At 52.6% G+C, this 115,343-nt stretch carries 106 protein-coding genes, 5 tRNA genes, 2 pseudogenes and 1 other annotated feature (2 of these 114 only partly in view); of the genes and pseudogenes, 69 read left to right on the forward strand and 44 right to left on the reverse strand.

The features are described 5' to 3' along the window. Together MUU51_RS16810 and MUU51_RS16815 are read right to left on the reverse strand one after the other, a co-directional pair. On the reverse strand, positions 1-21 hold the 5' end (the start) of the coding sequence (locus MUU51_RS16810) for an MFS transporter (protein WP_258968171.1). The gene continues 1,230 nt to the left of window position 1, outside the view; the window shows 21 of its 1,251 coding nt (coding positions 1-21); its start codon is at positions 19-21; its stop codon lies off the left edge, out of view. Positions 22-254: 233 nt separating this feature from the next. Next, positions 255-3,578: a diguanylate cyclase gene (locus MUU51_RS16815; protein ID WP_258968172.1), complete on the reverse strand. Its 3,324-nt coding sequence runs from the start codon at positions 3,576-3,578 to the stop codon at positions 255-257. Positions 3,579-3,922: 344 nt separating this feature from the next. Here MUU51_RS16815 and udk point away from each other — a divergent pair, with 344 nt between their 5' ends. From udk to asmA, 3 genes are all read left to right on the forward strand, one after another. Next, positions 3,923-4,564, forward strand: a complete 642-nt coding sequence (gene udk, locus MUU51_RS16820) for a uridine kinase (RefSeq protein ID WP_110509518.1) — start codon at positions 3,923-3,925, stop codon at positions 4,562-4,564. A 71-nt stretch (positions 4,565-4,635) separates the two neighbouring features. Further along, positions 4,636-5,217 carry a dCTP deaminase gene (gene dcd, locus MUU51_RS16825; RefSeq protein WP_159775588.1) on the forward strand — a complete coding sequence of 194 codons (582 nt, stop codon included), beginning with the start codon at positions 4,636-4,638 and terminating at the stop codon, positions 5,215-5,217. A 25-nt stretch (positions 5,218-5,242) separates the two neighbouring features. After that, positions 5,243-7,093 carry an outer membrane assembly protein AsmA gene (gene asmA, locus MUU51_RS16830; RefSeq protein WP_258968173.1) on the forward strand — a complete coding sequence of 617 codons (1,851 nt, stop codon included), beginning with the start codon at positions 5,243-5,245 and terminating at the stop codon, positions 7,091-7,093. Positions 7,094-7,149: 56 nt separating this feature from the next. Here asmA and MUU51_RS16835 read toward each other — a convergent pair whose 3' ends face one another. Further along, complete coding sequence (locus tag MUU51_RS16835) at positions 7,150-8,736, reverse strand: TerC family protein (protein ID WP_258968174.1); 1,587 nt, start codon at positions 8,734-8,736, stop codon at positions 7,150-7,152. Between the two features lie 663 nt (positions 8,737-9,399). Here MUU51_RS16835 and MUU51_RS16840 point away from each other — a divergent pair. The 34 genes from MUU51_RS16840 to ugd all read left to right on the forward strand — a co-directional run bounded on the left by MUU51_RS16840 (position 9,400) and on the right by ugd (position 47,711). Beyond that, entirely contained in the window at positions 9,400-10,533 is a 1,134-nt protein-coding gene (locus MUU51_RS16840; RefSeq protein ID WP_159775582.1) for a polysaccharide export protein, read from the forward strand. A 5-nt stretch (positions 10,534-10,538) separates the two neighbouring features. After that, the gene (gene wzb / locus MUU51_RS16845) at positions 10,539-10,982 is read left to right on the forward strand and encodes a low molecular weight protein-tyrosine-phosphatase Wzb (protein WP_159775580.1); all 444 of its coding nucleotides are present in this window, start codon (positions 10,539-10,541) and stop codon (positions 10,980-10,982) included. A gap of 2 nt (positions 10,983-10,984) precedes the next feature. After that, a complete protein-coding gene (wzc, locus tag MUU51_RS16850; protein WP_258968175.1) occupies positions 10,985-13,147 on the forward strand; it encodes a tyrosine-protein kinase Wzc in 2,163 nt (720 codons plus the stop codon). Positions 13,148-13,219: 72 nt separating this feature from the next. After that, positions 13,220-14,062, forward strand: coding sequence for a colanic acid biosynthesis glycosyltransferase WcaA (gene wcaA, locus MUU51_RS16855; protein WP_159775576.1), 843 nt, complete (start codon positions 13,220-13,222; stop codon positions 14,060-14,062). Between the two features lie 2 nt (positions 14,063-14,064). Continuing rightward, positions 14,065-14,553 carry a colanic acid biosynthesis acetyltransferase WcaB gene (wcaB, locus tag MUU51_RS16860; protein ID WP_258968253.1) on the forward strand — a complete coding sequence of 163 codons (489 nt, stop codon included), beginning with the start codon at positions 14,065-14,067 and terminating at the stop codon, positions 14,551-14,553. Continuing rightward, entirely contained in the window at positions 14,550-15,767 is a 1,218-nt protein-coding gene (gene wcaC, locus MUU51_RS16865) for a colanic acid biosynthesis glycosyltransferase WcaC (protein WP_159775574.1), read from the forward strand. The genes wcaB and wcaC overlap by 4 nt, the downstream gene beginning before the upstream one ends. Then, on the forward strand, positions 15,742-16,962 hold the full coding sequence (gene wcaD / locus MUU51_RS16870) for a colanic acid polymerase WcaD (protein ID WP_159775572.1): 1,221 nt from the start codon (positions 15,742-15,744) through the stop codon (positions 16,960-16,962). Before wcaC ends, wcaD begins: the two co-directional genes overlap by 26 nt. A 15-nt stretch (positions 16,963-16,977) precedes the next feature. Beyond that, entirely contained in the window at positions 16,978-17,721 is a 744-nt protein-coding gene (wcaE, locus tag MUU51_RS16875; RefSeq protein WP_159775570.1) for a colanic acid biosynthesis glycosyltransferase WcaE, read from the forward strand. A gap of 18 nt (positions 17,722-17,739) precedes the next feature. Further along, the gene (gene wcaF, locus MUU51_RS16880; protein WP_125354249.1) at positions 17,740-18,297 is read left to right on the forward strand and encodes a colanic acid biosynthesis acetyltransferase WcaF; all 558 of its coding nucleotides are present in this window, start codon (positions 17,740-17,742) and stop codon (positions 18,295-18,297) included. 16 nt (positions 18,298-18,313) lie between these two features. After that, the gene (gene gmd, locus MUU51_RS16885; protein WP_159775568.1) at positions 18,314-19,435 is read left to right on the forward strand and encodes a GDP-mannose 4,6-dehydratase; all 1,122 of its coding nucleotides are present in this window, start codon (positions 18,314-18,316) and stop codon (positions 19,433-19,435) included. Between the two features lie 3 nt (positions 19,436-19,438). Then, the gene (gene fcl, locus MUU51_RS16890) at positions 19,439-20,404 is read left to right on the forward strand and encodes a GDP-L-fucose synthase (RefSeq protein ID WP_110509531.1); all 966 of its coding nucleotides are present in this window, start codon (positions 19,439-19,441) and stop codon (positions 20,402-20,404) included. Between the two features lie 3 nt (positions 20,405-20,407). Next, entirely contained in the window at positions 20,408-20,887 is a 480-nt protein-coding gene (locus tag MUU51_RS16895) for a GDP-mannose mannosyl hydrolase (protein ID WP_258968176.1), read from the forward strand. Further along, positions 20,884-22,125, forward strand: coding sequence for a colanic acid biosynthesis fucosyltransferase WcaI (wcaI, locus tag MUU51_RS16900; RefSeq protein WP_258968177.1), 1,242 nt, complete (start codon positions 20,884-20,886; stop codon positions 22,123-22,125). Before MUU51_RS16895 ends, wcaI begins: the two co-directional genes overlap by 4 nt. Continuing rightward, the gene (gene cpsB / locus MUU51_RS16905; RefSeq protein ID WP_258968178.1) at positions 22,125-23,561 is read left to right on the forward strand and encodes a mannose-1-phosphate guanyltransferase; all 1,437 of its coding nucleotides are present in this window, start codon (positions 22,125-22,127) and stop codon (positions 23,559-23,561) included. The genes wcaI and cpsB overlap by 1 nt, the downstream gene beginning before the upstream one ends. Before the next feature lie 186 nt (positions 23,562-23,747). Next, positions 23,748-25,118, forward strand: a complete 1,371-nt coding sequence (gene cpsG, locus MUU51_RS16910; RefSeq protein ID WP_258968179.1) for a colanic acid biosynthesis phosphomannomutase CpsG — start codon at positions 23,748-23,750, stop codon at positions 25,116-25,118. Positions 25,119-25,168: 50 nt separating this feature from the next. Continuing rightward, positions 25,169-26,563 (forward strand): undecaprenyl-phosphate glucose phosphotransferase, encoded by a 1,395-nt coding sequence (gene wcaJ, locus MUU51_RS16915; protein WP_258968180.1) that lies wholly within the window; start codon positions 25,169-25,171, stop codon positions 26,561-26,563. 9 nt (positions 26,564-26,572) lie between these two features. Then, entirely contained in the window at positions 26,573-28,051 is a 1,479-nt protein-coding gene (wzxC, locus tag MUU51_RS16920; protein ID WP_258968181.1) for a colanic acid undecaprenyl disphosphate flippase WzxC, read from the forward strand. 134 nt (positions 28,052-28,185) lie between these two features. Beyond that, positions 28,186-29,466 (forward strand): colanic acid biosynthesis pyruvyl transferase WcaK, encoded by a 1,281-nt coding sequence (gene wcaK, locus MUU51_RS16925; RefSeq protein ID WP_159775556.1) that lies wholly within the window; start codon positions 28,186-28,188, stop codon positions 29,464-29,466. Beyond that, positions 29,463-30,683, forward strand: a complete 1,221-nt coding sequence (wcaL, locus tag MUU51_RS16930; RefSeq protein ID WP_258968182.1) for a colanic acid biosynthesis glycosyltransferase WcaL — start codon at positions 29,463-29,465, stop codon at positions 30,681-30,683. Before wcaK ends, wcaL begins: the two co-directional genes overlap by 4 nt. A gap of 11 nt (positions 30,684-30,694) precedes the next feature. Next, entirely contained in the window at positions 30,695-32,098 is a 1,404-nt protein-coding gene (gene wcaM / locus MUU51_RS16935) for a colanic acid biosynthesis protein WcaM (protein WP_258968183.1), read from the forward strand. A gap of 146 nt (positions 32,099-32,244) precedes the next feature. Next, positions 32,245-33,138, forward strand: a complete 894-nt coding sequence (gene galF, locus MUU51_RS16940) for a UTP--glucose-1-phosphate uridylyltransferase GalF (protein WP_258968184.1) — start codon at positions 32,245-32,247, stop codon at positions 33,136-33,138. A 314-nt stretch (positions 33,139-33,452) separates the two neighbouring features. Further along, positions 33,453-34,703 carry a flippase gene (locus tag MUU51_RS16945; protein WP_258968185.1) on the forward strand — a complete coding sequence of 417 codons (1,251 nt, stop codon included), beginning with the start codon at positions 33,453-33,455 and terminating at the stop codon, positions 34,701-34,703. Next, complete coding sequence (locus MUU51_RS16950; protein WP_258968186.1) at positions 34,700-35,452, forward strand: glycosyltransferase family 2 protein; 753 nt, start codon at positions 34,700-34,702, stop codon at positions 35,450-35,452. Before MUU51_RS16945 ends, MUU51_RS16950 begins: the two co-directional genes overlap by 4 nt. Then, positions 35,453-36,457, forward strand: a complete 1,005-nt coding sequence (locus MUU51_RS16955; RefSeq protein WP_258968187.1) for a stealth family protein — start codon at positions 35,453-35,455, stop codon at positions 36,455-36,457. Between the two features lie 4 nt (positions 36,458-36,461). Then, positions 36,462-37,547: an EpsG family protein gene (locus MUU51_RS16960; RefSeq protein ID WP_258968188.1), complete on the forward strand. Its 1,086-nt coding sequence runs from the start codon at positions 36,462-36,464 to the stop codon at positions 37,545-37,547. 13 nt (positions 37,548-37,560) lie between these two features. After that, positions 37,561-38,556: a glycosyltransferase family 4 protein gene (locus tag MUU51_RS16965; RefSeq protein ID WP_258968254.1), complete on the forward strand. Its 996-nt coding sequence runs from the start codon at positions 37,561-37,563 to the stop codon at positions 38,554-38,556. 15 nt (positions 38,557-38,571) lie between these two features. Then, positions 38,572-39,696: a GDP-mannose 4,6-dehydratase gene (gene gmd, locus MUU51_RS16970; RefSeq protein ID WP_258968189.1), complete on the forward strand. Its 1,125-nt coding sequence runs from the start codon at positions 38,572-38,574 to the stop codon at positions 39,694-39,696. Positions 39,697-39,699: 3 nt separating this feature from the next. Next, on the forward strand, positions 39,700-40,665 hold the full coding sequence (fcl, locus tag MUU51_RS16975) for a GDP-L-fucose synthase (protein WP_258968190.1): 966 nt from the start codon (positions 39,700-39,702) through the stop codon (positions 40,663-40,665). A gap of 8 nt (positions 40,666-40,673) precedes the next feature. After that, positions 40,674-41,129 (forward strand): GDP-mannose mannosyl hydrolase, encoded by a 456-nt coding sequence (locus MUU51_RS16980; RefSeq protein ID WP_258968191.1) that lies wholly within the window; start codon positions 40,674-40,676, stop codon positions 41,127-41,129. Between the two features lie 5 nt (positions 41,130-41,134). Then, on the forward strand, positions 41,135-42,541 hold the full coding sequence (locus MUU51_RS16985) for a mannose-1-phosphate guanylyltransferase/mannose-6-phosphate isomerase (protein ID WP_258968192.1): 1,407 nt from the start codon (positions 41,135-41,137) through the stop codon (positions 42,539-42,541). After that, positions 42,541-43,287, forward strand: a complete 747-nt coding sequence (locus MUU51_RS16990; protein ID WP_258968193.1) for a glycosyltransferase family 2 protein — start codon at positions 42,541-42,543, stop codon at positions 43,285-43,287. Before MUU51_RS16985 ends, MUU51_RS16990 begins: the two co-directional genes overlap by 1 nt. 5 nt (positions 43,288-43,292) lie before the next feature. Beyond that, entirely contained in the window at positions 43,293-44,711 is a 1,419-nt protein-coding gene (locus MUU51_RS16995; RefSeq protein ID WP_258968194.1) for a phosphomannomutase, read from the forward strand. Positions 44,712-44,907: 196 nt separating this feature from the next. Continuing rightward, positions 44,908-46,314, forward strand: a complete 1,407-nt coding sequence (gnd, locus tag MUU51_RS17000; RefSeq protein WP_159775532.1) for an NADP-dependent phosphogluconate dehydrogenase — start codon at positions 44,908-44,910, stop codon at positions 46,312-46,314. A 230-nt stretch (positions 46,315-46,544) separates the two neighbouring features. Beyond that, positions 46,545-47,711, forward strand: a complete 1,167-nt coding sequence (gene ugd / locus MUU51_RS17005; protein ID WP_258968195.1) for a UDP-glucose 6-dehydrogenase — start codon at positions 46,545-46,547, stop codon at positions 47,709-47,711. Positions 47,712-47,786: 75 nt separating this feature from the next. Here ugd and MUU51_RS17010 read toward each other — a convergent pair whose 3' ends face one another. Continuing rightward, on the reverse strand, positions 47,787-48,791 hold the full coding sequence (locus MUU51_RS17010) for an NAD-dependent epimerase (RefSeq protein WP_258968196.1): 1,005 nt from the start codon (positions 48,789-48,791) through the stop codon (positions 47,787-47,789). A 231-nt stretch (positions 48,792-49,022) separates the two neighbouring features. Between MUU51_RS17010 and wzzB the strand changes: the two genes are divergently transcribed. Further along, positions 49,023-50,027: an LPS O-antigen chain length determinant protein WzzB gene (wzzB, locus tag MUU51_RS17015; protein ID WP_258968197.1), complete on the forward strand. Its 1,005-nt coding sequence runs from the start codon at positions 49,023-49,025 to the stop codon at positions 50,025-50,027. 67 nt (positions 50,028-50,094) lie between these two features. On the opposite strand, the gene hisIE is transcribed toward wzzB, so the two are convergent. The 9 genes from hisIE to hisL all read right to left on the reverse strand — a co-directional run bounded on the left by hisIE (position 50,095) and on the right by hisL (position 57,301). After that, a complete protein-coding gene (hisIE, locus tag MUU51_RS17020) occupies positions 50,095-50,694 on the reverse strand; it encodes a bifunctional phosphoribosyl-AMP cyclohydrolase/phosphoribosyl-ATP diphosphatase HisIE (RefSeq protein ID WP_258968198.1) in 600 nt (199 codons plus the stop codon). Further along, the gene (hisF, locus tag MUU51_RS17025; RefSeq protein WP_110509558.1) at positions 50,688-51,464 is read right to left on the reverse strand and encodes an imidazole glycerol phosphate synthase subunit HisF; all 777 of its coding nucleotides are present in this window, start codon (positions 51,462-51,464) and stop codon (positions 50,688-50,690) included. The genes hisIE and hisF overlap by 7 nt, the downstream gene beginning before the upstream one ends. Next, positions 51,446-52,183, reverse strand: coding sequence for a 1-(5-phosphoribosyl)-5-[(5-phosphoribosylamino)methylideneamino]imidazole-4-carboxamide isomerase (hisA, locus tag MUU51_RS17030; protein ID WP_159775520.1), 738 nt, complete (start codon positions 52,181-52,183; stop codon positions 51,446-51,448). Before hisA ends, hisF begins: the two co-directional genes overlap by 19 nt. Next, positions 52,183-52,773 (reverse strand): imidazole glycerol phosphate synthase subunit HisH, encoded by a 591-nt coding sequence (gene hisH, locus MUU51_RS17035; RefSeq protein ID WP_159775518.1) that lies wholly within the window; start codon positions 52,771-52,773, stop codon positions 52,183-52,185. Before hisH ends, hisA begins: the two co-directional genes overlap by 1 nt. Next, positions 52,773-53,840: a bifunctional histidinol-phosphatase/imidazoleglycerol-phosphate dehydratase HisB gene (gene hisB, locus MUU51_RS17040; protein WP_258968199.1), complete on the reverse strand. Its 1,068-nt coding sequence runs from the start codon at positions 53,838-53,840 to the stop codon at positions 52,773-52,775. The genes hisH and hisB overlap by 1 nt, the downstream gene beginning before the upstream one ends. Continuing rightward, positions 53,837-54,898 (reverse strand): histidinol-phosphate transaminase, encoded by a 1,062-nt coding sequence (gene hisC / locus MUU51_RS17045; protein WP_159775514.1) that lies wholly within the window; start codon positions 54,896-54,898, stop codon positions 53,837-53,839. The genes hisB and hisC overlap by 4 nt, the downstream gene beginning before the upstream one ends. Continuing rightward, complete coding sequence (gene hisD, locus MUU51_RS17050; RefSeq protein WP_258968200.1) at positions 54,895-56,199, reverse strand: histidinol dehydrogenase; 1,305 nt, start codon at positions 56,197-56,199, stop codon at positions 54,895-54,897. Before hisD ends, hisC begins: the two co-directional genes overlap by 4 nt. Positions 56,200-56,205: 6 nt before the next feature. After that, the gene (hisG, locus tag MUU51_RS17055; RefSeq protein ID WP_125351992.1) at positions 56,206-57,105 is read right to left on the reverse strand and encodes an ATP phosphoribosyltransferase; all 900 of its coding nucleotides are present in this window, start codon (positions 57,103-57,105) and stop codon (positions 56,206-56,208) included. Positions 57,106-57,151: 46 nt separating this feature from the next. Further along, positions 57,152-57,275, reverse strand: a sequence feature (His leader region). Continuing rightward, a complete protein-coding gene (hisL, locus tag MUU51_RS17060; protein WP_159775649.1) occupies positions 57,251-57,301 on the reverse strand; it encodes a his operon leader peptide in 51 nt (16 codons plus the stop codon). (Overlaps the previous feature by 25 nt.) 177 nt (positions 57,302-57,478) lie before the next feature. On the opposite strand from hisL, the gene MUU51_RS17065 reads away from it, so the two are divergent. From MUU51_RS17065 to MUU51_RS17080, 4 genes and pseudogenes are all read left to right on the forward strand, one after another. Then, positions 57,479-58,297, forward strand: coding sequence for an SDR family oxidoreductase (locus tag MUU51_RS17065; protein ID WP_258968201.1), 819 nt, complete (start codon positions 57,479-57,481; stop codon positions 58,295-58,297). A 39-nt stretch (positions 58,298-58,336) separates the two neighbouring features. Next, positions 58,337-59,248, forward strand: a pseudogene (locus tag MUU51_RS17070) (LysR family transcriptional regulator); the annotation flags it as partial. Between the two features lie 235 nt (positions 59,249-59,483). Then, positions 59,484-59,546: a membrane protein YoeI gene (gene yoeI, locus MUU51_RS17075; RefSeq protein ID WP_133461903.1), complete on the forward strand. Its 63-nt coding sequence runs from the start codon at positions 59,484-59,486 to the stop codon at positions 59,544-59,546. After that, complete coding sequence (locus MUU51_RS17080) at positions 59,536-60,894, forward strand: APC family permease (RefSeq protein ID WP_200849720.1); 1,359 nt, start codon at positions 59,536-59,538, stop codon at positions 60,892-60,894. Before yoeI ends, MUU51_RS17080 begins: the two co-directional genes overlap by 11 nt. Positions 60,895-60,963: 69 nt before the next feature. Here MUU51_RS17080 and sbcB read toward each other — a convergent pair whose 3' ends face one another. Next, entirely contained in the window at positions 60,964-62,388 is a 1,425-nt protein-coding gene (gene sbcB / locus MUU51_RS17085) for an exodeoxyribonuclease I (RefSeq protein ID WP_159775506.1), read from the reverse strand. Positions 62,389-62,576: 188 nt separating this feature from the next. On the opposite strand from sbcB, the gene dacD reads away from it, so the two are divergent. The 5 genes from dacD (at position 62,577) to ldtA (ending at position 67,177) form a co-directional block, all read left to right on the forward strand. Continuing rightward, entirely contained in the window at positions 62,577-63,743 is a 1,167-nt protein-coding gene (gene dacD, locus MUU51_RS17090; protein ID WP_200849719.1) for a serine-type D-Ala-D-Ala carboxypeptidase DacD, read from the forward strand. 139 nt (positions 63,744-63,882) lie between these two features. Continuing rightward, positions 63,883-64,356, forward strand: a complete 474-nt coding sequence (gene sbmC / locus MUU51_RS17095) for a DNA gyrase inhibitor SbmC (protein WP_159775502.1) — start codon at positions 63,883-63,885, stop codon at positions 64,354-64,356. A 101-nt stretch (positions 64,357-64,457) separates the two neighbouring features. Then, positions 64,458-65,516 carry an FUSC family protein gene (locus tag MUU51_RS17100; RefSeq protein WP_159775500.1) on the forward strand — a complete coding sequence of 353 codons (1,059 nt, stop codon included), beginning with the start codon at positions 64,458-64,460 and terminating at the stop codon, positions 65,514-65,516. A 164-nt stretch (positions 65,517-65,680) separates the two neighbouring features. Beyond that, positions 65,681-66,016: a DUF496 family protein gene (locus MUU51_RS17105; protein ID WP_159775498.1), complete on the forward strand. Its 336-nt coding sequence runs from the start codon at positions 65,681-65,683 to the stop codon at positions 66,014-66,016. A 225-nt stretch (positions 66,017-66,241) separates the two neighbouring features. Then, positions 66,242-67,177, forward strand: coding sequence for a L,D-transpeptidase (ldtA, locus tag MUU51_RS17110; protein ID WP_258968202.1), 936 nt, complete (start codon positions 66,242-66,244; stop codon positions 67,175-67,177). A 61-nt stretch (positions 67,178-67,238) separates the two neighbouring features. Here ldtA and MUU51_RS17115 read toward each other — a convergent pair. Beyond that, positions 67,239-67,314, reverse strand: a tRNA-Asn gene (locus tag MUU51_RS17115). A gap of 5 nt (positions 67,315-67,319) precedes the next feature. Here MUU51_RS17115 and MUU51_RS22225 point away from each other — a divergent pair. Both MUU51_RS22225 and MUU51_RS17120 read left to right on the forward strand, forming a co-directional pair. Further along, on the forward strand, positions 67,320-67,427 hold the full coding sequence (locus MUU51_RS22225; RefSeq protein ID WP_374684590.1) for a DUF5951 family protein: 108 nt from the start codon (positions 67,320-67,322) through the stop codon (positions 67,425-67,427). 79 nt (positions 67,428-67,506) lie between these two features. Next, the gene (locus MUU51_RS17120) at positions 67,507-68,931 is read left to right on the forward strand and encodes an EmmdR/YeeO family multidrug/toxin efflux MATE transporter (RefSeq protein ID WP_159775494.1); all 1,425 of its coding nucleotides are present in this window, start codon (positions 67,507-67,509) and stop codon (positions 68,929-68,931) included. Between the two features lie 171 nt (positions 68,932-69,102). Here MUU51_RS17120 and MUU51_RS17125 read toward each other — a convergent pair whose 3' ends face one another. The 4 genes from MUU51_RS17125 to puuD all read right to left on the reverse strand — a co-directional run bounded on the left by MUU51_RS17125 (position 69,103) and on the right by puuD (position 73,370). After that, a complete protein-coding gene (locus MUU51_RS17125; RefSeq protein WP_159775492.1) occupies positions 69,103-70,383 on the reverse strand; it encodes an NAD(P)/FAD-dependent oxidoreductase in 1,281 nt (426 codons plus the stop codon). A gap of 2 nt (positions 70,384-70,385) precedes the next feature. Further along, the gene (puuC, locus tag MUU51_RS17130) at positions 70,386-71,873 is read right to left on the reverse strand and encodes an aldehyde dehydrogenase PuuC (RefSeq protein ID WP_258968203.1); all 1,488 of its coding nucleotides are present in this window, start codon (positions 71,871-71,873) and stop codon (positions 70,386-70,388) included. A 149-nt stretch (positions 71,874-72,022) separates the two neighbouring features. Next, positions 72,023-72,580 (reverse strand): HTH-type transcriptional regulator PuuR, encoded by a 558-nt coding sequence (puuR, locus tag MUU51_RS17135; RefSeq protein WP_110509576.1) that lies wholly within the window; start codon positions 72,578-72,580, stop codon positions 72,023-72,025. 25 nt (positions 72,581-72,605) lie between these two features. Further along, positions 72,606-73,370, reverse strand: coding sequence for a gamma-glutamyl-gamma-aminobutyrate hydrolase (gene puuD / locus MUU51_RS17140; protein WP_159775645.1), 765 nt, complete (start codon positions 73,368-73,370; stop codon positions 72,606-72,608). 212 nt (positions 73,371-73,582) lie between these two features. Between puuD and MUU51_RS17145 the strand changes: the two genes are divergently transcribed. The 3 genes from MUU51_RS17145 to MUU51_RS17155 all read left to right on the forward strand — a co-directional run bounded on the left by MUU51_RS17145 (position 73,583) and on the right by MUU51_RS17155 (position 76,965). Then, positions 73,583-75,001, forward strand: a complete 1,419-nt coding sequence (locus MUU51_RS17145; protein WP_159775488.1) for a glutamine synthetase family protein — start codon at positions 73,583-73,585, stop codon at positions 74,999-75,001. Positions 75,002-75,396: 395 nt separating this feature from the next. Next, positions 75,397-76,785 carry an APC family permease gene (locus MUU51_RS17150; RefSeq protein ID WP_159775486.1) on the forward strand — a complete coding sequence of 463 codons (1,389 nt, stop codon included), beginning with the start codon at positions 75,397-75,399 and terminating at the stop codon, positions 76,783-76,785. Positions 76,786-76,889: 104 nt separating this feature from the next. Continuing rightward, positions 76,890-76,965, forward strand: a tRNA-Asn gene (locus MUU51_RS17155). A gap of 50 nt (positions 76,966-77,015) precedes the next feature. Here MUU51_RS17155 and MUU51_RS17160 read toward each other — a convergent pair. Next, a complete protein-coding gene (locus MUU51_RS17160) occupies positions 77,016-78,782 on the reverse strand; it encodes an aminopeptidase P family protein (protein WP_258968204.1) in 1,767 nt (588 codons plus the stop codon). A gap of 17 nt (positions 78,783-78,799) precedes the next feature. After that, positions 78,800-80,254, reverse strand: a complete 1,455-nt coding sequence (locus MUU51_RS17165; protein ID WP_159775643.1) for an AMP nucleosidase — start codon at positions 80,252-80,254, stop codon at positions 78,800-78,802. 229 nt (positions 80,255-80,483) lie between these two features. On the opposite strand from MUU51_RS17165, the gene MUU51_RS17170 reads away from it, so the two are divergent. The 7 genes from MUU51_RS17170 to MUU51_RS17200 all read left to right on the forward strand — a co-directional run bounded on the left by MUU51_RS17170 (position 80,484) and on the right by MUU51_RS17200 (position 88,094). After that, positions 80,484-81,329: a 5'-methylthioadenosine/S-adenosylhomocysteine nucleosidase gene (locus tag MUU51_RS17170; RefSeq protein ID WP_258968255.1), complete on the forward strand. Its 846-nt coding sequence runs from the start codon at positions 80,484-80,486 to the stop codon at positions 81,327-81,329. 529 nt (positions 81,330-81,858) lie between these two features. After that, on the forward strand, positions 81,859-83,181 hold the full coding sequence (locus MUU51_RS17175; RefSeq protein ID WP_235033691.1) for a multidrug effflux MFS transporter: 1,323 nt from the start codon (positions 81,859-81,861) through the stop codon (positions 83,179-83,181). Further along, positions 83,174-83,779 (forward strand): hydroxymethylglutaryl-CoA lyase-like TIM-barrel protein, encoded by a 606-nt coding sequence (locus MUU51_RS17180; RefSeq protein ID WP_258968205.1) that lies wholly within the window; start codon positions 83,174-83,176, stop codon positions 83,777-83,779. The genes MUU51_RS17175 and MUU51_RS17180 overlap by 8 nt, the downstream gene beginning before the upstream one ends. Further along, positions 83,776-84,369 carry a hypothetical protein gene (locus tag MUU51_RS17185; RefSeq protein ID WP_200849717.1) on the forward strand — a complete coding sequence of 198 codons (594 nt, stop codon included), beginning with the start codon at positions 83,776-83,778 and terminating at the stop codon, positions 84,367-84,369. The genes MUU51_RS17180 and MUU51_RS17185 overlap by 4 nt, the downstream gene beginning before the upstream one ends. Next, positions 84,366-86,528 (forward strand): isocitrate/isopropylmalate dehydrogenase family protein, encoded by a 2,163-nt coding sequence (locus tag MUU51_RS17190; protein ID WP_258968206.1) that lies wholly within the window; start codon positions 84,366-84,368, stop codon positions 86,526-86,528. Before MUU51_RS17185 ends, MUU51_RS17190 begins: the two co-directional genes overlap by 4 nt. Then, entirely contained in the window at positions 86,521-87,204 is a 684-nt protein-coding gene (locus MUU51_RS17195) for an RraA family protein (protein ID WP_258968207.1), read from the forward strand. The genes MUU51_RS17190 and MUU51_RS17195 overlap by 8 nt, the downstream gene beginning before the upstream one ends. Next, positions 87,201-88,094 carry a DUF6282 family protein gene (locus MUU51_RS17200; protein ID WP_159775480.1) on the forward strand — a complete coding sequence of 298 codons (894 nt, stop codon included), beginning with the start codon at positions 87,201-87,203 and terminating at the stop codon, positions 88,092-88,094. Before MUU51_RS17195 ends, MUU51_RS17200 begins: the two co-directional genes overlap by 4 nt. On the opposite strand, the gene MUU51_RS17205 is transcribed toward MUU51_RS17200, so the two are convergent. The 3 genes and pseudogenes from MUU51_RS17205 to MUU51_RS17215 all read right to left on the reverse strand — a co-directional run bounded on the left by MUU51_RS17205 (position 88,060) and on the right by MUU51_RS17215 (position 90,619). Next, complete coding sequence (locus tag MUU51_RS17205) at positions 88,060-88,953, reverse strand: LysR family transcriptional regulator (RefSeq protein ID WP_258968208.1); 894 nt, start codon at positions 88,951-88,953, stop codon at positions 88,060-88,062. The genes MUU51_RS17200 and MUU51_RS17205 overlap by 35 nt on opposite strands. A gap of 162 nt (positions 88,954-89,115) precedes the next feature. Then, positions 89,116-90,379, reverse strand: a pseudogene (locus tag MUU51_RS17210) (tyrosine-type recombinase/integrase). Positions 90,380-90,543: 164 nt separating this feature from the next. Continuing rightward, a tRNA-Asn gene (locus MUU51_RS17215) sits at positions 90,544-90,619 on the reverse strand. Positions 90,620-90,950: 331 nt separating this feature from the next. Here MUU51_RS17215 and nac point away from each other — a divergent pair. Then, complete coding sequence (nac, locus tag MUU51_RS17220) at positions 90,951-91,868, forward strand: nitrogen assimilation transcriptional regulator NAC (protein ID WP_159775476.1); 918 nt, start codon at positions 90,951-90,953, stop codon at positions 91,866-91,868. Positions 91,869-91,970: 102 nt separating this feature from the next. Next, the gene (gene cbl / locus MUU51_RS17225) at positions 91,971-92,921 is read left to right on the forward strand and encodes an HTH-type transcriptional regulator Cbl (RefSeq protein WP_159775474.1); all 951 of its coding nucleotides are present in this window, start codon (positions 91,971-91,973) and stop codon (positions 92,919-92,921) included. A 45-nt stretch (positions 92,922-92,966) separates the two neighbouring features. Here cbl and MUU51_RS17230 read toward each other — a convergent pair. Together MUU51_RS17230 and mtfA are read right to left on the reverse strand one after the other, a co-directional pair. Further along, positions 92,967-93,042, reverse strand: a tRNA-Asn gene (locus MUU51_RS17230). Positions 93,043-93,142: 100 nt separating this feature from the next. Beyond that, a complete protein-coding gene (gene mtfA / locus MUU51_RS17235) occupies positions 93,143-93,940 on the reverse strand; it encodes a DgsA anti-repressor MtfA (protein ID WP_159775472.1) in 798 nt (265 codons plus the stop codon). A gap of 92 nt (positions 93,941-94,032) precedes the next feature. Between mtfA and MUU51_RS17240 the strand changes: the two genes are divergently transcribed. Further along, positions 94,033-94,122: transfer RNA gene (locus MUU51_RS17240), tRNA-Ser, on the forward strand. Between the two features lie 537 nt (positions 94,123-94,659). Here MUU51_RS17240 and ompC read toward each other — a convergent pair. Continuing rightward, complete coding sequence (gene ompC, locus MUU51_RS17245; protein WP_258968209.1) at positions 94,660-95,823, reverse strand: porin OmpC; 1,164 nt, start codon at positions 95,821-95,823, stop codon at positions 94,660-94,662. A gap of 482 nt (positions 95,824-96,305) precedes the next feature. Here ompC and MUU51_RS17250 point away from each other — a divergent pair, with 482 nt between their 5' ends. From MUU51_RS17250 to MUU51_RS17260, 3 genes are read left to right on the forward strand one after another with little or no spacing between them, the layout of a single operon-like run. After that, positions 96,306-97,001: a phosphohydrolase gene (locus MUU51_RS17250; RefSeq protein WP_159775468.1), complete on the forward strand. Its 696-nt coding sequence runs from the start codon at positions 96,306-96,308 to the stop codon at positions 96,999-97,001. Between the two features lie 57 nt (positions 97,002-97,058). Next, on the forward strand, positions 97,059-98,480 hold the full coding sequence (locus MUU51_RS17255) for a DNA cytosine methyltransferase (RefSeq protein WP_159775466.1): 1,422 nt from the start codon (positions 97,059-97,061) through the stop codon (positions 98,478-98,480). After that, positions 98,464-98,958 (forward strand): very short patch repair endonuclease, encoded by a 495-nt coding sequence (locus MUU51_RS17260; protein ID WP_258968210.1) that lies wholly within the window; start codon positions 98,464-98,466, stop codon positions 98,956-98,958. Before MUU51_RS17255 ends, MUU51_RS17260 begins: the two co-directional genes overlap by 17 nt. Here the strand turns inward: MUU51_RS17260 and yedA are convergent. Continuing rightward, the gene (gene yedA / locus MUU51_RS17265; RefSeq protein WP_258968211.1) at positions 98,933-99,844 is read right to left on the reverse strand and encodes a drug/metabolite exporter YedA; all 912 of its coding nucleotides are present in this window, start codon (positions 99,842-99,844) and stop codon (positions 98,933-98,935) included. The genes MUU51_RS17260 and yedA overlap by 26 nt on opposite strands. Before the next feature lie 181 nt (positions 99,845-100,025). Between yedA and MUU51_RS17270 the strand changes: the two genes are divergently transcribed. The 3 genes from MUU51_RS17270 (at position 100,026) to dgcQ (ending at position 102,964) form a co-directional block, all read left to right on the forward strand. Beyond that, complete coding sequence (locus MUU51_RS17270; protein WP_159775461.1) at positions 100,026-100,934, forward strand: DUF808 family protein; 909 nt, start codon at positions 100,026-100,028, stop codon at positions 100,932-100,934. Positions 100,935-101,011: 77 nt separating this feature from the next. After that, entirely contained in the window at positions 101,012-101,191 is a 180-nt protein-coding gene (locus MUU51_RS17275) for a YodC family protein (RefSeq protein ID WP_125351967.1), read from the forward strand. 90 nt (positions 101,192-101,281) lie between these two features. Then, entirely contained in the window at positions 101,282-102,964 is a 1,683-nt protein-coding gene (dgcQ, locus tag MUU51_RS17280) for a cellulose biosynthesis regulator diguanylate cyclase DgcQ (protein WP_258968256.1), read from the forward strand. Here the strand turns inward: dgcQ and MUU51_RS17285 are convergent. Beyond that, complete coding sequence (locus MUU51_RS17285) at positions 102,943-103,758, reverse strand: mannosyl-3-phosphoglycerate phosphatase-related protein (protein ID WP_159775459.1); 816 nt, start codon at positions 103,756-103,758, stop codon at positions 102,943-102,945. The two genes, dgcQ and MUU51_RS17285, sit on opposite strands and share 22 nt — an antisense overlap. Positions 103,759-103,958: 200 nt before the next feature. Further along, positions 103,959-104,186 carry a YodD family peroxide/acid resistance protein gene (gene yodD, locus MUU51_RS17290; RefSeq protein WP_110509607.1) on the reverse strand — a complete coding sequence of 76 codons (228 nt, stop codon included), beginning with the start codon at positions 104,184-104,186 and terminating at the stop codon, positions 103,959-103,961. A gap of 130 nt (positions 104,187-104,316) precedes the next feature. Here yodD and dsrB point away from each other — a divergent pair, with 130 nt between their 5' ends. Further along, positions 104,317-104,505: a protein DsrB gene (dsrB, locus tag MUU51_RS17295; protein ID WP_159753313.1), complete on the forward strand. Its 189-nt coding sequence runs from the start codon at positions 104,317-104,319 to the stop codon at positions 104,503-104,505. A 46-nt stretch (positions 104,506-104,551) separates the two neighbouring features. On the opposite strand, the gene rcsA is transcribed toward dsrB, so the two are convergent. The 14 genes from rcsA to fliF all read right to left on the reverse strand — a co-directional run. Next, positions 104,552-105,175: a transcriptional regulator RcsA gene (gene rcsA / locus MUU51_RS17300; protein WP_159753315.1), complete on the reverse strand. Its 624-nt coding sequence runs from the start codon at positions 105,173-105,175 to the stop codon at positions 104,552-104,554. 282 nt (positions 105,176-105,457) lie between these two features. Continuing rightward, positions 105,458-106,252 carry a flagellar biosynthetic protein FliR gene (gene fliR / locus MUU51_RS17305; RefSeq protein ID WP_159775457.1) on the reverse strand — a complete coding sequence of 265 codons (795 nt, stop codon included), beginning with the start codon at positions 106,250-106,252 and terminating at the stop codon, positions 105,458-105,460. Positions 106,253-106,257: 5 nt separating this feature from the next. Next, on the reverse strand, positions 106,258-106,527 hold the full coding sequence (fliQ, locus tag MUU51_RS17310) for a flagellar biosynthesis protein FliQ (protein WP_110509611.1): 270 nt from the start codon (positions 106,525-106,527) through the stop codon (positions 106,258-106,260). An 11-nt stretch (positions 106,528-106,538) separates the two neighbouring features. Beyond that, positions 106,539-107,276, reverse strand: coding sequence for a flagellar type III secretion system pore protein FliP (fliP, locus tag MUU51_RS17315; RefSeq protein ID WP_258968212.1), 738 nt, complete (start codon positions 107,274-107,276; stop codon positions 106,539-106,541). Then, positions 107,276-107,659, reverse strand: coding sequence for a flagellar biosynthetic protein FliO (fliO, locus tag MUU51_RS17320; protein ID WP_159775453.1), 384 nt, complete (start codon positions 107,657-107,659; stop codon positions 107,276-107,278). The genes fliP and fliO overlap by 1 nt, the downstream gene beginning before the upstream one ends. A 1-nt stretch (position 107,660) precedes the next feature. After that, complete coding sequence (fliN, locus tag MUU51_RS17325) at positions 107,661-108,074, reverse strand: flagellar motor switch protein FliN (protein ID WP_110509614.1); 414 nt, start codon at positions 108,072-108,074, stop codon at positions 107,661-107,663. Continuing rightward, positions 108,071-109,075, reverse strand: coding sequence for a flagellar motor switch protein FliM (gene fliM / locus MUU51_RS17330; RefSeq protein ID WP_159775451.1), 1,005 nt, complete (start codon positions 109,073-109,075; stop codon positions 108,071-108,073). The genes fliN and fliM overlap by 4 nt, the downstream gene beginning before the upstream one ends. A 4-nt stretch (positions 109,076-109,079) precedes the next feature. Continuing rightward, complete coding sequence (fliL, locus tag MUU51_RS17335) at positions 109,080-109,547, reverse strand: flagellar basal body-associated protein FliL (RefSeq protein ID WP_159775449.1); 468 nt, start codon at positions 109,545-109,547, stop codon at positions 109,080-109,082. A gap of 105 nt (positions 109,548-109,652) precedes the next feature. Then, a complete protein-coding gene (gene fliK / locus MUU51_RS17340) occupies positions 109,653-110,876 on the reverse strand; it encodes a flagellar hook length control protein FliK (RefSeq protein ID WP_258968213.1) in 1,224 nt (407 codons plus the stop codon). Beyond that, entirely contained in the window at positions 110,873-111,316 is a 444-nt protein-coding gene (gene fliJ, locus MUU51_RS17345) for a flagellar export protein FliJ (RefSeq protein ID WP_258968214.1), read from the reverse strand. Before fliJ ends, fliK begins: the two co-directional genes overlap by 4 nt. A gap of 18 nt (positions 111,317-111,334) precedes the next feature. After that, complete coding sequence (fliI, locus tag MUU51_RS17350) at positions 111,335-112,705, reverse strand: flagellar protein export ATPase FliI (protein ID WP_258968215.1); 1,371 nt, start codon at positions 112,703-112,705, stop codon at positions 111,335-111,337. After that, entirely contained in the window at positions 112,705-113,403 is a 699-nt protein-coding gene (fliH, locus tag MUU51_RS17355) for a flagellar assembly protein FliH (RefSeq protein WP_258968216.1), read from the reverse strand. Before fliH ends, fliI begins: the two co-directional genes overlap by 1 nt. Further along, entirely contained in the window at positions 113,396-114,397 is a 1,002-nt protein-coding gene (gene fliG / locus MUU51_RS17360) for a flagellar motor switch protein FliG (RefSeq protein ID WP_110509621.1), read from the reverse strand. Before fliG ends, fliH begins: the two co-directional genes overlap by 8 nt. Further along, positions 114,390-115,343 carry the 3' portion of a flagellar basal-body MS-ring/collar protein FliF gene (gene fliF / locus MUU51_RS17365; RefSeq protein WP_258968217.1) on the reverse strand. The gene runs 726 nt beyond the window's last position, so only the last 954 of its 1,680 coding nucleotides appear in the window; the start codon falls outside the window, past its right edge; its stop codon occupies positions 114,390-114,392. The genes fliG and fliF overlap by 8 nt, the downstream gene beginning before the upstream one ends.

Raw genomic sequence — 115,343 nt, forward strand, 5'->3', positions numbered from 1 at the left:
CCAGTTGAAAAGTGTAGGCATGTTCGGTGTCCTGAAATTGGCTGTGCGGCGACAGCGTAGGGCAGGCAGGGCGTTGTGCGGGCAAGATGTCGACAGGACCTGTCACCGGGAAAGTTTGCTTGTTAAGCATTTGTATATTACATGTAAGGAATAATTGATTAGCAGGTTAATCGTTAGATTTTGTAAATATTCGCAGCGTAACGAAAATGAAAAGCCCGCGGCGGGGCGGCGGGCGAGGGGGCGCATAACGGGCATCAGTTGATGGCGAAATAGCTGGTGTTCAGCACCACTTCCAGCGGCTGGTTGGCGGCAATCGAATCGCCGTAAATCAGATCCACGCCAATTCCGGAGAGCGTGTCCATCATCAGCGCCTGATTGGTTGGCCCGGCAATGGTTTTCATCCCCAGACGCTGGGCGTGACCCTGCACGATGGTGACCATCATTTCATCCATCAGACTGGCATGAACGTTGCCAATCAGTTCTGGATCCAGCATTACGTAGTCGGCGATGCCCGCTTTCAGATGTTCAAACAGATCGAGATCCTGACCAACCTGGCTGATGATAATTTTACAGCCCGCGTGGCGCAGCTGATCTAACCCTTCCTGAACGCCAGACTGCGCCAGACTGCTGGCGTTGAACACCAGATGCAGCAACCGGGCAGGCATGGCGCTGAGTTTCAGTCCGTCGAGAATTTCGTTAATGAGCACCGGCCCGGTCAGGCCCGCCACCGACAGCGGCAGGGTGACGCTTATCCCGCGGGCGGCAACTTTATGCGCCCAGCTGCGGAAGAACTCCTGGAAAATGCGTCTGTCGAGAGCATGGAGCAGTTCCTGATCCGCCAGCCCTTTACGGAACGCCTGTTCCTCTACCATTTCACCTTCGCTGGTCCACAATCGCATCGACAGCAGCCAGAAGTTGCTGCTTTCTGGAATGCGCGGCGACGCCACGCCCCGTGCCATCAGCACCAGATGGTTGTCGCGTACCATGCACCACTGCTCGTCGAGCGACATCATACTGCGCTGCTGATGCAACCGGTCCTGCTGCGGTTCATAGACGCTGACCATCCCGCGCCCGTTATTTTTCGAGGTGTAGCAGGCAATATCGGCCTGTGACATCACTTCGGACGCCAGACAGTTATGCTCGTCGATTAGCGTAATTCCGGCGCTGGCACCGATGCGGTGCAGGCGGCCTTCCCACAGGAAGTGATAATCGTTGATGGCATGAATGATACGCCCGGAAATATACCGTGCGCTTTCGATGTTACAGTCCGGCAGCAGCAGGCCAAATTCGTCGCCGCCGAGACGGGCGAGCACATCGCTGGTGCGCAACATACTGAGCACCAGCGAAGAGAGTTCGCGCAGCAGCGCATCGCCCGCAGCGTGACCGGCGGTATCGTTCACCGCTTTAAAGCGATCAAGGTCGATAAACACCAGCGCGTGACGCTGATGCGTTTCCTGAACGCTATGCAGCAGACGTTTGAGGTGATTCTCAAAACTGACGCGGTTAGCCAGGTGGGTGAGGGCATCGTGCGACGCGCTGTAGCTCAGTTGACGGAGCATTTTGCGCGATTCGGTGACGTCCTGAATAACCAGCACTGAACCGATGTTTTGCCCGTCGAGTGTGCTCAACGGCGTGATGCTGTAGTGGATGTCGTAACTGCCGCCGTTCCGGCAGTGCAGCACTACATCCTGTTCGATATCGTTGCGAGACATATCACCGCTATGAATGTTTTCCATCAACGGGCCGTTGTCGCCAAAGGTAATGCGCAGCACGTTAAGCAGCGGCTGCTTCATGGCTTCATTCTGACTCCAGCCACTCATTTTTTCGGCAACCGGGTTCATAAAGATGACGTTCATATCGACGTCGGTACACAGCACTGCTTCACCGATAGAATCCAGGGTAATGTGCAGACGCTCTTTTTCCTGGAACAGCGCTTCGTTCAGCTGTTTCACCTCGGTCATATCCATATTAATGCCAAGCAGGCGCTCCACTTCACCCTGTTTATTCAGCACACGGTTAGCCAGCGAGCGAATATGGCGGATGCCTTCTTTGACGTGGATACGGAATTCCAGCTTGAAAGGCGAGCGAGCAGTCAGCGCATTGCGAATCACGCGCTCGGCCTGCTCGCGGTCTTCTTCCACCAGGCAGTTATGCCACAGTTGCCAGGTCGGTTTGAGGTGTGACGGGATTTCATACAGCTCGAACATCCGCTTATCCCAGGAGATGAGATCGGGCTCCAGCTCCCATTCCCAGATGCCAATTCCGCCCGCTTCGTTGGCGAGCGTGATGCGCTCCATCAGCCGCTTGTTGACCCATTCGGTGTGCTTCAGGTCGTTGATGTCTTCAATCTGGGCGATGAAATAGAGCGGCGTACCGTCCGCATGACGCACCAGCGACACCGCCAGTAGCGCCCAGACGACGTCGCCTTTACGCGTGTAGTAGCGCTTTTCCATGGTGTACGTGTTGATTTCGCCGCTGATCAACAGTTCGAGTTGCGACAGGTCATTGTCGAGATCTTCCGGCAAGGTCAACTGCTGGAAAGTCATCGCCCGCAGTTCGTTCTGGCTGTATCCAAGGAATTTGCACAGCGCTTTGTTAGCCTGCAGCCACTCGCCTTCGGTGCCGACCAGCGCCATACCGATGGCGGAATATTCCATCGCGTTGCGAAAGCGCTCTTCGCTCTCGGTAATGTGTTTGCGCTCGGCCCGAAAGGCGTACATCACCATTGTCATCACGTTGGCGGGTAGCAGGATCATCAGGAACGGCAGCCACGGCGTATTGCTCATCGAATAAACGTGAGGGGTTTGCAGGCTCAGCGGATGAGTCACCATCATCATCGACACCATCATGATGGTAATGAGGAAAACGGAGAACGCTTCCATGCGCGGCAGGCGCACGGCGCTCCACATCAACAGCACAATAATGCAGGTAAACGGCCACGGCAGCCACAGCATCGCTATCGCGCTCAGCGCCAGAGTGACCGCCAGCGTCAGTAGCGTTTCCAGCAGCAGACGCGGTTTGCGATGGCGCAACAGATAATGGTTTTTATACAGCAAACCGAGCGGGACCAGCGCCAGCGCGCCAATCGATTCGGACAACACCCACACCAGGAACGTGTGCAGCGGATGTGCGGCCGGGGCGAACAACAGCACCAGCAGCCCGCCCGCCAGCGGCGGCACTACCGCACAGGAGATGGCCAGACGAACCCAGTCGTGCAGGTTTTGCAGTGGATTATAGCCGGGCAAAAATTTGCGCAGCAGCAGCGCGCCCAATGCTGCTTCAATGGCATTGATAGCGGGATAAATGATATTCGTGGTACTGAGCGGAAACAGCACCCACGTCGCCAGCAGGCTGCCGAGCGTGCAAGAAGCGGCAATGGTGGGCCACATTTTCCCGGCATGGCGATAAAACGCGACCATCATAATAGCGGTCGGGAACCATAAAGGTGCGAGAACGGTTCCGAAACGCGTCAGCTCGAGGGAGAAAAGGGTAAAAATGAACGTCAGCAACCCGAGGCATATCATGCGCAGCACAGGATGAGAGGGCGTAACGGGCACTCGTTGTTCAGATATCTTCATTTACCGCTTTCCACGAGGGCTTTCCGGCCGCGACTTTTCACGAGGAATGGGCCTGAATTCATAAGGATGATGAATGGGATCATGCTAGTACAAACAATTTACATTTCCTATGACATCTGCTCAATATTTAACAGCATTGAGCGATAAAGAAGTGGCAATGAACAAAAAGTGTCTAACACGTTGGAAAATTGAACATATTAATTTGAGAATAGTCACTTTTCAGCCCGGCTGGGGGGAAAATCGTTTTCGACTGGTATCGACGGGCTGAAATCCCTATAATTGCCGCGTTTGGCGCTCCGACGCCACCCTTCCTATCATCCAGGTTAATCAGGTCGCAAAAACTTATGACTGATAAGTCTCATCAGTGCGTCATTATAGGCATCGCCGGCGCATCGGCTTCAGGTAAAAGCCTCATCTCCAGCACCCTCTATCGTGAATTGCGTGAACAGGTTGGCGATGAACATATCGGCGTGATCCCTGAAGACAGCTATTACAAAGACCAGAGTCATCTGTCGATGGAAGATCGCGTCAAAACTAACTATGACCATCCAAGCGCGATGGATCACAGTCTGTTGTATCAGCATCTGCAAACGCTTAAACGCGGTGAAGCGATTGAACTCCCGGTGTACAGCTATGTGGAACATACTCGCATGCCACAGACCGTGCATATCAAGCCGAAGAAAGTCATTATCCTCGAAGGGATTTTGCTGCTGACCGACGCCCGTCTGCGCGAAGAAATGAACTTCTCCATTTTTGTCGACACCCCGCTGGATATCTGCCTGATGCGTCGCATCAAGCGTGATGTTAACGAGCGCGGCCGTTCGATGGATTCGGTGATGGCACAGTATCAAAAAACGGTCCGCCCGATGTTCCTGCAGTTTATCGAGCCGTCCAAACAGTACGCCGACATTATCGTGCCGCGCGGCGGGAAAAACCGCATCGCCATCGATATTCTGAAGGCCAAAATCAGTCAGTTTTTTGAATAATTCCCTCGAATTATGTACTGTGCTAAATGACCCGGCAGATGCCGGGCATAATGCATTAAAGGAGATAGCGCATGCGTCTGTGTGACCGAGATATTGAAGCCTGGCTGGATGAAGGCCGTTTGGGTATTTCTCCACGACCGCCGGTTGAACGCATCAATGGTGCGACGGTGGACGTTCGCCTCGGCAATAAATTCCGTACGTTTAGCGGACACACGGCGGCATTCATCGACCTGAGCGGGCCGAAAGCGGAAGTCAGCGCGGCGCTTGATCGCGTGATGAGTGACGAAATCGTGCTGGCGGAAGGCGAAGCGTTTTATCTGCATCCGGGTGAATTGGCGCTGGCCGTGACCCTGGAATCCGTCACCCTTCCGGCTGATTTGGTCGGTTGGCTCGATGGGCGTTCTTCTTTGGCGCGACTGGGCCTGATGGTTCACGTTACCGCGCACCGCATCGATCCCGGCTGGTCCGGCTGCATCGTGCTTGAATTCTACAACTCGGGCAAACTGCCGCTGGCGCTGCGTCCGGGTATGCTTATTGGTGCCCTGAGCTTTGAGCCGCTGTCTGGCCCGGCCGCCCGTCCTTACAACCGCCGTGAAGACGCGAAGTATCGCGATCAGCAGGGTGCGGTTGCCAGTCGCATCGATAAAGACTGAGCGTGACAGACTCGTCGGAGAGAGCATGAGAAGAATTCTGACAACGCTGATGATATTGCTGGTGGTGGTTGTCGCCGGCCTTTCGGCGCTGGTACTGCTGGTCAATCCGAATGATTTTCGCGATTACCTGGTGCGCCAGGTGGAATCTCGCAGCGGTTATCAACTGAAACTGGACGGCCCGCTGCGCTGGCACGTCTGGCCTCAGCTCAGCATTCTCTCCGGCCGCATGACGCTGACCGAGCCGGGTGCCAGCGCCCCGTTAGTCAAAGCCGATAATATGCGCCTTGATGTGGCGCTGTTACCGCTGATTTCTCACCAACTGCAGGTCAATCAGGTGATGCTGAAAGGCGCGGTGATTGAGCTGACGCCGAATACGGAAGCGGTGAAAAATAGCAAAGCGCCGGTCGCCCCGCGCGAGAATACGCTGCCTCAGGCACCGGAAGACCGGGGCTGGTCGTTTGATATCGCCAAACTGCAGGTGGCTGACAGTGTGCTGGTGTTCCAGCATGAAGGCGACGAACAAATCACCGTCCGTGACATCAAAATGCAGATGGAACAGGACGATCATTATTTGGCCAACGTTGATTTTTCCGGGCGGGTAAACCGCGATCAGCGAGACCTCAATCTTTCCTTTAGCGCGAAGGTGAATGCCGGTGATTATCCGCATGCGCTGACCGCCACGCTGAGCCAGATCAACTGGCAGCTCCAGGGCGCAGACCTACCAACCCAGGGTATTGGGGGGCAGGGTTCTTCTGTGCAGGTCGAATGGCAGGAAGAGCAGAAACGCATCAGTTTCAGCCAGTTGCAGCTGACCGCCAACGACAGCTCTCTCGGCGGCGAAGGCAGCGTGGTTCTCGGCGATAAGCCGCAGTGGACGCTGAATCTGCACTCCGACAAACTGAATCTTGATAACCTGCTTTCCCAGAGCAATCCGTCTGCAAATTCCAGCGTGAATCAGCAGGGGCAAAGCCAGCCGCGTCAGCAGCGCCCGGTGATTGCCGACAGCGCTAACCAGCCTGACTACAGCGGTCTGCGTGGATTCAGTGCAGCGGTGCAGCTAAAGGCTGGTCAGATAATGTGGCGCGGCATGAATTTTGCTGACGTCGACGTGCAGGCTGACAACCAGTTTGGCTTACTCAACGTCAGCGGCTTGCAGGGTAAACTGGGCGGCGGCACCCTGTCGCTACCGGGCAGCCTCGACGCCCGCCGGGATACGCCTAAATCGTCATTCCAGCCGAAGCTTGAAAATATTCAGATTGGTACACTGCTAAAAGCGTTTGATTATCCTATCAATCTCACCGGTAAACTTTCCCTCGATGGCGAATTTAGCGGCGACAAAATTGATGCTGATAACTTCCGTCGCAGCTGGCAAGGGAAGGCGAAGCTGTCGTTGCTTGACTCCCGGGCGGAAGGACTGAACTTCCAGCAGTTGGTTCAGCAGGCCGTGGAACGCAGCACGCATGTGAAAGCGAAAGAGAACCTCGATAGCGCAACCCGTCTGGATGAGTTTTCCAGCGACCTGACGTTAAACAACGGACAAATGTCCTTCAATGACATTGTCGGTAAATCGTCGTTAATGACGATGGAAGGAAAAGGCTCTCTGGACCTGGTCAAAGAAGAAGGCGACATGCTCTTTAACGTGCGCGTGCTGGATGGCTGGCAGGGCGAGGATAAGCTGGTGGATATACTGAAGCAAACGGCGATTCCGCTGCGAGTCTATGGCAAATGGACCGAACTCAACTACAGTTTGCAGGTCGATCAGGTTCTGCGTAAGCAGCTGCAAAGTGAAGCCCGTGATCGTCTGAAAGCCTGGGCCGATAAGAATCAGGACAGCCAGTCCGGAAAAGATTTGAAGAAGTTTCTCGATAAACTTTAACGCCCTCAGAGATATAAAAGACCCGACAAATGCAATGTTGTCGGGTCTTTTTTTATTCAGACTTCGTAGTCCAGAGCGTCATCCTCCGTGCTCGGTGGGAAAATCTGTACCCGCTGGACGCGATGATTTTCTACTTGCAGCGTTTTCAGGGTAAAGCCGTCGACGTCGACGCTTTCACCGGTGGTCGGCACGCGCTGTAAATGCTCCATCAGCAGGCCGGCGATGGTGTGGTACTCGCGTTTATCATCGAGTGGCAGCGGCACAAACTGCACCAGATCTTCCAGCGGCATATGGCCGTTGGCGGTCCAACTGCCGTCGGCATTTTTCTGAATATCGTGGCGGGCGTCGATCTCCTGCACTTCATTCGGCAGGTTTCCGGCAATGGTTTCCATCACGTCGCTTAGCGTCACCAGCCCTTCAACGGAGCCGAATTCATCCACCACAAAGGCGAAATGCGTGCGGGCGTTGCGGAACTGTTCGAGCGCGGGCAGCAGCGGTAGCGCTTCCGGGAACACCAGCGGCTGGCGGATAAGCGCGCGTAAATCCAGTGGATCACCGCGCAACGATTGTGCCAGCAGGTCGATGACGTGCACCACGCCGAGCAGCTCTTCGTCGTGATCACCGCCGGTCACCACCAGACGGGTGTGCTGGTTTTTCTCCAGCAGCGCGCGGACGTCGGCTTCCGGGGCGCTGAGGTCGATGTGCTCAATATCATGGCGCGAGGTCATAATACTGCTGACGCTGCGCTGATTAAGATTCAGCACCCGCTCAATCATCCGTCGTTCCTGCGGGTCGAAGACCGGCTCGTCTTTGCTGTCTGCCACCAGGGAGGCGGTTTGTGCGTCCAGCTCGGCATCTTCTTTCTGCCCGCTCAGCAGACGCAGTACGGCCTCTGTGGTTCGGTTGCGCAGGCTCTGATTAGCCGACAAAAAGCGGCGACGGTTGAAGTTTGCCAATTGGTTGAGCGACTCAATCATCACCGAGAAGCCAATCGCCGCGTACAGATAGCCTTTCGGAATGTAGAAACCAAAGCCTTCCGCAACCAGACTAAAGCCAATCATCAGCAGGAAGCTGAGACAAAGAATGACGATGGTTGGATGGCTGTTCACAAAGCGCGTCAGCGCCTTGCTGGCAAGCATCATCATGCTGATGGCAATCACGACTGCGGCCATCATCACCAGTAAATGGTCGACCATCCCGACGGCGGTGATCACCGAGTCGAGGGAAAACACCGCGTCGAGCACCACAATTTGCGCCACCACGGCCCAGAATTTTGCCCCTCGCCGCTGAGTCGGTCCTTCGTTGTCCTTACCTTCCAGCCGCTCATTGAGTTCGACCGTGGCCTTAAACAGCAGGAATAAACCACCCCCGAGCATAATTAAATCACGCGCGCTAAAGCTGAGATCGCGAATCGTGAACAGCGGACGGGTGAGGGTGACCAGCCACGAGATGGACGCCAGTAGCAGCAGACGCATCAGCATCGCCAGAATCAGCCCGGTAATGCGTGCCCGGTTGCGCTGCGCGGGTGGCAGCTTTTCCGCGAGGATCGCGATAAACACCAGATTATCAATCCCGAGCACTAGCTCAATGACCACCAGGGTGATAAGCCCTGCCCAAATAGAGGGGTCGGCAATCCATTCCATACGTTGTTTAACACCTTCTGTGACAAGACAATAGGATCATGGTTAACGGTGACCCAAATTGCAATATACCCTGAGTTTATTCTTAAATATGAATTGTTATTGGTTAATAATATAACCCTATTGTTTCTGTTATTAACTAATTTAATTTCTTATTAATCCGACTATTTTTCCGGGCTTTTCAGTCGATGAGTTAATGTCAATATAAAGATAATCCTAAAAGTTGGCGGGGATTCTTAATATTTATCCTAAAAGCAATGGCGTTAGGAGTTGTTACCTTGTCGGAAATTGGCATTGCTGTAACAATCGAAATGTATAAATGAATATTAGATTTCATCCGCGCTTTATTCCCGGCGGTGAAGGAGAATGTTTGTCGTTTTATACATTGTCTCTTTGTTTCGGTCTGCTTTATCGCCGTAACTGCTTATAACCTTATGATTGAACAGTAGATTGGTAACTGAAAGCCAAGGGCGGTAGCGTGCCTGATGGCTACTAAATCAGCTTCGATTATTCTGTCAACTGCTTGCGGATAGATAACGTTTTTTTAGGAATGATGCCAGTTATATTTCGTTTCGGTTAACGGCATGCTCAATGCAAATGATCTGAATGAAAACTGGTTTTTTTATTCGCACAGGATAATTTCTCTGCCAAAGTGATAAATAATCAATGATGAAATCCCAACTGAAATTGATGCCATTATTGGTGTCTGCAATCCTGATGAGTGGTTGCACGGTCCTTCCCGGCAGCAATATGTCGACCTTCGGAAAAGATGTCGTTAAACAGCAAGACGCTGATTTTGATATCGACCGGATGGTGAATGTTTATCCGCTGACCCCGCGACTGATTGAACAACTGCGACCGCGTCCCAACGTCGCGCAGCCAAACATGTCCCTGGATCAGGAGTTAAGCAATTATCAGTATCGCGTGGGCGCCGGTGATGTGCTTAGCGTTACCGTCTGGGACCACCCGGAATTAACCACCCCAGCGGGCCAGTATCGTAGCTCCAGCGATACCGGTAACTGGGTTCAGCCTGATGGCTCCATTTTCTATCCTTATATTGGCCGCGTGCAGGTCGTCGGTAAAACGCTGCCGGAAATCCGTGAAATAATTACCGGTCGTCTGGCGACGTACATCACCGACCCGCAGGTCGATGTGAATGTGGCGGCGTTCCGTTCGCAAAAAGCCTATGTGTCCGGCCAGGTGAGTAAATCTGGCCAGCAGGCCATTACCAACGTGCCGTTGACTGTGCTGGATGCGATCAACTCCGCGGGGGGTATGACCGACCTCGCCGACTGGCGCAACGTGGTACTGACGCACAACGGTAAAGAAGAACGTATTTCCCTGCAGGCGCTGATGCAAAACGGCGACCTCAGCCAGAACCGTCTGCTGTACCCGGGCGATATTCTGTTCGTACCACGTAACGATGACCTCAAAGTCTTCGTGATGGGCGAAGTGAAGAAACAGAGCACCCTCAAAATGGACTTCAGCGGCATGACACTGACCGAAGCGCTGGGCCAGGCGGAAGGTATCGATATGACCGCCTCCAACGCCAGCGGCATCTTTGTGATCCGTCCGCTGAAAAACGACAAGAGCGGCAAGATTGCCAACGTTTATCAGCTCAATATGTCTGATGCGACGTCGTTGGTGATGGCAACCAACTTCACGCTGCAGCCGTACGACGTGGTGTACGTCACCACTGCACCGATCACGCGTTGGAACCGTCTCATCAGCCAATTGCTGCCGACCATCAGTGGCGTTCAAGACATGACGAACGCGGCGAAAGATATCCATACCTGGTAACCATTATGTTCAACAAAATTCTGGTGGTATGCGTCGGCAATATCTGCCGTTCCCCGACAGGGGAGCGGTTGCTGAAAAATTATCTTCCGTCGCTGGACGTGGAGTCCGCCGGGCTCGGCGCACTGGTAGGTAAGGGTGCCGATGACAGCGCGGCACGCGTTGCGGCTGTCCACAACATTTCCCTGGACGGGCACTGCGCCCGTCAAATTTCCGGAAAGATGTGCCGCGAATACGATCTCATTTTGACCATGGAAAAACGCCACATTGCCCGGCTGTGCGAAATCGCGCCGGAAATGCGCGGCAAAGTGATGCTGTTTGGCCATTGGGACGATGAACGTGAGATCCCCGATCCTTATCGCAAAAGTCGCGACGCTTTTGAAGCGGTATACCACTTACTCGATCAGTCTGCCCGACAGTGGGCGCAGGCACTGAAAGTACAGCAGGGATAACAATGACAGATAACGTAAAACAGGCACTGCCGCACGCGTCGGGCAGTGATGAAATCGATATTGGCCGCCTGGTCGGTACAGTGGTGGAGGCCAAATGGTGGGTGCTCGGCATCACTGCGGTGTTTGCCGTCGCTGCGGCGGTGTACACCCTTTTTGCGACGCCAATCTACAGCGCCGACGCGCTGGTGCAGATTGAGCAGGATACCAGCAGCTCGCTGGTACAGGATTTAAACTCGGCGCTCAGCAACAAGCCGCCTGCGTCTGACGCTGAAATTCAGCTGATTCAGTCGCGTATGGTGCTCGGTAAAACGGTAGATGACCTTAATCTGGACATCGCCGTAACCAAAAACACGATGCCGATTTTTGGTGCCGGTTGGGAACGCCTGATGGGTCGTGCCAATGAGAGCGTCAACGTTGAAACCTTTACCGTGCCTGCGGGAATGCGTGAGCAAACCTTCACCCTGGAAGTGCTCGGGCCAAACAGCTACCAGCTGACCAGCGACGGTGGTTTTGATGCGCGCGGGACGGTCGGCCAGCCGCTAACCAGGTCCGGCCTGACCCTGCTGGTGAGTGCCATCCATGCGCAGAAAGGCGGTGAATTTACCGTCACTAAATACTCCACGCTTGGAATGATTAACACCCTGCAAAACAACCTGACGGTAACGGAAAACGGTAAAGACACCGGCGTGTTGAGCCTGACCTACACCGGGGAAGACAAAGACCAGATCCGGGTTATCCTCAACAGCATCGCGGACAACTATCTGGCGCAAAACGTCGAGCGTAAATCGGAAGAAGCGTCCCGCAGTCTGCGATTCCTCGCCAAACAGCTGCCAGAAGTGCGAACGCGTCTGGACGATGCCGAAAATAAACTCAACGCCTATCGCCAGCAGAAAGACTCGGTAGATATGTCGCTTGAGGCCAAGTCGGTGCTGGATTCGGTGGTTAACATAGATGCGCAGCTCAACCAGCTGACCTTCAGCGAAGCCGAGATTTCCAAGCTCTACACCAAGCGCCACCCGGCTTACCGCACGCTGCTGGAAAAACGCAAAACGCTGGAAGACGAGAAGGCTAATCTCAACAAACGCATCACTGCGATGCCGGAAACTCAGCAGGAAATCGTACGTCTGACGCGTGATGTGGAATCCGGGCAGCAGGTCTATATGCAACTGCTGAATAAACAGCAGGAACTGAAAATTCAGGAGGCGAGCACCGTCGGTGACGTACGTATCGTTGACTCCGCGATTACCCAACCGGGTGTGCTGAAGCCGAAAAAAGCGCTGATTATTCTCGGCGGTATCATCCTGGGCCTGATGCTTTCCATTCTCGGCGTGCTGCTGCGGTCACTGTTTAACCGTGGGATTGAAAGTCCTCAGGTTCTGGAAGACCACGGCATCAACGTTTATGCCAGCATTCCGCTGTCTGAATGGCAGAAGAAGCGCGACCAGGTCAAAACCGTCAAAGGCATTAAGCGCTACAAGCAAAGCCAGCTGCTGGCGGTGGGGAATCCGACTGACCTCGCTATCGAAGCGGTGCGCAGTCTGCGAACCAGTCTGCACTTCGCCATGATGCAGGCCAACAACAACGTGTTGATGATGACCGGGGTTAGCCCGTCCATCGGTAAAACGTTCGTCTGTGCCAACCTGGCGGCGGTGATTAGCCAGACCGGCAAGCGCGTGCTGCTGATCGACTGCGATATGCGCAAAGGCTACACCCACGAACTGCTCGGCACCACCAACGACAACGGCCTGTCCGAAGTGCTGGTTGGTAAAACCGAGATTGCAAACTGTGCCAAACGCACCTCGATAACCAACTTCGACCTGGTGACCCGTGGACAGGTACCGCCGAACCCTTCCGAACTGTTAATGAGCGATCGTTTTGCGGAACTGGTGAAATGGGCCAGCAGCCAGTACGACCTGGTGCTTATCGATACCCCGCCAATTCTGGCCGTGACCGATGCCGGTATCGTGGGTCGCCATGCGGGCACCACGCTGATGGTGGCGCGCTATGCGGTTAACACCCTGAAAGAGGTGGAAACCAGCCTCAGCCGCTTCGAGCAGAATGGTATTCACGTCAAAGGGGTGATCCTCAACTCCATCTTCCGTCGGGCCACCGGTTATCAGGACTACGGCTACTACGAGTACGAGTACAAGTCAGACAGTAAATAACGTGTTTTGCTCCTCACCTCGGCCCTCTCCCCGTGGGTGAGGGGCAAAGTTCAACGCCATTCGGGGAACAAAATGACGACACATAACCCATTAATTTCCATTTATATGCCAACCTGGAATCGGCAACAGCTGGCGATTCGCGCCATTAAATCGGTGCTTCGCCAGGATTATCCGCACTGGGAAATGATGATTGTCGACGACTGCTCCTCTTCCTTCGAACAGCTGCAGCAGTTTGTCGACGGGCTGAACGATCCGCGCGTGAAATACACCCGTAACGATTTTAACTCTGGCGCCTGTGCGGTGCGTAATCAGGCGATTTTGCAGGCCAAAGGCCAGTTCATTACCGGAATTGATGACGATGACGAATGGACGCCCAACCGCCTGTCGGTGTTCCTCGAACATAAACATCAGCTGACGACGCACGCGTTTCTGTACGCCAACGATTATGTCTGCGAAGGCGAGGTTTACTCCCAGCCCGCGAGCCTGCCGCTGTATCCGAAATCACCGTATTCCCGCACGCTGTTCTTCAAGCGCAACATCATTGGCAATCAGGTGTTCAGCTGGGCCTGGCGCTTCAAAGAGAGCCTGTTCGATACCGAACTCAAAGCGGCACAGGATTACGACATTTTTCTGCGCATGGTGACCGAATACGGCGAGCCGTGGAAAGTGGAAGAGGCCACGCAAATTCTGCACATCAATCACGGTGAAATGCAGATTACGTCATCGCCGAAAAAATTCTCCGGCTACTTCCATTTCTACCGTAAGCACAAAGACAAATTCGACCGTGCCAGCAAAAAGTACCAGCTGTTCACGCTGTATCAGATCCGCAACAAGCGCATGAACTGGCGCACCTTGCTGACGCTGCTGTCAGTGCGTAACGGTAAACGTCTGGCCGATGGCCTGCGGGGGAAATAATGCTGCTGGAAGATTTACGCGCAAACAACTGGAGCCTGCGCCCGTGCTGCATGGTTACCGCGTACCGCATCGCGCATTTCTGCTCGGTGTGGCGCAAGAAAAGCGTCATTAACAACCTCTGGGCGGCCCCGGTGTTATTGCTGTACCGCTTTATCACCGAAAACCTGTTTGGTTATGAGATCCAGGCCGCCGCCGCCATTGGCCGTCGTTTCACCATTCACCACGGTTATGCCGTGGTCATCAATAAATTCGTGGTGGCGGGGGATGATTTCACCATCCGCCATGGCGTCACCATTGGCAACCGTGGCCCGGATAACCTGGCTTGCCCTGTCATTGGCAACGGCGTTGAGCTTGGCGCGAACGTGGTGATGATTGGCGACATTACTGTCGGCAATAACGTCACCATCGGGGCGGGCAGTGTGGTGCTGGACGACGTGCCGGACAATGCGCTGGTAGTGGGTGAAAAAGCGCAGGTAAAGGTCATTAAATGAATATTCTGCAATTTAACGTACGTCTCGCGGAAGGCGGGGCGGCAGGCGTGGCGCTCGATCTGCATCAGCGCGCGCTGCAACAGGGCATGGCCTCTCGCTTTGTCTACGGTTACGGCAAAGGCGGCAAGAAAAGCGTCAGTCACGACGACTATCCGAATGTCATCAAACAAACCGCACGCGTCACTTCAATGGCAAACCTGGCGCTGTTTCGCCTGTTTAACCGCGACGTGTTCGGCAATCTAAACAATCTGTATCGCACCGTGACCCGCACCTCCGGGCCGGTGGTGCTGCACTTCCACGTGCTGCACAGCTACTGGCTGAACCTCGAAGAAGTGGTGGATTTTTGCCACAAACTGAAAGAGCACAAGCGCGACGTGCGGTTCGTCTGGACGCTGCACGATCACTGGAGCGTGACCGGTCGCTGCGCGTTTCTCGACGGCTGCGAAGAGTGGAAAAACGGCTGCGGCAAATGCCCGACGCTGACCAACTATCCGCCAGTGAAAATCGACCGCGCCAGCCAGCTGGTAAGCGGCAAACGTCAGCTGTTCCGTGAAATGATTGCGCTGGGCTGCCAGTTTATCTCCCCGAGCCAGCACGTGGCCGACGCGTTTAATCGTTTGTACGGGGAAGGGCACTGCCAGATTATCAACAACGGGATCGACGTTGCGACCGAAGCCATTCTGGCGGAACTGGCACCGCAGAGTGTGACCGGCAGCAAACCGAAAATTGCGGTGGTGGCCCATGACCTGCGCTACGACGGTAAAACCAATCAGCAGCTGGTGCGCGACATTATTGCGCTGGGTGACGCAGTTGAAGTACACACCTTCGGTAAGTTCTCACCGTTTGAAGGCAGCAATGTTATTAATCACGGGTTTCTGACCAATAAGCGCCAGTTAATGAGTGAACTCAATCAGTTGGATGCGCTGCTGTTCAGCTCACGGGTTGATAACTACCCGCTGATCCTGTGCGAAGCGCTGTCCATCGGCGTGCCGGTCATTGCGACGCCAAGCGAAGCGGCCCAGGAAGTGCTGGAGAAATCCGGCGGCCGCACGGTAAACGTCGATGAAGTGCTGGCGCTGGTTCAGCTGCCAAAAGCGCAGATTGCCGAAGCGATTTTTGCGACCACGCTCGATGCGTTTCGCGACCGCAGCCGCCAGGCGTACAGTGGAAAACAGATGCTGGAGGAATATGTCTCGTTCTATCAGAATCTGTAGCTACCTGTTGCTGCCGTTAATCTACCTGCTGGTTAACGTCAAAATCGCCCAGCTCGGCGAAAGTTTCCCGATAACCATTGTGACCTTTTTGCCGGTGCTGTTGCTGCTCTACGTGGATCGCATCAGCCTGAAAAAACTGATGATTGCGCTGGGGGCCGGTGCCGGGCTGACGCTGTTTAACTATGTCTTTGGTCAGTCGCTTGATGCCAGCAAATACGTCACCTCGACGATGCTGTTCGTTTATATCGTTATCATCATCGGCATGGTGTGGGCCATTCGCTTTAAAACAATTTCGCCGCACAACCACCGTAAAATCTTGCGCTTCTTTTATGTTGTCGTCGGGCTGGTGGTGATGCTCGCCGCGCTGGAAATGGTGCAGATTATCCTCACCGGCGGCAGCAGTTTGATGGAGATAATTTCGAAATATCTTATTTACAGTAACAGCTATGTTCTGAACTTTATCAAATTTGGTGGGAAGCGAACCACTGCCTTATATTTCGAACCGGCCTTCTTCGCCCTGGCATTAATCTCAATTTGGCTCAGTATCAAACAGTTCGGTATCAAAACGCCTAAGACCGATGCTATGATTCTGGCAGGGATAGTGCTTTCAGGATCGTTTTCCGGCGTAATGACATTTATCCTGTTTTATTTGCTGGAATGGGCATTCCAGTATCTGAATAAGGAAGCAATCAGTAAGAAGTTACCCCTGGCAATCATTTCTTTAGCAGTCTTTTTAGTCGGTCTGGTATTTGCTTATCCGTATATTTCGGAACGCCTTGGCGATCTCGGAACGGAAGGCTCATCCTCTTATTACCGAATTATTGGGCCGCTGGTGATGGTTGGGTATTCTCTTACCCACATTGATGGTGTGGTTCGTTTTGGTTCTCTTTACGAATATGTTGCATCATTCGGAATCTTTAACGGTGCGGACGTCGGGAAAACAATAGACAATGGGTTGTATCTGCTGATTATTTATTTCTCCTGGTTCGCGGTGTTACTGACAGCCTGGTATATGTCGAAGGTCGGGAAAATGATGATTAACGCGTTTGGTAATAACCAAAACTATCGCGTGCAGCTGTTTCTGTTTTTCCCGGTTTCGCTGTTTTTCACCGGTTCTATTTTTAGCCCGGAATATGCGTTTTTAATTGTATGTCCATTTATTCTGCGTAAAGCGCTGAAACTGACGGATAGCTAATAAGGAGTCGAATAAATGCTGCTAAGTGTGATTACCGTTGCATTTCGAAATTATGAAGGCGTGGTGAAAACCTGGGCGTCATTGGCTCATCTGGCGCACGATCCGGGTATCGAATTTGAGTGGATTGTCGTCGACGGCGGTTCCGCAGACGGTACCGCAGAATTCCTGGAAAACCTGAGCGGTGAATATAACTTACGTTACATCAGCGAGAAGGATAAGGGCATCTACGACGCCATGAACAAGGGCATTGAGATGTCGCGCGGTCGCTTCGCTATCTTCCTGAACTCCGGCGATGTGTTCCATGCCGATGTGGCGAACAGCGTCCGCCAGCTGGCCACGCAAAAAGACAATGCGATGGTTATCGGCGATGCCATGCTCGATTTCGGTAACGGCCATCAGGTGCGCCGCAGTGCCAAACCTGGCTGGTATATTTATCACAGCCTTCCGGCGAGCCATCAGGCTATTTTCTTCCCGGTGAGTGGGTTGCAGCGTTATCCGTATGATTTGCAATATCGCGTGTCATCCGATTATGCGCTGGCGGCGAAAATGTATAAGGAAGGCTTTTCCTTTAAACGGATTAAGGGCCTGGTATCAGAGTTTTCGATGGGCGGCGTGTCAACCTCGAACAATCTGGAATTATGCCGCGACGCAAAAAAAGTTCAGCGCCAGATATTACGCGTGCCGGGCTTTTGGGCAGAATTTTCCCATTTATTACGCCTGCGTACTACGGGCAAGACCAAAGCCTTATATAACAAGTAGTCAATATAAGGAAAAGCAATGCAAGAATTAAACGGATTCTCGGTGCCAAAAGGCTTCCGGGGAGCGGGCGGTATTAAGGTTCAATTATGGTGGGCCGTCCAGGCAACCTTATTTGCCTGGTCGCCGCAAATACTCTACCGCTGGCGTGCATTTTTATTACGCCTGTTTGGCGCAAAAATCGGAAAGAACGTAGTGATTCGCCCCTCGGTAAAAATTACGTATCCGTGGAAATTAACCCTCGGTGATAACGCCTGGGTGGGCGATGACGCGGTGCTATATACCCTTGGCGACATTACCATTGGCGCTAATTCAGTGGTATCGCAGAAGTGTTATTTATGTACCGGCAGTCACGATTATATGAGCGCGCATTTTGATATTAACGCGACGCCGATTGTGATTGGCGAGAAATGCTGGCTGGCAACGGATGTTTTCGTGGCACCCGGCGTGACGATTGGTGATGGCACCGTCGTTGGCGCACGCAGCAGTGTATTTAAAACGCTACCGGCAAACATGATTTGCCGAGGCAATCCAGCAGTGGTGACGCGCGAACGCGTTGAAACTATTAACTCCCTGTAAGTAGAGGAATATAAACATGTCAAAAGTCGCACTCATCACCGGCGTTACCGGGCAGGATGGTTCTTACCTGGCAGAGCTGCTGCTCGAAAAAGGCTATGAAGTTCACGGTATTAAGCGTCGTGCGTCTTCATTCAATACCGAGCGCGTGGATCACATCTATCAGGATCCTCATGCTGCAAACCCGAAATTCCATCTGCACTACGGTGATCTGACTGACTCCTCCAACCTGACCCGTATCCTGCAGGAAGTGCAGCCGGACGAAGTGTACAACCTGGGCGCAATGAGCCACGTGGCCGTTTCCTTCGAGTCCCCGGAATACACCGCTGACGTGGATGCGATGGGCACTCTGCGTCTGCTGGAAGCGATTCGTTTCCTCGGTCTTGAGAAGAAAACCCGTTTCTATCAGGCGTCCACGTCTGAGCTGTACGGCCTGGTGCAGGAAATTCCGCAGAAAGAGACCACGCCGTTCTACCCGCGCTCTCCGTATGCTGTCGCTAAACTGTACGCCTACTGGATCACCGTCAACTACCGCGAATCCTACGGCATGTTCGCCTGTAACGGCATTCTGTTTAACCACGAATCCCCGCGCCGCGGCGAAACTTTCGTGACCCGCAAAATCACCCGTGCAATTGCCAACATCGCTCAGGGCCTGGAGAAGTGCCTGTACCTCGGCAACATGGACTCCCTGCGTGACTGGGGCCATGCGAAAGACTACGTAAAAATGCAGTGGATGATGCTGCAGCAGGACAACCCGGAAGACTTCGTGATCGCCACCGGCGTGCAGTACTCCGTGCGTCAGTTCGTCGAAATGGCCGCGGCACAACTGGGTATCAAACTGCGCTTTGAAGGCACTGGCGTAGAAGAGAAAGGCATCGTGGTTTCTGTTACCGGTCACGACGCACCGGGTGTGAAACCAGGCGACGTGATGATTGCCGTTGACCCGCGCTACTTCCGTCCTGCTGAAGTGGAAACCCTGCTCGGCGACCCAACCAAAGCGCACGAAAAACTGGGCTGGAAACCGGAAATCACCCTGCAGGAAATGGTCTCCGAAATGGTTGCCAACGATCTGGAAGCAGCGAAGAAACACTCCCTGCTTAAAGCTCACGGTTACGAGGTAGCCATCGCGCTGGAGTCCTGAGTCATGACCAGACAACGTATTTTCGTGGCGGGCCACCGCGGGATGGTGGGCTCAGCCATCGTCCGCCAGCTGGAACAGCGGGGTGATGTGGAGCTGGTGCTGCGCACCCGCGACCAACTGAACCTGCTCGACAGCAAAGCGGTGAATGATTTCTTTGCAGAAGAACGCATTGACCAGGTGTATCTGGCGGCAGCGAAGGTGGGCGGTATTGTCGCTAACAACAGCTTCCCGGCAGATTTCATCTACGAAAACATGATGATCGAAAGCAACATTATTCACGCCGCGCATCTGCACAACGTGAACAAGCTGTTGTTCCTCGGTTCATCCTGTATTTACCCGAAGATGGCAAAACAGCCGATGCCGGAAAGCGAGCTGCTGCAAGGCACGCTTGAAGCGACTAACGAACCGTACGCTATCGCCAAAATTGCCGGTATCAAGCTGTGTGAATCGTACAACCGTCAGTACAACCGCGACTATCGTTCGGTGATGCCGACCAACCTGTACGGCCCGCACGACAACTTCCACCCGAGCAATTCGCACGTGATCCCGGCGCTGCTGCGTCGTTTCCACGAAGCGACTCAGGACAACACGCCTGATGTGGTGGTATGGGGCAGCGGCACGCCGATGCGCGAATTCCTGCACGTAGATGACATGGCTGCAGCCAGCATTCACGTGATGGAACTCGACCGCGAGGTGTGGCAGGAAAACACCGAACCGATGCTGTCGCATATCAACGTCGGCACCGGGGTGGACTGCACCATTCGCGAACTGGCGCAAACGCTCGCCAAAGTGACCGGTTACAAAGGCCGCGTGGTGTTCGACGCCAGCAAACCCGACGGTACGCCGCGCAAGCTGCTGGACGTTTCGCGTCTGCATCAGCTCGGCTGGTATCACGAGGTGACGCTGGAAGCGGGTCTGGCCAGCACTTACCAGTGGTTCCTTGAGAACCAGCACCGCTTCCGGGGGTAAACCATGTTTCTGAAGCCAGAAGATTTTGCCACCGTGGTGCGTTCAACGCCGCTCATCTCGATTGATTTGGTCGTGGAGAATGCCCAGGGCGAATTTCTGCTCGGGAAACGTAATAACCGTCCGGCACAGGGCTACTGGTTCGTGCCGGGCGGGCGAGTGCAGAAAGATGAAACGCTCGCCGATGCCTTTATGCGCCTGACCGAAGCAGAGTTAGGCCTGCGCCTGCCGATGTCGGCAGGCCAGTTTTACGGCGTCTGGCAGCATTTCTATGACGACAATTTTTCCGGCACCGATTTCAGCACCCATTACGTGGTGCTGGGATTCCGCCTGAAGGTTGACGTCGATGGCCTGCAACTGCCGACCGCGCAGCACAACGATTATCGCTGGCTGACGCAGGACGCACTGCTGGCGGCGGACAACGTCCACGACAACAGTCGCGCTTATTTCCTCGATGAGAAATGCGCGGAGGCACCGGGTTTATGAAAATCCTCGTCTATGGAATTAACTACTCGCCCGAACTTACCGGTATCGGTAAATACACCGGTGAAATGGTGGAGTGGATGGCGCAGGAAGGGCACGACGTGCGCGTGATTACGGCCCCGCCGTACTACCCGGAATGGAAAATTGGCGAGCGCTACTCCGCGTGGCGCTACCGTCGCGAAGAGGGGGCTGCCACCGTCTGGCGCTGCCCGCTGTATGTGCCGAAACAGCCTTCAACGCTCAAGCGCCTGATTCACCTCGGCAGCTTTGCGCTGAGCAGTTTTTTCCCGCTGATGGCGCAACGTCGCTGGAAGCCGGACAGGATTATCGGCGTGGTGCCGACGCTGTTTTGCACCCCAGGCATGCGTCTGCTGGCGAAACTCTCCGGCGCGCGCACCCTGCTGCACATTCAGGATTATGAAGTGGATGCGATGCTCGGTCTGGGCATGGCCGGAAAAGGCGAAGGCGGCACGGTGGCAAAACTCGCCAGCCGGTTTGAGCGTAGCGGTCTGCACAACGTCGACAACGTATCCACGATTTCGCGCTCAATGATGAACAAAGCGCAGGAAAAAGGTGTGGCGGCGGATAAAGTCATTTTCTTCCCGAACTGGTCCGAAGTGGCGCGTTTTCGTGATGTGAATCCGACGCAGGTCGTTGTCCTGCGTGAGCAACTGGGCCTGCCCGCAGACCGCAAAATTATTCTCTACTCCGGCAACATCGGTGAGAAGCAGGGGCTGGAAAATGTCGTTGCTGCCGCCGGGCAGTTGCAGGACAAACCGTGGCTGTTCGTGATCGTCGGGCAGGGCGGGGGCAAAGCACGCCTGGAAAAACTTGTCGCCGAACACGGCCTGAGCAATGTGCGCTTCTTCCCGCTGCAGTCTTACGAAGCGCTGCCCGCGCTGTTGAAAATGGCCGACTGCCATCTGGTTATCCAGAAGCGCGGCGCGGCGGACGCGGTTCTGCCGTCGAAACTGACCAATATTCTGGCGGTGGGCGGCAATGCGGTGATCACCGCTGAAGCCACTACCGAACTCGGCCAGCTGTGCGATGCGCATCCGGGTATCGCGGTGTGCGTGGAGCCCGAGTCGGTTCCGGCACTGGTCGACGGTATCGAACAGGCGCTTTTGATGCCGCACCACAACGTGATTGCAGGCGATTACGCCGAACGCACGCTCGAAAAGACGAACGTGCTGAAACAATTTATTGCTGATATTTCCTCTCAAGACGTCGGGGTTAAATGATGAGTCAGACACAACTCTTTCCGGTAGTGATGGCCGGTGGCTCCGGCAGCCGTTTATGGCCGCTGTCCCGGGTCCTTTATCCTAAGCAGTTCCTGTGCCTGAAAGGCGACCTGACCATGCTGCAGTCCACCGTTAACCGCCTGAATGGCGTGGAGTGCGAAAGCCCGGTGGTTATCTGTAACGAGCAGCACCGTTTTATTGTCGCTGAACAGCTGCGCAAACTGGATAAGCTGACCGAGAACATTATTCTCGAACCGGCAGGGCGCAACACCGCGCCAGCCATTGCCCTGGCGGCGCTGGCGGCAAAACGCAGCTGTCCAAACGGCGACCCGCTGATGCTGGTGCTGGCGGCTGACCACGTGATTCAGAACGAAGATGCGTTCCGCGATGCGGTTCGTGACGCGGTGCCTTACGCCGAAAGCGGCAAACTGGTGACCTTCGGCATCGTGCCGGACCAGCCGGAAACCGGCTATGGCTATATTCGCCGCGGTGACGTTTGTCCAGGCGAGAAAGACGCCGTGGCGTTTAACGTGGCGCAGTTTGTTGAAAAACCGAATCTCGAGACTGCACAGGCGTACGTGTCCAGCGGTGAATATTACTGGAACAGCGGTATGTTCCTGTTCCGCGCCGGTCGCTACCTGGAAGAACTTGCCAAATTCCGCCCGGACATCATGCAAGCCTGTGAAAAGGCGATGAGCGTGGTCGACCCGGATCTCGATTTCATTCGCGTTGACGAAGCGGCATTCCTCGCCTGTCCGGAAGAGTCCATCGACTATGCGGTGATGGAACGCACCGCCGATGCCGTCGTGGTGCCAATGGACGCGGGCTGGAGCGACGTCGGTTCATGGTCTTCCCTGTGGGAAATCAGTAACCGCACCGCCGAAGGAAACGTGCATCACGGCGACGTTATCAGCCATAAAACTGAAAACAGCTACGTGTACGCGGAGTCCGGCCTGGTCACCACCGTGGGCGTCAAAGATTTGGTGGTGGTGCAGACCAAAGACGCGGTGCTTATCGCCGACCGTAATTCGGTGCAGGACGTGAAAAAAGTCGTCGAGCGCATCAAGGCCGATGGCCGCCATGAGCACCACATTCACCGTGAAGTGTACCGCCCGTGGGGGAAATATGACTCCATCGATTCCGGCGAACGCTATCAGGTGAAACGCATCACCGTGAAGGCAGGCGAAGGGCTGTCGGTACAGATGCACCATCACCGCGCCGAACACTGGATTGTCGTGGCAGGCACCGCGAAGGTGACCATCAATGATGACGTGAAGCTGTTGGGCGAAAACGAGTCCATCTACATTCCGCTAGGGGCCACGCACTGCCTGGAAAACCCCGGCAAGATCCCACTCGACCTGATTGAAGTCCGCTCCGGCTCGTACCTCGAAGAGGACGACATAGTGCGGTTCCAGGATCGCTACGGAAGGGTCTAACCATCATCTTTCACGCTGCAGATGCGTTGGCTTTCTTTGCGCACACCGGTCACTTAGTTTACTAAGCTCCCGGCGATGCACGCAGTTGCCGCCTTCCTGCAACGCGAAATCTAATGGTTATACATTTTACTAAATAATTTTCTCCGTACTGGAGAGGGTTAACTGTTGCCTGAAAAGGGTAAAAACATGACCACATTAACCTGTTTTAAAGCCTACGATATTCGCGGCAAGCTGGGCGAAGAGCTGAACGAAGACATCGCCTGGCGCATCGGCCGCGCGTACGGCGAATTCCTGAAACCGAAAACCATTGTGCTCGGCGGCGATGTGCGTCTGACCAGCGAAACGCTGAAGATGGCGCTGGCGAAAGGCCTGCGCGATGCGGGCGTCGACGTGCTGGATATCGGTCTGTCCGGGACTGAAGAAATCTATTTCGCCACCTTCCACCTCGGCGTGGACGGCGGCATCGAAGTGACCGCCAGCCATAACCCGATGGACTACAACGGCATGAAGCTGGTGCGTGAAGGCGCACGTCCCATCAGCGGCGATACCGGCCTGCGCGACGTGCAGCGCCTGGCAGAGGCCAACGACTTCCCGCCGGTGGTTGAATCTAAACGCGGCAGCTATCAGAAAATCGACCTGCAAAAAGCGTATATCGACCATCTGATGGGCTACATCGATACGGCGAACCTCAAGCCGCTGAAGCTGGTGATCAACTCCGGTAACGGCGCGGCTGGTCCGGTGATTGACGCCCTGGAAGCCCGCTTCCAGGCCCTGAACCTGCCGGTAACGTTCATCAAAGTGCACAACACCCCGGACGGCAATTTCCCGAACGGTATCCCGAACCCGCTGCTGCCGGAGTGTCGCGATGACACCCGCAACGCGGTTATCGAACACGACGCAGACATGGGCATTGCCTTTGACGGCGATTTTGACCGCTGCTTCCTGTTCGACGAAAACGGGCAGTTTATCGAGGGTTACTACATCGTCGGCCTGCTGGCGGAAGCCTTCCTCGAAAAACAGCCCGGCGAGCGCATTATTCACGACCCACGCCTCTCCTGGAACACCGTAGACGTGGTGAACCTGGCGGGCGGTACGCCGGTGATGTCGAAAACCGGACACGCGTTCATCAAAGAGCGTATGCGCCAGGAAGACGCCATCTACGGCGGCGAAATGAGCGCCCATCACTACTTCCGCGATTTTGCCTACTGCGACAGCGGGATGATCCCGTGGCTGCTGGTGACTGAGCTGCTGTGCCTGAAGGGCAAAACCCTCGGCGAACTGGTGCGTGACCGCATGGCGGCGTTCCCGGCGAGCGGCGAAATCAACAGCACGCTGGCCGAACCGGTTAGCGCCATCGCCCGCGTGGAGCAGCATTTTGCACCGCACGCGCTGGACGTTGACCGCACCGATGGCATCAGCCTGGCGTTTGAAGACTGGCGCTTTAACCTGCGCTCGTCCAACACCGAACCGGTGGTGCGCCTGAACGTCGAGTCGCGTGGAGATACGACGCTGATGGAAGCCAAAACAAAGGACATTCTGGCGTTGTTGAACCAATAAGCCCATACCCTCTCCCGGACGGGGGAGGGACACTTTTAACAGGAACAACGATGACGACTCTAAGAAAGCGCGAGCGAGCCAAAACGAATGCATCGTTAATTTCAATGGTGCAGCGATTCTCCGACATTACCATTATGTTTGGTGGGCTGTGGGTGGTCTGTAAAGGCGCAGCATTGCCGTTTTCCTACATGCATCTGATGATGGCGCTGGTCACCCTGGTGGCGTTTCAGATGATTGGCGGTATGACTGATTTTTACCGCTCGTGGCGCGGCGTGCGCATGACCACCGAGCTGCTGTTACTCCTGCAAAACTGGACCCTGGCGCTGATCCTGTGTGCCGGTGTGCTGGCCTTCAATGATGATTTCAATAACAGCCTGGCTGTGTGGCTGGCCTGGTATCTGCTGAGCACCTGCGGCATGGTGGCCTGCCGGGCGTTTATCCGCTTCGGCGTGGGCTGGCTGCGTAACCGCGGCTATAACATTCGCCAGGTTGCGGTCGCAGGCGATATGCCCGCGGGGCAGGTTCTGCTGGACAGCTTCCGCAATCAGCCGTGGCTGGGTTTTGACGTGGTGGGCAGCTATCACGATCCGAAACCGGGTGGCGTGAATGCCGACTGGGCGGGCAACTATCAGCAGCTGCTGGAAGATGCACGCGCGGGCAAAATTCATAACGTCTACATCGCGTTGACCATGCAAGACGAAGCCTGCATTAAAGACCTGGTGCGTGAACTGGCTGACACCACCTGTTCGGTGATCCTCATTCCTGACGTGTTCACCTTCAACATTCTGCATTCCCGCATCGACGAAGTGAACGGCGTGCCGGTGGTGCCGCTGTATGACACGCCGCTGTCCGGCCTGAACCGTGTGATTAAACGGGTGGAAGACATTGTGCTGGCCACGATGATCCTACTGTTGATCTCCCCGGTGCTGGCCTGTATCGCGCTGGCGGTCAAAATCACTTCGCCGGGCCCGGTTATCTTCCGCCAGACCCGCTACGGCATGGACGGCAAGGCCATCAAAGTGTGGAAATTCCGCTCTATGAGGGTCATGGAAAACGACGCGGTGGTGACCCAGGCCACGCAAAACGATCCGCGCGTCACCCGCGTGGGTAACTTCCTGCGCCGCACCTCTCTCGACGAACTGCCGCAGTTCATCAATGTGCTGACCGGCGGGATGTCTATCGTTGGCCCGCGTCCGCACGCGGTGGCGCATAACGAACAGTATCGTCCGCTGATTGAAGGCTACATGCTACGTCACAAGGTCAAACCGGGCATTACCGGCTGGGCGCAGATTAACGGCTGGCGCGGGGAAACCGACACCCTGGAAAAAATGGAAAAACGTATTGAGTTCGACCTGGAATACATCCGTGAATGGAGCCTGTGGTTCGATATCCGCATCGTTTTCCTGACGATTTTCAAAGGCTTTGTCAACAAAGCAGCATATTGAGGTAGTGACATGAGCCTGAGAGAGAAAACCATCAGCGGTGCGAAATGGTCCGCTATGGCCACGGTGGTCATCATCGGTCTGGGCCTGGTGCAGATGACCGTGCTGGCGCGGGTAATCGACAATCATCAGTTCGGCCTGCTGACGGTCTCGCTGGTGATCATCGCCCTGGCGGATACGCTGTCGGATTTCGGGATCGCCAACTCCATTATTCAGCGCAAAGAAATCAGCCATCTCGAACTGACCACGCTTTACTGGCTGAACGTGGGGCTGGGGATTGTGGTGTTTGCGCTGGTTTTTTCCCTGAGCGGCATGATTGCTGAGGTGCTGCATAACCCGGATCTGGCGCCGCTGATGCGCACGCTGTCGTTTGCCTTTGTGCTCATTCCGCACGGGCAGCAGTTCCGCGCGCTGATGCAAAAAGAGCTCGAATTCAGCAAGATTGGCATGATTGAAACCTCCGCCGTGCTGGCCGGTTTCACCTTTACCGTGGTCAGCGCCCATTTCTGGCCGCTGGCGATGACCGCAATTCTCGGTTACCTGGTGAACAGCGCCGTGCGTACGCTGCTGTTCGGCTGGTTTGGCCGCCGGATTTATCGTCCTGGACTGCATTTTTCGCTGGCCACCGTTTCATCAAACCTGCGTTTTGGCGCATGGCTGACCGCCGACAGCATCATCAACTACGTCAATACCAACCTGTCTACATTGGTGCTGGCGCGTATTCTGGGTGCGAGTGTGGCGGGCGGCTATAACCTGGCCTACAACGTCGCGGTGGTGCCGCCGATGAAGCTCAACCCGATTATTACCCGGGTGCTGTTCCCGGCCTTTGCCAAAATTCAGGACGACACCGCTAAGCTGCGCGTCAACTTTTACAAGCTGCTGTCGGTTGTCGGCATCATCAACTTCCCGGTGCTGCTGGGCCTGATGGTGGTCAGCAACAACGTGGTGCCACTGGTTTTCGGCGAGAAGTGGGTCAGCATTGTGCCTGTCCTGCAACTGCTGTGCGTGGTGGGTTTACTGCGCTCCATCGGTAACCCGATTGGCTCCTTACTGATGGCCAAAGCGCGGGTCGATATCAGCTTCAAATTCAACGTGTTCAAAACGTTCCTGTTCATCCCGGCGATTATCATCGGCGGCCATGTGGCAGGCGCGCTCGGCGTGACGCTCGGCTTCCTGTTAGTGCAGGTGGTGAATACCGTTCTGAGCTACTTCGTGATGATCAAACCGGTGCTGGGCTCGAGCTATCGCCAGTACATCCTGAGTTTATGGCTGCCGTTTTACCTGTCGCTGCCGACGCTGGCGGTGAGCTATGGCCTCGGCGTGGCGCTGAAGGGTGCGTTATCGCTGCCGCTGCTGTTGGTGATTCAGATTGCCACCGGTGCGCTGGCGTTCGCCCTGATGATTCTGTTTTCGCGCCATCCGCTGGTGGTGGAAATGAAGCGCCAGTTTTGTCGCAGCGAAAAAATGAAAGTGCTGCTGCGGGCGGGTTAGCAATGACTCTTTTGCCCGGCGGCGCTGTGCTTGCCGGGCCTACACAATGTTGTTTCTCCCTTTCCTTGGGAGGACCGGGGTGAGGGCATCAGGCCGCACCCGATGGATTAAGAACCCCGATTAAGAGGTCACACATGAAATTATTGATCCTTGGCAACCACACCTGTGGCAACCGTGGCGACAGCGCCATTTTGCGCGGCCTGCTGGACGCCATTAACACCCTGAATCCAGACGCAGAAGTGGACGTCATGAGCCGCTACCCGGTGAGTTCTTCCTGGCTGCTCAACCGCCCGGTGATGGGCGACCCGCTGTATACGCAGATGAAACAGCACAACAGCGCGGCGGGCGTAATGGGACGTGTGAAAAAAGTCCTGCGTCGTCGCTATCAGCACCAGGTCCTGCTTTCCCGCGTGACCGACAGCGGCAAACTGCGCAATATCGCCATCGCTCAGGGCTTTACCGATTTTGTTCGTCTGCTCAGCAATTACGATGCGATTATTCAGGTTGGCGGCTCGTTCTTCGTGGACCTGTACGGCGCGCCGCAGTTCGAACACGCGCTCTGTACCTTTATGGCGAAAAAGCCGTTGTACATGATTGGTCACAGCGTCGGCCCGTTCCAGGACCCGCAGTTTAACCAGTTGGCGAACTACGTTTTCGGTCAGTGTGACGCGCTGATCCTGCGTGAATCCGTCAGCCTGAATCTGATGCAGCGCAGTGAAATTACCACCGCCAAAGTGGAGCAAGGCGTTGATACCGCCTGGCTGGTCGATCATCACGACGAGGATTACACCGCCAGCTATGCCGTGGAACACTGGCTGAACAAAATCGGTCAGCAAAAAACGGTGGCCGTCACCCTGCGTGAGCTGACGCCGTTTGATAAGCGCCTGGGCACAACTCAGCAGGCGTACGAAGAAGCCTTTGCCGGGGTGGTAAACCGCATTATTGACGCAGGTTATCAGGTGGTTGCACTCTCAACCTGTACCGGGATCGACAGCTACAACAAAGACGACCGCATGGTGGCGCTGAACCTGCACAAACACATCAGCGACCCGTCGCGCTATCACGTGGTGATGGATGAACTTAACGATCTGGAAATGGGCAAAATCCTCGGCGCCTGTGATTTGACCGTCGGCACGCGACTGCACTCGGCGATTATCTCGATGAACTTCGACACTCCGGCGATTGCCATCAACTACGAACACAAATCCGCCGGGATCATGCAGCAGCTCGGGATGCCGGAAATGGCCATCGATATTCGCCATCTGCTGGACGGTAGCCTCAGTGCGATGGTGGCGGACACCCTCGGTCAGCTTCCGGCGATCAATGAGCGCCTGCGTGTGGCGGTTAAAGCCGAACGCCAGAACGGCATCGCGATGGTGAAATCCGTCCTCGACCGTATCGGGGAGGGGAAATGAAGGTTGGTTTCTTCCTGTTAAAATTCCCCCTGTCATCAGAAACCTTCGTCCTAAATCAGATCGTCGCGTTTATCGAAATGGGCTATGAAGTGGAAATTGTCTCGCTGTTGAAGGGCGATATGACCAACACCCATGAGGCTTACACGCGTTACGGTCTGGCGCAGAAAACCCGCTGGTTGCAGGATGAGCCGGTGGGCAAACTGGCCAAACTGCGTTATCGCGCGCTCAACACCCTGAAAGGCTTGCATCGCAGGGCCACGTGGCAGGCGCTGAACGCCAGCCGCTACGGTGACGAGGCGCGTAACCTGATCCTTTCTTCCATCACGGCGCAAAATACCGCGCCGTTCAGTGCCGATGTGTTTATCGCCCACTTTGGCCCGGCGGGCGTAACCGCCGCCAAACTGCGTGAACTCGGTGTGCTGAACGGCAAAATTGCGACCGTGTTCCACGGCATCGACGTCTCGAGCCGGGATGTGCTCACCCATTACACCCCTGAATACCAGCAGCTGTTCCGTCGGGGGGATTTGATGTTGCCGATAAGCGACCTGTGGGCCGAACGCCTGCAAGGCATGGGCTGCCCGGCGGATAAAATTGTGGTGTCGAGAATGGGCGTCAACATGGAACGCTTTGCCCTGCGTCCGGTAAAAGCGCCGGATGAGACGCTGCAAATTATCTCGGTTGCGCGTCTGACCGAGAAGAAAGGGCTGCACGTGGCGATCGAAGCCTGCCGTCAGCTCAAGCAGCGCGGCGTGCGTTTCCACTATCGCATTCTTGGCATCGGCCCGTGGGAGCGTCGCCTGCGCACGCTCATCGAGCAGTATCAGCTCGATGACGTGATTGAGATGCCGGGCTTCAAGCCGAGCCATGAGGTGAAGGCGATGCTTGATGAGGCCGACGTGTTCCTGCTGCCGTCCGTCACCGGGGCCGATGGTGATATGGAAGGCATTCCGGTCGCGCTGATGGAAGCGATGGCGGTGGGCATTCCGGTGGTATCCACGGTTCACAGTGGGATTCCGGAACTCATTGATGCCGGAGAGTCCGGCTGGCTGGTGCCTGAGAACGACGCAGCATCCCTGGCCGACCGACTCAGCGCGTTCGGCGCTTTCGACCAACAGGCGTTGCAGCCGGTCGTCACCAAAGCGCGGACAAAAGTCGAAACTGAATTCAACCAGCAGGTGATTAATCAACAGTTAGCCAGCCTGCTGCAGACGCTGTAAAAAGAGGATGCATGACGGACAAAAAGTTTAGCCTGACACGACGCTCCTTCCTTGGGGCCAGCTCCGCACTGGCCGCACTGCCCCTCATCAATAGCCCCGCAGCCCTTGCGCTGGGGCGTAACGATGCCGCTGATATCCGCAATTACAATCCCGGCAATGACTGGGTCCGTGCCTTCAACGATGCCTTCAAAGACAGCGATGTAGTTGAAGTGCCGGAGGGCGTGATATGCGACAACATCAATACCGGGATCATCATCCCTGCGGGGAAAACGCTGCAGGTTGGCGGGTCGCTGAAGGGCAATGGCCGTGGGCGATTCGCATTACAGGACGGCTGTAAAATCATCGGTAAAAAGGGCAGCCTGAATAACATTTGCCTCGATGTACGCGGCTCTGACTGCGTGATTCAGGGCGTGACGTTGAGCGGCTACGGGCCGGTGGCGCAGATTTACATCGGCGGCAAAAACAAGCGCACCATGCGTAACCTGCTCATCGACAACATTGTGATAACCAAAGCTAACTACGGCATTCTGCGCCAGGGTTTCCATAACCAGTTTGACGGCGTGAAGATAACCAATAGCCACTTCACCTACCTGCAGGGTGACGCCATCGAGTGGAACGTGGCGATCAACGATAAAAACATCCTGATTTCTGACCATGTTATCGACAACATTAACTGCACCAACGGCAAACCCTTCTGGGGCATTGGCATTGGTCTGGCGGGAAGCACGTACGACAACGACTATCCGGAAGATCAGGCGGTTAAGAATTTTGTCGTCGCCAACATCACCGGCAGCAACTGTCGACAGCTAGTTCACGTCGAGAACGGCAAACACTTCATTATTCGGAATGTGAAAGCCAAAAATATTACCCCGGAGTTCAGTAAGAAGGCGGGAATTGATAATGCCACGGTGGCAATTTACGGCTGTGATAATTTCATAATTGATAATGTCACGATGGAAAATAGCGCAGGCATGCTGATCGGCTACGGCGTCATCAAAGGCAGCTACAAGTCGATCCCGCAGAACTTCAAGCTCAATGATATTCATATGGACAATACCGCGCTGGCCTACAAGCTGCGCGGGATCCAGATTTCATCCGGCAATGCGCAGTCGTTCGTGGCGATAACCAACCTCGAGCTTAAACGCGCCTCGCTGGAGCTGCATAACAAACCCCAGCACCTGTTTATGCGCAATATCAGCGTGATGCAGGATGCCGAGCGTGGCCCGGCGCTGTCGATGAATTTTGACCTGCGCAAAGACGTTCGCGGCAAATTTATGGCCCGGCAGGACACGTTGCTGTCCCTGGCAAACATAAAGGCGGTGAATGAAAAAGGGCAGGGCTCGGTGGACATCGACCGGGTAGATCAGCACACCGTGAACGCAACCGGGATAAATTTTAGGCTACCGGGGAAATAAAATACGACGATTCCTGGGATATTGCCGCAACTATCGGATTAACCCCGAGGTTTTATCAAATATAGCCGGGTATCATCAAAAAAACATGCTGGATAAAACGTTCTGACTGGCTATAATTCTCCAACCATTCATAGGTGGACATGATAATGATTAATTTGAAAGCAGTTATTCCGGTAGCGGGCCTCGGGATGCACATGCTTCCTGCCACGAAAGCCATTCCGAAAGAAATGCTACCAATCGTCGATAAGCCAATGATTCAGTACATTGTCGACGAGATTGTTGCTGCAGGGATCAAAGAAATCGTTCTGGTCACTCACGCGTCTAAAAATGCGGTAGAAAACCACTTCGACACCTCGTACGAACTTGAGTCACTACTGGAACAGCGCGTTAAGCGTCAGCTGCTGGCCGAAGTACAGGCCATTTGCCCGCCGGGCGTGACCATCATGAATGTGCGTCAGGCACAGCCGCTGGGTCTGGGCCACTCTATTCTTTGTGCTCGCCCGATTGTCGGTGACAACCCGTTTGTGGTGGTACTGCCGGATATCGTGCTGGACAATGCGACTGCCGACCCGATGCGATACAACCTCGCCTCCATGGTGGCGCGTTTCAATGAAACCGGCCGTAGCCAGGTGCTGGCGAAACACATGGAAGGCGATCTGAGCGAATACTCACTGATTAAGACCAAAGAGCCGCTTGAAGTGGCAGGTAAAATTAGCCGTATCGTTGATTTCATTGAAAAACCAGAACAGAAGCAGGTCATGGATTCCGACTTAATGGCCGTTGGCCGTTATGTGCTCTCCGCAGATGTTTGGGCCGAACTGGAAAAAACCGAACCAGGTGCATGGGGCCGCGTGCAGTTGACCGACGCTATTGCCGAACTGGCGAAAAAACAGTCTGTTGATGCGGTGCTGATGACCGGCGACAGCTTCGACTGCGGCAAGAAAATGGGCTACATGCAGGCTTTCGTTAAGTATGGGCTGCGCAACCTGAATGAAGGTGCGAAGTTCAGAGAGAGCATTAAGAAGTTGCTGGTGGACTGATTTGTAAAGCAGTCTGAGCCAGGCTAAACGGCAGGGGAGGTTATGATGCGCAATTGCGCAATCGTGACGTCACTGCCGTTTTTTGCGTTTAAAATCAATGACTAAAAATGGTAGTTAAACGTTTATTTTTGTGACGTTTTGTGGGATTTGCGCTTGTTTTGAGGCGTATTTAAGACCACAATATTAGATTCGATTGATGGGGCTTATGGTTGAAATTTAGCCATAGAGCCAAATTACATACTGACTTTTCGTGCAGTGCACTGGTAGCTGTTGAGCCAGGGGCGGTAGCGTGTTTGAATATAGCAGGAATGCTGATGAATAAAAAAATACTAGTGAATATCGCTTCTCTAATGGGTGTTCAAGGTATTGGATACATAATACCATTACTTACGCTTCCATATCTGGTTCGGGTTTTGGATCCACATGGATATGGTATTTATGGATATACCCTTGCTATAGTCCAATATTTTACACTGCTTGTAGATTTTGGTTTTAATTTATCAATCACGAAAAAAATATCTAGAAACAAGGATGATAAAAACAAAATTAGCACCATATTCTGGAATGTAATAGCATGTAAATTGTTACTGGCATTAATAGGATTTATTCTTATTTTTATTTGGGCGATAATAGACCCTCTTTTTAGTGGTAACGAAAATATATTAATTTCAGCCTATGCAATTGTTCTCGGGAATATGATTTTCCCTGTGTGGTTATTCCAGGGGAAAGAGGAGATGGCTAATATTGCATTTTCAAATATCTTATCTAAATTACTCGTGGTACCTGCGATTTTTATATTTGTAACAAGTGATGCAGATATCTGGTTAGCCTGCTTGTTGAATGGATTGACTTTTATTATCGCAGGAAGTATTGGGGTTTTCCTTGTATATAAAAAATCTTGGATATGCTGGATTATGCCAACACGGAGAGGAATGATAGATGAATATAAAAATGCATGGCATGTGTTTTTATCTACAGCGGCGATAAATGCATATACTTCGAGCATAACTGTTATATTAGGGATAGTGACTACGCCAACCGTTGTTGGATACTTTGTGGCAGCTGACAAAATTAGACTTGCAGTACAAGGCCTAATTGGTCCTATTTCTCAAGCATTATACCCACGTATAAATGCATTAATGATTAAGGATAAAAAACAAGCATTTAATACAATTAGTGTATTATTAAAAGTTCAAGGAGGAGGTGCTTTTATACTTAGCTTACTTCTCTGTTTTTTGAGCTCACAGATAATATATTTTATGTATGGTGCTGCGTATACTGACTCAATTCCAGTCATGAGAGTATTATCATGGTTGCCCTTCATTGTTGCTATAAGCAATGTGTTTGGGTACCAAACGTTATTGGCATTAGGACTAGAAAAATTCTTTAGTTACATTGTGTTGATTGGGGCAGTCATAGCCTTAGTCATAATCTATCCACTAGTAGTATATTTTCAACAATTAGGTGCGGCAGTGACGATATTAATTACCGAGCTGATTGTAAATCAACTTATGCTATTTATTATCCTTAAAAAGAAAATTCCAATATTTAAAAGAACACTATGATGATTAAAATAAGTATTGTTACTGTTGTTTACAACGCCGTGGAACAAATATCTAGTACAATAGATAGTGTGCTTGAACAAAGTTATAGTAATATAGAATACATAGTGATTGACGGCCTATCGAAAGATGGCACAAAAGATGAAATTAGCCGGTACCTTGATAATATAAATGTGTATATTAGTGAAAAGGATGATGGTATTTATGATGCAATGAATAAATCACTCGATTATGTCTCTGGGGACTGGGTGCTATATTTGAATGCTGGAGATACATTACTGGATTGCTTTGTCATCGAAAAATTTGTTGCGGAAATTCAGAAAATGGAATTGCCTATCGCCGAAATGATTGGTGGTAATGTCATGTTTGATGTTCATGCAAACAAACAACTCAGCAAAGTTAAAGATCTTTCAAAAAGATGGGTATGCATGCCAGCTTGCCATCAGTCACTATTTTATCGAGTTGATGTGATTAGAGCTAATCGATTTAATTTAGAATTTAAAATATGTTCGGACCATGAACAGTTTATTAGACTAGTTGAAAGTGGTGCACGGTTTAAACCGATTGATTTAACAGTATCAACATTCCAATTTAATGGTGTCTCGGCAAAAAACCGAATTGGATTATATACTGAAAAACTAAAAATAGCGAAAAAATACAATGCATCATTTCTCAACATATTAAAATTACAGACGATTATCCTACGACTTAAAATATCTGGATTTATTAAAGGGTTCAGGGAGATTAACTAAATGTCTGAAGATAATAGGATTGATATTGTTATTCCTTGGGTTGATGGTAATGATGCCTTATGGATGGCAGATTTTAATGTTCATAAACCGAAGGTTAACAATGAGAACTCTCACGAAGTTAGATTTAGAGATTGGGATTTAATGCGTTTTTGGTTTCGTGGTATAGAAGAAAATATGCCATGGGTTAGGAAAATACATTTTATCACTTATGGGCATATTCCAGCGTGGTTGAATACAAAACACGAAAAAATTAACATCGTAAAACATGAAGATTATATTCCGCAAGAATATTTACCAACGTTTAGCTCACATGTCATAGAGATTTTTATACATAAGATTGAAGATCTTGCGGAAAAGTTTATATATTTTAACGATGATTTATTTGCTGTGGGTAAAATTGATGAACGCTTATTCTTCGAAAATAACTTTCCCAAAGATACTTTTGCATTCAATGTATTAGGATATGATAATATAGCACACATTATTATGAACGATGTAAAAGCAATCAATTATAAATTTTCCAAAAAAGAAGTTGTTTTGAATAATTTATGGAAAATATTCAATTGGCGTTATCTCGATAAGGCAGCAAGAAGTCTGCTGCTTTCTCCGTGGCCTCACATTACAGGTTTTTATAATCACCATCTTCCTCAGGCATATCTAAAAGATACTTTTAAGAAAGTATGGAATGAGAATGAAGAAATTTTAATTGCCACGGCCAATAATAAATTCAGAAGCAATGACGATGTAAATCAATATCTTTTTAGATATTGGCAGTTATGCTCAGGGACATTCAGACCATTTTCACTATATAAAAAATCTTCAGTCGTAAGTATAAATGATCAAAACTTTGACTCTGTTAATAAGACTATAAAAGATGGTACTAAAAAAATTATTTGTATAAATGATGGGGAAGTAACAGAATTTGAAAAAAAGAAAAAGATGCTTCATCAAGCCTTTAACACTATTTTGCCAAAACAAAGTTCCTTTGAAATAGTTCAGGGCTGAATAAATGTTATATATTTTTTTATTACTAGCAAGTCTTGCATTCTGTAGTGTGCAGTATGTAAAGTCAGCCAAACCATTAGGCATATATTTTCTTTATTCGACATTGTTTATGCTGTTCCTTTTTTCAGCGCTGAGATATGGTGTTGGAACTGATTATAAAAACTATGTCAAAATTTATCACGAAATAAATTCATCAATTGGCACAGATGCAAATATAGAGTTCGCATTCTATAATATAGTCAAGTTTTGTGATTATATTGGGGCAGATGTTGAACTAATGTTTGCTATTATGTCAGCAATTATCATTATTGTGTTCTTCTCAGCTAGAGAAATGCGAACAATATGGGGGGTTTTTGCTTTCATATGCATTCTTTATCTGCCTTCATTCTCACTAATTAGACAATCTGCGGCGATTGGTTTTGTTTGCGTAGCTAGTTTCGCAATCATCAATAACAGAGTAAAATATGCCTTCGCTTTAACGGTGATCGGTTGTTTATTTCACATGTCAGCAATTCTCTTTATACTTGTGATATTATGCAGAAGAATAAAAATTGGGATTGGATTGGGTTTTGTAACGATTCTGACGATCTATGTGCTTTTATCGAAATTTAACCTTGCTCAGCTTGTACTTGATAATGAATTTTTTCGCGAAAGCCGTTATGGTGTATATAGTGATTCTGGTATGTTTGCAAAGCAAACTGAGATGGGAACTGGATTAGGTGTTTTGCTAAAGCTATTACCATCATTTATTTTTTTACTACTTTCCCGCGGTTATAAGCGTTCGGACGATAAAAATATTGATGCGCTAAACATACTTAATTGCTTAAACTATATTTATATAATAGCAATATTGTTTTCTATCCAAATACATATTTTCAATAGAGTTGTCGATCTATTTATGTTTGTTCCCGCAGTGACTTTTGTATCATTGAATAGATTAGGATTGACTCGGGATAATGAAAAAATATGGAGATTGATATTTTCAATATTAATATTCCTGAATTTTGTTCTGATGATTTATAGTAATCCTTCAACAGCTTTTGGCGGGCTGGGAATAAACCCATATCAAAGTATATTATCCGCGCATTAAGGTGAATATGAACATGGTTATTTATGATGGAATTATATCATCATTGCAATCTTATGGTGGTATAACCGTTTATTTTAATGAGATTTTATCTCGGATGCCAGAGAAACAATATACAACGATTGAGTATGCATCAGCAGCAAATAGGTTATCAGTTGATAGTATAATAAGAAATGAAAGAGTATTGGAGCGTTACAGAAATTGCCAATTAAATAATGTCTGTGGAGATGTATTTCATTCAACTTATTATAGACTGCCGGATATCAAAAAAAAGACGGTCACCACTGTACATGATTTCACTTATGAAAAATATGTTTCGGGATTAAAAAAATACATCCATACTGAGCAAAAGTATAACGCAATAAAGAAAAGTGATAAGATAATATGTGTTTCTTACAACACAGCACTCGACCTTATGAGGTATTGTCCTGTAGCTGAAAATAAAATACACGTTATTCAAAATGGCGTTTCAGATAATTATCATGTTATAGGTAATAATTTACAGACTAGCAACGAGGTCGTCTTTATAGGATCGCGAACAGGTTATAAAAATTTTGATAAAGCAGTTTGCGCCGTTGCGTTATCGCCTAATCTTGAGTTAGTTGTTGTCGGTGGTGGCCCATTAAATAAATATGAACTGGCCATGCTGGATAGTCGATTGAAAGGAAGATATTCCGTTTCCGGTAAGTTATCAGACGAAGACCTCAACATTTTGTATAATACAGCTTACTGTCTTCTCTACCCTTCTGATTACGAAGGTTTTGGAATTCCGGTCTTAGAAGCTATGAAGGCAGGATGTCCAGTTGTTGCTGTTAATCGCTCCTCGATCCCTGAAGTTGCTGGGAATGCTGCAATACTGGTTGATAATTCCAATCCGGATACTCTTCATGATGCACTCGTAAATATTGAATTTAGCCGAAACAAATTGATTGTGGATGGATTAGTTCAGGCATCTAAATTTTCATGGGAGAATTGTTTTAATAAAACATTATCCCTTTATAATACTATTTAATTACTAGGTAAGTTCATGTCTAAAAAAATTGCATTAATCACTGGTGTTACTGGGCAAGATGGTTCATATTTAGCAGAGTTTCTGTTAGAGAAAGACTATGAAGTTCATGGCATCAAGCGACGAGCTTCATCCTTTAATACTGAACGCGTAGATCATATTTATCAAGACAGGCACCATGAGAATCCTAATTTTTATTTGCATTACGGTGATTTGACAGATACATCTAACCTTGTACGAATTATTCAAGAAATTCAGCCAGATGAAGTCTACAATCTTGGCGCTCAATCCCATGTCGCTGTCTCATTTGAATCTCCAGAGTATACTGCTGACGTAGATGCAATGGGTACATTACGTCTACTTGAAGCCATCCGAATCTGCGGTCTGGAAAAGAAAACTCGTTTTTATCAGGCTTCGACTTCTGAACTTTATGGTCTGGTTCAAGAAATACCTCAGCGCGAGACTACCCCCTTCTATCCACGCTCTCCTTACGCTGTAGCAAAAATGTATGCATACTGGATTACGGTGAATTATCGTGAATCCTATGGTATGTATGCCTGTAATGGAATCCTTTTCAATCATGAATCACCACGCCGTGGCGAGACTTTCGTAACTCGTAAAATTACCCGCGCCATTGCCAATATATCTCAGGGTATTGAAGAATGCCTTTATCTTGGCAACATGGACTCATTGCGTGACTGGGGTCATGCGAAAGACTATGTGCGCATGCAATGGATGATGTTACAGCAGGAACATCCAGAAGACTTTGTCATTGCAACTGGGAAGCAAATATCTGTACGCGAATTCGTCCGCATGTCAGCTAAAGAAGTTGGCTTAGAGGTCGATTTTACCGGAGAGGGGGTTAATGAAATTGCTACTGTTACACGCAAAAATTCAGAATGTGCAATCGGCGTAAATGTTGGTGATGTTATCGTACGTGTAGACCCTCGTTATTTCCGACCGGCGGAAGTAGAAACTTTACTTGGCGACCCAACAAAAGCCAAAAAAGTTCTTGGGTGGACACCAGAAATTACAGTTGAAGAAATGTGTGCTGAAATGGTTGCAAATGATCTGGCGAAAGCTAAACAGCATGCTTTACTAAAAAGTTACGGTTATGATGTCTCGGTTTCTCTGGAGCGCTAGTTGATGAGTAAATCGCGTATTTATGTTGCAGGTCATCGTGGGATGGTAGGTTCTGCTATTTGTCGTGTATTGAAAGCACACAAAGATACCGAGCTCATTATAAAAGCTCATTCTGAACTTGACCTCACCTCCCAAAAAGAAGTTAATGATTTTTTTGAAAGTGAACAAATTGATCAAGTGTATTTAGCCGCCGCGAAAGTTGGTGGCATTCATGCTAATAATACGTATCCTGCAGAATTCATTTATCAAAATTTGATGATTGAAAGCAATATTATTCATGCGGCCCACATTACTAATGTTCAGAAATTGCTTTTTTTAGGTTCAAGTTGTATTTATCCAAAGCTTGCTGAGCAACCTATACATGAGGCATCCCTACTTACAGGAATACTCGAAGCAACAAATGAGCCTTATGCAATTGCGAAAATAGCAGGTATAAAACTTTGTGAGTCATACAATCGTCAGTACGGACGTGATTATCGAAGTGTCATGCCAACTAATCTTTATGGCATTAATGATAATTTCCATCCAGAGAACTCTCATGTAATACCAGCATTAATGCGACGTTTCCATGAGGCAAAAATGACTCAAGCCGCAGACGTTATTGTATGGGGTTCAGGGAAGCCTATGCGAGAGTTCTTGTATGTGGATGATATGGCTGCTGCATCTGTGCATGTGATGAATCTAGATGAAACAATCTATGAGGCCAATACGCAACCGATGCTTTCCCATATTAATGTTGGGACAGGGGTAGATTGCACTATCCGTGAGATGGCTGAGACGATGGCAGAAGTAGTTGGCTATAAAGGAAATATCATTTTCGACTCTTCCAAACCTGATGGTACGCCTCGTAAGTTAATGGATGTTTCACGTCTTAATAAATTGGGATGGCGCTATCATTATGATTTAAAGGAAGGACTCACACTAACGTATAAATGGTTCCTTGAAAATCTTAGTTCATTCCGAGGATAAATTCTAAAATGAGATTAGAGGAACATGTATTTAAGTGTATTGTTGCAAACACCCCTCTAATTTCGATCGATCTCATCATACGAAATACTGAAGGCAAGGTGCTGCTAGGTCAGCGCCAAAACAGGCCAGCTAAAGATTTTTGGTTTGTGCCTGGTGGCCGAATTTTCAAGGATGAATCTTTCGAGATTGCCTTCCAGCGAATAACAAAAGAAGAATTAGGACTGAAGCTCAATCTAACATATACTACTTTTCTAGGAATATATGAGCATTTTTATGATGATAATTTTTCAGAGGCGAATTTTAGTACTCATTATGTTGTTCTTGGGTATGAACTATTTGTTGATGATTTAAGAGCGGAGTTGCCGCACACTCAACATAGTTCTTACAAATGGTTTGATGAAGATACTATATCTGACGATCCTACTGTGCATCAATATACAAAAAATTATTTCTTATCAAGGTAATTAATATGCTACTTCCTATTATTATGGCTGGAGGTTCCGGCACTCGACTATGGCCCCTTTCTCGTACGTTATATCCTAAACAGTTTCTGTCACTTAATAGTCGATTGACTATGCTCCAGGAAACAGTACATCGCCTTGATAAGATTGAACATACCCCAGCTTTTATCATTTGTAATGAAGCTCATCGATTTATTGTGGCTGAGCAGTTACGAAAAGAAGAATTACAGCACAGTGGGATTTTGCTGGAACCTGTTGGTCGTAACACAGCCCCTGCTGTAGCATTAGCTGCTTTGAATGCGCGAGCTAATGGTGATGATCCAATTATGCTGATTTTGGCTGCTGATCACGAAATTCAAGATCTAGAAAGTTTTACACTTGCGGTACTTAATGCAAAGGTTCACGCTGAAAGCGGTAAACTGGTAACATTCGGTATTATACCCACACTGCCAGAAACCGGATATGGCTATATCAAAACGGGTGCAGCTTTAAATAGTAGCGGTTATGAGGTTTCTGCATTTGTTGAAAAACCAGAGCTTGAGCTTGCAAAGAAATATCTTACCGAAGGAGGATATTTATGGAATAGCGGCATGTTCATGTTCAAAGCATCAACTTTTCTCCAGGAGCTTGGTAAATTTCGGCCGGAAATTCTTTCAGCTTGCAAAAATGCTATGGCAGCGACGAGCCAGGATCTGGATTTCATCAGAATTGACAGTGATGCCTTTTGTCTTTGTCCTGAGGATTCGATTGATTATGCGGTCATGGAAAAAACAGACAAAGCTGTCGTTATGCCTTTGGATGCCAAATGGAGTGACGTTGGGTCATGGTCGGCGCTTTGGGATATAAGCACAAAAGATGAAAGTGGCAACGCTGTTAGAGGTGACGTTTTAATTGAAGATACATCCGATAGCTATTTGTATTCCCAACATAGATTAATTGGAGCTGTGGGTATTAAGGATCTAGTTGTTGTAGAAACTAAAGATGCGGTGCTCGTTGCTCATAAAGATAAAGTCCAACAAGTTAAAAGCATTGTTTCAAGACTTAAGGAAACAAATCGTGTTGAGTATTTACAACACCGTGAGATTTTTCGACCATGGGGCAGTCATGATACAGTTGCAGAAGGGCCTCGATATCAGGTCAAACATGTTATCGTATTACCGGGTCAAATTATAACAAAACAGATTCATTATCATCGTACCGAGCATTGGATTGTAGTATCAGGCACAGCAAAAGTTCATTTAGACGAAAGTACTTATTTAGTATCAGAGAATGAATCTACCTTTATACCTGTTGGTGTACCACATGCAATCGAAAATCCGGGGAAGATCCCACTTGTAATTATTGAGGTAAGGTCAGGTGTATATCTCGAAGAAGATGATGTCATACGGGTTTCCTCTTCAGGAGTTGGTTATTGATGAAAATATCCATCATCACAGCAACTTATAACAGTGAAGCAACTTTACGTGACACACTTCGTTCTCTTGAAACGCAAACATACTCTGATATTGAATATATTATTATCGATGGAGCCTCAAAAGACAAGACTCTTACTTTGGTAGATGCTAATTGCACGAGGGTATCTAAAGTAATAAGCGAATCGGATAAAGGGATTTATGATGCACTTAATAAAGGTATCAGTTTAGCGACGGGTGATGTGATTGGCTTCTTGCATTCAGATGATTTATTAGCCTCCGATATGGTAATCTCGGATATTGCAAATACATTTTCAACGACTGATTGTGATGCAGTTTATGGCGACTTAGAATATGTTATGAAGGATGATACGAACAAACGTGTTCGTTTATGGGAAAGTGGTGTATTCGATCGTAAAAAAATGCATTTCGGATGGATGCCTCCTCATCCATCCTTTTATATGAAGCGTTCATGCTATGAAAAATTTGGTAATTTCTCTCTTGAGTACCGAATTTCTGCAGACTACGATTCAATCGTTAGATTCATCCTCAAACACCAAATCTCTGTTGCTTATATACCCAAGGTACTCGTTAAGATGAGAGTAGGGGGTATCAGTAATCGTTCATTATCATGCATGTTATGTAAATCAATTGAAGATGTTCGTGTTATGAAAAAATATGGAATTATATGGCCCTTAGCTTTGGTCTATAAAAACTTTTCAAAACTTCCACAGTTCATTAAAAAGTAACTATTATGTTAAAAGCAAATGAAATTATTTACAAAAGCGGCATTGCCTTTGGGACTAGTGGTGCTAGAGGCTTGGTAAGAGATTTTACTCATGAAGTATGTGCTGCTTTTACACATGCATTTCTTGACGTTGTCAGCAAAACCTTTAAATTTACTTCTATAGCAATAGCAATAGATAATAGGCCTAGTAGCTATGAGATTGCACAAGTGTGTGCAGCAGCTATTACACAGCATGGATTTAAAGTCGAATATCACTCTGTGATACCAACACCAGCTTTAGCTTATTATTCTATCAGCAATAATATACCTTGCATTATGGTAACTGGAAGTCATATTCCGTTTGATCGAAACGGGTTGAAATTCTATCGTCCCGATGGCGAGATTTCTAAAATAGATGAGCAGGCTATTGTAAATAGTACTTATGAATTTTTACCAGTAAAAGAATTATCTTCACTACAGGTAAAAAAAGAAGGAGCTGATGCCTATATTGAGCGATATTCATCTCTTTACGGTCCTGAAAAACTGACTGGTAAGCGAATTGGAATTTATGAACACTCCAGTGCAGGGCGTGATTTGTATGCAACACTCTTTGAGAAATTGGGCGCTGAGGTTATTTCACTAGGACGTAGTGATGAATTTGTTCCAATTGACACCGAAGCTGTTGGCGAAGATGATCGATTACTCGCGAAGAAATGGGCTACAGAATTTAAACTAGATGCCATCTTCTCAACCGATGGTGATGGCGACAGGCCATTAGTTTCTGACGAAAAAGGAAACTGGTTGCGAGGAGATATTTTGGGGTTACTTGCAGCACAGCAACTTTCAATACATGCTCTTGCTGTGCCTGTGAGTTGTAATACTGCAATTGAGGTCTCAAATCAATTTCACTCAATAGTTAGAACTAAAATTGGCTCTCCTTATGTCATTGCTGCATTTGACCAATTGATTGAAGAACACTCATCAGTTGCTGGGTTTGAAGCCAATGGAGGTTTTCTCTTGGCTACAGATGTAAAAATTAATAGCAATCTTTTATCGGCATTACCTACAAGAGACGCTGTTTTGCCTGCATTGATGCTTTTAGTCGCATCCACTGAAAATAGAGTTTCGACCCTAGTGAATGCTCTGCCACAACGATTTACATGGTCGGATCGCTTATCAAATTATCCATCACAGAAAAGTCAGAAAATTATAGCAGATGCAGTTGAGTCCCCTGAATCGTTTCTGGCGCAATTACAATTGCAAGGTCTAAGCTGTATCAATGTTGATCTCACCGATGGAGCTCGATTTATACTCAGTAGTGGTGATATTTTCCATCTACGCCCTTCAGGAAATGCACCTGAACTTCGCTGTTATACGGAATCAAATGATGAAAGAAAGGCTAAAGAGCTTGTAGAGTTAGTCCTCGGGAAAATCAATGGATTGTGATATCAATTATAGCCATCACGTTGTTCATTTAATGTGCTTGAACAGATATGCAAATTTTTCTGATCCTCAGGCAACATTATTAATTAAAATAAAGGCATCTTCCACTACACACTCTCATATATCCTGAGTTAACATCTTCTCCACATTTCAAGCCACGCACACCCCGCGTGGTGACCACACCTGACAGGAGTATGTAATGTCCAAGCAACAGATCGGCGTCGTCGGTATGGCAGTGATGGGGCGCAACCTGGCGCTCAACATCGAAAGCCGTGGTTATACCGTCTCCATCTTCAACCGCTCCCGTGAAAAAACTGAAGAAGTGATTGCCGAGAATCCAGGCAAGAAACTGGCTCCTTTCTACACGGTGCAGGAATTCGTCGAGTCTCTGGAAACACCACGCCGTATCCTGTTAATGGTGAAGGCGGGCGAGGGCACGGACAAAGCCATCGAATCTTTGAAGCCTTACCTGGATAAAGGCGACATCATCATTGAAGGCGGTAACTCCTACTTCCCGGACACCGTGCGTCGTAATCGCGAGCTGTCTGCAGAAGGCTTCAACTTCATCGGCACCGGCGTTTCCGGCGGTGAAGAAGGCGCGCTGAAAGGCCCATCAATCATGCCTGGCGGTCAGAAAGAAGCGTATGAGCTGGTTGCCCCAATCCTGACCAAAATCGCGGCCGTGGCCGAAGATGGCGAACCGTGCGTGACCTACATCGGTCCAGACGGTGCGGGTCATTATGTGAAGATGGTCCACAACGGCATCGAGTACGGCGACATGCAGCTTATCGCGGAAGCTTACTCTCTGCTGAAAGGCGGTCTGAAGCTCTCTAACGAAGAGCTGGCGCAGGTCTTCACCGAATGGAATGACGGCGAGCTGAACAGCTACCTGATCGACATCACCAAAGACATCTTCACTAAAAAAGATGAAGAAGGCACTTACCTGGTCGATGTCATTCTGGATGAAGCGGCGAACAAAGGTACCGGTAAGTGGACCAGCCAGAGCTCACTGGATCTCGGCGAGCCGCTGTCACTGATCACTGAATCTGTCTTCGCGCGTTATATCTCTTCTCTGAAAGATCAGCGTGTTGCAGCCTCTAAAGTGCTGAGTGGCCCACAGGCTAAACCTGCAGCCGATAAAGCTGAGTTCGTTGAGAAAGTGCGTCGCGCACTGTACCTGGGTAAAATTGTTTCTTACGCGCAGGGCTTCTCTCAGCTGCGTGCTGCATCCAACGAGTACAACTGGGATCTGAACTACGGCGAAATCGCGAAGATTTTCCGCGCGGGCTGTATTATTCGTGCCCAGTTCCTGCAGAAAATCACCGATGCGTATGCTGAGAATGCAGACATCGCGAACCTGCTGTTGGCGCCGTACTTCAAGAAGATTGCTGACGACTACCAGCAGGCGCTGCGTGATGTTGTTGCCTATGCAGTACAGAACGGTATTCCTGTCCCAACCTTCTCTGCTGCCATTGCCTACTACGACAGCTACCGTGCTGAAGTTCTGCCGGCAAACCTGATTCAGGCTCAACGTGACTACTTCGGCGCGCACACCTACAAGCGCACTGATAAAGAAGGCGTATTCCACACCGAGTGGATGGAATAATCTGAATTAAGCAGCAAATGACATCAAACCCGGAGCCTTGTCTCCGGGTTTTTTTTAACCAAAAATCGCGTGTTTATTCGAAGTAGTCTGAATGTCGCTTCAACATCATGGCAATTCGCAGGCTTCGCCTTGACAGTGCCTCTGCGCTAGAGGTAAAACCCCCAACAGCTATTGTTTATCGTGATGGCCAGGTGCCATCTTCACCGTTAACTGAATAAAGTTGCGTTCTAATGAAAATTACAATTTCCGGTACAGGTTATGTTGGCCTCTCAAACGGCATTCTGATTGCACAGAACCACGAAGTGGTGGCGCTGGATATCGTGCAGGCCAAAGTGGACATGCTCAATCAGAAGAAATCGCCGATTGCAGATAAAGAGATTGAAGAATACCTGGCAACCAAAACGCTGAACTTCCGCGCTACGACTGACAAGCAGGATGCCTATCGCGATGCGGATTATGTGATAATCGCGACCCCAACCGATTACGACCCGAAGAACAACTACTTCAATACCTCCAGCGTTGAAGCAGTCATTCGTGATGTGGTCGAATTCAACCCAAACGCGGTGATGATCATCAAATCGACCATCCCGGTAGGCTTCACTCAGTCCATTAAAGATGAACTGGGTATCGATAATGTGATCTTCTCGCCAGAGTTCCTGCGTGAAGGTCGTGCGTTATACGACAACCTGCATCCATCACGTATCGTGATCGGTGAGCGCTCCGAGCGGGCAGAACGTTTTGCTGCACTGTTGCAGGAAGGCGCTATTAAAGAAAATATCCCGACGCTGTTCACCGATTCAACTGAAGCCGAAGCCATTAAGCTGTTCGCCAATACTTATCTGGCAATGCGTGTGGCCTACTTCAATGAGCTGGACAGCTATGCCGAAAGCTTAGGGCTCGACAGCCGTCAGATTATCGAAGGCGTATGCCTGGACCCGCGTATCGGCAACCATTACAACAACCCGTCATTTGGCTACGGCGGCTATTGTCTGCCTAAAGACACCAAACAGTTGCTGGCTAACTACCAGTCTGTGCCGAATAACCTGATTTCGGCTATCGTGGATGCCAACCGCACGCGTAAAGATTTTGTCGCGGACTCCATTTTGTCGCGTAAACCGAAAGTCGTTGGTGTGTATCGTCTGATTATGAAGAGTGGGTCGGATAACTTCCGCGCCTCTTCAATTCAGGGGATCATGAAGCGCATCAAAGCTAAAGGCGTGCAGGTTATCATCTATGAACCGGTGATGCAGGAAGACGAGTTCTTCCACTCGCGCGTGGTCCGTGACCTGGAAGCGTTCAAGCAGGAGGCTGATGTGATTATCTCCAACCGCATGGCGGAAGAACTCGCTGATGTGGCGGATAAAGTGTATACCCGCGATTTGTTCGGCAACGACTAAACCCGAGTTGCTCTGATATCAAAAAGGCCCTCAAATCTGAGGGCCTTTTAGTTGCTGGCGTACTGCAAAACGCGATTAAACGTTATAGAACCCGCGGTACCAGTCGACGAAGTTTTTCACCCCGTCTTTAACCGTGGTTTCTGGTTTGAAGCCAGTCACGTCTTGCAACGGTTGAGTATCCGCGCTGGTTTCCAGAACATCACCCGGCTGAACTGGCATCATATTCTTCTCAGCTTCAATACCGAGTGCTTCTTCAAGGGCCGTGATGTAATCCATCAATTCAACCGGTGAGCTGTTACCAATGTTATAGACGCGGTACGGCGCAGAGCTGCTGGCAGGCGATCCGGTTTCGACCGTCCAGTTGGCATCCGGCTGAGGGATGACATCCTGCAGACGAATAATCGCCTCAGCAATATCATCGATGTAGGTGAAGTCGCGTTTCATCTTGCCGTAGTTATAAACATCGATGCTTTTGCCTTCGAGCATGGCTTTGGTGAATTTAAACAGCGCCATGTCCGGGCGACCCCATGGGCCATAGACGGTGAAGAAACGCAGGCCAGTAGTTGGCAAACCGTACAGATGGGCATAGGTATGCGACATCAGCTCGTTGGCTTTTTTGGTCGCCGCATACAAGGAGACAGGATGGTCGACAGAATCATCGGTCGAGAACGGCATTTTGCGATTCAGACCGTAGACAGAGCTGGATGAGGCATACAGCAGGTGCTGCACCTTGTTATGGCGGCAGCCTTCAAGCACGTTCAAATGACCAATCAGGTTGGCATCCGCGTAGGCGTGTGGGTTTTCCAGCGAATAACGTACCCCGGCCTGCGCGGCGAGGTGAATCACGCGATCGAACTTCTCATCTGCAAACAGATTCGCCATCGCGATGCGGTCAGCCAGATCGATTTTATGGAAGCTAAAACCTGGCTTTTGCAACAGGTCGAGACGTGCCTGTTTCAGGTTAACGTCGTAGTAGTCGTTGAGATTATCAATCCCCACCACCTGATGGCCTGCCTGCAGCAGACGCTCGCTGACATGGAAGCCGATAAAACCGGCGGCGCCGGTAACCAGGTATTTCATCTTTTTTCCTCAAATTTTGACCAGAAATGCATCAGTCGGGTTCTGGCATAACTGAAAGCAAAATCATACCGTTAGCTGGCGCAAAAAGATAATCGTTATCTACAATTAGGGTAGCCTGTTTTTTTGGTCAGTTATCGCGACTTCGGGCACTATTCTTATAGTAATTCTTATACGCGTGGGTAGACTATTCGCCCTTGTGGGCTTTTCTTAAATTGTGCAGTTAAGGTTTGTATGACTCAGGACAATAATAACGGTTTTACCGGCCACCGCAGTGAGCCGGAGCAGATTGATCTGATCGATCTGTTGGTACAAATCTGGCGTGGAAAGGTCACCATCATCGTATGTGTGATTGTCGCCATTCTTCTGGCCGTGGGCTACATCATGATTGCTAAAGAGAAATGGACCTCTACAGCATTGATAACACAGCCTGATTCTGGCCAGATTTCCAGCTATTCCAACGCCATGAACATTTTGTATGGCAACAGCGCACCTTCAGTGAATGCAATTCAACAGGATTTCATCACCCGTTTTAACTCTTCATTTTCAGCCCTTTCTGAATCGCTGGACAACAAGGAAGAGCCGGAAAAGCTGAATATCGAAGCCGCGGTCAAAGGACAAAACCTGCCGCTGCGTGTTTCCTACACTGCGCATACGGCTGAAGAGGCGCGACAGACGCTGGCGAAATACATTCAGCAGGTTGATGACGATGTTGCCAGGGCTGTGGAAGGTGACCTCAAATCTAACATCGGTTCCCGTAAAAACGATCTTGAGCAGTCGCTGACCACTCAGGAAAAAGTGGCGGCCGAGCAGAAAGCGCTGCGTATCGCGCAAATCACCCAGGCACTGACCGTAGCAGTACAGTCAAAGATCAAGCTGCCACAGGTTCAGCAGGCCGAGCAGGTTTCTCAGGACACCATGTTTATGCTGGGTAGCGATGCACTCGGTGCAATGGTGAAAAACGAATCAACGCGTCCGCTGACTTTCCCGGACAGCTACTATCAGACGCGTCAGACGCTGCTGGATGTCGATAACCTGATGACCGGTGGTAAGGACGATGAGCCGAAGGTAACAAATATTCACGCTTATCGTTACGTGATGAAGCCAACGCTGCCGTTCCGTCGTGATAGCCCGAAACGGGCGATTATCCTGGTCCTTTCAGTGCTGTTGGGCGGAATGGTCGGTGCGGGTATCGTACTGGGTCGTAACGCGTTGCGTAATTTCCAGCCGAAAGCCTAAGTTAGCTTTGCAACAATAAAAAACCGGGCTCATTTCCAGAGCCCGGTTTTTTTATATCCGATAAAGATCACTGATGACGTTGACGCAGATTCTCAATCACCGTTGTCAGATCCAGATCCTGATCCTGCAGTAGAACCAGCAGGTGATACATCAGGTCAGAGGCTTCGTTGGTCAGTTCATGGCGGTCATTGACGGTGGCCGCCAGCGCGGTTTCCACGCCTTCCTCACCGACTTTTTGTGCGATGCGTTTTGTACCGCTGGCGTACAGTTTCGCCGTATAGGAACTTTCAGGGTCGGCAGTTTTGCGTTCTGCCAGCAGTTGTTCGAGCTGATACAGGAACAGCCACTGGTGACCCGTTTCGCCAAAGCAACTGGAAGTGCCTTTATGGCAGGTCGGGCCAATCGGGTTTACCAGCACCAGCAGGGTGTCGTTATCGCAGTCCGGGGTGATGCTGACCACATTGAGGAAGTGGCCGGACGTTTCACCTTTGGTCCATAAGCGCTGTTTGGTACGCGAGTAAAACGTCACTTTGCCGCTCTGCTCAGTGGCGGTCAGAGCATCCTGATTCATATAACCCAGCATCAACACTTCACCGGATACCGCGTGCTGCACGATGGCAGGCATCAGTCCGTCGGTTTTTTCCCAGTCCAGCTGTTCCGTTAACATACTCTGATCTCCACGCCCTGAGTCGCCAGGTACGCTTTTAATTCGCCAATATTAATAATTTGCTTATGGAACACCGACGCGGCCAGTGCGCCATCGACGTCTGCATCACGGAAGGCTTCGAGGAAATGCTCCATCGTCCCCGCGCCGCCGGAGGCAATCATCGGTACGCGGCAAACATCCCGCACTTTTTTGAGTTGCGCAAGGTCATAACCGTTGCGCACGCCGTCCTGGTTCATCATATTCAACACGATTTCACCCGCGCCGCGCTTTTGCACTTCCTGCACCCAGTCGAGGGTTTCCCACTGCGTCACCCGGGTGCGGTTTTCGTCACCAGTATATTGATTGACATGATACTTCCCTGTGTCAGCGTCGAACCAGGTATCGATCCCGACGACGATGCACTGCACGCCAAAGCGATCCGCCAGACGGGTAATCAGCTCAGGCTCAGCGAGAGCAGGGGAATTCACTGATATTTTATCCGCGCCAAACGACAGGATTTTGGCCGCGTCGTCTACCGATTTGATCCCACCGGCCACGCAGAAAGGAATATCGATAACTTCCGCAACGCGTGACACCCAGCTTTTATCCACCACGCGCCCATCGCTGGAGGCGGTAATATCATAGAATACCAGTTCATCTGCGCCTTCTTCAGCGTAGCGTTTTGCCAGCGGGACGATATCGCCGATGATTTCGTGATTGCGGAACTGCACGCCTTTCACCACCTGACCATCACGCACGTCAAGACAAGGAATTATCCGTTTTGCCAGCATTGGATGGCCTCCGTTACGTTGAATTTACCTTCCAGCAGCGCACGTCCGACAATCACACCGCGAACGCCAGTCCCGCGTAGCGCGGCGATGTCTTCGAGGCCACCAATGCCGCCGGAAGACTGGAATGCCACCTGCGGATAACGGGCACACACTTCGTCATACAGAGAAACGTTGGAGCCCGCCAGCGTACCGTCACGGGAAATATCGGTGCACAGCACGTGCGTGAGCCCGACGGGTAAATAGGTTTCGACCAATTCTTCCAGCGTCACGCCGGAGTTTTCCTGCCAGCCGCTGACTGCAACCTGTTTGGTTCCCTGGTCATCAATACGGACATCCAGCGCAAGCACCAGTTTTTCCGCGCCAAAACGCGTAAACCAGGTTTTCACGACTTCAGGCGATTTTACTGCGGTCGAGCCGATCACCACGCGAGCGACGCCTGCGTCTAACAGGGCCGCGACGTCTTCTTCCGTTCGAATTCCACCGCCAACCTGCACCGGAACATTCACACCCGCCACCAGGGTTTTAATCAGTGGGATCTGACGTTTCGCCGGGTCTTTTGCACCGGTGAGATCGACGAGATGCAGTACTTCAGCACCCTGCGAGGCATATTCCTGCAAACGCGGAAGCGGGTCGCTGCCATAATCACGCTGCTGGCCGTAATCGCCCTGATGGAGACGGACCACGGTGCCGTCAATTAAATCTAAAGCGGGAATGATCATCACATCTCCAGGAAGTTTTTCAGCAGCAGCGCGCCCGCGGCGCCAGAGCGTTCGGGGTGAAACTGCACGCCGAAGAAGTTGTCTTTTTGCACCGCGGCGGTAAACGCTTCGCCGTAGTTGCACTGGGCGATGGTCCACGGATTGACCGGCATCGCGTAGCTGTGCACGAAATAGAAGTACGCCCCGTCTTCAATACCGCGGAACAGGCGATCACCGGCTTTTGGGTAAACGCGGTTCCAGCCCATGTGTGGCAGAGGCAGGCCGAAATCTGTCATTTTCGGGATGTCCTGCTCAATGATGCCAATCATGTCGACGCCGTTAGACTCTTCGCTGCGACGGCCCAGCAGCTGCATGCCGAGGCAAATCCCCAGCACCGGCTGGGTACAGGCTTTGACCAGCTCGATGAGCTCACGCTCTCGCAGCTGATCCATCGCCGCCTGTGCGGTGCCAACGCCCGGCAGAAACAGTTTGTCGGCGCGCAGCACGATATCCGGGTCACGGCTGACCACCGGCTCGTAGCCGTGACGGATAATCGCCGACCGCACCGAATTCAGATTAGCGCAGCCGGTATCAAGGATAACGACGTTCATCACAGCACTCCTTTCGAGGAGGGAAGGGTGTCGCCCTCAACGCGAATCGCCTGACGCAGAGTACGGCCAAAGGCTTTAAACAGACTCTCCACCCGGTGGTGATCGTTTTTGCCTTTGGTTTTCAGGTGCAGCGTGACGCCCATGGTGTAGGAGAGCGAGCGGAAAAAGTGCTCGATCATCTCGGTGCTGAGGTCGCCCACGCGCTGATAGGTAAATTCGGCGCGGTATTCGAGGTGTGGGCGGCCGGAAATATCCAGCGCACAGCGGGCCAGACATTCGTCCATTGGCAGCACGAAGCCGAAACGGTTAATGCCACGCTTGTCGCCGAGCGCCAGCTTCAGCGCTTCGCCGAGCGCCAGGCCGGTGTCTTCCACGGTGTGGTGATCGTCGATATACAAATCGCCTTTAACGGTGATTTCCATGCGGAAGCCGCCGTGGGTCGCAATCTGATCGAGCATGTGGTCGAAGAAGCCAACGCCGGTGTTAATTTTGCTGCCGCCTTCGCGGTCCAGCCACACTTTGACGTCGATCTGCGTTTCGCGGGTTGTGCGCTCCACGTGCGCGTAGCGGTCACGCTTCGTCAGCTGCTCGGTGATTTTCAGCCAGTTGAGATCATCGCGGCTGTAGCGCAGGCCGGTAATCCCCATATTTTGCGCCAGGGTGACGTCAGTTGCGCGGTCGCCAATCACGTAGCTGTTGGCCACGTCCATCACGCCGTCATTCAGCCATGCGGCCACCATTTTGGTTTTCGGCTTGCGGCAATCGCAGTTGTCGGTTTCGAAGTGCGGGCAAATCAGCACATCATCAAACTGCACGCCCTGAGAAGTGAACACCTGCATCATCAGGTTGTGCGGGCCGTCGAAATCCGCCTGCGGGAAACTGTCGGTGCCCAGTCCGTCCTGGTTGGTGATCATCACTAGCTTGTAACCGGCTTTTTGCAGCTTCAACAGCGAAGGAATGACCTCCGCTTCAAACGCCAGTTTGTCGAACCGGTCGACCTGATAATCACTCGGCGGCTCGCTAATGAGGGTGCCGTCACGATCGATAAAGAGGAACTTCTGGGTCATACTTTCTCCGCACGAAGGGCGTCAATGACGCGCTGGCTCTCGTCGCGGGTGCCAATGGTGATACGCAGGCAGCCGCTTAAAGAAGGTTGTTTATTCTGATCACGTAAGATAATGCCCTGATCCCACAAAGATTTGAAGACTGCGCTTGATGCGGTCAGGCGCACCAGAATGTAGTTAGTCTCCGAGTCGAAAACCTGTTCAACGCAGGCGATGTCACGCAGCTGCGCTATCAGGTACTGACGTTCTTCAAGGATCTGCGCCACGCGGTCACGCATGGCATTGATACCCGACGGGCTTAGCGCCTGGGCCGCAATATCGGCAACCGGTGTGGAAAGCGGGTATGGCGCAATCACTTTCATCAGCAGGGCAATCACTTCTTCGCTGGCGAGCGTGAAGCCGCAGCGCAGTCCCGCGAGGGCGAAAGCTTTCGACAGCGTGCGCAGCACCACTAAATGCGGGTACTCGGCAATCCAGCTGGTCAGTGTCGCCTGCGGGCAAAACTCGATATACGCTTCGTCGGCCACGACCAGCGCCTTGCCACGCGTCATCTCCAGCAGCACGCGAAAATCCTGAGGATTGATAATCTGCCCGGTCGGGTTATTTGGGCTGCACACGTAAACGACCTTTACGCCATCAAGTTTATCGGCGATGGCCTGCAGGTCGAGCTGCCAGTTTTCCAGCGCGGGTACCGTCCGGTATTCCACACCGAAGGTCTCGGCGCTGACGCTGTACATGCCGTAGGTCGGGGGGCAGAACAGAATCGCGTCTTTGCCCGGTTCGCAAAATGCGCGGATCAGCAACTCAATTCCTTCATCGGCCCCGCGGCTCACCAGAACCTGCTCTGGTTTCAACCCGGCGTACTGCGCGTAGTTTTCGATAACGGCTTTGGGCTGGCACTCCGGGTAACGGTTCAGCGTTTGCTGCGAAAGGTCGAAGGAGACCGCCGTCGGAAATTCATTGGCATTCAGCCAGACGTCACCCTTGCCGCCGAGGCGACGGGCAGACTGATAGGGCGTCAGGTCGCGGACGTTTTTACGGGCTAACTCTTCAATGCTCATTTCATCTCCTTGAGTGCGGCCACACGTAAGGTAACGGCGTTCTTATGGGCCGTCAGACGTTCGGCGGCGGCCAGTGTTTCAATCGTGGACGCCAGCGCGGAGAAGCCCTCTTTCGAGAGTTCCTGTACGGTCATGCGTTTCTGGAAATCGGCCAGTCCCAGGCTTGAACAAGTGGCGGTGTAACCGTAGGTCGGCAGCACGTGGTTGGTGCCGGAGGCGTAATCGCCTGCCGATTCCGGGGACCAGTCGCCTAAAAAGACCGAACCGGCACTGGTGATGCTGTCGACCAAAGAGCGCGCATCACGGGTCTGGATAATCAAGTGCTCCGGACCGTACTGATTAGAAATTTCGATGCATTGCGCAAGGTCGCGGGCAACAATCAGTCGGCTGGCCGATAACGCCTGGCGCGCGGTATCGGCCCGGGGCAATTCAGCCAGCTGACGTTCTACGGCTTTTGCGACGCGAGCAGCCATGTCGGCATCCGGCGTCAGCAGAATCACCTGGGAATCCGGGCCGTGTTCTGCCTGAGACAGCAAATCGGAGGCCACGAAGTCCGGCGTTGCACCGCTGTCGGCAATCACCAGTACTTCAGATGGGCCAGCAGGCATATCAATGGCGGCCCCGTCCAGACGCTGGCTGACCTGGCGTTTTGCCTCGGTAACAAACGCATTGCCTGGGCCAAAAATTTTATCCACTTTCGGCACCGATTCGGTGCCCAGTGCCAGCGCGGCAATGGCCTGCGCGCCACCGACGTTAAAGATATCCTTCACGCCGCACAGTTTGGCCGCATACAGAATTTCATCGGCAATTGGCGGCGGGGAGCACAGCACCACTTTTTTACAGCCAGCGATACGAGCAGGCGTGGCGAGCATTAATACGGTGGAAAACAGCGGCGCAGAGCCGCCGGGAATATACAAACCGACGGACGCAATAGGGCGCGTCACCTGCTGGCAGCGAACGCCTGGCAGGGTTTCCACATCAACCGGCTGCAGTTTCTGCGCAACGTGAAACGTCTCGACGTTTTTCACCGCTACCGCCATCGCCTGCTTCAGCTCATCGCTCAGACGACGGCTTGCGGCGTCAATTTCCTCCTCGCTGACCTTCAGCGCGGTGACGTCGGTTTTATCAAACTTCGCGCTGTATTCACGCAGCGCCTGGTCGCTATGGGTTTTTACGTTGTCGAGAATTTCCGCCACGGTGCGGCTGATACTCTCCGACGCAGAGATCGCCGGGCGCATCAGTAAATCACGCTGTTGCTCGGGGCTGATGCTGTTCCAGTCGATGACAGTATTAAAGCTCATGGTCGGTTACTCCATCATCTTCTCAATTGGCAGCACCAGAATGGAACTGGCACCCAGCGCTTTCAGTTTTTCCATGGTTTCCCAGAACAGGGTTTCGCTGCTCACCATGTGCATCGCCACGCGCTGCTGATCGCCTGCCAGCGGCAAAATGGTTGGGCGTTCGGCGCCCGGCAGCAGGGCAATCACTTCTTCCAGGCGCTCGGTCGGCGCGTGCATCATGATGTATTTCGATTCACGGGCCTGAATCACGCCCTGAATACGGGTCAACAGTTTGTCGATCAGCTGCTGTTTGGCTTCCGGCATTTCGCCGTCGCGCTGGATAAGGCAGGCTTTGGAGCGGTAAATCACTTCCACTTCACGCAGGCCGTTGGCTTCAAGCGTCGCGCCAGTAGATACCAGGTCGCAGATGGCGTCGGCCAGACCCGCGCGCGGGGCGACTTCAACAGACCCGTTCAATAAGCAGGATTTAAACTGAACACCTTTACCATCGAGGTAACGTTTGAGCAGGTGCGGATACGAGGTCGCGATACGCTTATTATTGAGGCTGATTGGGCCATCCCACGGGTCGTCAACGGAAACAGCCAGTGAGAAACGGCAGCCGCCAAAATCGAGGCGACGCAGGGTAAAGTAACGCGGATCTTCGCCCTGAGCGCGGCGGCTCAATAGCTCTTCTTCCAGTACGTTTTCGCCAATAATGCCGAGATCAACCACGCCGTCCATGATCAGGCCCGGGATATCGTCGTCACGGACACGCAGAATATCGATAGGCATATTTTCTGCCAGCGCAATCAGGCGCTGGCTGTGCATATTAATTTTTATGCCACAGCGGGCGAGCAATTCGCGTGAATCATCGCTTAAACGCCCGGATTTCTGCATAGCTATGCGTAAACGTGTGTTGTCTAACATTTTTATATCCTCGTAGTCCTGTCTGAATGACTCGAAACTCGCGCCCAAAAAAAAGCCCCCGGAAGTGCGATCTTCCGGGGGCTTTCTCTTGCGTTCTGCACCACTGGAAGATCTAACTGTCTTCCAGCACACATCGCCTGAAAGACTAGTCAGGGTGATGGTGATGATGGTGGTTTTTAAATTGAACGCAGTTCATAAAATTTCTCGCTGAATGCTTATGCATTTGATGCCTTTTAACCTAAACCACTTTATCGCTATAAAGCAAGGGCTTTTTTGCATCTTTAATTCATTTCATATTCATCAGATAAATTGTCAGTTGGCGAGGGCTGGCGTAGCCTTATAAAAGGAACGCGAACGAGTCAGGAGAACACAGATGAAAAAGGTCGCAATCGTAGGTTTGGGCTGGCTGGGTATGCCGTTGGCACTGTCGTTGAGCGCGCGAGGCTGGCAGGTGTCCGGCAGTAAAACCACCGAAGATGGGATTGAGGCCGCGAGAATGTGTGGCATCGACAGCTATTTGTTGCGCCTGGATCCGCAGCTGGTCTGTGAGTCAGATGATTTGGATGCGTTGATGAACGTCGACGCGCTGGTTATCACGCTTCCTGCGCGGCGCAGCGGTCCCGGCGAAGAGTTTTATTTACAGGCGGTACAGGAGATTGTCGACAGTGCGCTGGCGTACCGCATCCCGCGAATTGTGTTCACCAGCTCGACGTCGGTGTACGGCAAAGGGCACGGCACGATTAAAGAGAACGCCCCGCGTGACCCGATAACCTCCAGCGGCCGCGTGCTGAAAGAGCTGGAAGACTGGCTGCATAATCTGCCGGGGACGTCTGTCGATATTCTGCGCCTGGCGGGCCTGGTCGGGCCGGAGCGTCATCCGGGGCGATTCTTTGCCGGGAAATCCGCGCCGGATGGGCAGCAGGGCGTCAATCTGGTGCATCTGGAAGATGTGATTTCCGCGATAACGCTTTTGCTGCAGGCACCGAAGGGCGGGCACATCTATAATTTATGTGCGCCCGGACATCCGTCTCGTTCAACGTTTTACCCGCAGATGGCCCGCGAGCTTGGACTTGAGCCGCCTGTATTCAGCGATAGCGCTGAGAAAGGACGCATTATTGATGGTAACCGCATCTGTTCTGAGCTGGGGTTTGAGTACCAGCATCCCGATCCGCTGGTGATGCCGCTGGAGTAAACGACCCGCGGTGACATCGCGTACCGACTGGGGGCGACGATGAAACCATTACTGGAAGTTCTCATCATTCTTGATGCGCTCGATAAAGAAGGGAGCTTTGCTGCGGCATCGGCAAAGCTCTTCAAAACCCCTTCCGCACTGAGCTACACCGTTCACAAGCTGGAAAGCGACCTCAATATTCAAATTCTCGACCGTAGCGGACACCGCGCGAAGTTCACCCGCACCGGGCAAATGCTGCTGGAAAAGGGGCGGGAAGTCCTGCACACGGTGCGTGAACTCGAAAAGCAGGCGGTCAAACTGCACGAAGGTTGGGAGAATGATCTGGTTATCGGCGTGGACGATACCTTTCCTTTCTCATTGCTGGCTCCGCTCATTGAACAGTTCTACCAACGGCACAGTGTTACGCGGCTGAAATTTATCAACGGCGTTCTCGGCGGTTCCTGGGATGCGCTGGTACAGGGCCGGGCAGATATCGTTATCGGTGCGCTGCACGATCCGCCGCCGCTCAGTGATTTCGGTTTCGCGCCTTTAGGTGAGCTGGAGCAGATTTTCGTTGTGGCGGCCCATCATCCTCTGGCGGAAGAGACCGAACCGCTGAACCGCAAAACCATCAAACGCCATCGGGCGATTATCGTCGGCGATGGCACCACGCCTGACTGTCCTGCATTTCAGCAGGTGCTTGAGGATCAGGAAGCAATTACCGTTTTTGATTTTAAAACCAAGCTGGAGCTGCAAATCAGCGGTCTGGGCTGCGGTTATCTTCCGCGTTATCTGGCTCAGCGGTTTATCGACAGCGGTGCTTTAGTCGAAAAACAGGTTGCGGCTCACGTGCCGTTTGATGCGGTGTGGATTGGCTGGAACGAGCAGACCGCGGGCCTGGCGAGTGCCTGGTGGCGGGAAGCTGTTTTGGCAAATAGTGCTATCGCGGCAGTCTATAACCGCACCCCTGATGAATAATCAGGCATTTAAGGAAAAGTTTTCTTTGATGGGCCTCTCGTTCTCTTGTTTTTATAGGGGGAAGGGGGCAAAATACGCGCCAGCAAAAAAGAGACTAACCGACGCAATTTTATGGCGTCGGTTATTTTTTTGCTTTCGAGACACACTCATTCATACAAGAGGCCGGGCTTCGTACCGGATAGATACTTACTTAAAAATCGACAGTTGTTGTCGCCGAGGAATACAAAAAATGGGGCAATTTTTTGCTTACGCGACGGTTTTCACCGTAAAGGGGAATAACCATGTCGCATAACGCTACTCCAAACACCTCTCGCGTGGAATTACGTAAGACTCTTACGTTGATTCCGGTTGTTATGATGGGTCTTGCCTATATGCAGCCTATGACGCTGTTCGATACTTTCGGTATCGTATCTGGACTGACCGATGGTCACGTCCCGACAGCCTATGCATTCGCTCTGGTAGCCATCCTGTTTACTGCGTTAAGTTACGGTAAGCTGGTTCGCCGCTATCCGTCCGCAGGATCAGCCTATACCTACGCCCAGAAATCCATTAGCCCGACGGTTGGCTTTATGGTGGGTTGGTCTTCGCTGCTTGATTATCTGTTTATGCCGATGATCAATATCCTGTTGGCAAAAATCTACTTTGAAGCGCTGGTACCTTCGGTTCCATCGTGGATATTTGTTGTCGGGTTAGTGGCCTTTATGACCATTTCCAACCTGCGCAGCATTAAAACCGTGGCTAACTTCAACACCCTGATTGTGGTGCTGCAGATGGGTATCGTTGCCGTTATTGTCGGCATGATCATCTGGGGCGTTCACAACGGTACGGGTGCAGGTACGCTGACCAGTAGCCGCCCGTTCTGGTCTGATGGCGCGCATATCACACCGATGATCACCGGTGCGACAATTCTGTGCTTCTCGTTCCTGGGTTTCGACGGTATTTCTTCTCTGTCTGAAGAAACCAAAGACGCCGAGCGCGTTATCCCGAAAGCCATTGTCCTGACGGCGCTGATTGGCGGTGGGGTGTTTATCGTTGCATCTTACTTCCTGCAACTGTATTTCCCGGACATCTCTCGCTTCAAGGATCCCGATGCGTCACAGCCTGAAATCATGCTGTACGTGGCGGGTAAAACCTTCCAGTGGTGCGTGCTTATCTTCTCAAGCGTGACCGTACTGGCATCCGGCATGGCAGCACACGCAGGCGTTTCTCGTCTGATGTACGTGATGGGCCGCGATGGCGTGTTCCCGAAAAGCTTCTTCGGTTACGTGCATCCGAAATGGCGTACCCCGGCATGGAACGTGCTGCTGGTGGGCGCAATAGCTCTGCTGGCGATTAAATTTGACCTGGTAACAGCAACGGCGTTGATTAACTTCGGTGCGCTGGTGGCCTTCACCTTCGTTAACCTGTCCGTTATCTCGCAGTTCTGGATCCGTGAAAAGCGCAATAAAACGCTGAAAGATCACTTCAACTACCTGCTTATGCCGGTATGTGGTGCGCTGACAGTGGGTGCGCTGTGGATTAACCTGGAAGAAAGCTCGATGGTTCTCGGTCTGATTTGGGGCGCAGGTGGCCTGATTTATCTGGCCTGTGTGACCCGCAGCTTCCGCAACCCGGTGCCACAGTACGAAGACATCGCGTAATCTCGACGCGCGATAGTCAAAAAAAACCGGAGACACTGTCTCCGGTTTTTTTATGCCTGTTATGCGAACTTAAACAATCTCTTGCGCGTATTGATACAGCGCTTTCAGCAGGGCGAGTTTCTCGTCATGCCCTTCATACTGAACGTACAACTGCTGTAGTTCATCGGCATAAGCCTGCAGGAATTCCGGGGTAAAGACGTTACGACGGTGCTGTAACCAGCGCTGTTGCTCTGATTCATCCAGCGTGCCGGGGAAGTTACGCGCCCGATAGTTGAACAGCAGTTTTTCGATGCGCTTATCAGCAAAGGTGAGATCCAGCGCGGGCAGATTATGCGGCTCGGTCTCCAGAAGAATTTTCATCGCTGCGCGGTCCGCATCACTAAAGAAACCGTTGTAGAGCTGGGTGTCGACGTTTTCTGACGGCACAAAAGGCTCCGCTTCAGAAAATATCGCCACCACTTTATCGCGCACCTGCGGGTTATCGCGCAGCACCTTGAGGTTATCCAGGCACAGCTGGCGGTTGATACCCAAACGATCGGCATCTTCCGGGCGTAATGTATTGCCCTGGGCGAGAATAGGGCATTTATTCAGATGCACCAGTTTCACCGGAACCGCCGACAGTTCGCCGAGATCGGCTTTCGGCGTGTATAAACGCTCACGCAGTTCATCAGCGTTCAGTTCGAGTAGCGGTGACATATCACCCGCCAGGTCGACCATAATCACCGCGTTACGGTTGTCCGGATGCCAGGCCAAGGGTGCCACCCAACTGGTGTTTCCGCGCCATGCCCCGAACATACCGGAAATATGCACCAGCGGTTTCATTTGCGGCACGTCGATCAGTGTCGCCAGTTTATTCTTTCCGCGGAAGGTATACAGATAATCGAATAAGCGTGGCTGACGCGCTTTCACCAGTTTAGCCATCGCGATGGTGGCGTACACGTCGGCCATCGCATCGTGGGCATTGCTGTGCTCGATCCCGTTGGCTTTGGTCAGATGTTCCAGGCGAAAGCTCGGCAAACCGTCTTCGTTTTCTGGCCAGTTGATGCCTTCCGGACGCAGGGCGTAGCAGGCGCGCATTACATCGAGCAGATCCCAGCGAGAGTTATGGTTCTGCCAGCTCCAGGCGTATGGGTCGAAGAAATTACGGTAGAAAATGTTACGCGTCACTTCATCATCGAAACGCACGTTGTTGTAGCCAACCACGCAGGTTTTCGGCACGGTAAACAAATCATGGATCCGTCTTGCAAACGCCGCTTCATTTTCGCCTTTGGCCAGCGCTTCCTGCGGCGTGATGCCGGTAATCATTACTGCCTGAGGCTGCGGCAGATAATCATCGGCAGGCTTGCAGTAGAAGACTTCAGGTTCGCCAATGATATTGAAATCAGCGTCGGTGCGAATGGCCGCGAACTGAGCGGGGCGGTCCAGCTGCGGGTGGGTGCCGAAGGTTTCGTAGTCGTGAAACAGGAATCCGGCTTGCGGTTGCGTTTCTTGCATAGTCTGTCTGTTACCCGTGAGCGCGTTAGCCGGTAATGGTAAACGATTTGCCCGTTCATCAGAAGCGTGACGCGGCGATCCCTCGGTGCCGCGCGCAGGAAATGTCATACTTTCTTGCAATTTAACGCTGTCAGCAAAGCGTAACTGCCGTAAAAAGAACGGGAATACGAAAAGTTGAGGATATGCTGTTGAAAGGCCGTTTTTTTATTGCTGTTTCTTTGCTCGCTTCGAGCATTTCTTGCGCAGTTGCTGCAGATTATATTCCCGCACCGGTACAACCTCCTGCGATCCAGGCCGCATCCTGGGTGCTGATGGATTACACCACCGGCCAGGTCCTCACCGCTGGTAACGAACACCAGCAGCGCAACCCAGCCAGTCTCACGAAGCTGATGACCGGTTACGTGGTTGACCGCGCGATCGACAGCCATCGCATTACCGGAGATGACATGGTCACCGTAGGTCGCGATGCCTGGGCAAAGGGCAATCCTGTTTTTGACGGATCGTCTCTGATGTTCCTCAAGGCGGGCGATCGTCTGAGCGTGCATGACTTGAGCCGCGGACTGATTGTCGATTCCGGGAATGACGCCTGCGTGGCGTTGGCTGACTACGTCGCAGGTGGCCAGCCACAGTTCGTCAAAATGATGAATGATTACGTGAGCAAACTGGGCCTGAAAGATACCCATTTCGAAACCGTGCACGGTCTTGATGCGCCAGGACAGCACAGTTCGGCGTTCGACCTCGCGGTATTATCCCGAGCAATTATTCATGGTGAGCCTGACTTCTATCATATGTATAGCGAGAAGAGCCTGACCTGGAACGGCATCACTCAAAACAACCGTAACGGCTTGCTGTGGGATAAAAACCTGAACGTTGATGGGCTGAAAACGGGCCACACGGCTACCGCTGGGTTTAACATCATTGCGTCTGCGGTTGACGGTAAGCGCCGTTTGATTGCGGTCGTCATGGGCGCTGAGAGCTCGAAAGGACGTGAAGACCAGGCGCGTAAGCTACTGCACTGGGGTCAGCAGAATTTCGATACCGTTCAGATCCTGCATACCGGCAAAAAAGTTGGCACTGAGCGCATCTGGTACGGCGATAAAGAACATATCGATCTGGGTACCGATCAGGACTTCTGGCTGGCCTTACCGAAAGCTGAAGTGCCGAAAATCAAAGCCAAATATGTGATGGACAAAAAAGAGCTGGATGCGCCAATCGCGGCCCATCAGCGCGTCGGGGAAATTGAACTCTACGACGGCGATAAAATTGTTGCTCACTGGCCACTGGTGACGCTGGAAAGTGTGGGCAAAGGCGGCATGTTCTCGCGCCTGAGCGACTGGATGCACCATAAATCCTGAGCCAACCCCGTTTGACCAAACGCTCTCTTCGGAGGGCGTTTTACTTTCCTGATTTGTGAAACATCGCACATACTCCTTCAAATCGGTTTGCTAGATTTTAACTGTATATTTGTCCAGTGACTTTGTTAGTGGAGGCAATATGGATTACAGCATTACTCAGCAAAATCGTCGCATCATCGCCGGTTTTCATATGGTTGGCCCATGGGAGCAGACCATCAAACAGGGCTTTGAACAGTTGGTGATGTGGGTGAACGGACACAAGATCCACGCCAAAGAGTGGGTGGCGGTTTACTACGATAACCCTGATGAGGTGCCGGCGGAAAAGCTGCGGGCTGACACCGTGGTCACCGTCGAAGACGGCTTCACAATACCTGCCAATAGCGAAGGGGTGATTATCACCGAAATCGCGGCGGGAATGTACGCCAAAGCCACAGCACGCGTGGTCGATCATGATTTTTCTACCCCGTGGTATCAGTTCTTTAGCCGTGTGTTGGAGGACAAAGACTACGAGTTAGAAGCTAAACCCTGCTTCGAGCTTTATCTCAATGACGGTAATCAGGATGGTTACTGGGATATCGAAATGTATGTACCTGTTAAAAAACGCGCTGTTTAAGGTAAACAAGCCTGCTTTTTAAAAGGTTATTTACGCATCCGTGATGCCAGTGGCAGAAAAACAGATACAATTGTGTTTTCTGCTCTGGCCGGAGTGCGGGTGTGCGCGCTGATAAATCACTGAGTCCTTTTGAAATTCGTTTATACCGCAACTACCGTATTGTTCACGGGGTGCGGATAGCTCTCGCATTTGTGCTGACGTTTCTGTTGGTGCGCCTTTTTCACGTACCTGAAGGCACCTGGCCGCTCATTACGCTGGTCGTTATTATGGGGCCCATCTCTTTCTGGGGGAACGTGGTCCCGCGTGCGTTTGAGCGTATCGGCGGCACGATTTTCGGCTCAGTTCTGGGGCTGGTGGCCCTGAAGCTGGAGCTGATGTCGCTGCCGCTGATGCTACTGTGGTGCGCGGCGGCGATGTTCCTCTGCGGCTGGCTGGCTCTGGGCAATAAACCGTATCAGGCGCTGCTGATTGGCATCACGCTGGCGGTGGTTGTCGGTGCGCCACCCGGCGATATGCACATGGCGCTATGGCGAAGCGGGGATGTGATTATCGGTTCGCTGCTGGCGATGCTGTTTACCGGCATCTGGCCGCAACGGGCGTTTCTCCACTGGCGCATCCAGATGGCGAGTTACGTCACGGAGTTTAACCGCCTGTATCAAACCGGGTTCTCGCCGAATTTACTCGAACGTCCACGCCTTGAACGCCGACTGCAAAAAGTTCTGAACGACGTGGTGAAAATGCGCGGCCTGATCACGCCCGCCAGTAAAGAGACCCATATTCAGAAATCGATTTTTGAAGGCATTCAGACGGTGAATCGTAATCTGGTCTGTATGCTTGAACTGCAAATTAATGCCTGGTGGGCCTCGCGCGACAGCCACTATCTGATGCTCAACGCCCACACCCTGCGCGACATGCAGCAGATGACCCAGCAGACCTTGCTCACCATTGCGCACGCGCTGTATGAAGGCAATCCGCAGCCGATTCTGGCTAACAACGAAAAGCTGAACGATATCGTCGTCGAGTTGCGTCAGCTGGTGAATGACTATAAAGGCAAAGACCTGGCGGAAACGCCGATGCATGGATATGTGTGGTTGAGCATGGAGCTGGCGCGACAGCTTGAACTGTTGTCACATTTGATCTGCCGGGCGTTGCGCAAATAACGTCCACATGGTCACGGTTTGCCTTGTGCTTGTTTCGATTCAGCTATGTTTAGGGTTATGATTGAGACAGAGCAAAAACCATTGTCATTCGCGGCCGCTAGCAGTTATGTTTACCCGTAGCGGCTGTTTTACGAATCCGAATCTCAATTATCAGGGGTATAAAAATGGAAACAACCAAACCTTCGTTCCAGGACGTTCTGGAGTTTGTTCGTCTGTTCCGTCGTAAAAACAAACTGCAGCGCGAAATTCAGGACGTTGAGAAAAAGGTCCGTGACAACCAGAAGCGTGTGCTGCTGCTTGATAACCTCAGTGACTACATCAAACCAGGCATGAGCGTTGAAGCTATTCAGGGCATCATCTCCAGCATGAAAACCGACTACGAAGATCGCGTGGACGACTACATCATCAAGAATGCTGAGCTGTCTAAAGAGCGTCGCGAGATCTCTAAAAAACTGAAAGTGATGGGCGAGCTGAAATCAGCTGAAAGCAAAACCGAGTAAGTTTGCACGTATCAGAAGCCTGAATATGGAAACCCCGCCGGTGCGGGGTTTTTTTATGCGTGCAACAAATTGAGTCACTTGCTGGTGTCCGGCGTCGGGTAATGACCACACCATGCCAGGTGGCCACGTGCGGCGCTGGCGATGCCGGTTAAGTATGGAGAATTGCGATCCCAATACAGAGGGCTATATTTAGCCTATCACCATCATGTCGATAATAGGGAAATTATGATTCGTATACTCTCGCTTGCCCTGGGGCTCGCTGTCGTTATCCATAGCGCCCAGGCGGTTACCTATCCGCTTCCTCCCGAAGGGAGTCGGCTGGTCGGCGCGCCGTTAATCGTTACCGTACCAGAGGGGAATACCCAGCCGCTGGAATATTTTGCCGCGCAGTATGGACAGGGGTTCAGCAACATGCTGGAGGCCAATCCTGGCGTTGACCCGTTCCTGCCGAAAGCGGGTACTGCGTTGACCATTCCGCAACAGCTTATCTTGCCGGACACGGTACGCGAGGGCATTGTGATTAACGTCGCCGAGATGCGACTTTACTACTACCCGGCAGAGGGTGGCACGGTTGAGGTGTTGCCGATTGGCATCGGGCAGGCCGGGCGTGAAACGCCGCGTAACTGGGTGACGAAAGTGGAGCGTAAGCAGGAAGCACCGGCCTGGACACCGACGGCGAATACCCGGCGCGAGTATGCGAAAGAGGGGAAAACCTTGCCTGCATTCGTCCCGCCGGGCGAGGATAACCCGATGGGGTTATACGCCATTTACATCGGCAAGCTGTACGCCATACACGGCACCAACGCCAACTTTGGCATCGGGCTGCGCGTCAGTCAGGGATGTATCCGCCTGCGTAAAGACGACATTAAATATCTGTTTGATAACGTGCCGGTGGGGACGCGGGTACAACTGATCGACAGGCCGGTGAAAGTCACTATCGAACCGGACGGGCAGCGGTGGCTGGAAGTGCATGAGCCGCTGTCCCGGAACCGCGCGGAATTTGAATCTGATAAGAAAGTCCCACTGCCGATGACCCCGGCATTGAACACCGCGACTCAGGGCGCCGACGTGAATGCCAGCGTCGCCAGCGCCGCGCTAACGCGCCGTTCCGGAATGCCGGTTATGGTGAGTGCGGGAGCCGCAAATACCGGGCAGCTGTAAATTCTCGGTGAGACCAAAAAGCAAAAAGCCCGCTCAGTTTCCTGAGCAGGCTTCTTAAATATGGCTCCTCTGACTGGACTCGAACCAGTGACATACGGATTAACAGTCCGCCGTTCTACCGACTGAACTACAGAGGAATCGGTTGGAGGCTTATCTTAGCGGCGAAAAAATTTTTGTCAAACCTCTATTCAAACCTTTCGTCGCGACTGCTGGTTCCGTCAACAATCAGTTGTATTTACCCACAATTTAAACGCAATTCAACGTTGCAGGTTTGGCATTTCTCCCTCATCATTTAAAACGAGGTTTCAACTTTCTCTCTAAGGCACCCTTTGAACGTCTCTGCCGCAGTACGCCAGGCCGTCACCCGCACCACCTGGTATAAAAACCGCAAAACCTACCGTGTTCTGTTCTGGCGTGAAATCACCCCCCTTGCTGTGCCTATTTTCCTGGAGAATACCTGCGTTCTTTTAATGGGCGTGTTGAGTACATTCCTGGTGAGCTGGCTCGGGGCGGATGCGATGGCCGGAGTTGGGCTGGCAGACAGCTTTAACATGGTTATCATGGCGTTCTTTGCTGCTATCGATCTCGGGACAACGGTGGTCGTTGCCTTCAGTCTGGGCAAGCGTAACCGAAAACAGGCGAGGGCGGCAGCCCGCCAGTCGCTGGTTATCATGACGCTGTTCTCGATTATCCTCGCCGCGGTCATTCATCTGTTTGGGCGGGAAATTATTGAAGTGGTGGCCGGGGCTGCGTCGCCACATGTCAAAGAACTGGCGCTGACCTATCTCGAACTGACGGTGCTGAGCTATCCGGCGGCGGCGATCGCGCTGATCGGCAGCGGGGCGCTGCGCGGGGCGGGCAACACCAAAATTCCGCTGCTGATTAACGGCGGGATGAACATCCTTAACATTATTATCAGTAGTGTCCTGATTTATGGGGCGTTCTCCTGGCAGGGGATGGGATTTGTCGGTGCCGGTCTGGGGCTGACGATTTCACGCTATATCGGTGCGGTGGCGATTGTTGCGGTGCTGGCGGTCGGCTTCAACCCGGCGCTGCGTATTCCGCTAAAGAGTTATATCAAGCCGCTTAACTTCGCCATTATTTGGGAAGTGATGGGGATTGGTATTCCAGCGAGTATCGAATCGGTGCTGTTTAACAGCGGCAAACTGCTGACGCAGATGTTCGTCGCCGGGATGGGTACCGACGTTATTGCTGGCAACTTTATCGCCTTTTCGGTGGCGTCATTGATAAACCTGCCGGGGAACGCGCTGGGCTCGGCGTCGACCATCATTACCGGCAAGCGACTTGGCAAAGGGCAAATTGGTCAGGCGGAAAAGCAGCTGCGCCATGTGTTCTGGATGTCGACCATCGTGTTGACCGCTATTGCCTGGGGCACCGCCCCGTTCGCCGGTTTGTTCGCTTCTTTCTATACCCACGAAGCGGATGTCAAAGAAGTGGTGAAAGAGTTGCTGTGGCTGAACGCCGCATTTATGCCGATTTGGTCTGCGTCGTGGGTGTTACCGGCCGGGCTGAAAGGCGCGCGTGATGCGCGTTACGCCATGTGGGTGTCGATGTTCAGCATGTGGGGCGCCCGCGTGGTTGCCGGTTACTTCCTCGGGATTGTCCTGGGATGGGGCGTGGTTGGCGTATGGCTCGGCATGTTCCTCGACTGGGCGGTGCGCGGCGTGGCGTTCTACTGGCGGATGATCAGCGGCCGCTGGCTGTGGAAATATCCGCGCGTGAGGAACCAATAAAAAAACGCACAGAAGGGATCTTTCTGTGCGTTGGGTTATTTCAATCAATGCTCAAAATAATTTGCGCTACAGGTAGGCGGCAATTGAGCGCATCCTCTGGATCTTACTTGCGTAAGTGACAGGGGGGAGCGAGTGCAGCCAACACCCCTGTAGCGTGAAGTATGAAGAGCATTACACCCCAAGGCGATCGCGAAGACTGTAGTACGCCGCACCCATCGCGGTGAACGGAATGCGCAGCGTACGGCCACCCGGGAACGGGTAGTGCGGCAGCTTGGCAAACGCGTCAAAGCGTTCTGCATCGCCACGCAGTAATTCGGAAATCAAACGTCCCGCCAGATGCGTACAGGTCACACCATGACCGCTGTAGCCCTGCATGTAGTAAATGTTGTTATCCAGACGCCCGAACTGCGGCATCCGTGACAGCGTCAACAGGAAGTTGCCGGTCCAGCTGTAGTCAATCTTCACGCCTTTTAGCTGCGGGAATGTTTTCAGCAGGTTCGGCATTACCAGACGCTCGATATCCGCCGGGTCACGCGCCCCATACACCACGCCGCCGCCGTACAGCAGGCGGTTGTCGCCGGTCAAACGGTAATAATCAAGCAGATAGTTACAGTCTTCCACGCAGTAATTGTTCGGAATCAACGAACGTGCAACGTCTTCGCTCAGCGGTTCAGTGGTTAACACCTGGGTGCCGCATGGCATGCTGCGTTTCGCCAGTTCCGGCTCCAGTTTATCGCCCAGATAGGCGTTGCCCGCCACAATCACGTACTTCGCCGTCACCTGGCCCTTTGCAGTGCTGACCACCGCCGGGCTGCTGTGCTGAATATTCGTCACCGGCGATTGCTCATACACGCGGCCACCGTTCAGGCGAATTGCATTAGCTTCACCGATCGCCAGATTGAGCGGATGAATATGGCCGCCGCTGTGGTCGAGCAGGGCACCGACGTAGCGATCGCTGTCCACTTCACGTTTCAGCTCGTTGGCGTCCAGCATTTCCAACTGGGTGTTGCCGTAGCGTTCCCAGTTGGCTTTCTGTTCTTCCAGTGTTTCGAGCTGTTTATGGTTCATCGCCACGAACAGACCGCCCGGACGATAATCGCAATCAATCTGATAGCGTTTGATGCGCTCGCGAATAATCTTGCCGCCTTCAAACATCATGCTGCCGAGCATTTTGGCCGAATCCGGGCCGTAGGTGCGCTCGATAACGTCGATATCACGGCTGTAAGAGTTGACCAGCTGGCCGCCGTTACGACCGCTGGCGCCGAAACCGATGCGTGCCGATTCCAGCAGCACCACGTCGTAACCCATTTCGGCAAGATGCAGCGCGGAGGAAAGCCCGGTGTAACCGCCGCCGACCACGCACACGTCACAGGTGACGGACTCGCTCAGGGTCGGAAACGGTTCATACTGATTGGCGCTTGCGGCGTAATAGCTGGTGGTATGTTCAGTCATGATTAAGGCTCCAGGGCAATCCAGATAGTTTTCAGTTCACTAAATTTTTCCAGGGCGTGCAGGGATTTATCGCGTCCGTTACCGCTCTGCTTATAACCGCCGAACGGCACGGTCATGTCGCCATCGTTATAGTTGTTAACGAACACTGAACCGGCTTTCAGGCGGCGACTCATGCGATGCGCACGTGACAGGTCGTTAGTCCACACGGCAGCGCCGAGTCCGTATTCGCTGTCGTTAGCCAGTTCCAGCGCCTGCGCTTCGGTTTTAAAGCGGGTAACAACCAGCACCGGGCCGAAGATTTCATCGCGGCCGACGCGTGCAGTCGGTGCGGTATCGACAAAAATAGTCGGGCCGATAGCCGCCGGATGTTTGCCGTCGCGGCCATCCAGCGCCAGCGTGCCCTGAGTTTCACCGTCGCGAATAAAGCTGTGAACGGTGTCGGCATGGGCGTTATCAATCAGCGTACCCATGGTGGTATTTGGGTCGAGAGGATTACCCGGCAGCCAGTTTTTGGCCTGTTCTTTCAGCAGCGCGATAAACGGGTCGGCGATGCTCTCTTCCAGCAGCAGACGCGTACCAGCGATACACACCTGGCCCTGGTTGTAGAAGATGCCGGCGGCGGTATTAGCGGCGGCTTTTTCAATGTCCGGGCAATCGGCAAACACGATATTGGCACTCTTGCCGCCAGCTTCCAGCCACACGCGTTTCATGTTGCTGTCGCCCGCGTCTTTCAGCAGCTGTTTGCCGGTGCGGGTCGAACCGGTGAAGGTGATGACATCCACGTCCGGATGCTGAGACAGCGCCTGGCCCGCTTCATGACCAAAGCCGCTGATGACGTTGAACACGCCGTCCGGCAGTCCGGCTTGTTTCGCCAGCTGCGCCAGACGAATGGCGGTTAACGGTGATTTTTCAGAAGGTTTGAGGATAACGCTGTTGCCTGACGCCAGCGCAGGGCCCAGTTTCCAGCAGGCCAGCAGTAGCGGGAAGTTCCACGGAACGACGGCCGCCACCACGCCGATAGGCTCACGCACAATCAGCGCCAGTTCGTTTACGCCAGTGGTGGCCACTTCGCCATATACTTTATCTATAGCCTCGGCATACCAGCGGATAGCGCGGGCCGCGCCAGGAATATCATCACGCAGGCTATGGCGAATAGGCTTACCGGTGTCGAGTGTCTCCAGCAGCGCCAGCTCCTCGTGATGCTGTTCCATCAAATCCGCCAGCGTGTTCAGCACGGCTTTACGTTTTGCCGGGGAGGCCTGCGACCAGTCGCCGCGCTCGAAAACGTCGCGAGCGCCACGCACGGCGATATCCACATCGGCTTTTTTCCCGCGCGCCACCTGGGCAAGCGGGCGCTGTCCGGCAGGGTCAATGATTTCAAAGGTGCTGTTGTCTTGCGCCTGGCAGTATTCGCCGTTAATAAACAAACGGGTTTCTATAGAGGCATTTTTCGCTTTTTCCTGCCAGTAATTCAGATGCTGAAAGTCCATGGTGACTCCTTTGTATTCAATAAGATAATCGGTCTTTCTCTGCTGCTATCGGCAAAATCTGGCTGCAAAACGCCCCAGGAAATAAATCCTGTAAAAAGAGCGGCGTTTAAAAAGGCCTGAGAAATCAGGCCAAATTTAATTCAGGAATATCAGAACGTGGTGGGGGTGTGGGCACTGATGATGCGGCATATGCCTGCGGAAGTGTTGCTAAAGCTGTGTGGTATGCCGGTGTTGATGGCATAACTTTGCCCTGCAACGAGGTGATAATCCTGGCCGTTGATGGTCAGAATCACGTCACCTTCCAGTATCGTGCCTATTTCCTCACCCTGGTGTTTGATCCTCTCCCCGGTTGTTGTGCCCGGTTGGTAAGTCTCGAAGATCATTGCCAGTGTACGGTTCGGATTTCCGTTGTGAACCAACTTCATTGAAACACCCTGACTGCCGATTTCAATCAGGTCATCCTGATTGATAACCACCTGCGGCTCATCAGGTTTTTCCGGGTCCGCGAAGAACTCGGAGAGCGACAGCCCATAAACTTTCAGTAACTTTTGCAAGGTACTGATGGCAGGACTGACTTTGTCCTGTTCTATGGTGCTGATGGCACTATGCGTTAATCCAGACAGTTCGGCGGCACGACGTTGTGAAAGACCCAATTGTTGGCGGATCGCTGACAAACGTTTACCCGGCGCCAGGCCGTCATCGCTCATATTGGCATTTCCTTAACTGTAGGGGTCAGAGTCGCTGTTTTTCAGCGAGGTGGTTCTGACAAGCGGTGATAAAACCTTCAAGCAACAAACGCGACAGGGCGTATTCGCTGCTGTTCCATTCCGGGTGCCATTGCACACCGAGGGCGAACGGGTGATCGTGAATGCTGGCAGCTTCGACCAGGCCGTCCTGCGAGCGGGCTTCCACGCGCAGCAGCGGACCGAGTGTTTTTGCGCCTTGACCGTGTAATGAGTTCACCCAAAACGTGTTACAGCCCGGTATTAACTTCGAAAGCAATCCTCCCTCTTGAACCTGAACTTCGTGTGATGGCGCGTACTGCTGCTCCACCGGGAGTTCCGAATCTTCACGGTGTTCCAGGAACTGAGGTTGATCGCACAGGCGACGATACAGAGTCCCGCCTGTGGCGACAACAAGTTCCTGCAAACCCCGGCAGATGGCGAAAATGGGGATGCGCCTTTCAAGCCCGGCGGTGATCAACGCCATGCTCAATTCATCACGCCCAGGATCGGCGTCAGGCTCATCGCCGTTTTCACCATAGAGGTGCGGCTGCACATTGCTGGGGCTGCCAGGTAAGAAGATTCCATCAAGTTTTGGCAGAAGGGCATTCAGCAGTTCCGGCTCCGCCAGCGCATGGGGCAGGGCAATCGGCAAACCGCCGGCATTTAATACAGCATTCAGGTACTTTTCTTGCAGAGTCTGGGTCTGGTGACCCTTAAGCCTGTTCCTGCACATCACAACACCGATAACTGGCTTGTCAAATATATTGCCCATGATCACCCTCACATTCTGGACTAAATTATTGCCAAAACTATTCCATATGGCCTTTTCCGTTCAATATTTTCTCAATCTAGCAGTGAGATAACCTCTTTGCAAACTCAACTTAACATTTGACAAACATTTTAGTTAGCGCCATTGTCGATGGGTGGACATTATATTTAACGGTTGAAGTCAGTGACCGGCATCCAAAGCAACGGCGGTGAATCATGGAAACTAATATCGTAGAAGTTGAGAATTTTGTTCAGCATTCCGAAGAGAGACGAAGTAGCGCGTTTGCACGCGAAGTAAAGACCTTCCTCGAGCGTTACCCTAATACCCAATATGTTGATGTCCTGTTGACCGACCTGAACGGTTGCTTCCGTGGCAAACGTATTCCGGTTTCCAGCCTGCGCAAGATTGAGAAAGGCTGCTATTTCCCGGCGTCCGTGTTTGCGATGGATATCCTCGGCAACGTCGTAGAAGAAGCGGGCCTGGGACAAGAGCTGGGCGAGCCGGATCGCAGTTGTGTACCGGTGCTGGGTACCTTAACCCCGTCAGCGGCTGACCCGGAATTTATTGGCCAAATGATGCTGACCATGCTGGATGAAGATGGCGCTCCCTTTGACGTTGAGCCGCGGAACGTGCTGAATCGACTCTGGCAGCAGCTGCGCCAGCGCGGTCTGTTCCCCGTGGTAGCGGTAGAGCTGGAGTTCTATTTACTTGACCGTCAGCGCGATAACGAAGGTTTCCTACAGCCGCCCTGCGCGCCGGGCACCGATGACCGCAATACCCAAAGCCAGGTTTACTCCGTTGATAACCTTAACCACTTCGCGGACGTGCTGACCGATATCGACGATTTAGCGCGTTTACAGCTGATCCCGGCGGATGGCGCGGTAGCCGAAGCGTCACCGGGCCAGTTTGAAATCAACCTTCACCACACCGATAACGTGCTTGATGCCTGCGACGATGCGCTGGCGCTGAAACGTCTGGTGCGTACGGTGGCAGAAAAACACAAAATGCACGCCACCTTTATGGCGAAGCCGTATGAAGACTATGCCGGTAGCGGGATGCACATTCATATCAGCATGCTGAACAGCAAAGGCGAAAACGTGCTGGCGGATGCCGATGGCGAAGATTCGAGCATCCTCAAGCGTTCGCTTGCAGGAATGATAGATTTGATGCCTGCATCTATGGCACTGTTAGCGCCGAACGTTAACTCCTACCGTCGTTTCCAGCCGGGTATGTACGTGCCAACGCAGGCTTCCTGGGGGCACAACAACCGTACCGTTGCGCTGCGCATCCCGTGTGGCGATCGTGACAATCACCGTGTCGAATACCGCGTAGCGGGTGCTGATGCCAACCCATATCTGGTGATGGCGTCAATCCTCGCGGGTATTTTGCACGGACTGAACAACGATCTGCCGCTACAGGAAGAAGTCGAAGGCAATGGTCTGGAGCAGGAAGGTCTGCCGTTCCCGATTCGCCAGAGCGATGCGCTGTGGGAATTCATGCAAAACGACAGCCTGCGTGAACTGATGGGTGAGCGCTTCAGCCATGTGTTCCACGCCTGTAAGAACGACGAGTTGATTCAGTTTGAGCGTCTGATCACAGAAACTGAAATTGAGTGGATGCTGAAAAACGCCTGACCGTGCGTTTCCTGGGCTGTAGGCCCGGTAAGCGTAGCGCCACCGGGCGTCATACCAGGCAGCAAAATAATAAGTAGCATCATACGGTCTGAGCGGAGCCAGACCGGACGTTTTGCAGGGCAACCTGCCATTTCCCGGCGTCGCGTAAAGGAGCGCAGGCGGCAACGGGTCTTCAGTTAATCGACAAATTGTATGACGAGGAAATGAGATGATGCAGATGTTTAAATACTCGCACGGCGAAGGTGAACGCCGTTGCCGCATTGACTACGACGGACCGGTTTCCGGTTATTGCCCGACGTTTTCTCCTTTATTGACACGACTCACCCCCAGGCTAAGCAGGTTTGCAACAACGACGACATTATCGCAAACCTGGACGCGCATGGGGGGGCTTCGACATGGCGACTAATTCCTCTGTCGAACTCACGTCGCAGGCGGGTAAACCGCAGCTACGCAAATCTTTAAAACTCTGGCAGGTGGTGGTGATGGGTCTGGCCTATCTCACCCCGATGTCGGTGTTTGATACTTTCGGTATTGTTTCCGGCATCAGCAACGGGCACGTACCGGCGTCGTATTTGTTGGCGCTGGCGGGCGTGTTGTTTACTGCGATAAGCTACGGCAAACTGGTTCGCCAGTTTCCGCAGGCGGGTTCCGCTTATACCTACGCGCAAAAATCCATTAGCCCGCACGTCGGCTTTATGGTCGGCTGGTCATCGCTACTGGATTATCTGTTCCTGCCGATGATTAACGTCCTGTTGGCGAAAATCTATCTCTCTGCGCTGTTCCCTGACGTCGCGCCGTGGATTTGGGTCGTCGGCTTTGTGGCAATTCTCACCGCCGCCAACCTGAAAAGCGTCAATCTGGTGGCGAACTTCAATACCTTGTTCGTGCTGGTGCAGATTTGCATCATGGTGGTGTTCATCATCCTGGTGGTGCAAGGGTTGCATAAAGGAGAGGGCGTCGGCACGGTCTGGTCGCTGCAACCGTTTGTCAGCCAGAACGCACACCTGATCCCGATTATTACGGGGGCGACGATAGTCTGCTTCTCATTCCTCGGTTTTGATGCAGTGACCACGCTGTCTGAAGAAACGCCGGATGCGGCAAAAACAATCCCGAAAGCGATTTTCCTGACGGCGGTTTACGGCGGGATAATCTTTATTGTGGCGTCGTTCTTCATGCAGCTGTTCTTCCCGGATATCAGCCGCTTCAAGAACCCGGATGCCGCACTGCCGGAGATTGCGCTGTACGTTGGCGGCAAGCTGTTCCAGTCGATATTCCTCTGCACCACGTTTGTGAACACGCTGGCGTCTGGTCTGGCATCACATGCGAGCGTGTCGCGCCTGCTGTATGTTATGGGGCGTGATAATGTGTTCCCGGAAAAATACTTCGGTTACGTGCATCCGAAATGGCGCACTCCAGCGCTGAACGTGTTGATGGTCGGTGTGGTTTCGCTGTCGGCGCTGTTCTTCGATCTGGTGACCGCGACGGCGTTGATTAATTTCGGTGCGCTGGTGGCGTTTACCTTCGTAAACCTGTCGGTGTTCAACCATTTCTGGCGTCGTGAAGGGCGTAACAAAACCTGGAAAGACAAGGTGAACTACCTGATCCTGCCGCTGATTGGTGCCGCTACCGTCGCCGTGCTGTGGATAAACCTGGAGGCGACGTCCTTAACGCTGGGACTGGTGTGGGCAGGCGTCGGTTTACTGTATCTGGCGTACCTGACCGGACGCTTCCGCAAGCCACCACCGCAGTTTGATGCAGCAAAAGCGGAGCGGGCCTGGGAGTGATTTTTACCCAGTCTGTGGAAGAAATCGGCAAACGATTAAAATTGTGAAAAACAGCCTTTGACAAGGCGCGGGCGCATCGATAATATGCGCCCCGTTCACACGATTCCTCTGTAGTTCAGTCGGTAGAACGGCGGACTGTTAATCCGTATGTCACTGGTTCGAGTCCAGTCAGAGGAGCCATATTTAAGAAGCCCGCTTAAGGAAACTTAAGCGGGCTTTTTGCTTTTGCCTTAACTCACCAGCACCCGAACCGGGGCCGTTGCGGCGAACAACCACGGACGGGCATCGCTGTCGACGCGTGGAGAAAGGACTTCACGCACCTGTTGGTGGTAATCGTCCAGCCACTGTTTTTCCTGATCGGTGAGCTGATTGAGTTCGACCTGGCTCAGATCGATGGGGATCATTGTCAATGAGGCGAAACGGCAGAAGCCTGGCAGTGAATCGACAACTTCAACCTGATTTTCAATGCGGATCCCGTATTCACCTTCCAGATAATACCCCGGCTCGATGGTCATGATGTTGCCCGCTGTCAGCGGCCACAGGTTGACCTTTTTCGCAATACGATGCGGGGCTTCGTGGATCAGTAACTGATGCCCAACGCCGTGCCCGGTACCGTGATCGAAATCAATCCCCAATTCCCACAGATGACGACGTGCAAACGCATCGATCTGATGCCCAAAGCTGCCCGCAGGGAACTGCAAAGTAATTAACGATAAAAAACCTTTCAGTACCGCGGTGTAGTGTAATTTACGCTGCGGATCTAACGGGCCAAATGCCAGGGTTCGTGTGGCATCGGTGGTGCCGTTATGGTACTGACCGCCAGAATCGTTCAGATAGAAGCTGTCGGCAGTGATCGCGGTGTTGGTGGCTTCGCTGGAGTGGTAATGACACATCGCGGCGTTTGCCCCCGCGGCAGAAATCGTGTCAAAACTCGACTCGATAAAGTTTTCCTGCTGCTCGCGGAAGGTGAGCTGTTTGGCCTGCGCTTCCAGCTCGGTTAACGGTTTGCCCGCTGCGAGACGCGCCGGAACTTCGTGCGCTAGCCAGGCGAGAAAATTCACCCACGCGGCACCGTCTTTTTGGTGGCTGTCGCGATAGCCTTCCAGCTCGACACTGTTCTTGGTCGCTTTAATCAGCGTGATCGGGTCGGCGGCCCAGCGCACCTCTCCGCCGTGCTGTTCTACGGCAAAACGCAGCGCAACCGGCGCACTGTCGGCATCAAGCTGAATACGCTTCCCGTCAGCAATCTGCTGGCAGCGTGGCACCAGTTGGTCCATTGGTGACAGCGTCAGGCCGGAGAGCAGAGTCTGTGGTAAACCGGACGCTTTTCCGGCATCGACAAACCATTCCACATCCCGGTTGCGGCTTAATAAAAGGAAGGACAGTGGCACCGGGCTGGTGGCGATATCGGATCCACGCACATTCAGCAGCCAGGCGATATTGTCCGGTTGGGTCACGGCGAGATAATCCGCGTCGTGAGTATCCAGAATCGCAGCGATACGCGCGCGCTTATCGTCGCTGCTTTCGCCCGCTACGCTTAACGGCATTTCGCGGATGGCACCATTTGGCGTAGCGGGGCGGTCATGCCAGAGGGTGGCGAACGGATCGTCGGCCAGCGGCACGAGTTTGCACCCGGTGGCGCTCAGGGCGTCAAACTGACCGTTCACCATCAGCATCGGATCAAATCCAATGCGGCTTCCGGCAGGCAGATGCGTCTCCAGCGGTTCATTATGCAGGTGATGGATTTCCCAGACCTGCAAATCGACTTCATTGCGGACCTGGACCTGATATCGGCCATCTACCAGAATCAGCGCGCGGTCCTGTAGCACCAGCGCCATGCCCGCAGAGCCGGTAAATCCGGTCAGCCACGCCAGTTTGTCATCATGCGGCGCCGCGTATTCGCTCTGCCACGCATCGGCACGCGGCACAATCATGCCATCCAGCGCTTGCGTGCGAAGGTAAGTGCGCAAGGCAGAAAGAGGTGATGTCGGTTGCATTGTCATTATCCTGATATTTAACGGAACGGCGGTTCGTTGAAGGTGCGCAGCTTACGCGAATGCAGTTTGTCGCCTTCCGCGCGGAGCAGATCGATGGCGCGAATGCCTATCTGCAGATGCTCGGAAATGGCCCCTTCATAGAAGCGGTTCGCCTGGCCCGGCAGTTTAATCTCGCCGTGCAGCGGTTTGTCCGACACGCACAGCAGCGTGCCGTAGGGCACCCGGAAGCGGTAACCCTGCGCGGCGATGGTGGCGCTTTCCATATCGATGGCAACCGCGCGGCTGAGGTTAAAACGCAGCGCGGAGGCGGAGTAGCGCAGCTCCCAGTTGCGGTCATCGGTGGTGACGACGGTGCCGGTGCGCAGACGGTGTTTAACTTCTTCGCCGGGCATGCCGCTGACCTGCTTGGTGGCGTCATACAGCGCGCGCTGCACTTCGGCGATGCTCGGAATCGGAATGTCCGGCGGCAGAACGGCATCGAGAACGTGGTCGTCACGCAGATATGCGTGGGCCAGTACGTAATCGCCAATGGTCTGACTCTCACGCAGGCCGCCGCAGTGGCCAATCATCAGCCACACGTCCGGGCGCAGTACCGCCAGATGGTCACAGATGTTTTTGGCGTTTGCCGGGCCAACACCGATGTTAATCAGCGTAATGCCCTGACCGTCTTTGGTAATCAGGTGCCAGGCGGGCATCTGGTGCTTTTTCCACGCCAGATCGGACACGGCGGTTTCCGGCGCTTCGGTATCGGCGGTGATCCACACGCCGCCGGCGCAGGAAAGGGCGACATACGGGCTGTCCGGGTCGAGAATTTGGCTGCATCCCCAGCGGACAAATTCATCCACATAGCGGGTGTAGTTGGTGAACAGCACGAACGGCTGGAAATGTTCGACCGGCGTGCCGGTGTAGTGGCGCAGTCGGGCGAGTGAGAAATCCACACGGCGGGCATCGAAATGCGACAGCGGGTATTGTTCGGTTGGATGGAACAGACCATCTGCGGTTTCATCGCCAATCTGCGCCAGGTCGGTAGTCGGGAAGTGGCGAGTCAGGCCCGCACTCATCGAGCGATCCAGCGTCAGCGTGGAGCCATCAATCACGTAAGGATAGGGAATTTCATGCTGCGACAGCTCAACAGTGATATGTGCGCCGTAATCCTGATACAGCGAGGTCAGCTGTTCCTGCAGATAATGTCTGAATAGCGTGGGCTGGGTGATGGTTGTGGTGTAACAACCGGCGTGAGTAAAACGGCCCCAGGCTCGGGTTTTCAGCGCATTGTGCGCTTCGCCATCCCAGGAAACGGACAGCGCGGGGTAAACGAATAGCCCTTTCGCACGCTGTTCATTGTCAGGCAGAACGTTATCGTTAATAAAGCGGCCAATGGCTTCACGCAACGCAGTTACCGATTGGTTGTAGAGCGCATCGAGTTGTTCCAGCGCTTGTTCCGGGGTCAGACCGGCACCCTTATTATTCATCATTCGCTCCTTCATTCAGCTCTGCGGTGTTACCCGATAGTATGTCACAGGAATGTGAAACAAAAGCCAGCGGAAAAAACTGAAGAATAAGGGCATTCTAAAAAACAATATCGTTGCCCCCTGGGATATCAAACTGCCATAACGAACCCGTAGTGACGCAGAAAAATATTTCTTAACGGTTTGATTTTAGTTAAGGTAATCGTTTGCTTTTAATAGGGAAGTGGTGATGATGAATAATAAGACAATCGCGATGTCCGTGGCAGCGTGCTGCATGGTAGTCTCTTCGTTAAGTTTGGCTCAGCAGCGTGTCACAGGGCCGATTGTGATTCAGGGGGCTATGCCCGTTGAAGCAGAGCGTTTCGCCCAACGGCTTGACAATCCACAAGAGCTTGATATTGGTGGTTGGCGCTTCTGGCGCGGTACGGTTGATGGTTATCCGGTCGTGGTTTCCGAGACCCTGAAAGGGATGTCTAATGCCTCTGCAGCCACGGCAATTGCTGCGACGCAGTTTCACCCGGTGGCTATCATTAACCAGGGTACCGCTGGTGGGCACGATCCGGCACTGAAGGTGTATGACATTGTATTAGGAAAATATTCCGTCAATCTCGGGGCGTTTAAATCACCGCATAAGCAGCCGGGTGAGGGAAGCGATTCACTCCAATGGAAACCGATGGATCTATTGGCCTCGAAGGGGAGTGCAGGTGAGGATAAAACCCCGCATACGATCCGTAAATTCCCGGCAGACGCACAGCTTCTCTCCGTGGCGGAAAGCGTGAAAGAGAGCTACAAGAAGGGGAACGTCGTGGAAGGGGTTATCGGGTCAGCCGATATGTGGAACAGCGAACTGGACCGCATCCATGCATTCCACAGCAACTATCAGACTTCCGTCGAAGAGATGGAGACCGCCTCCGCGGCGCAGATTTCCGCGGCCTTTAATATTCCGTTTGTGGGGATCCGGATCCTGTCGAACAATATTACCAATCAGGGAGCCTATGACCCGCAAACAGGGCTGGCCTGTCAGGATTATGTTTATCAGGTGGTCAAGGCGTATATCGCCAAAACGAAGACACGCTGAGTTAAGCGGCTTCCACACCATCAAAGGCGCTTTCGGGCGCCTTTTGCTTTTGAAGACCGTAGACAGCAACCGACCGATAGCCAAAAAGCAAAAAGCCCGTTCAGTTTGTAAATAGACCCATTTTAGTTCCATGCATTTTTTGAGATCCCGGCCAGATAATGTTGTTGGCCAAGTTCCTGGGTCGGGTCATTAAAGCTATTGCTATCAACATGAATGTACCTTTTACGATAAATATTATGAATGGAAATGTTGACCATGATAGTTTACGCCAAGGCGATACCATCCAGACTATATTTATTAATCTATTCTGCCTGCCCATAAACAGGACATTTTACGTCACCTTAGTTATCAGAACTCCTCCTATAAAACGTTTAACCAGCCTGATAACCTTCTAATTGAAAACGTGCCATAAACAATGAAACTGCATGACAAAGTTACGGGGCAATATCTGACTAAACATAATTATCAATGAGTTGGAGCTATTATCATAAAAATTTATATATTTACTTAGCCAGGATACAACTGAAGATTGTTTGTTTACTTATATGCAACAGTCTGTTTGATTATTTTCCATATTCATTTCGATCGCTTTTCGCTAGATTTAAGTTACTCAAGAATTATTGTTGAAATGATGATGAATAAAAAAATTCAGATATCTCTCATGGTGTTAGTTACATGCCTCTCTGTTGGTGGGTTGATTTCCACCGACATATTTTTACCCGCGCTTGGTGAAATGCGATTGTTTTATAAAGTGACTGAAGCGCAAATACAGGACGCAATTGCGGTATTTTTATTTGGTGTGGCATTTTCGCAACTTATCTATGGCCCATTGAGTGATAGCCTTGGGAGGAAAAAAACATTAATCGGAGGGTTACTGATATGGCTGATTTCCACTGTCAGTGTGATTTATACGACGCACATTAATGAATTGCTGGGTTTAAGATTATTGCAGGGGATCGGCTCATGCGCTGGTATTACCATCAGTCGGGCGATCATTAACGATATGATGGATAAAAAATCATCTGCGCAGCTCTACCTAGTCATCTTTCCGTTTGTGGGGATGTCACCTGCGATTGCGCCGATGATCGGCGGGATTTTGACTCAGCATTTCGGCTGGCGGGCATGTTTTATCTTTTTAACCCTCTTTATCCTGGCCACGCTGGTTCTCTGCTTTACGGCACTCCGTGAGACATTGCCGGTAGAAAAAAGACAAAAACTAAGTGTACTGACAGCAACAAAAAATACCGTTGATGTCGTGCGAAACCCAACCTTTCTTTTTTATGCTGCCATTCCCTGTTTTGCCTATGCAGCTTATTTTGCCTATATCGTCGAGTCGCCGTTTATGCTTGCGAAACTGGGGCTTTCCCCAGCCTATGTGGGCTATACATATATTCTGCTCTCCGCCAGTTATGTCTCCGGAAATTTGACGGCCAAAAGGCGTTCAAGGCGCGAGGGTATTGAAGATACGATCCGTCAGGGATACCGCATTTTTGTGCTGGGGGGGATTATTTTTGCCTTGCAGATGTATGTGAGTCCATTTCCCCTGCCGACGACGATTATCGCTATTTCCATTCTGACCTTTGGCAACGGCTTTTTGCTGCCGTTGGGGACGGCATCAGCCATTGCCGCCCATCCGCAGGCCTCCGGGACGGCATCTGGTGTGATGGGAGCACTGCAACTCGGGAGTGCTGCCATCGCCACTTTTTTAATTGGCAAACTGTCCGCCCATGCACCAGGAATGACCGCCCTGATCATCGCATGTGTGTGTGTATTCGGTTTTCTCATTTATGTGTTGGGTCAATCTTCATTTATGCAATTTGTCTCTAACAAGGAGAGTAAGATCAATGATTAATAATATCGATGTCACATTACGGGATGGTGGTTATCAGAATGGTTTTCACTTTCCGACAGACTACGCGATTAAACATGTTCAGGCGCTAGTGGAAAGCGGCGTTGAGTGGATTGAAATAGGTTATCGGAACGGGTCTTTTAAGCCGATTCCTGATATTGGTATTACGGGGGTGTCACCCGATGAATATATTCAGGAGATCCACAATGCTGTGCCGGATGCTAAATTAGTGGTGATTGCCCATCCGCATAATATTAATCACGATGATGTGGTTCGTATGAAAATGCACGGTGTGAGTCTGCTCAGGATCTGTATTAAAACAGATAATCCACAACCGGCATTGGCATTATGCGAATTTGCCAAAATGAGTGGGTTACGTGTGAGTATGAATTTTACCCGTGCCAGCCAAATTAATATCAATACGCTTATTGATGTGGCTGCACAATGCGAAAAAGCCGGGGCCGATATTATCTGTATCGCCGATTCAAATGGTAGCTTACGCCCGGAACAGACATCGCGGCTGATCAACGTCCTTAAATGCACCACGCGTGTGGACGTGGGTTTTCACGCGCATGACAACCCACCGTTTTTGATACGTTGACCCTGATTCAGGATGCCTCGCCAGAGAGGGCGGTTGAGGCACTCTGCCAGGCACTGAATGCCCGGTTCCAGTCTCCCTATCTGCTGGTGGGGTTCGCCATGGCGGGCACGTTAGTCCAGCTGTTGGCTCCGCACCTGCACGGCCTCAGTGGTGTGATATCTGTCAGTGCGCCGGGTTTTGCGGATGAACAACTCAACAAGCGTCTGGGCGAGCTTGTTTCGCTGCTGGAGAAGGGCGAGGTTGAGCATGCGGTGGACGTTCTGCATCAATTCGTTGTCCCTGAAGGGCAAGCCGCCCAGGAGGGGCGTTTCACGTTGCCTGACGCGGCGAAAGCATCTGCCATTCAGCGGATGTTGACCGGATTTGCCTTGCTACTGAACATGGACGCTCGCGCTGCGATTGCTCGCTATAACGGGAAATACCTTGCCATCGTGGGGGATAAATCACAGCTGGCGTCCTGGGAAAACCAAACCCATAGCACTCAACCGACACACCTCTACAGGCGCATCCCGAAAGCGGGTATGCGCCCATGGAATGACAATCCCGCAGCGATGAATGCCTTACTTAATGAATGGGTCGACACACTATGAAAAAAAATGTGCTGGTTTTACCGGGTGATGGAATTGGTCTGGAGGTTTGCGAGGCTGCGCTACCTGTTATCAGTGCTATGGATCTTCCCATTACGCTCACTTTTGGCGAGATTGGCTGGGCATGCTGGACGCGGGAGGGAAACCCCGTACCAGATCAAACCTGGGAAAAAATCGCCGGGGCAGATGCGGTGCTGCTTGGTGCAATAACCAGTAAAGGTAAAGCGCAGGCGCAGCAGGCTTTACCTCTGCCTCTCCAGCTGAAAGGTATCGAGTATGTTTCGCCGGTGATCCAACTCCGCCAGAAACTGGGGTTGTTCGCCAATACCCGCCCGGTGAAATATGTCGCAGGCGATCGACGTCCTTTTCGCTGCTGCGTGATTCGGGAAAATACCGAAGGTTTGTACGCCGGGATGGATTTTAAAGGGGTTAGACCGGCGGTTTCCGACTGGCTGAAGCATCCTAATCTGAACAAGTATGGCCTGGAAGAGGCTGCCTGGACGGTTCGTCTGCAAACCCGGTATGGGCTGGAGCGCCTGTTTCAGACGGCCTTTGAGTATGCCCGCAAGCACCACTTTACCCGCGTCACATTTGCCGATAAACCCAATGTGATGCGCGAGAGTGGTCACTTTGCGGGGAACATATTCCATGAGGTGGCTGCGCATTTTCCTGAGATCACGGCAGATATCCATAATGTCGATGCTATTGCCCTCTGGCTGGTGCGTAAGCCCCATGAGTTCGGCGTGATTGTCGCAGAAAATATGTTTGGGGATATTTTGTCCGACTTAGCCGCAGGGGTGATGGGCGGTTTAGGCCTTGCACCAAGCGCCAATATTGGCAGCCATGTTGCCTACTTTGAGCCGGTACATGGCAGCGCGCCAGGGATGGCAGGACAGGGGAAAGCCAACCCGTGTGCCATGTTTTACACCATTGCACTGATGCTGGAGTATCTGGGCTTTGAGTTACAAGCCGAAAAACTTCAACACGCGGTTGACCGGGTGGTCCGGGACGGGAAAGTGGCTACCTACGATTTGGGAGGGACGGCATCCACACAGGAAATGGCGCAGGCCATCATCCGGGAGCTGCTTCACCCGACGCTCGGGAAAACGGCCAGCGTGATCACCATCGGTGATGAACTGTTGTCCGGGCAATACCCGAACAGCAATCAGTTGCACATCAGCCAGCGGCTTGAGGCGGCGCAGCATCAGGTGAGATTTCAGGCGTCCTGCGCGGACAATATTGCCCAGATAAGCGCCCTGATCACCTCGCGTATAGGGCAGGACGATCTCATTGTCATTTGCGGCGGACTTGGCCCCACCTCCGACGATAAAACCCGCGAGGCGGTGGCACAGTCTCTCGGCAGGCCCTTGATTTATGATGAGGATGTCTGGGCCACTATTCAGGCGCAGCTCAGGGCGTTCGGGGTGAAAAACGATCCGTCTAACCGTCAACAGGCCAGATTTCCAGACGGCGCTAGCGTTCTGGATAATCCGTCCGGTACTGCCCCCGGTTTTTACACCAGTATAGCCAGTAGCCTGGTGGTTGTTCTGCCTGGCCCTCCTTCTCAAGCGTTGCCCATGCTTGATGACTTGTTATCAGGCCGCGAGCATAGCGAACCGGTAAAGGCTACATCCTCCTGGACGCTTATTGGTATAAGCGAAAGCGAAGTAGGTTCAATTGTGAGCGCCTTAGTCTCTTCGACGGCGTGGGATGTGCATTTTTTATGGAAAAGTCCCTATGTCATTGTGCAAATAGAAACGCCGGAGCACAGCCCGTTACCACTTCCGGTGTGGCAAAGTCTGGATCGGGCATTACGTCCGTATCTGGTGAGTAAACGTAACAAAAAGGCGAGTGAGATATTGCAGGACACCTGCAACGTCCGCTGGCAGACGGCCGATGTGGAGCTGTCATCTTATTTGCCAGTGGCCAGAAAAAAGGCGGGAGGTGAGCCAGTGCTTTGCATCGACGTCGCGGTTAACCCCTCTCTGGTCGACGTACTGGAGAGTGAAACATGGTTGGGGCAAATGACGATGTCGGTTCGCCATCAGGATGGCAAGAAACATAAGATGACCTTTCCCCTGAATAAAGCCCTTCTGGCGCAAACCCTGCCTGAGTATGCGGCCTGGTGCGTACTGAAAACCCTGACAATGCAAAATGGATGAGACGATCATGACAACCCAAAAAACGATTAAAGAGCGCCTGTTGGCCCTGGACACGGCAGCTGTCTCTGATGCGCTGGACAGCCTGTACATTTCGGGGGGGCTGTTGGGGATTAAGCCGCAGGTCAGCGGAAAGAAAATCGCGGGGCCGGCTTTTACCGTTCAATATGAAGCCTGTACACCGGAAAAAAATCGCTTCATGAATGCCGGTAACTATATTGATCAGGTTCCGGCCAGAGCCGTTATTGTGGTGGACAACGGTGGGCGTCTGGACTGCACGAGCTGGGGGAATATTCTCACCACTAAAGCGGTGCAAAAGAAGATCGCCGGGTCTGTCATCTATGGTTCAGCCCGTGATATTACCGATATTCGCCAGATGGATTACCCCCTGTTCTCCTGCAATATCTATATGGTTTCTGGGAAAAACCGGGCGCGGGTAAAAGCGGTGCAGTGCACGCTTGATATCCACGGTGTGACAGTCTGCCCTGGCGACTGGGTGTTTGGCGACGACAATGGTGTGCTGGTGATACCCGGCGAACACCTGGAAGAGGTGATCCGGCGTGCGGAAAATGTCGAAAATACCGAGCGGCAGATCCTCAGTGCCATTGATGCCGGCACACCGCTGGACGTTGCCCGTCAGCAACTGGGCTATGATGTTCCCTGGGAAAATAACGTATGACCCGTCAATTTTTCGCGTACTGGGCATCCCGGCTGCAGTTTCTGGACGTGCATTATCACGCGCGTCCGGATAGCTACCATCGGCGCTACTCGGCATTTGAAACCGGGCAGCAGTATGCCCGGTATCAGGGCGGGGTCGTGTTGAAGAACCACCTGGGGAGCGTGAGTGCGCTGGCGGCAGCCATGCAGGAGATGTCTCTGCCTGTGTTTGGCTCGGTGGTGCTCAATGCGGCTGCGGGAGGAGTGAACCTTAATACGGTACGCCAGGCGCTGAGCCAGTATCAGTTTGAGGGCGCTCCCCGGTTGCTGGTACATTTGCCCACGGTGGTTTCCACCACACACAAGAGCACACTTTCAAGAACCTTCAGTAACAAATATGCCCGCTATTTTGCCGGACAACCGCTCTCTGTGACCGATGAATACGGTAAGTTACGCCCTGATGTTGAGGCACTAATCCATTTCGCACGACATCATGACATTGTGCTTTCTTCTGGGCATACCTCAAAAGATCAAACGCTGCGCCTTATTGAAGCCGTGGAGCGTGTTGGCGGCGTCCGGTTGATGTTGAACCAACCGGCAAACCCGATCACGGAGTTTTCGGCGGCAGAACTCTGCGCGCTGGGAGAACACGACTGGCTCTATGTCGAGCAGTGCGCGCTGACGCTGTATCTGGGCTACCAGACTCCGCAGGACATGTATGATGTTCTGACGCAGGTGAACAACGTGGTTTACAGCTCTGATCTGGGTCAGCCCGCTCAGCCGGATATTGGTGAATGGCTGGAAGACAGCCGACGCTGGTTCCAGACCGGCGGACTCAGTGCGGAGCGAATTGATGCTGTGACCCGGTTAAATCCGCTCAGGATGCTGGATCCGGAGCGGTCGCCAGATTGAGGGGACGAATAAAATCAATGAATGCCTGCTCTTTGGGGGACGGGCGCGGATTGATATGCACCACATACATTGGCAATGGCGGAGGCATAAATTCTTCCAGCACGGTAATAATTTCGCCTGACTCAATACCGGCTTTGATGGTGAAATCAGGGAGGTAACAAATCCCAAGCCCTTGATGGACCATGTTACAGAGGTCAAGGCTGTTGCTGACCCTGGAGATGTAATGAGGCCGAATTTCTGTACATTCGTTATCAATCATAAATTTCCAGGAGCGTCGGTGATTATCAAAGTGCAGCAGACAGGTATGCTTGTGCAGCTCGTCGGGATGTGACGGCATACCGTGCTGCTGCGTATAGCCGCGCGAGAGGCAGGTATGTTTACGCCAGTAACCAATGAGCGAGTAGTACAGGTTGCTGTCCGGGAGGGGGCCACACTGTAGCGCTAGATCAAAACCGTGGCTGAACAGTTCCATGCTGTGGTTTCCGGTGACAATATCCAGCTTAAGGTCAGGGTAGCGTTCAAGGAATGCTTTCAGACACGGGATTACATGCAGATGACTTATGGAATGGGGGATCCCAACCTTGAGGTTGCCGCTAACCACATTACTGAGACTTTTCACGTCCCTGAGGCAGGATTCATACTCATCAATAATCAGCAGACAGCGCTGATAAAACTGTTCACCGGCGGCCGTAAGGGATATGCGACGCGAATTACGCTTGATAAGTTGTGTATTGACTTCAAACTCCAGCTTCTCAATTCTGCGGCTTACCATTGCCGGTGAGAGTTTCATGGCAATCGCGGCGGCCCGGAATCCCTGACATTCCACCACCATCCTGAATGCTTTCATATTTTCCAGCATCGTGTCCTCCTGACATACTCAACATATCTATTCTTGCACTATTCCTTTCATCGGGGGAGTTTAGATATTGTAAGCAAGTCTAAACCTCTCGCTCACCACTATGTTATAAAATGTAGTTTTAGTAGCCATCAGGGATAGGTAGTGCGAGTGGGAATTTTCCCGCTACGATATTTTCTTCAGATTCCCGGCAATCTGATAAGGTGACACATACAGCTCAGTATTTGTATCAAGATAATCCGCCCACCACTGCATCATAGCGATCCGCTCCTCCAGATATTCAGCTTTATGGATATAGGCGGCGCGAACGCTGTTTCTTTCCTGATGGCTCATCTGTTTTTCAATCGCTTCTTTGCTCCACAGTCCCGACTCACTCAGTGCGCTGCATGCCATGGTCCGGAAGCCGTGGCCGCAGATCTCTTTTCGGGTGTCGTAGCCCATCACACACAATGCCTTGTTGATGGTGTTGTCGCTCATGCACTTGTCCTGGTCGTATTCGCCGGGGAAGATAAATGCCAGATGCCCGGAGAGCGCTTCAGTCTGTTTCAGGATCGCCATTTCCTGATCGGACAGCGGGACGATGTGCTGCGTTTTCATCTTTGTGCCACTGTGAGAGAAACGCACGTTTTCAATCTGCTCCCGTTCTTCCGGGATTATCCAGAGCTTCTGTTGCCAGTCGATTTCACTCCAGCGGGCAAAGCGCAGTTCGCTGGATCGCACGAAAAAGAGTAGCGACAGCTTAAGCGCGTACTGTGTCAGCAGTCTGCCGGAGTAGGTGTCAATCCGCGATAACAGTTCAGGTAGTTTCTCAAGCGGCAGGGCTGGGTAATGCTGTGTTTCCGGCGGCGTAAATTCACCGTCCAGATCCAAAGCGGGGTTTGATTTGATTAACTGCTTTTTCACCGCATAGCGCATGATTTCCGTGACGTAGTTTTTCAGCCGTGCGGCTTTCTCCAGAAAGCCTCTGTTCTCCACTTTACGCAGAGTAAACAGCAGATCCTCCGTGGCAATTTGATCGATATATCTGTCCCCGATATCCGGTAAAATATACATTTCCAGCCTGCGCCGGATGGTCGTTGCATAATGTTCAGACCAGCGCCGGTGATCGGCATGCCAGTTCATGGCGATCTGGCGGAATGTCTGTCCATTTTTCTTTTTCTGCTGTGCGATTTTTTTGTCAACGGCGGGATCGACCCCTTCACGCATTTTACTGCGTGCCGCATCACGGAGCAGGCGCGCCGTAAGCAGGGAAACATCCGGGTATGGGCCAAAGGCCAGCTTCTTCTCTTTCCCGTCAATACGGTACTTCATGTACCAGAGTTTTGAGCCGTTGGGTTTGATCAAGCAGGTACAGTCCGGCACTGTCGCCGAGTTTGAAGGGTTTGTCTGTGGGTCTGAGCTTGCGGATAGCGGTATCAGTGAGTGCCATAGCGGGGGGCTCCATTCGTTCAACGAACCGTGAGGCCCCCGATTAAGCCCCCAAAACTACAGATGTCAAAAAACCCGGCAATCCTTACCAGGACAACCGGGTCAATCTAAGTGCTTGTTTTTATAACGCATTAAGACTCACTGAGATGTCTTAATACTAAAATCTGGCTCCTCTGACTGGACTCGAACCAGTGACATACGGATTAACAGTCCGCCGTTCTACCGACTGAACTACAGAGGAATCGTGTGAACGGGGCGAATAGTAGCGATGCCTGAGCAGCATGTCAAAGCTTGTATGCGCTCCTTGTGTTTGATTGCTGACAATTTCAGCAAAATGCACAAAATTGCTGGAAATTAGCACAATGCGCACTGAGTTGGTGCACCTCGTCCCCTGATGGGGCGTAGCGCAATCTGTTGACGGGTTACTAAAAGCAGCGAAATTATTAGCATCTCTTATTCTGCGGCCTGTGTGGGCCTTCTTGTCCGGTTGGTCAAAAACTGGCAAGCATATTGCAACTCCTCCGACTACTGAATCGCCGGCGTAGGCACTGGCATCCCGAACTGGAGGCAAAATGAACTTAAGACGACTGAAATACTTCGTAAAAATCGTCGATATCGGTAGCCTGACTCAGGCTGCTGAGGTGTTGCACATCGCTCAGCCCGCGTTAAGCCAGCAGGTGGCTACGCTGGAAGGCGAGATGGATCAGCAGCTCCTTATCCGCACCAAACGGGGAGTTACGCCGACGGAAGCCGGTAAAATTCTCTACACCCATGCGCGGACTATTTTGCGTCAGTGCGAACAAGCGCAGATGGCGGTGTGTAATATCGGCCAGACCCTGAGTGGCCAGGTGTCGATTGGGCTCGCCCCGGGTACCGCCGCATCATCCATTACCATGCCGCTGCTTCAGGCGGTGCGTAACGAATTGCCTGAAGTCACGGTGTATCTACATGAAAACAGCGGCACCGTGCTGAACGATAAACTGCTCGGCGGGCAGCTCGATATGGCGGTGCTGTATGAGCGTTCACCGGTGGCCGGGATCACCAGCCAGCAATTGCTGAAAGAAGATTTGTGGCTGGTTGGCACCCGTGATTGTCCAGGGCAGAGCGTGGACCTGGCGGCGATTGCTGAAATGAATCTTTTCCTGCCGCGCGATTACAGCGCGGTGCGGGCGCGGGTCGATGAAGCCTTTTCGCTGCGTCGTCTGACAGCGAAAATTATCGGTGAAATTGAATCGCTCTCGACCCTGACCGCCGCGATTGCCAGCGGAATGGGCGTGACGGTGCTGCCGGAATCTGCCGCGCGTTCGCTGTGCGGTGCGGCTAACGGCTGGATGGCGCGCATTACCACGCCGTCGATGAGCTTACCGCTGTCGCTGAACATGTCGGCTCGTGGGTCGCTGTCACCGCAGGCTCATGCGGTGAAAGAAATTTTGATGTCGCTGGTCAGCCGTCCTTCACTTGAGAATCGCGAACTGCAGATGGTCAGCTAAGCGTTATGCTTTAAAAGCATAAGTTGCGGGTTTTTATTATTTGTTCCCCAGAGGCACAGACTCTAACAATAGCGTTATATCTGCAGGCCTCTGGAGGAAAGGGTGAATTTCCAGCAACTCAAAATTATTCGCGAGGCGGCGCGGCAGGATTACAACCTGACCGAAGTCGCCAACATGCTTTACACTTCACAATCCGGCGTGAGCCGGCACATTCGCGAGCTGGAAGAAGAGCTTGGGATCGAGATTTTCATCCGTCGCGGCAAGCGTCTGCTCGGGATGACCGAGCCTGGCAAAGCGCTGCTGGTCATTGCTGAGCGTATCCTTAACGAGGCGAGCAACGTACGTCGTCTCGCCGACCTGTTTACCAACGACGCTTCTGGTGTGTTGACCATTGCCACCACGCATACCCAGGCGCGTTACAGTCTGCCGCCGGTTATCAAGGCGTTCCGTGAGTTATTCAAAGACGTCAGGCTGGAACTGATTCAGGGCACGCCGCAGGAAATCGACGCGCTGCTGCATAACGGCGGGGCGGATATCGGCATCGCCAGCGAACGTCTGAGTAATGATTCAACGCTGGCGGCATTCCCGTGGTTCCGCTGGCATCACAACCTGCTGGTGCCGGAGGGGCATCCCCTGACTCAAACTGTCCCGCTGACGCTGGAAGCTATCGCCCGCTGGCCGCTGATCACCTACCGGCAGGGCATCACCGGGCGATCACGCATCGACGAAGCGTTTAATCGCAAAGGGCTGGTGCCGGATATCGTACTGAGCGCGCAGGATTCCGACGTGATCAAAACCTACGTCGAGCTCGGGCTGGGGATTGGACTGGTGGCTGAACAGTCTGGCGATAATCAGGAAACAGGTCGCTTGACCCGGCTGGATACGCACCATCTGTTTGACGCCAACACGGTCTGGCTGGGCCTGAAACGCGGCCAGCTTCAGCGCAACTATGTCTGGCGCTTCCTTGAGCTGTGCAATGCGGGCTTGTCGGTCGAGGAGATCAAACGGCAGGTGATGGAACCGGAAGAAGTGGCGATTGATTATCAGATTTAAATAAGCAAAAAGCCCGCTCAGTTTCCTGAGCAGGCTTCTTAAATATGGCTCCTCTGACTGGACTCGAACCAGTGACATACGGATTAACAGTCCGCCGTTCTACCGACTGAACTACAGAGGAATCGTGTGAACGAGGCGCATATTAAAGGGCGACCTTTTTTGTGTCAACACTAAATTTAACTGACTGATTCAATTGCATGAAATAAAGGCAATGTGCCGTTTTAGTGTACTACGCGCAGATTACTGCTTTCATCACTGCCATTTTTACGAATTCGCTGGAGCGGATCCTGATGATAAAAATGACAGAAACGCTGCCACAGCGCGGGAAAGCGTGGGGCAAACAGTTCTGGTGCGCTGAAGAAGTATTCTGAGAGCACGGCGAAACATTCAGCAGGGTCCGTCGCGGCATATGCATCGATGCTGGCAGCACTTTCGCCCACTAAATCAATTTCATCCTGAATGTTGTTCATCGCCGCATGGAGGTCATGTTCCCAGCCTGCGACCTCGCGAAGGGGGATCGGTGGCACGCCGCTGGCGCGATCGCCGTTACGCACATCCAGCTTATGCGCCACTTCATGGACAATAAGGTTAAAACCGGACGCATCGAATGAATCCTGAATATCCAGCCAGTTCAGCACAATCGGGCCCTGTTGCCAGCTTTGCCCCGACTGCACCATGCGCTGGCTATGGATCAGGCCAATATCATCTTCCCACTCGTCGTCGACCACAAACGGGGCAGGGTAAATCAGTACTTCATGGAAACCGTCGAGCCACTCGATTCCGAGAGAAAGTACGGGCAGACAAAACAGCATCGCGATACGCGCCGTTTGCAACGGGGCCAGTTCAAGTCCCTGCAAAGGAACAAGGCGTTTATGCTGCAGGAAACGGTCCGCCAGCTGAGAGAGTCTGAGCTGTTCTTCCGGTGAAAGACTCGCCAGGACAGGAATGGCAAGTGCCTGCTCCCAAGGAATATCCTCGCTAAGGGGAGCGTCATGTGCTTTCCAGGGCCATTTAATCATCGCTTTGCTCGCAAACTCGTCACTTGATATCAATTGAAGGGACAGGGTCTGTTAAAATGCCAAAGAACCTGGCATCATGGCAACCACTCAGCGGAGAGATGCCGGAGCGGCTGAACGGACTAGTCTCGAAAACTAGAGTAGGGGCAACTCTACCGGGGGTTCAAATCCCCCTCTCTCCGCCACTATTCAAACACTTACACCGTTTCGTTTCAGTGACCAAAATCTCATTGATGCAATCTATGAAATTTTGTTGAGATACTCCTTACTTCCTTCGACCTGTTTCCTGATCCAGTATAGTCTCCACGGACTCATCTCTCTGCAGTGCCCGTAACCCAAAGCCAAAAGGCAGAAATGTCTGATGACCCCTCTGCCTTTATCCGCGGGTTGCCTTAGTTGTGCGTAAAGTTAAGCGTCCGTCCGTCGGCAAGCGTTCGGACCTGCCGTAACAGGTCGAAGGAATGCTGCTGGTTAACGCAATTGAACGCATGCGAGCCCTGCCTCGCTAATTGATTAGCCGTCATCGTAAAAGAAATTGGATGACTTATAGGCGTCAATTGCAGCCAGCGGTAGGTCTTCCCTGGCGACTCAAGACCCCAGAACGGTAATTTAAAATCGGAGTAGGTATCGACAGGTGAAAGGGCGGCTGATTTTGATGCCGTCTGCTTAAATGCAGGCACAAAAAAGCCCGCTCGCGGCGGGCCTGATAGGGAAGGCGTCAGTTAGAACTGGTAAATCATGCCAATGCCAACAACGTCATCGGTAGAAATCCCGTTATCGTTGTAGAAATCGTCATCGCCATCCAGCAGGTTGATTTTGTAATCAACATAGGTGGAGAAGTTTTTGTTGAAGTAGTAGTTCGCGCCGATGTCGATGTAGTTAACCAGATCCTGGTCTACGTAATCGATGTTGCCATTGCCGTTAACATTGCCGCCGAGATCTTTGCCCTTGGAGTAAACCCATGCCAGGGACGGGCGCAGGCCGAAGTCGAACTGGTACTGTGCCACGGCTTCAAAGTTCTGGGTTTTATTCGCGATGCCGGCATCACCGTAAGGGGTCATGTTTTCGGTTTCGGAATACATCATCGCCAGGTAGACGTCGTTAGCATCGTATTTTGCGCCAAGTGTCCATGCCTGAGCCTCTTCACCACCCGCATATTTGCTATAGCGATTGTTGCCCGCGCCTAAACCTTGTTGTTCGTTGGTGCGGTCAGAAGACGCGTAAGCACCACCTACGCTAATGCCCATGCCGAAATCATAAGTGGTAGACAGACCGAAGCCGTCACCGTTGTCCACGCGCGCATCGTTGTCACTGCGGTTAGACGTGCCTTCCTGGTCAAACAGACCATCAGAACCTTCGTTCGCTCCCTGGTACTGGATAGCGAAGTTCAGACCATCGACCAGACCGAAGAAGTCGGAGTTACGATAGGTCGCCATACCGTTGCCGCGGCCAACCATATAGTTGTCGGTGTAGGTATAGGAATCGCCACCGAACACGGGCAGCATATCGGTCCAGGCTTCAACGTCATACACCACGCCATAGTTACGGCCGTAGTCAAATGAACCGAAGTCACCGAATTTCATACCAGCAAAGCCCAGACGAGTTGCAGACTGGTTGCTGCTGCCCTCCGTGTCGTTGGCCTGGATGTTGTATTCCCACTGACCGTAGCCAATCAGATCTTGGGTGATCTGGGTTTCACCTTTGAACCCGATACGGACGTAGGTTTCATCGCCGTCGCTACCCGAATTGTCAGAGAACTGGTGACGGGCATCAACTTTGCCATACAGGTCGAGCTTATTGCTGTCTTTATTATAAATCTCAGCCGCATTTGCTGCGCCAGCCAACAGTAAGGCCGGCACGAGAATTGCCAATACATTTCTTTTCATTATACATTCCTTTGAATGGTTTATTTTATGAATGAAAGCAGCGCCATCCAGACGTCAAAATGATAATCGCCACTGAGTTCAGTTTAATTTAAATAAAACGTGTAAGTAAATTATTAAAATCAATTTCGACAGTTTCTCTTTGGTTTTTCATATGTCACTGTAATGAAAGGTTGTTTGTCATTCATGCGGCTTATTTATTGGCTTTTCTGCTTTTGCATTACTGCGATGATGATTGTTTGAAGTATTATTCATTAAATCAATGGATATATTTCAGTTAATCATTTTAGTTATCGTAAAGGCAAAAAAAAACCTGACAATATTATTTTGTCAGGTCTTATTAACGATAATAAAAGTGAGTGCAGTGTAGAAACAACAAAAGGCAGGCGGATATTTTCATGGAGGGGCAGAAAAATAAAGTGTGAAAGCAGACTATTTGCAGAACTGCTATCCTCACGCCTCCATTGCAGAAGAATGAGGGAACAATGACAGTGCAATCCTGGCAACAACGCTTTGAAAACTGGCTGATCCAGCATCACGATAATGACGACGCTGCCCATGATATTTCCCATTTCCGCCGCGTCTGGGCCACCTCTCAACGCCTGGCTGAGGGTGAAAAGGTCGATGAACGCGTCATCCTGACGGCCTGTTATTTTCATGACATCGTCAGCCTGCCGAAAAATCATCCGCAACGCAGCCGTTCGTCGGTCATGGCGGCGCAAAAAACGTTGACCATCCTGCGCGACGACTTCCCCGATTTCCCCGAATCTCTCTATCCTGACGTGGCGCATGCGATTGAAGCGCACAGTCACAGCGCCAATATCATGCCCACCACGCGCGAAGCCAAAATTGTGCAGGATGCCGACAGGCTGGAATCGCTGGGAGCCATAGGTCTGGCACGCGTGTTTACCGTGGCGGGCCGCTTAAATGTTTCCCTGTTCAACGCCGACGATCCGTTTGCTGATTCCCGGCCGCTTAATGATCAGCGATACGCCCTCGATCATTTTCAGAACAAACTCCTTCGACTCCCGGCCACCATGCAAACCGAGCAGGGTAAAGCCCTGGCCGTGCACAATGCCCGCTATCTGGTGCAGTTTATGGCCAAAATCAGTGCAGAGTTACAGGGCGACTATCTGGAATATGATGAGGATATTCTGACGCGTTTTGCGCCGCACGCCTGAGTTCAGCCAGGGAAATTGTGTTACTCTCAGCGTAAATGGTCTGTCCCGGTTACTGAAATGCAGCACACACTTACTCGCACTCTCTCTTCTCAAGACGCGGAATATTCCGGGCCAGACGCACAGGCGCTACTGACTCAGCTGCTGACGATATACGATTTAAAAACCCTCGTGGCAACGCTCAACGCCGTGGGAGAACAGCACTGGAGCCCGGCTATTTTGAAGCGCGCGACCGACAACGGGAAAATCAATCGCCGTCTGGGCGAGAATGAATTTTCCCGGTTGGCGGCGCTGCTGCCGCAGCCTTCCTCGCAACCTACGTCATTTCGATTTATCGATTTGTTTGCCGGCATCGGCGGGATCCGCAACGGCTTTGAAGCCATTGGCGGCCAGTGCGTGTTTACCAGCGAATGGAACAAACACGCCGTTCGCACCTATAAAGCCAACTGGTACTGCGATCCGGCTGAACATCAGTTTAATGAAGACATCCGCGACGTGACGCTCAGCCACAAAACAGATGTCAGCGACAGCGAAGCCGCGGCGCATATTCGTCGCGTTATCCCGCAGCACGACGTGTTGTTGGCGGGCTTTCCCTGCCAGCCGTTTTCACTGGCGGGCGTGTCGAAGAAAAACGCCATGGGTCGGGCGCACGGTTTTGCCTGCGATACGCAAGGCACGCTGTTTTTTGACGTGGCGCGGATCATTGATGCCTGTCGTCCGGCCATTTTTGTGCTGGAAAATGTTAAGAACCTGAAAAGCCACGACGGGGGCAAAACCTTCCGCATCATCATGCAAACGCTGGATGCGCTGGGCTATGACGTGTCTGATTCTGCGGAAATGGGCGCTGACGATCCGAAAATCATCGACGGTCAGCATTTCCTGCCGCAGCACCGCGAACGCATCGTGCTGGTGGGTTTTCGTCGGGATCAGCAGCTGCATCAGGGCTTCACGCTTCGTGATTTACCCGCGCTGTACCCGGAACGTCGCCCCACTTTCGGTGAATTGCTTGAGCCTACGGTTGACGCCAAATTTATCCTCACCCCGGTGCTGTGGAAATACCTGTATCGCTATGCCAAAAAACATCAGGCGCGCGGCAACGGTTTTGGCTACGGGCTGGTGGATCCGACCAGACCTGGCAGCGTGGCGCGCACGCTTTCCGCACGTTATTACAAAGACGGCGCGGAGATCCTGATCGACAGAGGGTGGGACAAGGCGCTCGGCGAGCAGAATTTTGACGATCCGCAAAACCAACAGCGACGTCCACGTCGTTTGACGCCGCGCGAATGTGCGCGACTAATGGGCTTTGAATCGCCGCAGGGTTATCAGTTCCGCATTCCGGTGTCCGATACCCAGGCTTATCGCCAGTTTGGCAACTCGGTGGTGGTTCCCGCATTTGCGGCGGTAGCGAAATTGCTCAAATCCCGCATTTTGCAGGCGGTAGAACTGCGTCAGGCAGAGAAAGCCGATGGCGGACGTTCATAACCCCGCCACAAGAAGCAAAAATATGCGTGCCATCGGCACGCAGAATACCGCCATTGAAAAACGCCTGGCCGCATTGCTGAACGACGCCGGTTTTAATTACACCGTTCAGGATGCGAGCTTGCCAGGACGCCCCGATTTTGTCCTCTCCGAATACTGCTGCATTCTCTTTACGCACGGCTGTTTCTGGCATCATCACGACTGCTATCTGTTTAAAGTTCCCGAAACACGCCCCGAGTTCTGGCTGCAAAAAATTGGCAAAAATGTGGCGCGAGACGCCCGCGATATAGCGTTGCTCCAGGAGCAGGGCTGGCGAGTGCTGGTGGTCTGGGAATGTGCGCTGCGAGGAAAACTGAAACTCAGTGATGCGGCGTTAACGGACAGGCTGGAAGAGTGGATCTGCGGCGGGGAAAGCAGCGCGCAGATCGACACTCAGGGCATTGCGCCGCTGGCGGTTACTTCTCCTGCTCACAAGGCGTAGCGGGCGCACGCACCGGGAACAGGGTTTTGCCGAGCGTCACCAGCACCACCGCGAAGATGATCACGCCCAACGCAAGCCATTCAATAGACGACAGCGATTCGCCGCCAAAGCTGGTACCGAGCAGCACCGCCACGACCGGATTGACGTAGGCGTAGCTGGTGGCGACCGCCGGGGAAACGTTGCGAATAAGATACATATAGGCGTTTATGGCAATCAGCGAGCCGAAAACTGCCAGATAAGTCACCGCCAGAAAGCCTGGCAGCGTCGGCATTTGCGTCAAACGTTCGCCAGTGATAACCGACCCGCACATCAGCACAATTCCTGCCGCCAGCATTTCTACCGCACCGGCCATCATGCCGCTCGGCAGTTCAATGCGTGAGCCATATACCGAACCAAACGCCCAGCTCAGCGAGCCAATCAGGATGAGGACTGCGCCCCACGGATTGCCGCTCAGGTTGCCGCCGCTGTTCAGCAGCACGATACCCGCCAAGCCAATAGCGATGCCGAGCCATTCCAGTTTGCGGGTTTTAATCCCGAACAAATAGCTGAAGCACAGCGCAAAAAGCGGCACCGTGGCGACCATTACCGCCGCAATGCCGGAAGCCACGTGCTGATGTTCGGCAATGGTGACAAATCCATTGCCGATGGCCAGCAGCAGCACGCCAATCAGGGCTGCGTTGAGCAGTGGACGACGAGCGGGCAGTTTATGCCCGGTCAACAGTAAATACGCCATCAGCAGTACACCAGCAGACAGAAAACGCACCCCGGCCATCATCATCGGCGGCCAGCTTTCTACGCCAATGCTGATGGCAAAATAGGTCGATCCCCAGATGATATAAAGTGCAAAAAGCGCGCCAATGAGCGGTAATAGTTGTCTGACTTGCATATATCCTCAAGGCAAAATAAGAAGGGCGCATATAGTTAACGGGAAAACTACCCGTCTGGCGAGCGCTTTAATCAGTGGATTATGTTGTATTTTTGTTGACAGTTTGTATGCGTGGGCGCGCTGCGTCTTTTGCTTCATACTGTAGGGCAAATAGAACCATGAAGAACGGAAGGAGCATCATGTGGCCGGAAGCAGTCTTTTAACCTTACTCGATGATATTGCCACGCTGCTGGACGATATTTCGCTGATGGGCAAACTGGCGGCGAAAAAAACCGCCGGAGTGCTGGGGGATGATTTGTCGCTCAACGCGCAGCAGGTGTCTGGTGTGCGCGCCAATCGCGAGCTGCCTGTGGTGTGGAGCGTGGCGAAAGGGTCATTCCTGAATAAAGTGATCCTCGTGCCGCTGGCGTTGTTAATTAGCGCCTTTTTACCATGGGCCATCACGCCGCTGCTGATGATTGGCGGGGCGTTCCTGTGCTTTGAAGGTGTAGAAAAAGTGCTGCATTCTCTGCACGCGCGCAAGCACAAAGAAGGGCCAGAGGAGCGCAAGCAGCGCCTGGAAACGATCGCCAAACAGGACCCGATGGAGTTTGAGCGGGATAAAGTGAAAGGCGCAGTGCGCACGGATTTCATTCTGTCCGCCGAAATCGTGGCGATTACGCTCGGTATCGTGGCCGATGCACCGCTGATCAACCAGGTACTTGTCCTCTCCGGCATTGCAATCCTTGTCACCGTTGGCGTGTATGGCCTGGTGGGCGTGATTGTTAAACTTGACGACATGGGCTATTGGCTGGTGGAGAAGACCAGCACCATCGCACAGGCGGTGGGCAAAGCGTTGCTGTTTATCGCGCCGTTACTGATGAAAGTGCTGACGGTGGTCGGGACGCTGGCGATGTTTTTAGTCGGCGGCGGGATCGTGGTTCATGGCATCGCGCCTTTACATCATCTCATTGAACATTTTGCCGCGGGGCAGGGTGGCATCGTTGCGCTACTCGCGCCGACGTTGTTTAATTTAGTCTTCGGTTTTGTGGTTGGCGCGGTTGTTCTGACGGGCGTCAACCTGGTGTCGCGGCTGCGTTCAGCTGCGTAAATATTTTTCAGCGACTACGCAAAGCCCGTCATTTTCAGCTATCGTGAAACAGTTTCACTCTGATACCGGAGGCAGTCATGGTCTTTTTGGTCAGTGATGAAGTTAAGCCGAAAATTGGTGGGCCGCGTATGGTTGTCACCGGCTATGCCAGCGGAATGATTGAATGCCGTTGGTATGATGGGTTTGGCGTTAAGCGGGAAGCGTTCCGCGAAGACGAACTCATGCCGGGCGACGGGCGGATTCAAGACGAGGCATAACGACCCCGCCCGGCTCATGCCGGGCGTTTTCGTTGGTCGTGGCTCAGTATCAGGGAATGTCAGGGAGTTTGAGTGCACCACGTAACTCGAGTGGAAAATCCGCGCTGGCTGAATAGACTCAGCCGTTACAGCAACCCGGGTCGGGTGGTGAATGTTTGTTTTTTTATCGTGCTGTTGTTTTCGACGCTATTGACCTGGCGTGAAGTGCGCGTTCTTGAAGACGCCTACATTTCCAGCCAGCGCAACACGCTGGAAAACGTGGCGCATGAATTCAATAACCAGCTGCAAATCAACATCGACCGACTGACGTTTTACCGCAACGGTATGCAGGCAGCCCTTCACACGCCGCTGACTTTCGAAGGGATCAACCGTGCCGACTCGGAGTTTCAGCGCAAGCGCGCACTGCATCAGTGGTCCATTTCTCTGGACAACCGCCGCACGCTACCGGTGCACGGCGTTTCCGATGCCTTCGTCGATGAAACAACCCTCCTCTCTCGCGATAACGCGCTGCTCGGTAACGAACTGACCGCTGCCCTGGAAGTGGGCTATCTGTTGCGGCTTTCTACCACCCTCAAACGCACGACGCAGCAAATGCTGTACGTCTCGCGTGCCGGCTTTTTTATCGCCAGCAATTCGCTCGGCAGCAATGATGATACGGTCGAGCAGTATTACGCCCTGGTTACCAGCCCGTGGTTTACCGCTCAGACTGAACACAATAATCCTGAGCGCGGGCTTCGCTGGCTGAGCTGGATGGACGACACGCCAAAGGGTGAGATACGCCGCGTGGCCGTTTCGCTGCCCGTCGATTATGAACATTACTGGCACGGAGTGCTGGCGATTGAGTTTTCCCTGCCGCAAATGAAGCAGCTGCTGATCACCGCGACGCAGGGTGAAGAGGAAGGCGAATACCGTCTGTATGACCGGAAAATGAATTTGCTTGCCAGTTCTCTGTCGCCGGGTGTCACGCCATCGCCGTTAAGCGAGCCGGAAAAAGCCCAGCTGGCGCAGGCGTTTGAACATGACGACCGCGGCGGCCTGCGCTTTACCACCCGTTATGTGAACTGGGAAAAAATACGCAATTTTGATGGCATCCTGCTGCGTATTCACAATCTTGATGAGGGCGTGCGCGGCGATTTCGGCACGATTTCAATTGCGCTGGGCCTGCTGTGGGTGCTGTTTACCTCGATGCTTATTCTCGCGTGGGTGGTGATTCGCCGGATGGTGCGCAATATGAGTACCTTACAGGAATCGCTGCAATGGCAGGCGTGGCATGACGGCCTGACCCGTTTGTACAACCGCAGTTCGCTGTTCGACCTGGCGGGGAAGGCGGCGAAGCAGAGCGAGGTGCAGGGCCAGTCGGTGTCGGTGATTCAACTCGATCTCGATTACTTCAAAAACATCAATGACCGCTTCGGTCATCAGGCGGGCGATCGGGTGCTGACTCTTGTGGCGAGCACCATCAGCGCGCAAATTCGCGAAAAGGATTTAGCCGGACGCGTCGGTGGAGAAGAGTTCTGTATCGTCCTGCCAGGCGCGTCGCGGGAAGACGCCTGCGCGATGGCAGAACGTATCCGGGGGCGAATTTACGGTCGTGAAATCCTGATAGGCAAAAGCAAGACGCTACGCATCAGCGCATCGTTTGGCGTCAGCAGCAGCGATGAGAAAGGGATGTTTGATATCGAATATCTGCAATCCATTGCCGACGGTCGTTTGTATCTGGCGAAGCAAACAGGGCGCAACCGGGTATGCTGTCAGGATGATGATAGCCAGTGATCCAGCCCTTCATGCCAGCCGTCCGGGCCGCTTTCACGGGTGTGATACACCCGCTCGGGGGCGTTATCCTTCAGTCTGACGCCCTCGCGGTTTAAGCCTTTGACCACTACCGCATAGTCGGTGGTGTCAAGCAGCGGGGCATCATTCGGCCCGTCGCCTAACCCAATGGAAACCCGCCGGAACCCCTCCCTTTCCTGATAGCGGCTCAGTAGCCAGGTAATGGCCTGGGCTTTGCCACCACGCTCATCCAGCACGTGCCAGAACCGCGCGCCCTGAACAAACTGCAGACCCAGGGACGAAAGTGTGGCGGTGAACGCCAGCATCTTCTCGTCAGTATCACGCCAGATGAGGGTTTCGGACGCCTCATGCAGACGAGAGAGCTCCGCGTGCCGCAGATTCATGCCGGTCCATTCGCTGATAGTTTGCTCATTCACGTCCGAAAACGTGGTGAACTTAAAACCGTCCTTTTCTCGTAACTGTTGCAGTATACGCTGGATTTCTTCGTGGGGAGAACCGGTAATCAGGCGTGGATAATCTTCCTCGTCCTGCCAGTCTCCGGCCAGCTGAATCACCGCGCCGTTCTCGGCAATCAGCGGCTGTGTGCCTAGCTCAAGTTCTTTTTGCAGCAGCATCATCTCGACCGCCGTTTTACTGCTGCACAGCACCACCGGCACATTGTGTTGCTTCAGGCGTAGCAGCCAGTCGCGGGCGGGTTCCCATAACTGGGTGTGGCTGTCGAGTAGGGTGCCCTCAACGTCGGTAAACACAATCAGGGGCTGATCCAGTCCGGGCATTACCTCTCCTTAAACGTAAACTCAGGCAAGAAAAATCTTAAATATATTCATGAAGTTTATGAATATTGCTTGTCTTACAAAATAATTGAGGATAATGTCTTATCCACATCAGATTTCTTGGTGTAACGAATTTTCAAGTGCTTCTTGCTAAAGCAAGCTTCAACCCGATCACTCCATGGTCGGGTTTTTTTTGCCTGCGTTCAGCGATTCACTTCCGTAATGCTGAAATCATGGATATCAAGCTCAAAAGCTTCGGCCAGCTCGCGCCAGGTGTGGTACTCACGTCCATCAATACTGACATGATGGGTGGAGTCTCCGGCGCGGTGCACTTCGCTTTCGCTGATTTCGTTGATGGCGTCGAGCAGGGCATCAACATCAACGTTCACTTCGCGCTTGGCAGTATCGCTATACTCTTTGGCAGTTTTCATCGCGGGGCCCTCATATGTTCTCCCACCCTAAAGTATAGACCGTTGAAAAAAACACCTATTGGCGCGTCGGACGCTGTCAGCACGGGCGTTTTGTTCTACACTGGCTGAAGTAAAAGACAGGAGAAAAGGTATGCAGGTTAACGATCGAGTAACGGTCAAAACGGACGGTGGCCCGCGTCGGCCAGGTGTGGTGCTTGCAGTAGAGCAATTCAGTGAAGGGACGATGTACCTGGTTTCGCTGGAAGATTACCCGATGGGGATCTGGTTCTTTAATGAGTCGGGCCATGATGACGGCATTTTTGTCGAAAAAGTAGGCTAAACGTCTTTCCACTGGCGGAGCAATTCCGCCAGTGCAGCGCATTATTTCAACGCATATTGACGTAGATCCCGCTCGTTACATTATCTGTCAATCGGACAACGTGATAAATAACCTGTTTATTGTGGGTTTTTATTTTCTTTTTAATATTACCTTTATGTGATGATACCGTTTTAGCCTTAATATTCATCTGGTCGGATATTTGAATCGTTCCCTGTCCCGACATCCACATCTTTAGCATATTCGATTCAGTCCTGCTTAAAGATAATGTGGGGATGTTAACCCGGCTAACGTTATCGCTAATCTTCTGCAGATAATCCGCCAGAATACCGTCCAGGGATTCAGGTTTAATCGATTTCGAGCTAATAAGCAGATTATCCCGAACCAACAGATACTCATCAAAATGGATATTGGCAATTGCCATAAATACGATAAAAAGTGTCCTGGGGTGTTGATTAATGATCTGCTTTATTTGCTGACTGCTGTCTGTATCGTGGATAAAGCAGTCTTCATTAATGAACACGACAGCCGGGCGTAATGTCCCGCAGGCCTCTTCAAGCTCACTGATGGTCTCGACGTCGCCGATATCACGTTTCCTTATCCCCCGGCTGGTCAAGTACCCGGTTAGTCCAAGCCGGGTGTAACTGCATAGATCCATAATAATCGTTGACATGGCATACCCTCACTCAATGCGTAACGATAATTAACCCATAGCCCGATTGTCTCTTATTTGTCACAACGCGCTAAACCTGTACTGACAAAGAGCAAAGGAAGAGAATCGGGCGACCTCAACTATCCCGTAAAGTTACGTATAATTTGCCAGGAATCATCTTAAAGTAAAGTAAATGTTAGGTTCTGTGAGGGCCGTAAAAACAATTAACCCGCGCCAGATATATCCTGGTAGATGTTTTTGAAGTCGGGTTTTAAGAATATCCTTAGGATATCCCTTTTATTATCATGGAGAACTTATCTTTGGCATCTCGCTGATAATATCTGCTAATAGATCAAACAATTCGCTGAATAGATGTTCACAGAAAGGGGCAATGAGGGGCATTAACGCGGCCATCAAAATAATACCGACGGTCAGGGTAATCGGGAAGCCAATAACAAACACCGACAGCTGTGGGGCCATGCGGTTGAGCATCCCCAGAGCCAGGTTAATGGTTAACAGCAGGGTGATTACCGGCAGCGCCAGCATCAGCCCGTTGAGGAAGATAAGTCCACCCGCGCGGGTCAGAGCCATAAAGGCGTTGCTGTTGAGTGGATGGCCGCCGATCGGCAGGGTGTGAAAAGTATCGACCAGCAGCGAAATCAGCCACAGATGGCCGTTAAACACCAGAAACAGCAGCATCGCCAGCATATCCATAATGCGGGCCAATACCGGCATACTCAAATGGCTGCTGGGGTCGACGAAGGTCGCAAATGACAGGCCCATCTGCAGGCCGATAACCTCCCCGGCGGTTCGCACCGCGGCGAACGCAAACTGCATGGTAAAACCGAGCGCAGTGCCAATCAGGATTTGCTGCAACGACAGCCATAGCGCGTTCGGGGAAAATAGCGTCACGTCGGTGGCGGGCAGGGAAGGCGCGATAATAAAAGTGATGATAATCCCAAGGCCCAGCTTGACGCGCTTCGGCACCGATTTTTCACTGAGGATTGGCGCGGTGGAAATCAACGCCAGCACGCGCAGCAGCGGCCAGAAATAGAGGCTAAGCCAGTGCAGCCATTGGTCGCTGGTGACGTGTAACATCTGTCTTATCCGATGATGTATGGCAGGTTGGTGAACAGCGTACGCACATAATCGAGCAGCAGGTTCAGCATCCACGGGCCAGCAACGATAATCGCCACGAATACCGCGATGATTTTTGGAATGAACGACAGGGTCATTTCGTTAATCTGGGTTGCCGCTTGCAAAATACTGATCAGCAGGCCGGTCACCAGCGCCACCAGCAGCAGCGGGGCTGCCAGCGCCAGCGCGACTTTCATGGCCTCCGTGCCAAGCATCATTACCGATTCAGGCGTCATGGCGGCAATCCTTAACTGTAGAAACTTTGAGCCAGCGAACCCACCAGCAGCTGCCAGCCGTCAACCAGCACGAACAGCATCAGCTTGAATGGCAGCGCAATGGTTGCGGGGGGGACCATCATCATCCCCAGCGCCATCAGTACGCTGGCGACCACCAGGTCGATAATCAGGAACGGAATAAAAATGGTGAAGCCAATCTGGAACGCGGTTTTCAGCTCGCTGGTCACATACGCCGGCAGCAAAATACGCATTGGAACCGCTTCCGGGCCCTGGATCGGCGGCGTATTGGCCAGACGGGCAAACAACGCTAAATCCGCTTCACGGGTCTGGCGCAGCATAAATTCACGCAGCGGCTGTGAGCCTTTATCAATCGCCTGTTCGAGGGTGATTTTATCTTCGCTGAACGGCTGATAGGCGTCGTTATAAATCTTGTCGATAACCGGTGACATGATGAAAAACGTCAGAAACAGCGCCAGGCCGAGCAGCACCTGATTCGGCGGGGCAGAAGCGGTGCCGAGGGCGCTGCGCAGCAGGCCAAACACGATGATGATGCGGGTGAAGCTGGTCATCATCAGCAGAATAGCGGGCAGGAAGGTCAGCGAGGTGATAAACACCAGCGTCTGTACCGGCAGCGACCAGCTCTGACCGCCGTTAGGCAGCGGTTGGCTCACCAGACCCGGCAACTGAGCGAACGCTGCGGGAGACAACAGCAGCAGCGCGACAAGCGAAAAGGACAACAGGCGGCGCATCAGAGTCTCCCAGGACGCTTGATAACGGATTTCATCAGTGATGCAAAATCGGGGGTTTCAGGTTTAGGCGCGTCCGGGTCGATAACCGTCGGCGGCAGTTTGTGCAGCAGCGTGACCTGCGCGGCGGTCACGCCGAGTACCAGACGGGCATCTTCCACGTCGACAATCACCACGCGCTCGCGCTGGCCCAGCGTCGCACTGGCGCTGACTTTTAACGCTTTGGTCGCGGTATTTTTTACGCCGCTTATGCCAAAGCGTTTTGCGAGCCACGCTGCTATCAGGATCAGCAGAATAATGCCCAACAGCGCGCCGCTGACTTCAATCAGCGGAGACGATGGCGGGGCCGTGGTGACCGGATGTAACATGCCAGGCTGGGGTTTCATCTTAGCGGCTCAGGCGACGCATACGTTCGGACGGCGTAATGATATCCGTAATACGCACACCGTATTTGTCGGCAACCACCACCACTTCACCCTGGGCAATCAGATAGCCGTTGATCAGAATATCCAGCGGCTCACCGGCCAGACCGTCCAGCGACACCACCGAACCCTGCGTCAGGCGCAGCAGCTCTTTGATGGTCATCCGGGTGCGGCCGAGTTCAACGGTCAGTTTGACCGGAATATCCATGATCAGGTCAATGTCCTGCAACGTACCGCTGACGTCGCCGCCACCCAGTTGCTGGAACACCGCGTCGGCGGCACTTTTGCTGCCGGTTGTTTTCTGTTCGCTTAACGCTTCAGCCCACAGATCGTCCATCGCACCGCTGTTTTCATCGGACGGATTATTCATATCACTCATTTGGGCTGTTCCTCATTCAGCGAATTCAAAATCGGGTTGATCAAATGCTCTACGCGCAGCGCATATTGACCGTTCACCGTGCCATACTGGCTGGTCAATACCGGCACACCGTCTACATTGGCGATAATGCGATCCGGTTTGTCTATCGGCAGCACATCGCCTGGCTGGAGTTTTAAGATCTGCGACAGGCGCAGAGAGATGTCGGCAAAATTAGCCACCAGCTCAAGTTCGGAATGCTGTACCTGGCGAACCAGATTTTCGCGCCAGTTCTGATCTTCACTGCGGGAGTTCTCCAGCGGCGGGTTGACCAGCAGTTCGCGCAGCGGCTCAATCATGCTGAACGGCAGGCAAATATTAAATTCACCGGTCAGGTTGCCAATTTCCACATGGAAGGGGGTATTGACCACGATGTCGTTCGGCGAGGTGGTGATGTTGGTGAATTTCACCTGCATCTCGGAACGCACGTACTCCACTTCCAGCGGGTTAATCGCTTTCCACGCGTCGCTATAACCTTCCAGCGCCAGCTTCAGCATGCGGTTAATCACGCGCTGTTCGGTGTGCGTAAATTCGCGGCCTTCCACTTTGGTCGGGAAACGCCCGTCGCCGCCAAACAGGTTGTCGACGGCGATAAACACCAGGCTTGGCGAGAACACAAACAGCCCGGTGCCGCGCAGCGGCTTCAGGTGGATAAGGTTCAGGTTGGTCGGCACCGGCAGGTTGCGGGCAAACTCGTGATAAGGCTGAATGCGGATCGCGCCGACGGTAATGTCCGGGCTACGACGCAGCAGGTTAAACAGCCCCATACGGAACTGACGGGCGAAACGCTCGTTAATAATTTCCAGCGCCTGCAGGCGTTCGCGCACCACACGACGCTGGGTATTAGGATCATAGGGACGAATTTCACTCTCGCCGGGGGCACCGGCCTGAGGTTCATCGCTCTTCTCGCTGTCGCCGTTCAGCAGCGCGTCAATTTCGGCCTGAGAAAGAATACTGTCGCCCATGGGATTACCGCAGTATGAAAGCTGTATACAGCACGTCAGTCACATCCTGCTTCGGTTGGCCCGCCACCAGAGGTGGTGCAAGTGTCTGTTTGATGGCGTTCACCAGGTCTTGTTTCCCGGTATCCGTCGCCAGTTTGTTTGCATCCTGACGGGAGAACAGCAGCAGTAAACGGCTACGCACTTCCGGTAGGTATTCGTTCAGTCGCGAACGGGTCGCTTCATCTTTCAGACGCAGCGTAATGCCAACGTAAAGCACACGATCGGCGTCGCCCAGGTTCACCGTAAAGGTATCCAGCGCCCAGAACACCGGCGCCGGTGGCGGCGGAGCCTCTTTCTTCGCATCAGCGGAAGGCTGCTGCTGCATACGCCAGTAGCTATAGCCTGCGGTTGCGCAGGCTGCGAGCGTTACCAGCACCAGCAGTGGGATCCAGATTGAGCGCTTACTTTTCTTTGTTACCGCGGTGTCTGTCATCGGTTACGTCTTTCCTGTATTCGGTACTGCTTATCAGGTGATTATCCCGACTTAAGTCCAGCTCAAAGGGTGGAAAAGACGGGAATAATCGTGCTACCTCTGGCGTTAGGCGAACGTGTCGACGCTGCCGTTCCCCCGGGCCTGCGCTTGCAGACTCACCGGAACGCTCAGGGTCTCTTCTTCATCGGCAGCAAATGCCCGACCTTCAGCAGAACGTTGCGAAGAAGACTGACCGAAAGAGGATTGCTGCTGTTGTTGTCCGGCAAAACTTTCGCCGCTGACGTTGCTCTGCGACAGCTGAATACCGTTATCCGCCAGCTGCGTGCGCAGCGTCGGGATAGCCGCTTCCAGCGCGGCACGCACGTGACTGTGCGGTGACATCATCTGAATTTGCGCCTGGTTATCGTCAATCTTGAGGGTGATATTCACCTGGCCTAAGTTTTCCGGATGCAGCTTAAGCTCGGCGGTTTGCTGGCCCTGACGGGTAAACAGCGTGATCTGCTGGCTAACGTTCTGCTGCCACTCCGGCGTACCGAGCTGAGAGTTGACGGTCACCACTGGGTGCGTATTCACCGTGGCGGTGGCGTTGCTGATAACAGGGGCGATGTTTACCGTCGGCGCCGCGGCTGAGAGTGAACTGTCGGCATCGGTTTTCGCTGCGGCTGCAGCCACCAGCGGGGTGCTCTGGCTGCCGGCGGCATCGTCAACCTGAACGGTTTGCAGGCCATGCGCCGCCTGAGGCAACGTAAATTCCTTACCCGTGGTATGCCCGGTATTGCCATTGCCGACGCGGGTTGCCGTAGATGCTAATTCTGCAAAGCCTTTCGCAGAAGAACCGGACGTAGCAGTCACGCCAGCTGTCTGGGTCGCGGGCAGTGCGGCGGTGGCGGTCGCGGTATGTGGCAGCATCGCCATCAGCGCGCTCAAACCGGCCATCTCTTCATCACTCAACGACGGTTTGTCGTCGCTCTTTTGCAAATCTTTGGTCAACTGCTTTACCACGTCGCTTTTGGCTTCTGGCGTCAGCGTGCTCAACACCGACTGCGCGTCGGCCAGTGTGGTGGCGTCCAGCGTCTTCGCATCCGCGTCAGTCTGCTGCGCCAGCAGTTTGCTGAGCGTGGTTTTGGCCTCGCTCTGAGGCAGTTTTTGGCTCGCTTCCTGGAGGTCGGCCAGCGTCAGCTTGCCGTCTTTGCCCGTCTTACCGGACATCGCGCCGGAGAGCAGGGCAAAAAAGTCCTGAGCGCTGTCAGCGGTACCGGTGGTCGCGCTACTTTGTCCAGAAGGGGAGATGTCGGTATCACTGACGATAAGTTTCGGCAGAGTAATCATTCGGGTTTCCTTAAGGTGGCACGCTGGGCGAACTCATCCATTTTTTTCTGGTCCAGACGGTTTTCCGCCAACAGTGTCGCAGCGGCCTGTCGGTCCTGTAGCGTCTGCCATGCCTGCAAACGCTGCTTTTTCTCACGCCAGGCGTTCAATGCCTGCTCGACTTTACGGTTCCACAGCAACAGCTGCTGGCGATGCTGATCGATAGCCTTTTCCAGGGTCTGAATAAACTGCTGATAATTCTGCCAGCGCAGGCTGGCCATGCCCTGAGACATGTTGTCGTTCAGGTTATTCTGGTACTCAAGCTGGTAATCCATCAGCATCTTCAGTTGCTCTTCCGCCTGCTGGCAGCCGCGTCGCATCTCGCCCAGCTGCAGGGCGGCGTTGTCGACGTCTTTTTCGGCCAGTTCTTTCAGCGTGGTTAATGCGCCATGTTCAGCCATGATGATTTACTCCTGCTCTCAGGTTGCCGGGAAGATAATCTCAAGTGCCTGAAGTGACTCTTCCCAGTCTGCTTTTTCGAAAATACCTTGTTGCAGAAAGCCCTCCAGCTGCGGCCACAGCGCGATCGCCTTGTCGAGCATCGGATCGCTGCCTTTGGCATACGCCCCGACGCTCACCAGGTCGCGGTTGCGCTGGAAGCTGGAAAGCAGTTGTTTGAAGTTTCTCACCCGGGCGTAGTGCTTCTCGGTGATCAGAGACGTCATGGCGCGGCTGATAGAGGCTTCGATGTCGATGGCCGGATAGTGGCCCGCTTCCGCCAGACGGCGGGACAGCACGATGTGGCCGTCAAGGATCGCGCGCGCGGAGTCAGCGATTGGATCCTGCTGATCGTCGCCTTCGGTGAGCACGGTATAAAAAGCAGTGACTGAGCCGCCGCCGCTGATGCCGTTCCCGGCGCGTTCAACCAGCGCGGGCAGCTTGGCAAATACCGAAGGCGGGTAGCCTTTGGTCGCGGGCGGTTCGCCGATAGCCAGCGCGATTTCACGCTGGGCCATGGCGTAACGGGTCAGAGAATCCATGATCAGCAACACGTGCTGACCACGGTCACGAAAATCTTCGGCAATGCGTGTGGCGTAGGCCGCCCCTTGCATACGCAGCAGCGGAGAGACGTCAGCGGGTGCCGCGATGACCACCGAACGCGCGCGTCCATCGGCCCCGAGAATGTTCTCGATAAAATCTTTTACTTCGCGACCACGTTCGCCAATCAGGCCCACCACAATCACATCGGCCTGGGTGTAGCGCGCCATCATGCCGAGCAGCACGCTTTTACCAACGCCGGAACCGGCGAACAGGCCCATACGCTGACCGCGTCCAACGGTGAGCAGGGCGTTAATCGGCCGCACGCCGGTGTCGAGCACGTGTTCAATGGCGGTACGCTGCAACGGGTTAAACGGCTGGGTGATTAACGCGCCGGTTTCGGTGGTGTCCGGGGCGGGCAGGCCGTCGAGCGGTTTACCTGCGCCGTCGAGTACGCGCCCGAGCAGCGCCGGGCCGAGTGGTAACTGTTTCCCGCTTTGCAGACCGTCGCCGGAGGCGTTACGCGCATACACGCGTGCGCCAGGCAAAATGCCTTCCACCTCTTCGAGTGGCATCAAAAACAAGCGCTGACCGTTGAAGCCCACCACTTCGCTTTCCACTTCGTGCGTTTCGGTTCCGTTCTGACGTTCAATAATGCAGGTCGCGCCGAGCGGCAATTGCAGCCCGGTGGCTTCCAGCACCAGCCCGGTGGCGCGGGTCAAACGCCCATAGCGCCGCACCGACGGCAGCTGCGTCATTTTGGTTTCGAAATTATCGAGTGTGTTGAGCCAACGGGTCAGGCGAGCGGTCATTACACCACTCCCGGAGCGGCCAGGCGGCACAGCTCCTGCCAGCGGGTGGCGACGCTGGCGTCGAGGTCACCCTCATCGGCGGAAATTTTACAGCCACCATGGTGCAGCGACGGGTCACCGCGCAGTCGCCATCCATGCAGGCTTAGCGTTGCGCCGACCATATCTTCCACGCGCTGTAAATCGTCAGGGTGTACGCGCAACTGCGGTTTGCCACTGAACAACGGTTCCTGCTGCAACAAAGCCTGAATCTGTTTGATCAGCGCCGAGTTATCGACAATCGGCGCCTGGCCGATCACCTGACGCGCAGCTTCCAGCGCCATTTGCATCAGACGCGAAGCGATCACGCTGTCCAGCGCATCCAGCGTGTGCTGGAACTCACTGACCAGCTGCTGCATCCGTGCATGCAGTGGGATCTGCTGCTGTTGCGCCTGCGCCTGGCCCTGTTCGAGGCCTTGCGCTAAACCTTCCTGATAACCCTGTGACTGTCCGGCGGCGCGACCTTCTGCCAGTCCGGCGTTATAGCCCTGTTCGTGGGCCTGCATCTGTATCTGCGCCAGCTGCTGTTGCAGCTTTTGCTCTTCGGAAATCTCATCGACCGGCTCTTCGACGCGGCTTTCACTGAACTCTGGCACAAACGCCTGCATCGGTGGGGCGAGGTCGTCAGGCTGCCAGATTTTCCAGGGTGTGGAATCAGACATAAGTGTCGTCTCCGCTGCCAATCACCATCTCGCCGGTTTCCGCTAAACGACGCACAATAAGCAGAATCGCTTTCTGTTCGTTCTCGACCTGAGACAGACGAACCGGGCCACGGTTGGCCAGGTCGTCGCGCAGGATATCGGCGGCACGCTGGGACATATTGCGCAGGAACTTCTCGCGCAGCGGCTGTTCGGCACCTTTGAGTGCGATGAGCAGGGATTCGGAATCCACTTCCTGCAACAGGCGCTGGATGCTGCGGTCGTCCACTTCGACCAGGTTTTCGAACAGGAACATCTCGTCGATGATTTTCTGCGCCAGCTCGCCGTCGAATTCGCGTACGGCAGTAATGACCGCTTCTTCCTGCTGCGTTTTCATCAGGTTGATAATTTCTGCCGCGGTTCTCACGCCGCCCATTTTGCTGCGCTTGAGATTCTGACCGTCGAGCAGGTTGTTCAGCACTTCGGTCAGCTCCGCCAGGGCCGCTGGCTGCACGCCGCCAAAGGTGGCGATACGCAGCATCACGTCGTGACGCAGACGCTCGTCAAACAGCGCCAGAATATCCGCGGCCTGACCGCGTTTGAGGTGCACGAGGATGGTGGCGATGATCTGCGGATGCTCGTCGCGAATAAGATCGGCGGCGCTTTGTGGCTCCATAAAGTTGAGCGTTTCGATACCGCTGGTGGTTTCGCGGGTTTCGAGAATATCTTCCAGCAGGCTGGCGGCACGCTCTTCGCCCAGCGCTTTCACCAGCACCGAACGCAGGTATTCGTTGGCGTTAACGTTCAGCGCCGCATACTGTTCGGCTTCCTGCTCAAACTCTGCCAGCACGTCGGTCAACTGCTTGTTTGAAATCTGACGCACGTTGGCCATCGCCGCACTGAGGGTTTGCACCTCGCGGGTGTTGAGGTGCTTGAACACCTCCGCCGCGCGATCTTCGCCAATGGTCATCAGCAGGATGACGCTTTTATCGGTACCTGAAAGGGTCGTGTTACTCATGGTCGTTGCTCATCCACTGGCGAATGACCAGCGCGACGACGCGCGGATCGTTGTCTGACATTTCGCGAATACGCTGGCTCATCACTTCTGCGCTCAGACGCTGGTTAACGCGACGACTCTGCAGTTGTTCATCTTTGCTGAGGCGAACTTCCACCGCATCGGCAGTTTCGCGCTCCATTTTCGCTTCTTCCTGCGCGGCTTTAGCGATTTCCTCGCGGCGCACCAGCTGTGGACGCACGGCTTTGCGCCACAGGATCCACGCCACCAGGGCAATCAGGACCCAGCGTCCGGCGGACAGCATCTGGTCGATGAACGACTGCTGTTGCCAGAATGGCAGTTCGCCACCGCTTTCGTCGCCTGCGGTAAACGGTGAGTTGACTACGTTCAGAGTGTCGCCGCGGGTAGTGGAGTAGCCCATCGCTTCGCGGGTCAGATCTTCAATTTGCTTCATCTGATCGGCGGTCAGCGGCAGCGGCTTGCCGTCCGGCAGATTTTTGTAGTTCACCACCACCGCCACCGACAGGCGCTGGATATCGCCGACGTTCATTTTGGTGTGACGAATCGTCCGGTCGACTTCGTAGTTGGTGGTTTCGTTACGCGAACTGTTGCGCGGCCCGCTCTGGGTATTCGTGCTGGTATTACGCTGCTGACCTTGCGCACCTGCCTGCTGGTTCGCTGGTGGCGTCGAGATAGGGGCATTCGGCGCGGGAGCAGGGGAGTTGGACAATGCCCCCGGCACGCCGCCTGGGTTCTGGCCGCCTACCTGCTCGCTCTCATTCACCTGACGCGAACGCATTACTGCCTGGCTGGCATCGCCGTTCGGGCTGTATTGCTCTTCAGTCTGCTCTTTATTGTCGAAGTTGATCTGCGCGGTGACCTGCGCGTGGATGTTTCCGTTGCCAACAATCGGCGACAGAATCGATTCGATGCGGCGCTGCACGCGGGC

Origin of the sequence: Scandinavium manionii (genome assembly GCF_024764775.1) — a bacterium.
Classification (GTDB): domain Bacteria; phylum Pseudomonadota; class Gammaproteobacteria; order Enterobacterales; family Enterobacteriaceae; genus Scandinavium; species Scandinavium manionii.

Bases quoted from the DNA above. Each gene is read 5' to 3' on its own strand.
- MUU51_RS16815 (WP_258968172.1), bottom strand. From the start codon at position 3,578: ATGAAGATATCTGAACAACGAGTGCCCGTTACGCCCTCTCATCCTGTG.
- udk (WP_110509518.1), top strand. From the start codon at position 3,923: ATGACTGATAAGTCTCATCAGTGCGTCATTATAGGCATCGCCGGCGCA.
- dcd (WP_159775588.1), top strand. From the start codon at position 4,636: ATGCGTCTGTGTGACCGAGATATTGAAGCCTGGCTGGATGAAGGCCGT.
- asmA (WP_258968173.1), top strand. From the start codon at position 5,243: ATGAGAAGAATTCTGACAACGCTGATGATATTGCTGGTGGTGGTTGTC.
- MUU51_RS16835 (WP_258968174.1), bottom strand. From the start codon at position 8,736: ATGGAATGGATTGCCGACCCCTCTATTTGGGCAGGGCTTATCACCCTG.
- MUU51_RS16840 (WP_159775582.1), top strand. From the start codon at position 9,400: ATGATGAAATCCCAACTGAAATTGATGCCATTATTGGTGTCTGCAATC.
- wzb (WP_159775580.1), top strand. From the start codon at position 10,539: ATGTTCAACAAAATTCTGGTGGTATGCGTCGGCAATATCTGCCGTTCC.
- wzc (WP_258968175.1), top strand. From the start codon at position 10,985: ATGACAGATAACGTAAAACAGGCACTGCCGCACGCGTCGGGCAGTGAT.
- wcaA (WP_159775576.1), top strand. From the start codon at position 13,220: ATGACGACACATAACCCATTAATTTCCATTTATATGCCAACCTGGAAT.
- wcaC (WP_159775574.1), top strand. From the start codon at position 14,550: ATGAATATTCTGCAATTTAACGTACGTCTCGCGGAAGGCGGGGCGGCA.
- wcaD (WP_159775572.1), top strand. From the start codon at position 15,742: ATGTCTCGTTCTATCAGAATCTGTAGCTACCTGTTGCTGCCGTTAATC.
- wcaE (WP_159775570.1), top strand. From the start codon at position 16,978: ATGCTGCTAAGTGTGATTACCGTTGCATTTCGAAATTATGAAGGCGTG.
- wcaF (WP_125354249.1), top strand. From the start codon at position 17,740: ATGCAAGAATTAAACGGATTCTCGGTGCCAAAAGGCTTCCGGGGAGCG.
- gmd (WP_159775568.1), top strand. From the start codon at position 18,314: ATGTCAAAAGTCGCACTCATCACCGGCGTTACCGGGCAGGATGGTTCT.
- fcl (WP_110509531.1), top strand. From the start codon at position 19,439: ATGACCAGACAACGTATTTTCGTGGCGGGCCACCGCGGGATGGTGGGC.
- MUU51_RS16895 (WP_258968176.1), top strand. From the start codon at position 20,408: ATGTTTCTGAAGCCAGAAGATTTTGCCACCGTGGTGCGTTCAACGCCG.
- wcaI (WP_258968177.1), top strand. From the start codon at position 20,884: ATGAAAATCCTCGTCTATGGAATTAACTACTCGCCCGAACTTACCGGT.
- cpsB (WP_258968178.1), top strand. From the start codon at position 22,125: ATGAGTCAGACACAACTCTTTCCGGTAGTGATGGCCGGTGGCTCCGGC.
- cpsG (WP_258968179.1), top strand. From the start codon at position 23,748: ATGACCACATTAACCTGTTTTAAAGCCTACGATATTCGCGGCAAGCTG.
- wcaJ (WP_258968180.1), top strand. From the start codon at position 25,169: ATGACGACTCTAAGAAAGCGCGAGCGAGCCAAAACGAATGCATCGTTA.
- wzxC (WP_258968181.1), top strand. From the start codon at position 26,573: ATGAGCCTGAGAGAGAAAACCATCAGCGGTGCGAAATGGTCCGCTATG.
- wcaK (WP_159775556.1), top strand. From the start codon at position 28,186: ATGAAATTATTGATCCTTGGCAACCACACCTGTGGCAACCGTGGCGAC.
- wcaL (WP_258968182.1), top strand. From the start codon at position 29,463: ATGAAGGTTGGTTTCTTCCTGTTAAAATTCCCCCTGTCATCAGAAACC.
- wcaM (WP_258968183.1), top strand. From the start codon at position 30,695: ATGACGGACAAAAAGTTTAGCCTGACACGACGCTCCTTCCTTGGGGCC.
- galF (WP_258968184.1), top strand. From the start codon at position 32,245: ATGATTAATTTGAAAGCAGTTATTCCGGTAGCGGGCCTCGGGATGCAC.
- MUU51_RS16945 (WP_258968185.1), top strand. From the start codon at position 33,453: ATGAATAAAAAAATACTAGTGAATATCGCTTCTCTAATGGGTGTTCAA.
- MUU51_RS16950 (WP_258968186.1), top strand. From the start codon at position 34,700: ATGATGATTAAAATAAGTATTGTTACTGTTGTTTACAACGCCGTGGAA.
- MUU51_RS16955 (WP_258968187.1), top strand. From the start codon at position 35,453: ATGTCTGAAGATAATAGGATTGATATTGTTATTCCTTGGGTTGATGGT.
- MUU51_RS16960 (WP_258968188.1), top strand. From the start codon at position 36,462: ATGTTATATATTTTTTTATTACTAGCAAGTCTTGCATTCTGTAGTGTG.
- MUU51_RS16965 (WP_258968254.1), top strand. From the start codon at position 37,561: ATGGTTATTTATGATGGAATTATATCATCATTGCAATCTTATGGTGGT.
- gmd (WP_258968189.1), top strand. From the start codon at position 38,572: ATGTCTAAAAAAATTGCATTAATCACTGGTGTTACTGGGCAAGATGGT.
- fcl (WP_258968190.1), top strand. From the start codon at position 39,700: ATGAGTAAATCGCGTATTTATGTTGCAGGTCATCGTGGGATGGTAGGT.
- MUU51_RS16980 (WP_258968191.1), top strand. From the start codon at position 40,674: ATGAGATTAGAGGAACATGTATTTAAGTGTATTGTTGCAAACACCCCT.
- MUU51_RS16985 (WP_258968192.1), top strand. From the start codon at position 41,135: ATGCTACTTCCTATTATTATGGCTGGAGGTTCCGGCACTCGACTATGG.
- MUU51_RS16990 (WP_258968193.1), top strand. From the start codon at position 42,541: ATGAAAATATCCATCATCACAGCAACTTATAACAGTGAAGCAACTTTA.
- MUU51_RS16995 (WP_258968194.1), top strand. From the start codon at position 43,293: ATGTTAAAAGCAAATGAAATTATTTACAAAAGCGGCATTGCCTTTGGG.
- gnd (WP_159775532.1), top strand. From the start codon at position 44,908: ATGTCCAAGCAACAGATCGGCGTCGTCGGTATGGCAGTGATGGGGCGC.
- ugd (WP_258968195.1), top strand. From the start codon at position 46,545: ATGAAAATTACAATTTCCGGTACAGGTTATGTTGGCCTCTCAAACGGC.
- MUU51_RS17010 (WP_258968196.1), bottom strand. From the start codon at position 48,791: ATGAAATACCTGGTTACCGGCGCCGCCGGTTTTATCGGCTTCCATGTC.
- wzzB (WP_258968197.1), top strand. From the start codon at position 49,023: ATGACTCAGGACAATAATAACGGTTTTACCGGCCACCGCAGTGAGCCG.
- hisIE (WP_258968198.1), bottom strand. From the start codon at position 50,694: ATGTTAACGGAACAGCTGGACTGGGAAAAAACCGACGGACTGATGCCT.
- hisF (WP_110509558.1), bottom strand. From the start codon at position 51,464: ATGCTGGCAAAACGGATAATTCCTTGTCTTGACGTGCGTGATGGTCAG.
- hisA (WP_159775520.1), bottom strand. From the start codon at position 52,183: ATGATCATTCCCGCTTTAGATTTAATTGACGGCACCGTGGTCCGTCTC.
- hisH (WP_159775518.1), bottom strand. From the start codon at position 52,773: ATGAACGTCGTTATCCTTGATACCGGCTGCGCTAATCTGAATTCGGTG.
- hisB (WP_258968199.1), bottom strand. From the start codon at position 53,840: ATGACCCAGAAGTTCCTCTTTATCGATCGTGACGGCACCCTCATTAGC.
- hisC (WP_159775514.1), bottom strand. From the start codon at position 54,898: ATGAGCATTGAAGAGTTAGCCCGTAAAAACGTCCGCGACCTGACGCCC.
- hisD (WP_258968200.1), bottom strand. From the start codon at position 56,199: ATGAGCTTTAATACTGTCATCGACTGGAACAGCATCAGCCCCGAGCAA.
- hisG (WP_125351992.1), bottom strand. From the start codon at position 57,105: ATGTTAGACAACACACGTTTACGCATAGCTATGCAGAAATCCGGGCGT.
- MUU51_RS17065 (WP_258968201.1), top strand. From the start codon at position 57,479: ATGAAAAAGGTCGCAATCGTAGGTTTGGGCTGGCTGGGTATGCCGTTG.
- MUU51_RS17080 (WP_200849720.1), top strand. From the start codon at position 59,536: ATGTCGCATAACGCTACTCCAAACACCTCTCGCGTGGAATTACGTAAG.
- sbcB (WP_159775506.1), bottom strand. From the start codon at position 62,388: ATGCAAGAAACGCAACCGCAAGCCGGATTCCTGTTTCACGACTACGAA.
- sbmC (WP_159775502.1), top strand. From the start codon at position 63,883: ATGGATTACAGCATTACTCAGCAAAATCGTCGCATCATCGCCGGTTTT.
- MUU51_RS17105 (WP_159775498.1), top strand. From the start codon at position 65,681: ATGGAAACAACCAAACCTTCGTTCCAGGACGTTCTGGAGTTTGTTCGT.
- ldtA (WP_258968202.1), top strand. From the start codon at position 66,242: ATGATTCGTATACTCTCGCTTGCCCTGGGGCTCGCTGTCGTTATCCAT.
- MUU51_RS17125 (WP_159775492.1), bottom strand. From the start codon at position 70,383: ATGACTGAACATACCACCAGCTATTACGCCGCAAGCGCCAATCAGTAT.
- puuC (WP_258968203.1), bottom strand. From the start codon at position 71,873: ATGGACTTTCAGCATCTGAATTACTGGCAGGAAAAAGCGAAAAATGCC.
- puuR (WP_110509576.1), bottom strand. From the start codon at position 72,580: ATGAGCGATGACGGCCTGGCGCCGGGTAAACGTTTGTCAGCGATCCGC.
- puuD (WP_159775645.1), bottom strand. From the start codon at position 73,370: ATGGGCAATATATTTGACAAGCCAGTTATCGGTGTTGTGATGTGCAGG.
- MUU51_RS17145 (WP_159775488.1), top strand. From the start codon at position 73,583: ATGGAAACTAATATCGTAGAAGTTGAGAATTTTGTTCAGCATTCCGAA.
- MUU51_RS17150 (WP_159775486.1), top strand. From the start codon at position 75,397: ATGGCGACTAATTCCTCTGTCGAACTCACGTCGCAGGCGGGTAAACCG.
- MUU51_RS17160 (WP_258968204.1), bottom strand. From the start codon at position 78,782: ATGCAACCGACATCACCTCTTTCTGCCTTGCGCACTTACCTTCGCACG.
- MUU51_RS17165 (WP_159775643.1), bottom strand. From the start codon at position 80,254: ATGAATAATAAGGGTGCCGGTCTGACCCCGGAACAAGCGCTGGAACAA.
- MUU51_RS17170 (WP_258968255.1), top strand. From the start codon at position 80,484: ATGAATAATAAGACAATCGCGATGTCCGTGGCAGCGTGCTGCATGGTA.
- MUU51_RS17180 (WP_258968205.1), top strand. From the start codon at position 83,174: ATGATTAATAATATCGATGTCACATTACGGGATGGTGGTTATCAGAAT.
- MUU51_RS17190 (WP_258968206.1), top strand. From the start codon at position 84,366: ATGAAAAAAAATGTGCTGGTTTTACCGGGTGATGGAATTGGTCTGGAG.
- MUU51_RS17195 (WP_258968207.1), top strand. From the start codon at position 86,521: ATGGATGAGACGATCATGACAACCCAAAAAACGATTAAAGAGCGCCTG.
- MUU51_RS17200 (WP_159775480.1), top strand. From the start codon at position 87,201: ATGACCCGTCAATTTTTCGCGTACTGGGCATCCCGGCTGCAGTTTCTG.
- MUU51_RS17205 (WP_258968208.1), bottom strand. From the start codon at position 88,953: ATGCTGGAAAATATGAAAGCATTCAGGATGGTGGTGGAATGTCAGGGA.
- nac (WP_159775476.1), top strand. From the start codon at position 90,951: ATGAACTTAAGACGACTGAAATACTTCGTAAAAATCGTCGATATCGGT.
- mtfA (WP_159775472.1), bottom strand. From the start codon at position 93,940: ATGATTAAATGGCCCTGGAAAGCACATGACGCTCCCCTTAGCGAGGAT.
- ompC (WP_258968209.1), bottom strand. From the start codon at position 95,823: ATGAAAAGAAATGTATTGGCAATTCTCGTGCCGGCCTTACTGTTGGCT.
- MUU51_RS17250 (WP_159775468.1), top strand. From the start codon at position 96,306: ATGACAGTGCAATCCTGGCAACAACGCTTTGAAAACTGGCTGATCCAG.
- MUU51_RS17255 (WP_159775466.1), top strand. From the start codon at position 97,059: ATGCAGCACACACTTACTCGCACTCTCTCTTCTCAAGACGCGGAATAT.
- MUU51_RS17260 (WP_258968210.1), top strand. From the start codon at position 98,464: ATGGCGGACGTTCATAACCCCGCCACAAGAAGCAAAAATATGCGTGCC.
- yedA (WP_258968211.1), bottom strand. From the start codon at position 99,844: ATGCAAGTCAGACAACTATTACCGCTCATTGGCGCGCTTTTTGCACTT.
- MUU51_RS17275 (WP_125351967.1), top strand. From the start codon at position 101,012: ATGGTCTTTTTGGTCAGTGATGAAGTTAAGCCGAAAATTGGTGGGCCG.
- MUU51_RS17285 (WP_159775459.1), bottom strand. From the start codon at position 103,758: ATGCCCGGACTGGATCAGCCCCTGATTGTGTTTACCGACGTTGAGGGC.
- yodD (WP_110509607.1), bottom strand. From the start codon at position 104,186: ATGAAAACTGCCAAAGAGTATAGCGATACTGCCAAGCGCGAAGTGAAC.
- dsrB (WP_159753313.1), top strand. From the start codon at position 104,317: ATGCAGGTTAACGATCGAGTAACGGTCAAAACGGACGGTGGCCCGCGT.
- rcsA (WP_159753315.1), bottom strand. From the start codon at position 105,175: ATGTCAACGATTATTATGGATCTATGCAGTTACACCCGGCTTGGACTA.
- fliR (WP_159775457.1), bottom strand. From the start codon at position 106,252: ATGTTACACGTCACCAGCGACCAATGGCTGCACTGGCTTAGCCTCTAT.
- fliQ (WP_110509611.1), bottom strand. From the start codon at position 106,527: ATGACGCCTGAATCGGTAATGATGCTTGGCACGGAGGCCATGAAAGTC.
- fliP (WP_258968212.1), bottom strand. From the start codon at position 107,276: ATGCGCCGCCTGTTGTCCTTTTCGCTTGTCGCGCTGCTGCTGTTGTCT.
- fliO (WP_159775453.1), bottom strand. From the start codon at position 107,659: ATGAAACCCCAGCCTGGCATGTTACATCCGGTCACCACGGCCCCGCCA.
- fliN (WP_110509614.1), bottom strand. From the start codon at position 108,074: ATGAGTGATATGAATAATCCGTCCGATGAAAACAGCGGTGCGATGGAC.
- fliM (WP_159775451.1), bottom strand. From the start codon at position 109,075: ATGGGCGACAGTATTCTTTCTCAGGCCGAAATTGACGCGCTGCTGAAC.
- fliL (WP_159775449.1), bottom strand. From the start codon at position 109,547: ATGACAGACACCGCGGTAACAAAGAAAAGTAAGCGCTCAATCTGGATC.
- fliK (WP_258968213.1), bottom strand. From the start codon at position 110,876: ATGATTACTCTGCCGAAACTTATCGTCAGTGATACCGACATCTCCCCT.
- fliJ (WP_258968214.1), bottom strand. From the start codon at position 111,316: ATGGCTGAACATGGCGCATTAACCACGCTGAAAGAACTGGCCGAAAAA.
- fliI (WP_258968215.1), bottom strand. From the start codon at position 112,705: ATGACCGCTCGCCTGACCCGTTGGCTCAACACACTCGATAATTTCGAA.
- fliH (WP_258968216.1), bottom strand. From the start codon at position 113,403: ATGTCTGATTCCACACCCTGGAAAATCTGGCAGCCTGACGACCTCGCC.
- fliG (WP_110509621.1), bottom strand. From the start codon at position 114,397: ATGAGTAACACGACCCTTTCAGGTACCGATAAAAGCGTCATCCTGCTG.